Source organism: Streptomyces finlayi, assembly GCF_014216315.1.
GTDB classification, from domain to species: Bacteria; Actinomycetota; Actinomycetes; order Streptomycetales; family Streptomycetaceae; genus Streptomyces; species Streptomyces finlayi_A.
Window position 1 is genome coordinate 2,632,741 of the sequence record NZ_CP045702.1, and the last position, 112,007, is coordinate 2,744,747.

A 112,007-nucleotide genomic window follows, 5' to 3' on the forward strand; every position below is an offset into this window, starting at 1 on the left:
CGACGATCTGCTCTCGTTCATCGCTGCCGGCCCCTCGCCCTACCACGTGGTGGCCGAGGCCGCCCAGCGACTGGAGAAGGCCGGTTTCCGCGAGCTGCGCTCGACGGACGACTGGACCGGTGCGACCGGCGGGCGCTTCATCACCCGCGCGGGCGCCCTGATCGCCTGGTACGCGCCCGAGGGCACCCCCGCCCACACGCCCTTCCGGATCGTCGGGACCCACACCGACTCCCCGAATCTGCGGATCAAGCCGGCCCCCGACACCGGTTCGGCCGGCTGGCGGCAGATCGGCGTGGAGATCTACGGCGGCGTCCCCCTCAACACCTGGCTCGACCGCGATCTGGGCATCTCCGGCCGACTGGCCCTGCGCGGCCCCGACGGCACCCCGCGTACGAAGCTCGTCCAGATCGACGAACCCCTGCTCCGTGTGCCGCAGCTCGCCATCCACCTGGACCGCACGGTCAACGAGGGCGCTGTCCTGGACCGGCAGCGTCACCTCGCCCCGGTGTGGGCGCTCGGCTCCCCGGAGGAGGGTGCGCTGCTGCGCCGGGTGGCGGCGACGGCCGGTGAGGAACCGGGCGACGTACTGGCCTGGGACCTGATGCTGCACGACGTCCAGCCGCCCGGCTATCTGGGCGCGGACCGGGAGTTCGTGGTCGCCTCGCGGCTCGACAACCTGGTCTCGGTGCACGCGGGCGTCACCGCCCTGGTGGCCGCGGCGACCGGGGTCGACCAACCCGGACACGTACCGGTGCTGGCCGCCTTCGACCACGAGGAGGTGGGCAGCGGCTCGGAGACGGGTGCGCAGAGTCCCCTGCTGGAAAGGGTGCTCGGCCGCACGGTCACCGCGCGCGGCGGGTCCGCCGAGGACTGGTCCCGCGCCCTGTCCGGCTCGTTCTGCGTGTCCGCCGACATGGCGCACGCGGTGCACCCCAACTACGCGGAGCGCCACGACCCGGACCACCGTCCGCTGCCCAACGGCGGCCCGACGGTCAAGGTCAACGCCAACCAGCGGTACGCCACCGACAGCACGGGCATCGCGATGATCACGGCGGCGTGCGAGCGGGCCGGCGCGCCGTGGCAGCCGTTCGTCTCCAACAACGCGATGCCCTGCGGGACGTCGATCGGCCCGCTGACGGCGGCGCGGCTCGGTGTCACGACCGTGGACGTCGGGGTGCCGGGGCTGTCCATGCACTCGGCGCGCGAGCTGTGCGGGGTTGCCGACCCGGGGTATCTGGCCGATATCCTCCGCGCGTTCATGACATCCGGCTGACCGGGCCGCCACCACCCGTCCGCGTCAGCCGGTCGCATCGGTCGGTCGCGTCAGCCGGCCTTAACACCCGCGCGCATCACCGCCCGGAAGCCCGGGCGGCAGCCCTTCCAGGAAGAGAGACCGTGGAAGAGACCGTCCTGATCTGCCTGCCCTTCGCCGGGGCGGGGCCGTCCTTCTTCAGCCCGTGGCAGGCCGCCGCGCCGGCCGGGCTACGGGTCCTGCCGGTGCATCTGCCGGGCCGGGAGAAGCGGTTCACCGAGGCCCCGTACACCTCGGTGGGTCCGGCGGTGACCGATGCGTACGAGCAGGTCGTCGCCGCGCTCGGGGGCTCCGGGCGCCGGGTGGCGGTGTTCGGGCACAGCATGGGCGCGGTCCTCGCGTACGAGCTGGCGCACCGGATCGAGCAGGCCCCCGACACGTCGGGGCTGCGGCTGGAGGCCCTCGTCGTCAGCGGTTCGCACGGCCCCTGGACGCCGAGGACGGACCGGGCGGGCGAGCTGCCTGACGAGGAGTTCGTGGCACGGGTGAAGACCTTCGCCGGGTACGCCCATCCTGCCCTGGAGGACCCGGAGATGAGGGATCTGATGCTGCCGGCGCTGCGGGCCGACGTGCGCCTGCACGAGACGTACGTACCGTCATCGGACCGCCCGCTGTCGGTGCCCGTCACCTCCGTCAGGGGACGTGCGGACACCCTGGTCGGTCCCGCCGACGCCGCGCAGTGGGGCGCGGCGACGACGGGGCGGCTGACCGTGGCCGAGCTGCCCGGCGGGCACATGTACCTGGCGGAACATCCGCGCGAGCTGCTGGAGTTGGTGGCGGCCGGGCTCCGCGCCCCGCGGGACCGGTGAGCGGCGGCGGCGCCCGGCTGGCCGGGCGGACGGCACTGATCACGGGGGCCGCGCGCGGACTGGGCCGGGCCTGCGCGCTGACCTTCGCCAGGGAGGGCGCGGACCTCGTGCTGCTGGACGTGGCGGCCGATCTGCCGGGCGTCCCGTATCCGCTCGGATCGGCGAGCCAGCTCGCGTACACGGCTGATCTGTGCCGGGCGGCGGGCTCCTCAGTCCTGACCCGGCAGGCCGATGTGCGCGATCTGGCGGCGCTGGAGACGGTGGCGGACGATGCCGAGGAACGCTTCGGCCGGATCGACGTCCTCGTCAACAACGCCGGGATCGCGGCCCCTTCGGGCCGTCCCGCGCACGAGATCGACGAGTCCGAGTGGCAGCTGATGATCGATGTGGACCTGGGCGGCGCCTGGCGGGCGATCCGGGCGGTCGGCGGGCGGATGGCCGCGCGGGGTTCCGGTTCCATCATCAACATCGCCTCGACGGCCGGCCTGGTCGGTTACCGGCACTTCGCCGGTTACGTCGCCGCCAAACACGGACTGGTCGGCCTGACGAAGGCCGTCGCGCTGGACTACGCGCCCCGCAAGGTACGGGTCAACGCCGTGTGCCCCGGGTCCGTCCGCGACGACGACGCGATGGAGGGCCGCATGCTCGCGGAGATCGCCCGCTCGCTCGAGGTGCCGTCCGCGGAACACGAGGAGGCGTTCGTGCGCGACCAGCCGATGAACACCCTGGTCGAGCCCTGGGACGTGGCCGACGCCGCGCTGTGGCTCGCCTCGGACGAGTCCCGCCGGGTGACGGGGAGCGTGGTCACGGTCGACGGCGGTTTCACCGTCCGCTGACCCGGCCCCGGCCCCCTCCTCCGTACGACAAGGAGTACGTACGTGCCCCCTGCCCGTCGCCATGCGCTGACCGTCCGCCTCCCCGAGGGTGCGGCGGACACCCCGATCTCCGCCGCACTCACCGCGGCGGCGGACCTGTGGTGGCCGGAGGATTCGCGCCCCCGCCTGTGGACGGACTCCGTCCGCGCCGCTGCCGACTCGTCGGCGGCCCTGCGCAGACGCGCCACGGAGACCCGCCGACCCCTCGCCCCCGGCCACCGGCTGCGCGCGCTGTTCCTGCGGTACGAGGACGGGGGCGCAGCCGATCTCCTGCTGGTCGCGGACGGGGCGGCGCTGGACGCACGGTCCCTCTGGCTGATCGCCGAGGTGCTGCGGGGGCGCCTCGACCCTCAAGGGGTACTCCTCCGGAGCGGCACCCCGGATCTGCGGCCCGACCCCTCGACGCTCCCCCTCGTGGCAGCGCTCGCCGTCGTCACCGGGCGCCACGAGGGTCTCTCCTACGTCCCCGTGGGCATCCCCGTCCCCGCCCTCGACCGGCCGCCGCACGCGCTGGGAGCCCTCGACGGGCGGGCGGTGTTCGCGGCGGACCTCACCGAGGAGCGCACCGTCGGGGACCTCCTCGGCACTCCGCTCACCCCCTTCCCGGACGGCGCCGCACCGGACGTCGGCCTCGTGGACCCGGGCCCGGCCGCCGGGCAGGAAGCGTTCACCGTCCTGCCGTACACGGACCCCCCCTACCCCCGCACCCTCCTCCACGGACCAAGGGCCCTCACCGACGGACCGGGCCCCCTCACCGACGAGACCGGAGGCTTCGAACGCCAGGTGCTCCGCGTCCGGGACCAGATCCTCTCCCTTCCGCCCGAGACACCCCTCGCCGAGCTGTACCCGCTCACCGCCGAGGAGTCGGCCGCCCGAATCGGCCTGGGCCGCGGCACCCCCGCCACGGCCCACACCCCTCGCCGCATCGACGACGTCTTCACCGAGCGGACCGCCGCGCAACCCGACGCACCCGCCCTCACCTGCGCCGGCGCCACGCTCACGTACCGGGAGCTGAACGCCCGCGCCGACGAACTGGCCAACGGGCTGCGCGCCTCGGGCGTCGCACCCGGGGATCTCGTGGGCATCTGCCTGCCCCGCTCCACGGACCTGGTGGCGACCATGCTGGCGGTCCTGAAGGCCGACGCGGTGTACGTACCGCTGGACCCGGAGCATCCCGCCGGCCGCCGGGCCCGCACCGCCGAGGACGCCGGGCTGCGCCTGACCGTCGACGACACCGCACGCCTCACCGGCCACCCGGCGCAGCCCCGCACCGCGTCCGGTCCGCCCACGGCCCCCGCCTACGTCATCCACACCTCCGGCTCGACGGGCCGGCCCAAAGGCGTCGTCGTCCCGCACGCCAATGTCACCGCCCTCGTCGACGCGACCCGCGAGGACTTCGGGCTCACCTCCGCCGACACCTGGACGCTCTTCCACTCCGCGGCTTTCGACTTCTCCGTCTGGGAGATCTGGGGCGCCCTCCTCACGGGTGGCCGCCTGGTCGTCGTCGATCACTGGACGACACGCTCCCCCGACGGTTTCCACGCCCTGGTGCTCCGCGAGGGGGTCACCGTGCTCAGCCAGACCCCTTCGGCGTTCACCCAGTTCATGGCCGCCGACCGGGACGCCGACGGCGAGCTCCCCCTCCGCCTGGTCGTGCTGGGCGGCGAGCCGCTGGACACCCGGCCCCTGCGCTCCTGGTTCGACCGCCATCCGGAGGACCGCTGCCGGCTGGTCAACATGTTCGGGATCACCGAGACGACGGTCCATGTGACCGCCCGGACGCTCACACGTCGCGCGGCGGTGGAGGGCTCCCGCTCCGTCGGCCGCCCGCTGCCCGGCTGGGACGTCCACGTCCTCGACTCCCGGGGCCGTCCCGTGCCTCCGGGTGCCCCCGGGGAGATATACGTGGGCGGCGCGGGGGTCGCCGACGGGTATCTGCACCGGCCCGCCCTCACCGCCGAGCGCTTCGTCCCCGCCCCCTGGCACGACGGCCGGCTGTACCGCAGCGGCGACCTGGGCCGGTTCCTCCCCGACGGCTCCCTGGAGCACCTGGGCCGGATCGACGACCAGGTGAAGGTACGGGGCTTCCGCATCGAACCCGGCGAGATCCGTCACGCACTGCTGGAGGACCCGGCGGTGACGGCGGCGGCGGTGACGGTCACCGGCCACGAACAGGGGGACGCCGCGGCCGTACGCATCGACGCGTACGTGGTCCTGACCCCGGACGCGCACGGTGACACCGCTCCGGTACGCCACCGGGCCGCGCGCCTGCTGCCCTCCCACATGCTGCCCGCCACGGTGACGGCTCTGCCCCGCCTGCCGCTCACCGCGAACGGGAAACTCGACCCCGCCGGGCTGCCGGCCCCTCGGCGGTCCGCGCCCGAGGCCGCCGCACCCCTGCTCGCACCCGCCCCGCCCACCGGAGCGGCGGCGACGCTCACGGAGGTGTGGCAGGAGGTTCTGGGTGTCCCGGCCATCGGCCCGGACGACAACTTCTGGGACCTGGGCGGCAATTCGCTGTACGCGATCCGCATCGGCGCGGCGGTCCGGGAACGCGGACTGCCCCCGGTCCCCCTGCGCCAGTTGTATCTCACCCCGACGATCCGGACGCTCAGCGAAGCACTGGTCCCCTGACTCCCCGGACCGCACGCCCCGGGCCGCACTCCCCGGTCGGCCCACCACGACCGGCCCACCATGACAGGAGAGGGCGGCCTCGAGAAGACGGCCACCCTCTCCCCCCTGCGACCTACCGCAGGGCTACGCGAATCGCTGCGCGGCACCGCCGTTGCACGCCTGGAGCCTCAGCGGCTCCTTGGCCGACGCGAGCGTCAGACAGAGCCCGTTCGCGGCTGCCGGACGCAAGGTGCCCGACTCCTTCACGAACTTCTGGTTCGCCGCACCCGAGCAGTCCCACAGGACGAGCTTCGCGCCCGCCTCGTACCTCGCGCCCGGCACGTCCAGGCAGCGGTCGTGACTGAGTTCCGTACGCACCGTCCGCTCGGCGGCGTCGTACCACCAGTCCTGGTTCCGGCCGCCGTGACAGTCCCAGCCGGTGACCTCGGTGCCGTTGCGGGTCACCGACGCCGGGACGTCGACGCACGTCCCGGTGGCCTCGTTCCTCAGCGGACCGAACACGTCGTCCCAGGCGAGAGGCCGGAGCACCGGCCTGCCCGCGCTCGCCGGGTCGGCGCAGCTCGCCTCGCGCACCCCGGAGTCGTACATCTGGGTGAGGCAGGAGGCGAAGGCCCCGTGTCCGGCCAGGTTGGGGTGGAAGGACTGGCGTACCGAATTCGCGTCCGGCAGACCCGGCTTGGTCACGTCGATGTAGAGGCCGCGGGCCCAGGCGCTCTGGGTGCAGACCTCGTGGCCGTGGAAGAGACGGGAGTTGTCGAGGTAGACGGCTCCCGTGGCGGCGGCCGCCTTGCGCATGCCCACCTGGAAGGCGGGTACGGCGGTGTTACGTCCCCAGACGGTGTCGGAGTCGTACCCCAGGCCACCGCAGGCGATCTTCCCGGGGAAGTCCGGGTTGTCACGGAAGTCGGGGCCGATCGGACTCGGGTAGCCCATGACGACGAGCTTGTAGTCACCGTTCGCGTACCCGGCGTCCGTCATGACGGTGCGCAGGTCGCGTACGGTCTGCTCGACCTTGGGGACGAGCGCGTCGACGCGGGCCTGCCAGCCGCCGGCGTACTTGGACTCGCAGGGGCCCTGGAGGGTGAGATAGCGCACGACGCAGTCCGTCATGACCGGACCGAACTGGAGGTCGTCGTTGGCGCCGGCCACCAGCACGATCATCTTGATGCGGGTGTTGCGCGCCTTCACGGCGAGGCTGTCGCTCTGGACGAGCTCGTCGGCGTACTGCTTGGAACCACCGATTCTGATGTTCCCGGTGTAGGCACCGGAGCAGGAGACGTTGTACGTGACGTCCGCCGCGATGCCCGTGCGGTGGATGGCCGCGTCGGGTGAACGGTGACACCAGTTGTCCGGGCCGTTGGTGCCGGACTCGTACGTGCCGACTCCTTCGCCGGAGATCTCGCTGTCGCCGAGCGAGATCAGCCCGGTCTTGCGGTCGCCGAGCGGCCGCTCGGCGGGGCTGCCGTACAGCTGGGTGGCCTCCGCTGCCCGGACGGCTTCGAGAGCGGGTGGGAGCGGGGTGGATGCGGTAGTGGCGGTACGGGTCTCCGCCGCGCCCGCCGGTCCGGCCACCGCCATGGTGCCGACGGCCACCGCCAGTGCGGCGGTCGCCGCGACCGTACAGCGAAGTGCGCGAAGTCTGTGCCTGGTGCGCCTCATTGCGCCTCCCGGATTGTGGGTTACCCCAGGTATTTACTGGCCGGTAGGCGACAAGGGAATACGTAGGACAAGACAAGTGCTCAACTTTCACAGGAGGTTTGAAACATGGACGGCTCGTCAGACACGAACGCGGGCACCCCGCAGTACCGCGCCGAGCGCGATTCGATGGGTGAGGTGAAGGTCCCCGCCCACGCCAAGTGGCGGGCCCAGACCCAGCGCGCAGTGGAGAACTTCCCCATCTCCGGACAGCGCCTGGAGCGGGCCCACATCGAGGCCCTGGCCCGGATCAAGGCCGCTGCCGCCAAGGTCAACGCGGAACTGGACGTCCTCGACCCGGACATCGCCACCGCGATCCAGGAGGCCGCCGCCGAGGTCGCCGAAGGCCGGTGGGACGAGCACTTCCCCATCGACGTCTTTCAGACGGGGTCCGGCACCTCGTCCAACATGAACACCAACGAGGTCGTCGCCACCCTCGCCACCGAGCGCCTGGGCCGCGAGGTGCACCCCAACGACCACGTCAACGCCTCGCAGTCCTCCAACGACGTCTTCCCCTCCTCCATCCACATCGCCGCGACGGCCGCCGTCACGGCGGACCTGATCCCCGCGCTGGACCATCTGGCATCCGCGCTGGAGCGAAAATCAGCCGAATTCGTGGAGGTCGTGAAGTCGGGCCGTACCCATCTGATGGATGCCACGCCCGTCACCCTGGGCCAGGAGTTCGGCGGCTACGCGGCCCAGGTCCGGTACGGCGTCGAGCGCCTGCGGTCCTCGCTCCCCCGCCTGGCCGAACTGCCCCTGGGCGGGACGGCAGTCGGCACCGGCATCAACACCCCACCCGGATTCTCGGCCGCCGTCATCGCCGAAGTGGCCCGCACCACCGGCCTGCCGCTCACCGAGGCCCGCGACCACTTCGAGGCGCAGGGTGCCAGGGACGGACTGGTCGAGGCGTCCGGGCAGCTCCGCACGATCGCGGTCTCGCTGACGAAAATTTCCAACGATCTGCGCTGGATGGCCTCGGGACCGCGCACCGGACTGGCCGAAATCAATCTGCCGGACCTCCAGCCGGGCTCGTCGATCATGCCGGGGAAGGTCAACCCGGTCATCCCGGAGGCCGTACTGATGGTCGCGGCGCAGGTGATGGGGAACGACGCCACGGTCGCCACGGCGGGCGCCGCGGGCAACTTCGAACTCAACGTCATGCTGCCCGTGATCGCGAAGAACCTGCTGGAGTCGGTACGGCTGCTCGCCAACGCCTCACGGCTCCTCGCCGACCGCACGGTCGACGGCATCACGGCCAACGTGGAACGGGCGCGCATGTACGCGGAGTCCTCGCCCTCCGTCGTCACGCCGCTCAACAAGTACATCGGCTACGAGGAGGCCGCCAAGGTCGCCAAGAAGTCCCTCGCCCAGGGCACGACCATCCGCGAAACGGTCCTGGCCTCGGGATACGTCCGACGCGGTGACCTCACGGTGGAACAACTCGACGAGGCCCTGGACGTGTTGCGCATGACCCGCCCGTGACGCGTTTCGCAGCGAGCGGGCGGCTGGATCTCTAAGATCTCTTCATGGCAGGTACGGGAGAGGTGCGCTGGGCGCCTGGGGACCAGATCCTCTGGCGCTACCGCGACAACGGTGGCGGTGACCGCGGCAACGGTGACGGGAGCGGCCGGCGAAGCCCCGTGCACATCTGCCGCCCGGTCACCGTCGTCCAGGACACCGACGAGCTGCTCGCCGTGTGGATGGCGCCGGGCACCGAGTGCGTGAGACCGGTCCTCGCCGACGGCACCCAGGTGCACGCCGAGCCGCTCGCCACCCGTTACACGGCTCCGCGCACCACGGCCCGCTCGACGTGGTTCGGCACCGGCGTGCTGAAACTGGCCCGCCCCGGCGACCCCTGGTCGGTGTGGCTGTTCTGGGACCGCGGCTGGGCCTTCCGCAACTGGTACGTGAATCTGGAGGAGCCGCTCGTCCGCTGGTCCGGCGGCGTGGACTCCCAGGATCACTTTCTCGACATCTCCGTGCACCCCGACCACAGCTGGCGGTGGCTCGACGAGGACGAGTTCGCCCAGGCGCAGCGGGTCGGCCTGATGGACCGGGCCACCACCGCGCGCGTACGGGAGGCGGGCCGGGCGGCGGTCGAGGTCATCCAGGAGTGGGGGGCGCCGTTCCGGGACGGCTGGGAGCACTGGCGGCCGGAGCCGCACTGGCGGGTACCGCCGCTTCCGGATGACTGGGACCGCACCCCGGCCCGTATGCCGTCGTGAGATCCTTGGAACGACCACAAGTCGACGTTCGAACCGTTGGAACCGCTCGGACCACACCGTCCGGAGCGGGTCACACGCTCGCATGAACCACTACGAAGGGGTGGAGACATGTTCGCTGTCCGCCGGCCCTTCGCGGGAAACGATGTCACCGCGCCAGATCGTGAGCAGCCGGTTTCGGCCCCGCGTACGGGGGCATCCGGTGACAGCCGTTGTTCTTACCGCTCTTGCCGGGGCACAGTAGCGCCCCACGAGGTGTCTGCCTCATACAACCGGCCCGGACGGACGGAATCCCACGCGTGACGGAGCATCCCACCTCCCACGAAGGCCGGCAGCCCCTCGCGGCCCGGTCCCAGGAGCGCACCCGCCCGCGGCAGCAGGACGCCACGACGGCATCCCCTGTCACCGCCGCGATCCCCGGACCGGCCGCAGCGCCGAACCCCGGGCCGAGTCCCGTACCGCACGCCTCGACGAAACCGGCCACGACGGCGGCGGACAGTCAGACCGTGGCCCGTCGTGAAGGCGACCGGCTGCGCTTCGTGGGAGCGGCGACCCGCCGCATCGCCCGGGGCATAGACCTGGACGAGATCGTCCTCGGCCTGTGCCGGGCCAGCGTGCCGACCTTCTCCGACGCGATACTCGTCTACCTCCGGGACCCGCTTCCGGTGGGCGACGAGCGCCCCGCCACCCCGTTCGTGCTGCGGCTGCGCCGTACCGACCGGCTGCGTTTAACCGACGAGGAGAATGAGAGCAGCCCGGAGACCGAGCGTCTCCGGCTGCCGGGTGCCGACCCGCAGTCCGACCTCATGCCCGCAGCCGAGCTGTGCGAGGTCCGCTCCGGCGGCGCGCTGGCCGAGGTGCTGCGCGGAGTGCGTCCCGTCTTCGGGGACTCCGCTGCGGCGCGCGCCGCGCTGCCCGAACTGCTCGGCGCCGGGCGTGCCGTACCCACCGGACACCGCGCGATCCTGGCGCCGCTGCGCGGGCGGCGCCGGGTCATCGGCGCGGCCGTCTTCCTGCGCGGCACCGAGCGCCCTGCGTTCGAGGCCAACGATCTGCTGGTCGCGGCCCAGTTGGCGACGCACACCGCGCTGGGTATCGACAAGGCCGTGCTGTACGGGCGCGAGGCGTACATCGCGGACGAGCTCCAGCGCACCATGCTGCCCGACTCGCTGCCGCAGCCGACCGGTGTGCGTCTCGCCTCCCGGTATCTGCCGGCCGCCGAGACGGCGAGGGTCGGCGGCGACTGGTACGACGCGATCCCGCTGCCCGGCAGCCGGGTCGCGCTCGTCGTCGGCGACGTCATGGGCCACTCCATGACGTCCGCAGCGATCATGGGCCAGCTGCGCACGACCGCGCAGACCCTGGCCGGGCTCGACCTGCCGCCGCAGGAGGTGCTGCACCACCTGGACGAGCAGGCGCAGCGGCTCGGCAGCGACCGGATGGCGACCTGCCTGTACGCCGTGTACGACCCGGTCGCGCACCGGATCACCATCGCCAACGCCGGGCACCCGCCGCCCGTCCTGCTCCACCTGGGTGGCCGGGCGGAGGTGCTGCGGGTGCCCCCGGGCGCCCCGATCGGTGTCGGCGGAGTCGACTTCGAGGCCGTGGAGCTGGATGCCCCCGCGGGCGCCACGCTGCTGCTGTACACGGACGGCCTGGTCGAGTCCCGGCTGCGGGACGTGTGGACCGGGATCGAGCAGCTGCGGGAGCGGCTCGCCGCCACCGCCCGCCTGACCGGCCCCGATCACGCGCCCCCGCTGGAGGCGCTCTGCGACGACGTGCTCGACATGCTCGGCCCGGGCGACCGGGACGACGACATCGCACTGCTCGCCGCCCGCTTCGACGGGATCGCGCCCAGCGATGTCGCGTACTGGTTCCTGGAACCGGAGGACGAGGCACCGGGCCGGGCCCGCAAGCTGGCCCGCAAAGCGCTCAGCCGCTGGGGTCTCGACGAGCTGTCGGACGAGGTGGAACTGCTGGTCAGCGAGGTGGTGACCAACGCCGTGCGGTACGCGGAACGGCCGGTGACCCTGCGCCTTCTGCGTACGGACATCCTGCGCTGCGAGGTCGGCGACGACTCCCCGCAGCTGCCCAGGCAGCGGCGGGCCAGGGAGACGGACGAGGGTGGACGCGGTCTGTTCCTGGTGAACCGTCTGGCCAGGCGGTGGGGAGCCACCCGGCTCTCGACGGGCAAGGTCGTCTGGTTCGAGATGGTCACCCGGAGCCAGTAGCGGGCTCTGGGTGAGGACGGCGAGGGGGGGTGCCCGCGGGCACCCCCCCTCGCCGTCCTCATGTGCTCACTGACCGGGCAGGCCGTTCTCGTCGCGGACCGGCCGTTCGCCCGGTGGATCGACCGGGTCGACCGGGTCGGTCGGTTCGGTCGTCGGGTCGGTAGGCGTGGGCGGCGTCGTCTGCGTGGGCGGGGGCTCCGTCGTCGGGCTCTCGGTGACCGGGGGCTCCGTCGGCGACTGGGTCGGCGGATCGGTCTCCGGCGGCTCCGTCTCCTCGGGCGGCTCGGTCGTGGGCGGCGGCGTCGTGGGGGCCTGCGTGACGCCCGACTCGCCGCGCTCGACGTCTTCGAGGTCGAAGGTGGCGGGCGAGCCGCCGTCCAGTGCGGCCAGCGTGTAGTCCGCCCAGATCTTCGCCGGGAAGCCGCCGCCGTTGGCACGGCCCGAGCTGGCCGTACCGGTCAGGGTGACCTGTGTGCCGCCGTCCTTCGCCTCCCCGTAGAGCGCGACGACCGTGCTGAGCTCCGGGGTGTACCCGGCGAACCAGGCGGCCTTGTTGTTCTCCGACGTGCCGGTCTTGCCGGCCGCGTCGAAGGCCGGGCTGTCGGCCTCGTGGCCGGAGCCGTTGTCCACGACTCCGGTCAGCGCCCGCGTCACGGTGTCCGCGGTCTTACGGCTGATGGCCTGGCCGCCGGTGCCGTCGACCGGCTCCGCCGCGCGGTCCCGGTGCTCGGCCGACTTGATGATGTGCGGGGTGGCCTTCTTGCCGTGGTTGTCGAGCGTCGCGAACACACCGGCCATATCCCAGGTCGAGGCGTTCATGGTGCCCAGGGTGATCGCGGGGACTGCGGGGAATCCCTTGTCGGGCATGCCGAGTTCGAGGGCGGTCCGCTTCACGGCGGAGGGCGTCACGTCGACGACCATCTGCGCGAAGACCGAGTTGACCGACCGGTCCATCGCCCTCTGGACGCTGATGTCGCCGTAACTGCGGTCGTCCTCGTTCTGCGGCTTGAACGGGATGTCGCTGCCGACGACCGGCCGCCTGGTGGTCCCGTCGTAGACGGTGTCGAGGCCGATCAGCTTGCCGTCCTGGGTCCGCGACTCGTTCTCCAGAGCGGAGGCGAGCACCAGCGGCTTGAAGGTGGAGGCCGGCTGGTAGTCGCGGCGGGTCGCGTTGGAGACCCAGTGCTCGGTGGCGCTCACGCCGCCGTACAGCGCGACGACCTCGCCGTTCTTCGGGTCCACGGAGGTGGCGCCGGCCTGGACCGTGGCGTCGATCTTGTTGCCCTCGCGGTCGAGCTTGGACTCCAGTTGCCGGTCGACGGCCTTCTCCAGCTCCTGCTGGCGCTTCTTGTCTATGTTGAGCGTGATCGTCCAGCCGCCGGCCACACGGGCCTCCTCGGAGACGCCCTGGCGCTCCAGCTCCTCGTCGGCCGCCTCGACGAGATAGCCGGTCTGGCCCTCCATACCGGGGGCCGCCTTCGGCTCCTGCGGGACGGTGAACTTCATCGCGGCGCGCATCGAGCTGTCCAGCCAGTCCTTCTCGACCATGTTGTCGAGCGTGTAGGCCCAGCGCTCGGAGACCAGCTTCTTGCCGGTCGGCGAGGCGACCGCCCAGTCGTACTGGCTGGGGGCCTGGAGCAGCGATGCGAGGTAGGCGCCCTGGGAGAGGTCGAGGTCCTTGGCGTCGACGCCGTAGTACGCCTGCGCGGCGGCCTGGATGCCGCTGGCACCCCGGCCGTAGTACGCGGTGTTCATGTACCCGGCGAGGATCTCGTTCTTCTTCATCTTCTGGTCGACCTTGAGCGAGATCACCAGTTCCTTCAGCTTGCGGCTGACGGTCGGGTCCTGCGTCAGGTAGTAGTTCTTCACGTACTGCTGGGTGATCGTCGAACCACCCTGCTTGCCCTTGCCGGACAGCGTGTTGAACACACCGCGCGCGGTGCCCTTCAGGTCGACGCCCTGGTCCTGGTAGAAGCTCTTGTTCTCGGCGGCGACGAAGGCGTGCTGGACGTCCTTGGGCACGGCGGACAGATCCACGATCTCGCGGTTGACCTCGCCGGTGCGGGCCAGCAGCGTGCCGTCGCTGTACTTGTAGACGTTGCTCTGCTTCTTCGCCGTGGCGTTGGCCGCGGGCACGTCGACATAGACGTAGAGCGCCACGAAGGCGCCCATGACCAGCAGGCAGAACCCGAAGAACGTGCCCAGCAGTTTCCGCCAGGTGAAGAGTCCGCGTATGCCGCCACTCCTCCCGGCCCGGCGCGCTCCTCGCCCCTGGCCTCGTCGCGCATCCGCTCGACCCATCGCTGTAGTGCTCCTGTTTCTCTGCTCGACCGGCTTCGCCCTTCCCGCCAGCTAACACCGTCGGGTCGGACGAAATGCAAGCGATCCGGTCTTTTCCGGACGTGACAATCAGCACCTGGTTCCTCAGGAACCGACTCATCAGGGACGGAAAGGGTTGCGGGAACCGGCGAATCCAGCGGTACACCCCAGACGCGTGCTGGGCACGACACCCTTGTATGCACTCTGCGTATACACCACATGTATAGTCGCTCGCATGTCAATCGGTCACACCCTCCTGGGACTCCTGGAGTCCGGCCCCCGCCACGGCTACGACCTCAAGCGCACCTTCGACGAGAAGTTCGGCCACGACCGCCCGCTGCACTACGGGCAGGTCTACTCGACCATGTCCCGGCTGCTGAAGAACGGGCTCGTCGTCGTCGACGGCGTCGAGAGCGAGGGCGGTCCCGAGCGCAAGCGGTACGCCATCACCGACGCCGGGATCACGGACGTCTCCGCCTGGCTCGCCCAGCCGGAGAAGCCGGAGCCATACCTCCAGTCGACCCTCTACACCAAGGTCGTCCTGGCCCTGCTGACCGGCCGCGGCGCCGACCGGCTGCTGGACACCCAGCGCACCGAGCATCTGCGCCTGATGCGTGTCCTCACCGACCGCAAGCGCAACGGCGACCTCGCCGACCAGCTGATCTGCGACCACGCGCTCTTCCACCTGGAAGCCGACCTGCGCTGGCTCGAACTGACCGCCGCACGCCTCGACAAGCTCGCCGAGGTGGTCAAGTGACCCCCGCCGGCTCCCTTCTCGCCGCCCACGACCTCCACAAGGCCTACGGCCCGACGCCCGCTCTCGACGGCGCGTCCTTCTCCATCCACCCCGGCGAGGTCGTCGCCGTCATGGGCCCCTCCGGGTCCGGGAAGTCGACGCTGCTGCACTGCCTCGGCGGGATCGTCACCCCGGACAGCGGGACCATCACGTACGACGGACGCGAGCTCTCCACCCTGTCCGACGCCGAGCGCAGCGCCCTGCGCCGCAGTGACTTCGGGTTCGTCTTCCAGTTCGGCCAGCTCGTGCCGGAGCTGACCTGCACCGAGAACGTCGCCCTCCCCCTCCGCCTCAACGGCGTGAAGAGGAAGGAGGCCGAGCGCAGGGCAGTCAGCTGGATGGAGCGCCTCCAGGTCGACGACCTGAAGGACAAGCGGCCCGGCGAGGTCTCCGGCGGACAGGGGCAGCGCGTCGCCGTCGCCCGCGCACTCGCCGCCGACCCCCGAGTGATCTTCGCCGACGAGCCGACCGGCGCCCTCGACTCACTCAACGGCGAGCGCGTGATGGAGCTGCTCACGGACGCGGCACGCTCCTCCGGTACCGCCGTCGTCCTCGTCACCCACGAGGCGCGGGTCGCCGCCTACTCGGACCGCGAAATCGTCGTACGCGACGGAAAGTCCCGGGACCTGGAGTACACGGGATGACAGTGCTGGAAGAACGGAGCACCAAGAAAGCGGCCGGCTCCCCGAAGGCGCCAGGGAAGGGGTCGGGATGGATACACGACCTCGGCCTCGGCATCCGCTTCGCGGTCGGCGGCGGGCGCGAGGGCTGGATACGCACCCTCCTCACCGCCGTCGGCGTGGGCCTCGGCGTCGCCCTCCTCCTCATCGCCTCCTCCGTACCGAACCTCCTGGACAACCGGTCCGACCGCACCGCGGGCCGCGCACCCAACTTCACCAACCACGACGCTCCGCCGGCGCCCGGCGACAACACCCTGGTCTACGACAACGCCTCGTCCGAGTACCGCGGCGACTCGGTCGGCGGCTGGTTGCTGCGCCCCGACGGCGCGCACCCGCCGATACCGCCGGGCGTCGACAGGATCCCCCGGCCCGGCGAAATGGTCGTCTCGCCCGCGCTGAAGGATCTACTGGAATCCCCCGAGGGCCAACTGCTGCGGGAGCGGCTGAAGTTCCAGATCATCGGGACGATCGCCGACGAGGGGCTGAGCGACCCGCACGACCTGTACATGTACGCCGGCAGCGACACCATCACGCAGAAGGGCGGCGGGCGGACCGCGCAGTTCGGCGGCAATCGGCTGCCCGAGGAACCGATGGACCCCGTCCTCGTCATCCTCATCATCCTGATCTGCGTCGTCCTGCTGATCCCCGTCGCGATCTTCATCGCCACCGCCGTCCGGTTCGGCGGAGAACGACGCGACCGCCGACTCGCCGCGCTGCGTCTCATCGGCGCGGACATCCGGATGACCCGGCGGGCTGCCGCCGGCGAGTCCCTGTTCGGCGCCGGGGTCGGACTGCTCTACGGAGCCCTGTTCTTCCTCGTGGGGCGTCAGTTCGTCGGCATGGTGCAGTTCTGGCGGATCTCGGCGTTCCCCTCCGACCTCGCCCCGGTGCCCGGTCTCGCCGTGCTGATCCTGCTGGCCGTACCGGCGTGTGCGGTCCTGGTCACCCTGTTCGCGCTGCGCTCCGTGGCGATCGAGCCGCTCGGCGTCGTACGGCAGGGGCGTTCCCGCAAGCGCCGGCTGATGTGGCGGCTGCCGATACCGGCCATCGGTGTGGGACTGCTGCTGTTCTCGGACATCGCAGGCGGCAACAGGGGGCCGCTCGACGTGGCAGTCGTCGCGGCAGGGATCATCCTGATCCTGCTCGGCATGGTGACCCTGCTTCCCTGGCTGGTCGAGTCCGTCGTCGCCCACGTGCGCGGCGGCCCGGTGCCCTGGCAACTCGCCTTCCGCAGACTCCAGTTGAACAGCACCGCGGGGACGCGCGCGGTGAGCGGCATCACGGTCGCGGTGGCCGGCGGGATCGCGCTCCAGATGTACTTCGTCGGCATCAACGACGACTTCAACACGACGACGGGCCAGGACCCCAAGCGCGCCCAGATGGGCGTCATGACGGAGTCCGCCAAGGGCGCCCTCGCCGAGCGCATGATCAAGGACTTCCGGGCCACGGAGGGCGTGACGGGAGTCATCGGCACCATCGATTCCTATGTGCTCGGCGCCGGAGCGCTCGACGAGTGGGGCGACCCGGAGGGCGCGCCGGTGACCTACGGCACCTGCGCCACCCTGCGCGAGCTGGCACATCTGCCCGGCTGCGAGGACGGCGACGTCTTCATCTCGCACACCGAGGGGAACAAGGACGCGGGCTGGGTGACGAAGGTCGCCCGCCCCGGCAAGCAGGTCGATCTCAACGAGTGGTACAGGGACGAGGGCTCGGAGAAGCTCGAGCCGCAGCTGTGGACGATCCCGAAGGACGCCCGCACGGTGACACCCAGGAAGGATCCGGCGGGCCAGGAGCGCCACGGCATCTTCGTGACGCCCGGCGCACTGGACCCGGCCAAGCTGCCGAGCGCCTCGACGACGGCGCAGATCCAGACGGACGAGAGCGACCCCGACGCCCAGGAGCACGTCCGCAACACCGCGTATCTGATGGATCCGTCCCTGCGGATCTGGACCTACCAGATGACGCAGCGGGACAAGCAGTACGACAGCATCCGCACGTCCCTGTTCGTGGGTGCGACCGCCACGATGATCCTGATCGCGGCCTCCATGCTGGTCTCGCAGATCGAGCAACTGCGGGAACGCAGGAAGCTGCTGTCCGTGCTGGTCGCCTTCGGCACACGCCGCTCGACGCTCGCCTGGTCCATCTTGTGGCAGACCGCGATCCCGGTCGCCCTCGGCACCGCACTCGCCGTCATGGGCGGGCTCGGCCTCGGCCGGGTGATGCTCCACCTGATCGACAAGGAGATCACCGACTGGCTGATCTTCCTGCCCCTGGCGGGGGTGGGAGCAGCGATGATCGCCATCGTGACGCTGCTCAGCCTGCCGGTGCTGTGGCGCCTGATGCGCCCGGACGGTCTGCGTACCGAGTGACGGGAGCGCGGTGGCCGGACGGGCCGGGCCTTCAGGCCCGTCCGGCGATCCGTACCGGCAGCGACCCCATCTCCTCACGCAGCGCCGCCGCGAACTCCTCGAACTCCTCGCGCCTGGCCGCCCCCGAGCGCATGGCGAGCGCCACCCGCCGCGCGGGCGCCGGGTCCGCGAAGTACCCCGTCGTCAGCGCGTCGTTGCGGCCCGCCTCGACCGTCACCGCGGTCCGCGGCAGCAGCGTCACACCGAGCCCGCCTGCCACCAGCTGCACGAGGGTGGAGAGACCCGCCGCGGTCGTCGTCACGGGTGCGCCCTGTGTGCGTCCGGCCTCCCGGCAGATGTCCAGGGCCTGGTCGCGCAGACAGTGCCCCTCGTCCAGGAGCAGCAGAGGCAGCTCGCGCAGCGCCTCGCGCGGGATGTCGGAGCGCCCGCCCAGCCAGTGCTCCCGTTCCATGACGAGCACGAAGTCCTCGTCGAAGAGGGGCAGTTCGGTCACTCCCGGCACACCGAGCGGTACGGCGAGCAGCAGCAGGTCGAGCCGCCCGGCGCCCAGCCCCTCCAGCAGCGAGGAGGTCTGCTCCTCGTGCACCTGGAGGTCGAGCTCCGGGTAGCGCCGGTGGACGAGCCGGAGCACGGTCGGCAGCAGATAGGGGGCGACGGTCGGAATCACGCCGAGCCTGAGCACCCCGGTGAACGGCGCCCGCACCGCCTCCGCCTCCTCCATCAGGGAGCCGACGGCGTCCAGGACCACCTGGGTACGCACCGCCAGCCGCTCCCCGGCGGACGAGAGCAGCACCTTGCGCGTCGTACGCTCGATGAGCTGGACACCCAGTGCCTCCTCCAGGGCCGACACGGCTCCGGAAAGTGCGGGCTGACTCATCCCGATCGCCGCGGCCGCGTCACGAAAGTGCAGATGCTCCGCCACGGCGGCGAAGGCGCGCAGCTGCGACAGGCTGGGCTGTTTGGGCCTGTTGCCCTGGTTCCCCTGGCTCATTGATAGGAACCTCCGATCATCCAGGTCAAGCATATCCGCCCCCTCGATCAATGAGCCACGCCACAGAGTGGGGCGCACGCGGGCCACTGATCGAGTGGGGCGATCAATGGATGCCCAAGAAGCGATTTCCGTGATCAATGCACTCTGTGCCATGGTGGGTCCAGTCCAACCCCCAGGAACCTCCCCAAAAGGGAATTCCTAAGCTGCAAGGAGAGCGCGTGCTCACTGTCGGTGACAAGTTCCCCCAGTTCGACCTGACCGCTTGTGTTTCGCTGGAGGCGGGCAAGGAGTTCGAGCAGATCACCCACAAGACCTACGAGGGTCAGTGGAAGATCGTGTTCGCATGGCCGAAGGACTTCACCTTCGTGTGCCCCACCGAGATCGCCGCCTTCGGCAAGCTGAACGAGGAGTTCGCCGACCGTGACGCCCAGGTCCTCGGCTTCTCCGGTGACTCCGAGTTCGTGCACCACGCCTGGCGCAAGGACCACCCGGACCTGACCGACCTGCCCTTCCCGATGCTGGCCGACTCGAAGCACGAGCTCATGCGTGAGCTCGGCATCGAGGGCGAGGACGGCTTCGCGCAGCGCGCCGTCTTCATCGTCGACCAGAACAACGAGATCCAGTTCACGATGGTGACCGCCGGTTCCGTGGGCCGTAACCCCAAGGAGGTCCTGCGGGTCCTCGACGCCCTGCAGACCGACGAGCTGTGCCCCTGCAACTGGACCAAGGGCGAGACGACCCTCGACCCGGTCGCGCTCCTCTCGGGCGAGTGAGCTGACACGATCGTGGCTCTCGACGAACTGAAGTCCGCGATACCGGACTTCGCCAAGGACCTGAAGCTGAACCTCGGCTCGGTCATCGGCAACAGCGAACTCCCGCAGCAGCAGCTGTGGGGCACCGTCCTGGCCTGCGCGATCGCCTCACGCTCGCCGATCGTGCTCCGCGAGCTGGAGCCGGAGGCCAAGGCCAACCTCTCCGCCGAGGCGTACACCGCGGCGAAGTCGGCCGCGGCCATCATGGCGATGAACAACGTCTTCTACCGGACCCGGCACCTGCTGTCGGACCCGGAGTACGGGACGCTCCGGGCGGGCCTGCGGATGAACGTCATCGGCAAGCCCGGCGTGGAGAAGATCGACTTCGAACTGTGGTCGCTCGCCGTCTCCGCGATCAACGGCTGCGGCCAGTGCCTCGACTCCCACGAGCAGGTGCTGCGCAAGGCCGGCGTGGACCGTGAGACCATTCAGGAAGCCGTAAAGATCGCTTCGGTGATCCAGGCGGTCGGCGTGACCCTCGAATCCGAAGCGGTTCTCGCCGAGTAGCAGCGCAGTACCCTTGTACGAGAAGGGCCCCGAGGACGACCGACCGTCCACGGGGCCCTTCTTACTGTCCGCTCTCAGCCTTCCCGGCTCTCTCCGGACCCTCCCGGCCCTCCTGGACCCGCCGGCCCTTCCTTCCCGCGGTCGGCGGGCAGGTCCGCGGCCTTCGGCGGCGAGCCCGGGGCCCGGACCGGCGCCACCTCGTGCGCCGTGGCGCCGTGCGGGGCGGGCGAGCGGCGCCGGGACTCCTCCTGCCCGTAGGCCCGCAGATAGCCGACCACGGTGTTGGTCACGGCGACCAGCGGTACGGCGACCACCGCGCCGCCGATGCCCGCGATCATCCCGCCCGCGGCGACCGACAGGACGACGGCCAGCGGATGGACGCGCACAGCGCGGCCGAGGATGAACGGCTGGAGGATGTGGCCCTCGATCTGCTGCACGGCGAGCACCACGAGCAGCACCATCAGCGCGGTGAACACGCCCTGGGTCACCAGCGAGACGACCACCGCCAGCGCCCCGGAGACCACGGCGCCGACGAGCGGGATGAAGGCGAAGAGGAAGATGAACACCGCGAGCGGCACCGCCATCGGAACATCGAGGAAGTAGATCCCGAGCCCGATGAAGATGGCGTCGATCAGCGCGACTATCACGGTACCCCGCACATAGGCGGTGAGCGTGCGCCAGGCACGCGGCCCGGCACCCGCGACGCCGGGCCTCGCCTGGGCCGGCACCAGCCTGAGCACCCACTGCCAGATTCGCTTCCCGTCGTACAGCAGGAAGAGCGTCGAGAACATCGCCAGCAGAAGCCCCGTGAGGACCTCCACCATCACGGTGACGCCCTGGAGTCCGGCGGAGGTGATCTCCTCCGTGTTGGTTCCGATCGTGTCGCTGAGATTCTTCGCGATGTCGTTGATCTGCGACTCGGTGACATGGAAGGGGCTGTCGAGCAGCCAGCGCTTCAGTTCGTCGATGCCGTCGCGCACCCGGTCGGAGAGCGTGTCCAGGTTGTCCATCACCTGCCACACCACGAACCAGCCGACCAGACCCATGACGACGAAGCCAAGAACCGCGGTCACCGCCGTGGCCAGGCCGCGCGGCAGGCCGAGCCGCCTCAGCCGTACCACGGTCGGCTGGAGCATCGCGGTGACGAGCAGGGCGGCGACGAAGGCCAGGACCACGAGCTGCACCGCACTGATGATGCGCATGAGCACCCAGAGGGTGCCCGCCAGGACGAGCAGCCGCCAGCCCGCCTCGGCGGCGACCCGCATGCCCCACGGGATCGCCGCGACCGGATCGGGCCTGGCCGCGACGGACGGGGCGTATGTGGGAGGCGGGGGCACGTGGTCCGTCACCGTGTCCTCGGGCCCGGCGTCCGAGCCGGCTTCCGCGTCGGCCTCGGCACGACGCTGGTCCAGGCGCTCACCGATGTCGGTCAGTTCGGCGCCGAGTCGGCCGAGCCACCCTGGCAGTTTCGACATGATCGTTCCCTCTCCCCCATGCTCTCCCCTCACCCCTGCCCCGGAGTCGTCAGGACATGTGACCGTACACGCGTGAAGCCCCCCACCGTAGGACGGTGGAGGGCTTCACAGGGTTGAGAGGTGGTCCCTCCCACGAGGGACCGGGCGTCCCGGACCTAGTACCAGTTGTTGGCCTGCCAGAAGGACCAGGCACCGCACGGACTGCCGTAGCGCCCGTCCATGTAACTGAGGCCCCACTTGATCTGGGTGGCGGGGTTGGTCTGCCAGTCGGAACCGGCGGACACCATCTTGGAGCCCGGAAGCGCCTGCATGAGGCCGTAGGCGCCGGAGGACGGGTTGGTCGCCCGGTAGTTCCACGTCGACTCGTGGTCCACGATGTTGCTGAAGCACTGGAACTGGTCGGCGGGGACCATCTGACGGGCCATCGCCTTCACTTCGGCCACGCTGTACGAACTCTGCGTGGTGAAGGAGGTGGCGTCACGGGCCGCCGAGCGGCTTGCGCGCTCGGAGGCTTCCTTCTTCGCGGCAGCCTCGGCCTTGCGCTCGGCCTCCAGCTTGTCCTCGGCCGCCTGCTTCTTGGACTTGGCGTCCTTGGCTGCCTGGAGACGAGCGGATTCCTCCGCGGACTTCTTCGCCGCGGTGTCGGCAGCGGAAGCCTGGGCGTCGGCCTGCTGTGTCAGCGAGGCGGTCTGCACCTGGGCCTGCTGGCCCGCGGGAATGTCTGCGAGCAGCGTGGTGTCGGCTGCGGCCGCTTCGAAGTTGTTGTCGTCGGCAGCAGGAGTGCTGCCCGAAGCAACGCCTACGACGGCGCCTACGGTGGTGACCGCTGTGGCAGATGCCACGGCGAACCCCCGGACCGAGATCCGGCTCACACGGTGTCCTTCCAGCATCGCCCGCTTAGGTGACCTCGCGGGCGCAATCGTGCCCCCGACACTGGCCTCCCTACTGCTTGGGTCACGGGAGGCACGGGCCCGATGGGCAACTCCCTTGCGGGAGTGCCGCGTGGTGCTCGCGGGCGGCATACGGACGGCAAGTGTTGAGTTGTGTGGTGCGGTACACCTCTGGAGGTGCATGAGTTCCGTATGCGGGGCCTGACGGAAGCAAGACTCTGCCGGACGCGGACACCGTGAAGCAATTCTGTGTTGCGTGTGAAAGCTCACACCCCGTTCGGCCCCAATGTTTTGCGGAAACAGCGGCACAGCACAATGCCGCCCGGCTAAGCTCTTCGGCTCGCCGGGCGGCACCAACTGTCCTATCTCGTGTCAGATCTGGCCTTCCTCCAGCATTTCGGTCACCAGTGCGGCGATCTGCGAGCGCTCGGAACGGGTCAGCGTGACGTGGGCGAAGAGCGGATGACCCTTCAGCTTCTCGACCACGGCGACGACTCCGTCGTGCCGGCCGACCCGGAGGTTGTCACGCTGGGCCACGTCATGCGTGAGCACGACGCGGGAATTCGACCCGATACGGGACAACACGGTCAGCAGGACGTTGCGTTCGAGCGACTGCGCCTCGTCGACGATCACGAACGCGTCGTGGAGCGAGCGGCCCCGGATGTGGGTGAGCGGCAGAACCTCCAGCATGCCGCGCCCCAGCACCTCTTCGATCACCTCGCGCCCGGCGACCGCCGAGAGGGTGTCGAAGACGGCCTGCGCCCAGGGGCTCATCTTCTCGGCCTCGGAGCCGGGGAGATAGCCGAGCTCCTGCCCGCCGACCGCGTACAGCGGCCGGAAGACCATCACCTTCTGGTGCTGCCTGCGCTCCAGTACCGCTTCCAGTCCGGCGCAGAGGGCCAGCGCGGACTTGCCGGTGCCGGCGCGGCCGCCCATCGACACGATGCCGACGTCGGGGTCGAGGAGCAGATCGAGCGCGATGCGCTGCTCGGCGCTGCGTCCGTGGATCCCGAACGCCTCCCTGTCCCCGCGTACCAGCCGCACACTGCCCTCGGGCGTGACCCGGCCGAGCGCCTTGCCACGCTCGGACTGGAGGACGAGGCCGGTGTGGACGGGCAGCTCGGCGGCCTCGGGGACGTACAGCGTCTCCTCGGTGAACAGGAGATCCACCTGCTCGCCGGAGAGCGCCAGCTCGGACATTCCGGTCCAGCCGGAATCGGTGATGGCGAGTTCGGCGCGGTACTCCTCGGCGAGGAGGCCGACCGAGGACGCCTTGATCCGCAACGGGAGGTCCTTGGAGACGACCGTGACGTCGTACCCCTCGGCCTGGAGGCTGCGTGCGACCGCGAGAATCCGTGTGTCGTTGTCCCCCAACCGGTAGCCGGCGGGCAGTACGCCGGGATCGGAGTGGTTGAGTTCGACGCGGAGCGTCCCGCCCAGATCCCCGAGAGGGATCGGGGCATCCAGCCGGCCGTACCGGACCCGGAAGTCGTCCAGCAGGCGCAGTGCCTGCCGGGCGAAGTATCCGAGCTCCGGATGGTGCCGTTTGGCCTCCAGCTCCGTGACCACGACGATCGGCAGCACGACTTCGTGCTCGTCGAAGCGGGACATGGCGTTGGGATCGGCCAGCAGGACGCTGGTGTCGAGAACGTAGGTGCGCCTGTCGGGCATGCGGCGCTTGGTGCTGGTCACCACGGAAGGACGTACCCCCTCGGACGAGGTCGGGGAGTGCGACGGACGTCGCGGAACTTCCCAGAGGAAAGGGAAGAGGACGGACCGGGTTCGGAACCCCCCGCGAGGGCCGAACGCCGGCCCTCCGCGTCGGCCGCACGATGTGTACGGTCCTTCGTGTGCAAAGGGCCTCCCGGGCAAGCGGACTGGGTGCCACTCACTTGGACACGACATCCGCCCGGTTCCTGACCGGATGTCGACCTGTCAGGGGTATTCCCTCGAACACGCCCAGCCATGCCGATGGCTGCGACACGGTGCGGAAGAGTCCTGGTGGACGCGGGGTGACGACGGGGGTACGCGCGGAGTCACCGGCGGCGGCCTTCGCCCTCAATCGCCGGGCAGGCTCGATTTCGCCGGCCCCGGGCGCCGGGGTCTCTGCCCTCAATCGCCGGGCAGGCTTGATATTCCGTTACCGACCCCCGGGCGCCGGGGTCTGCCCTCAAACGCCGGGCAGGCTTGAATTCCCGGCACCGGCCCCCGAAGCACCGCTTGCCCTCAAACGCCGGGCGGGCTTGATGGCCCCGCGGCGCCGTACGCCCTCAAACGCCGGGTGGCTCGAACTCCGCTCACCTCGCACCGGCCGACGACGACGGCGGCCAGGTGCAACAAGCCCGTCCGGCGCTTGAGGACAAACCCCGGCCCGGACACTGCGTCGGGCGACGACACCGCGGGCACCCACCCAGCCCGTCCGGCGCTTGAGGACGAAGCCGGGAGCCCGGGGCGGCGCCCCCGTGCATGCGGCCAGGCGTCAGGTGCCGTAGCGGCGGTGGCGGGCTGCGTAGTCGCGGAGGGCCCGGAGGAAGTCCACCTTGCGGAACGCGGGCCAGAACACCTCGCAGAAGTAGTACTCCGAGTGCGCGCTCTGCCAGAGCATGAAGCCGGACAACCGCTGCTCACCGCTCGTACGGATCACCAGGTCCGGGTCCGGCTGCCCCCGCGTGTACAGGTGCTCGGAGATCAGGTCCGTGGAGACGACCTCCGCCAGCTCCTCGAAGCTCGTACCCTTCGACGCGTGGTCCAGCAGCAGCGACCGCACCGCGTCCGCGATCTCCTGGCGCCCGCCGTAGCCGACGGCCACGTTCACGATTATTCCGTCGACACCGGCCGTAGCCTCTTCCGCCTCCTTGAGGACGGTCTGCGTACGGGCCGGCAGCAGGTCCAGCGTGCCGACATGGTGGACCCGCCAGCGCCCGTCCGCCGCGAGATTGCTCACGGTGTTCTCGATGATGCCGAGCAGCGGGATCAGCTCCGCCTCGGGCCGGTCGAAGTTGTCCGTGGAGAGCAGCCAGAGGGTGACGACCTCGACATCGGTCTCACTGCACCAGCCGAGCAGCTCGGAGATCTTGTCCGCCCCGGCCTGGTGCCCCTGCACCGCCGAGCCGCCGGACGCCTTCGCCCACCGACGGTTGCCGTCGAGGATGACACCGATGTGCTTGGGCACCTGGTCGTGATCCAGGCGGCCTTCCACCCGGCGTGCGTAGAGCCCGTACACCAGGTCGCGCAAGTTCACTGAGTTCACCCTCTCGGTTTCGTACGGGCCACAGGCCCGTCTTCCCCGTTGCCGGGGGTCCGGGGTCGTCCCCGTGGGGGGACGGCCGCATCGTTCGCACGATCCGCAGACAAGGCTCGCGCCGCGCATCGGCATTCCCCGGAGCGGCCACATTACTGCGCACGGGTCACAGCGGCCCAACCCGGTCTGTCACAACTCCGTGATAAGCAGAGAAACGTGACTGATTCCCCTTCCTACCGCGCCGCCGAGTCGCGCTACGACTCCATGGAGTACCGCCGCACCGGCCGCAGCGGTCTCAAGCTTCCCGCCGTCTCCCTCGGCCTCTGGCACAACTTCGGCGACGACCGCACTCTGGACTCCCAGCGCGCGATCCTCCGCCGTGCCTTCGACCTCGGGGTGACCCACTTCGATCTGGCCAACAACTACGGCCCGCCGCCCGGCTCCGCCGAGCTCAACTTCGGCAAGCTCTTCCAGCAGGACTTCGCCCCGTACCGGGACGAGCTGATCATCTCCACCAAGGCCGGATACGACATGCATCCCGGCCCGTACGGCGAGTGGGGCTCCCGCAAGTATCTGCTCTCCTCGCTCGACGCCTCGCTCAAGCGGATGGGCCTCGACTACGTCGACATCTTCTACTCCCACCGCTTCGACCCGGACACCCCCCTCGAGGAGACGATGGGCGCACTGGCCTCCGCCGTCCAGCAGGGCAAGGCGCTGTACGCGGGTGTGTCCTCGTACAACGCGGCGCAGACCGCCGAGGCCGCCCGGCTGCTCGCGGAGATGGGCGTCCCCGCACTCATCCACCAGCCGTCCTACTCGATGATCAACCGCTGGCTGGAGGACGACGGACTGCTCGACACGCTGGAGACGGCGGGCATGGGATGCATCTCCTTCGTGCCGCTCGCCCAGGGCCTGCTCACGGACAAGTACCTGACGGGCATCCCGGCGGGCTCGCGCGCCACGCAGGGCAAGTCCCTCGACCCGGGCCTGCTCTCCGGTGAGGTGCTCCGCCGTCTCAACGGGCTCAACGACATCGCCCGGAACCGTGGCCAGTCCCTGGCCCAGCTCGCACTCACCTGGGTGCTGCGCGACAGCCGTATGACGTCGGCCCTGATCGGTGCCTCAAGCGTGAAGCAGCTCGAGGAGAACGTGGCCGCACTGGCCGGACCGGCGCTGTCCGCCGAGGAGCTGAAGGAGATCGACGCCTTCGCCGTGGACACCGCGGGCACCAACATCTGGGCCGGGCGCGGCTGACCCCGGCTGGGTGACACAGGGTTCGCACAGGGGGCTCACAGCGGCCTCACGACCCCGGGCACAAAAAAACGGGCCGGTCCGTGGGGGGGGTTACGGACCGGCCCGAGGGGGGGTTTCCACCATAACCCTTCGTAAGTGATGCTGCGTGCCACGCCACTCCACAACTACTCTCCGAATTCGCCGGACTGCGCTGCGGAGACGGTTTCGGCCCCGCTGAAGCCCTGCGCGGCACGGGAGAACGCGGCGGACGGCGCCGGGTGCGGCCTTGACGCGGGAGTGTCCCTCGCACAGGTACTCGCCCCCTCACAGGGGCCGGGTTCGGGATCGCACAGAGGACAGATCCTGACCGCATGGGACCCTAGATTCGCCGCATGACGACACGAGCCCGCACCGTGACCGTGACCTGGCCCGAGGCGAACGCCCGCCGGATCGGCCGCCAAGCGCTGTCCGCCACTCCCCCTGCGTCTGCCGCCGCTCTGCCCGCCGCCGCTTCCGGAGGCCGTACACCGGCCGATGTCGTCGGCGCGATGCTCGGGGCTCACGCCCAGGTGCTGTCGGCGGCCGAACTGTCCGTCGCGCTGCGCCTGCCTGGAGCCGTCCGCACCGACGTACGCGAGGCCCTGTGGACCGAACGGACCCTCGTGAAGACGTTCGGTCCGCGCGGCACCGTTCATCTGCTGCCCGCCGCCGAGCTTCCGCTGTGGACGGGGGCGCTGTCCGCCCTGCCGGCCGGTCCTGGTCGGCTCGCCCCGGGCGCGCGGATGACACCCGGTCAGACCGAGGAGGTGCTCGCGGCCGTGGCGGACGCCCTCACCGGCGCCGAGCTGACCATCGACGAGCTGTCCGACGCGGTCATCGCACGCACCGGTCCGTGGGCGGCCGACCCGGTGGTGCCCGGCTTCCAGGGGATGTGGCCGCGCTGGCGTCAGGTGCTGCATCTGGCCGGCCACCGGGGCGTGCTGTGCTACGGCCCGGACCGGGGCCGCAAAGCCACCTACACCAACCCCGGCACCACCCCGCTGCCCGGACCGGAGGCCGTGGCCTCGCTCGTCGGGCGCTATCTGCGCGCGTACGGCCCGGCGACCCCCGCGCATTTCGCGAAGTGGCTGGCCACGGCCAACGGCTGGGCGAACCGGCTGTTCGCCGAGCTGGCCGCGACGGGGGCGATCGAGGAGGTGACGCTCGAGGGGGCACCGGCCTGGGTGGCGGCGGGCGACACCGACTTCTCGGCCGCGCCCGCCCTGGGCGTACGGCTGCTCCCGTACTTCGACGCCTTCACCATCGCCTCGCAGCCGCGCGAGCGGCTCTTCCCGGGCCTCGCGAGCACCCGCGCTCTCGGGCGCGGGCAGGCGGGCAACTACCCCGTGCTGCTGGTGGACGGCACGGTCGCCGGGGTCTGGCACCAGCGCCGCGCGGGCCGCCGGATCGCGGTGACGGTCGAACCGCTCGCACCGCTCACCGCCGTCCAGCTGAAGGACGTGGCCGAGCAGGCGGACCGGGTGGCCGAGATCCTGGAGGGGACGGCCGAGCTCACCGTGGGGACGGTGACCGTGGGACCGCACGCCTAGGGCCGTTCGTGACCGGCACCATCGGCATCATCGGCACCGTCAGGGGCGTACGAAGCGGATCGACATCGTGTCTCCGGCGACGACCACGAAGTCGCCGTCCTCGCACCGGATGACCACCTCGCGCGCCTCCCCCTTCCCGTCGCGCAGCTCCTCCGTGCCGGTGACCGTCCACGCTCCGCCGTACGGCGGGACGGGGAGGCTGGTCAGCGGGGAGAACTGCCACTGGCCCGCCGGTACGCACCAGGCGGGGAGCTCCGGCCAGCTGCCGGGGGTGATCCGCAAGGTCCAGTCGGAAGCGCAGGTCAGGAGCACCGACTCGCCTCCGGAGAGGACGAATTCGATGGCTTCGGGCTCCCCCGTGATCCCTTCGGGGCGGTAGAACACTCCGTGGACGGCGGTGATCCAGGCGCCTTTCAGCCAGTCGGAGTCGCCGCCGCGCGTCCGGCCTGCGGGTTCGCGGATGTCCTCGCCGGACTCGTCCCTTCCCACCGTCATGACCAGCTCCCTCACCGTGCGCTCGCCCCACCGGTTCGTCCTGCCCACCGGTAGGACGGTGGAATGGGCCAAGGCGTTGCACTGCCCGTCACCGTTCAAGTGCCGCTTGGTACAGGCCTGTTGCTCCATCGCCGCCTGATGTCACGCCGGCTTGCGGGCTTCGATCAGAAACCGAGTGGTGTGCGCGAGGAACGGCCCCTCGTTCTCGATCCTTCGGTGCAACGCCTTCAGTTGCGGACGGTACGCCTCGACCGTGAACGCCGGGACCATCCAGATGACCTTGCGGAGAAAATAGACCACGGCACCGATGTCGAAGAATTCGGTCCGCAGCCGCTCCGGCCGCAGATCGACCACCTCGAGACCGGCGGCGACGGCGTCGGTGCGTGCCGACTCCCCGTCGCGTGCGCCGCGCACCTCGGGCGGCTGCGGGCCGAGGAAGAACTCGACGAGTTCGAAGACGCTCGCCGGGCCGACCTGTTGCGAGAAGTACGTGCCTCCGGGGGCGAGGACCCGGGCGATCTCCTCCCACCACGTCGTCACCGGATGCCGGCTGACCACCAGGTCGAAGGCCGCGTCACCGAACGGCAGCGGTGGCCGGTCGTCGTCGGCGACGACGACGGCGCCGAGCGGGTGCAGGCGTGCGGTGGCACGGGCGATGTTCGGGGGCCAGGATTCGGTGGCCACGGTCAGCGGGGGCAGCTTCGGCACGGAGGCGAGGACCTCACCTCCGCCGGTCTGGATGTCGAGGGCGCAGCGGGCGCGGGCCATCCGGTCCGCCATGGCGCGGGCGTAGCCCCAGGAAGGGCGCTCCTCGGTGGCCCGGCCGTCGAGCCAGGAGAAGTCCCAGCCGTCGACGGACACGGATTCGGCTTCGGCGACGAGTGCGTCGAAGCGTTCGTCGGACGGCCCGGTGTCTGGGATCGGTGAATCGGACATGGGGTGATCGTTTCAGTTGGACCGCTGGGGACGCGACCGCATTGTGTCGCGTGGGCGCCGTGTGTCATGCCGCCAGGGCGCCGAACAGTACGCCGAGGAGCGCCCCGGCGATCATGAACGGCCCGAACGGGATACCCGTCTTGCGTCCGGCCCTGCGCAGGAGCATCAGGCCCAGCCCGTACACCGCGCCGAGCAGGAAGCCGGCGAACCCTCCGGCGAAGAGCACCGCCCAGCCGTACCAGCAGAGCGCCACTCCGAGGGAGAGCGCGAGCTTCACGTCGCCGAAGCCCATGCCGTTCGGGTTGATGAGGAAGAGCAGGAAGTAGAAGCCGCCCAGCGTGAGGCCGCCGAGCAGGGCGGAGGTCCAGGAGCCGGTGTGCTCGGGGACGAGGGACACCGCGCCGAGGAGCAGTACGGCGGCCCCGGCCAGCGGCAGTGTCAGCCGGTCGGGCAGACGGTGGACGCGGCGGTCGATGACGGCGAGGAGTACGGCCACGGGCGTGAGCAGCAGCCAGACGACGAGCTCGGGCCGGGCCCCGGTGGCCGCCGCCAGGGCCGTACAGGCGAGTGCGGTGACCACAGGGGCGAGGACTGCCGGGGCGTACCGGGACCGGGCGGGTCCGGGTACGGGTACGGGTCCGGGCACTGGTGCCGGCTCCGGAGCCCCGGCGTCGCCGCCCTCGGGGACCGTGGCCCCGGAAGGGGCGGGGACGGCCACGGCGCAGCTCGCGCACCGCGTCGCTCCGAACCAGCCGCCGGCCGGTCCGGTGAGCGGGTGCCCGGCGGGGCAGGCGTCCCGCCAGTCCTCGTCCGGCTCGACGGAGAACCGGTAGGCGGCACGCGGGACCAGCAGCCCGGTGGCGACGCCCCAGAGAGCGGCGACTGCGATGAGTGTGGCGTCCACACAGGCGACCCTAATCCTGGGGTGCGGTACGGGTCTTGGGCCCGGGGACCCATTGCGCGGGGTTCCGGACCCAGGGGCGGGTGGCGGGGGCTACCGTCGGTGCCCATGGGGAAATGGCGCAACGGCAGCGGAACACTCACGGTCGGCACGGTCGGCCTGGCCGGCCCGGGGAACGCGGATGGCACGGACACGGGAACCCTGGAGGTGCCGCTGCGGATCGCGGCCTCCTACCGGGCGCGGACCCGCGGCCTGCTCGGCCGGGACGGCGTCGACGGGGCCCTGCTGATCACGCCGTGCGCGAGTGTGCACACCTTCCGGATGCGGTTCGCCGTCGACGTCGCGTATCTGGACCGGCACTTCAACGTCCTCGCGGTCCACACCATGAAGCCCGGCCGTCTGGGACTCCCCCGGCTGCGCGCCCGTCATGTCGTGGAGTCCGAGGCCGGGGCGATGGCGGAGTGGGGGATTCGGCCGGGCACGCGCGTACGGATCGTGGTGCGGGGGGCCGCTCGGTAGCGGGACTCAGGGCGGGCCCGGACCGAGCAGCGTCCACGCCCCGTACGCGGCCGAGACGAGGGCGAGCGCACCGACGACTCTGGCGGTGCGGGCCGTCGTCCGCAGCCGGACCAGCGCCACGGCGGCCGGCAGCAGCAGCGGGAACGCGGGCATCATCAGGCGCGGCCTGGACCCGAAGTAGCCGGAGCCGATCAGTGAGACGACGACGATCGCGATGCCGTAGACCAGCACGGGGAGCGGCTGCCGCTGCCGTACACACAGGTGCACCAGCCATCCCAGCAGCCCCAGTGCCGCGCACAGCCCGAGCGCGGCGGGCAGCGGCAGCCCCAGGACGAACGCGGCCAGTGCCCGGCCGCCGTCGATGCTGTTGCCCCACTGCGCCTGGACCTCGAAGTAGGCGAAGGGGCTGTCCCGGCGTACGGCGACGAACACCACGTACGCCAGCCAGCCCAGCGGTGCGATGGCGACCCCGAGCAGCATCCGGGCGTGAGCGCGCAGCAAGCTTTCCCGGCCGCCCGCCCGGTACTCCTTCACGAGGGTGACCGCAGCGGTGACCGTCAGCGCGGCGACGAGCGCGGCGGCCGAGGGGCGCGTCAGTCCCGCCAGGACGCACAGGGTGCCGGCGACGATCCAGCGACCGGTGAGCACCGCGTACAGGGCCCAGGCCGCCAGGGCGGTGAACAGGGTCTCGGTGTACGCCATCGACTGCACGAAGGCCGTCGGGTAGACCCCCCACAGCGCGGCCAGCACCACGCCCGCGCGGCGGCCGTACAGCCGGTCTCCCACGGCGAAGATCCCCCAGGCGGCGAGCAGCCCGGCGACCCAGGCGACGAGCAGTCCCGCGCCGCCGACGGTGAGCGGGGACAGGTCGGCGATACCGCGTTCCAGTGCGGGGAGGAGGGGGAAGAAGGCCAGGTCGGAGTGGACGCTGCCGTCGGGGAGCGTGACGGAGTAGCCGTATCCGTTCTCGGCGATCCGCTGGTACCAGACGGAGTCCCAGCGCCCGCTGAGCAGGTGGAGGGCGTCCTTGCCCGCGAGGGAGGCCCAGGACCAGAAGACGAGGAGCCCGATGACCCGGACTGCCGCGTAGACCCCGAGTGCGGGTGCGGCGGCCGTGAACGCCAGGGCGGCACGGTCCCGGGGCGCGCGGCGGCGGGGCGGTGGCGCCGGGGCGGATGTCCGGGTGGCGGTCTGGTTGTCGGGCACGTGGCCGATTATGACCAATGGGTCCGCCTTGGTCCCCATCGCGGTGCACATGCTCCCGCGTCCTCGGTGCACAGCGATCACCTGTCGCGGTGATCCCCTGTCCTCGGTGAACCCCTGCCTCGGTGAACCCCTGTCGCAGCGCACGGTAGGACGTCCGGCCCGGCGCCATGGGGAAGCGCCGGGGCGGGCTCTGTTCTCCTACGGCCCCGACGTTAACGGTGACGGGCCCCACCGTCTTGGGCCCCTGGACCCAACGAACGGACCCGGCCCTCGGCCACAGCACTCCGTACACGGTGTGTCCGCGAGCCTCCGGCTCAGTTCCACGAACCGGACCGGCTCCCACGGCTGGAAGTCGGCCTGGGCCTCCCCTGGCCCGGCGGCGCTCCGTGCTACGGGGCGCATGCGTCACAACGGGCAACGGGCGTACGACCAGGTCCCGTGCGCCTCGGACGAGGACGAGGACGCGAACAAGAGCGAGAACGAGAGCGCATGACGGGAGGCGGCGGCCACCGGCCGTGGACAGCCCTGCCCTTCCCCGGGGGCGCCCCTGCCCTTCCCGGGGGGCACCCAGGAAAGCCCGCCGCCCTGTCCTTATGATGCAGCGGATGGATGCTTGTCTCCCCTGTCAGGATGCGCGAGGCCTCCCCCGCGTCCGGAGGGAGTCGGCGGCCGTGCGGGAGTCCCTCGCATCGGCCGACCGAAAACACGAGGCAGATCTGTGAACGTACGCAAGCGGTGGACAAGCACGCCCATAGGAGCCGGTCTCGCGGTGGCTCTGCTGAGCAGCTGCGGACTCCAGTCCGGAGGAAACACCGCAGGGTCCGACGCCTCCATCGTCGTGGGCATGGCAGACGACGTCCTGACCCGCGATCCGGTCTCGGACGAGGTTCTGCCCCCGGATCCGGCCTCGGGCTACGACCCGGGATCGTGGCTGCTGTTCAACAACGTCTTCCAGTCCCTGATCAGCTTCCCCCGGGGGAGCTCGACGCCGAAGCCGGAAGCGGCGAAGTCCTGCGCGTTCGAGAACGGCAACAGGACCTACCGGTGCACGCTCCGCGACGGCCTGACGTTCAGTAACGGCAGCAGCCTCACGTCCAAGGACGTCAAGTTCTCCTTCGACCGGGCGATCAGGATCAACGATCCCGCAGGCCCCGCTCCGCTGCTCTCCACGATCGCGGAGGTCACCGCTCCGGACGCGCGGACGGTCGTCTTCCGGCTCAAGGTCCCGGACGCCACATTCCCCAGCAAGATCGCCTCGGGCGCCGGCTCCATCGTGGACCACCGCACCTACCCTGCGGACAGCCTGCGCAGGGACGGCCAGGCCATCGGGTCGGGGCCGTACGAACTGAAGTCCTTCGACAAGTCGAGGGCCGTCTTCTCGATCAACTCCGACTACCGGGGTACGGCGCGGGTGAAGAACTCGGGCGTCACCCTCGCCTTCTTCCAGGGCGACCAGAAGAAGTTGGCGTCGGCGCTGCGCAACGGCGACGTCGATGTCGCCTACCGCGGTCTGGCCGCGCAGGACATCGCCCAGCTGGAGGAGTCCTCCGCCGCGGCGGACAAGGGCATCGAGGTCGTCGAAGGATCGAGTGCCGAGGTCCAGCACCTGGTCTTCAACATGAAGGACCCGGTGGTCGGAAAGCTCCCCGTGCGCAGGGCCATCGCGTACCTGGTGGACCGTGACGCCCTCGTCAGCGAGGTCTACCACTCCACGGCCTCCCCGCTGTACTCGATCATCCCGGCCGGCATCACGGCCCACAACACCGCGTTCTTCGACATGTACGGCGGGACCCCGCAGCCGGAGAAGGCCGAGCAGGCGCTGCGTGCCGCGAACATCACCGGCAAGGTGAAGCTCACCCTGTGGTCCACGCCGAGTCGCTACGGCCCCTCCACCGACAACGCGTTCCGTGCTATCGCCGAGCAGCTCAACGCGAGCGGGCTCTTCGACGCGAAGGTCACGTCGCTGCCTTTCGACGAGTACGAGGACCAGGTCGCGGCCGGTGAGCTCGGCGTCTACGTGAAGGGCTGGGTCCCGGACTACCCCGACCCGGACAACTTCACCCAGCCGTTCTTCGGAAAGGACAACGTCCTGCAGAACGGCTACGTGAACGACGACATCACCGGCCGGATCCTCCCCGCCACCGCCGCCCTGGCCGAACGCGCCGCCACCGAGCGAGTCTTCGACGAGCTCCAGCAGGACGTGGCCGAGGACCTGCCGATCCTGCCTCTGTGGCAGGGGAAGCAGTACGCGGCGGCGTACGAGAACGTCTCCGGCCTCCAGTGGACCCTGGACGCCTCGACGGTCTTCCGCTTCTGGGAGATCAGCAAGTTCTAGTGCTGCTCCGCGTTAGTTCGTGGAGGGGTGTTGTCAGGCTGCTTCCTTGAGTGGGGTGCCGTCGTAGGTCCAGCGGAAGGGCTTCGCGGTTTTGTTTCGGTTGATGATGTAGCTGTCCAGTTTGTCGATGAGGTCATCGCGGCCGGCGAAGTCGCCGTGCCGCAGGACGCTGCGGGTCAGGGCGGAGAAGACCAGCTCGACCTGGTTGAGCCACGAGGCGTGGGGCGGGGTGAAGTGCGCTGTCCAGCGTGGATGGGCCTTGAACCATGCCTTGGTGTGCTTGGCGGTGTGCGAAGAACCGTTGTCCAGCACCACGTGGATGTCCGTGCTGTCGGGGATGAGCGCGTTGATCCGGTCGAGGAATTCGGTGAAGGTCGCCGCGTTGTTGCGGGCGATCACCTCGGTGAGGACCTCGCCGGTGCGCACGTCGAGTGCGGCAACCAGGGAGGCGGTGCCGTGGCGGACGTACTCGAACTCCTGGCGGGCTGCCTGGCCTGGGGTGGTGGGGCGGCCGGGATGTTTGCGGGAGCGGGCGGCGATCGCGGTCTTCTCGTCGATCGACAGCAGCACCGCGTCCTGGGGCGGGTTGCGGTAGAGGTCGCAGATGTGCTCGGCGCGTTGCCAGAAGTCGGGGGTGTCGCGGCGGGTGAGCCAGCTGCGGACCTTGTGCGGCTTGAGGTCCAGGTCCGCCAGTATCCGCCCGATGTGGGAGGGCGAGACGGCTGCGAAGACGGTGCTGGCGACCCGCTCGGCGATTGCCCGATGGGTCCAGGTGGCCGCCGGGTGCGGTGGTTCGCTGGTCGCGGCGGCCACGATCGCCACACGTACCCGGTCGTCGTACACCTTGGGCCGGCCCGGGCGCCCGGTGTCCTTCAGGCCGTCCGGCCCGCGCTCGGCGAAGCGGCCGCGCCACTTGCGCACCGTGTTGATGGCGACGTTTAGCTCGCGTGCTATCTCCGCGTTGGTCTGGCCGCCGGCGGCCGCGAGCACGATCCTGGCCCGCAGAACGTCGCGGACCTGGGCTTTCGCTGATGCCGTCAACTGCTCCAGGGCCTTGTGCGTGGTCTCGTCCAAGGTGACGGCCACCGCCGCGACCGCTCCGCCCGGATGCCTGCGTACGTTCATGATCGATGATCATGGCGGCTAGCCTGCGGACCGGGCAGGATGGGGTCCGTGCCGAAGAACCCACCCGACTCGATGCAGCACCACCTGCGCGTTCGTCTGAACGCCCGAGCCAAGGACCGCTGGCCGCAACTGGCCCGCGTCGAGGTCCGCTTCCGCACCGGATTCGCTTACGTGAGCGGCGAGTTGGAGGACGGCGAGCAGATCCCCCTGTGTCGCCTGCGCTTCACCGGAGTCCTGCACACCTGGGGCTTCGCCCTCTACCTGGCCAGCCGCAACACCTACCAGGACAACATCCTGCCCACCGGCCTGCCCTTCGGCAGCCCCGAGGACTGCCTGGACTGCGCCTGCTACCTCTACCTCGGCGACCAGCCAGCCTGATCAACACCCCTCCACGAACTAACGCGGAGTAGCACTAGCTGCGAGGCGATCGCCTTGTCCGCGACCCCGGCGACGACCAGGGACAGCAGATACCGCTCGTCGTCGGCGACGTTCGCACCGGGCCGCGGACTGCCGCCGAAGTCGGCCAGCTCACCGGAGTCCGTGACGTGCAGCGGCGACGCCGCCGCCCACTGGCTCTCGAACAGCGCGATCAGCGCGTCGAGCAGACTGCTGCCCCGCACCACCGCGGCTGTCGGCTCACCCAGCGCATCCCCCGAACCGCCCTGCATCAGCGGACAGATGGCCATCGAACCGTCCGCGATCACCAACCGCACCGGCAGCGTCCCGGTAGCCCGCGCCTGCTCACCCGCACAGATGCTCCGGGCAACGTTATCGACCATGCCGGGCTCCTCCAGCAGCGCGCGCTCGTAGATCGCCTCGTACCGCACCCCACGGGCGAGCAGCTCCCACTCCTCGTCGTTGTCCTCCGCCGGCATGGCCACATGGCCGGCCTTGCACAACCACCGCATCTCATGCGCCCCGTACGCCATATGACGCAGCCGCTGCCGGATCACACTCGCCCCCGTGATCACCTCGACGAGCTGCCCCGCGTCATGCCGCCGCCCCCCGGCCCGGTACTCCTCGGTGAGCTGCTCCACCCCCCGCCGCGCCGACTCCAGCGCCTCATGCCCACGCAGCAGCAGCGGCCGCAGCGCCGCATCGGGCGCCACCGGCACATAGCGGACCGCGCCCCCCGTCGGCGAAGCGGCCAGCCGCCCCACCAGACCCTTGTCATGGAGGGAGGCCAACACCCGGTGGGCCTGCGTCACTTCGAGCCCCAGCTGCTCCGCGATCACTGCGGCATCAGCCTCACGCACCCCTACGAGGAAGCGGTACACCCGCTCCTCCCCCGCCCCGATTCCCGCGGCTTCCAGCATGTGTCCGCCTCTCACGACGCCCCCCACCCACCCCAACCGATGTACCACCCACCGGACACAGCGTGATCCAACCACACCCGCACACCGGGACGATGGCCGCACTATCACGCACGACGCCCATCCGACTCCGAGACGCACAAAGTGGCGGCGAGCGGACATGTCGCTTCTTCGTCAGGCGCGGCCGTAACGCCGGACACCGAAGGCGGATACGCCCGGCTGACGCGCTCGCCGATGCAGCCGACGGCGTACTTCGCCTTCGACCGTGTGGTCCTGCCGCGCTCCCGGACCGAGTACGTCTCCTCGGACGTGCCCACCTGGGAAGCGGTGAAGGCAGGCCCCGTGTGGACGGCGGACGGCTCCTGGAAGATGACGAACACCTCGACGCTCAAGGCCGGACAGCGCGTGCACCGCGACTGGAACAAGGCCGTGGTCCGCACCGCCCTGCCGGACGCACAGCCCAACTCGGCCGTCCGGCTGGGCGACGTCGGTGTCATCTCGTCGGCCGGTCTGCTCGACACCGCGGCGGACCAGTACTTCTCCGCCGAATCCGGCACCGACAAGGCGCTGTCCACTGTCTACCGGGACGGCACGCTCCTCGGCAGCGCCCGTTCGGCACCCGTCGCCTTCCCGATGGCGGCACAGCGCGCCGAGTACCGCGTGGTCACCGACGTGCAGCGGTACGCCCCCGGCTGGACGACCTCCACCAAGGTGCGCACCGACTGGTCCTTCCACTCCGAGCGGAAGGAGGGAATGCCCCTGCTCCCCGTCCTGTCGGTCGACTACCGGCTCGACGTCGACCGGGCCAACAGCGCCCGGCCGCACTCCACCACCCGCATCGGACTGGGCGTGCGCTACCCCAAGGGCCTGAACGGCCTGAAGCTCGCCGGGGCGAAGCTGTGGACCTCGTACGACGACGGCGCCACCTGGCGGCAGGTCCGCCTCGACGGCGACCTCGACGGCACGATCGGCAACCCCGCGAAGGCGGGCTTCGTGTCGCTGCGCGTCCAGGCCACCGACGCGGACGGCAACACCGTCGAGCAGACCGTGACCCGCGCCTACCAGGTCCGCCGCTGACCACTACCGCCGACCACCACCTCCGACCCGTGCCGGGGCGCCTGCACCGCAGGCTCCCCGGCGCTCGCGTCCACCGGTTCCGCCCACGCCACGTGCGCGTACCCCGTCTCGGTTCAGGTGATCTGCTGCGTGGCCGGTTCACGGATTTCGGGTGGCAGCGCCTCGTCCGCGGCCAGCCGGGCCAGGGCCTCACGGCTCTGCGGGATCTCGGCCGTGTGGCCCAGTGCCCACACGGCCTGCTCGGCGGCCATGCCGCGCTGGGCGTACCGTTCGGCCAGCTCCATGTCGCCGCACAGACTCCGCAGACGGACTCCGCCGCCCGAACAGGGGGCTCCCGCGCGCGCTCTTGACCGCGCACCGTCAGAGCCCTACTCTCCCAGCACACCGTAAGGAAACTTTCCTAACAGTTACTCAGGGGCGCACACCCCCCAAAGGATGTGCGCCCCTCAGGGATGCGCCCCTCCCACCAGCAGCACATCAGCCCGCCTCACACAGCGAGGAGATCTCTGATGTCCCCCACCCACTCCGACAGCCACCCCTGCAGAACCTCCCGCCGCGGTCTTCTCGGCGCGGCGGTCGGCGGTCTGGCCGCAGCCGCGCTGCCCGCCTCGCTCCGGTTGCCGGCCGCGACCGCGGCGGCCCAACCGCTCGCCGGTTCCTGGACGTTGCGCTGGGCACCCTCTCCGGCAGCCGTGGGTCTCGGCGCGTTCGAGACCCTTGAGGACGACCGGGCCGACTCCCACTCGGCGGGCCGGCCGCACATCTACCCCGTGAGCGACACCTTCCGGTTCAACATGCACACGGCCGACCGGGACACCTCCACGGACCGTCAGCGCCAGGAAGTGACCGGCATGCGCACGTCCAGCAGTTCGTATCTGAACTGGCTGCCGGGCGAGACGTGGCGCACGACGTACCAGATGTACATTCCCGGCTCACTGAAGGCGACCACGTCCTTCACGCACATCATGCAGACCAAGCAGCCCGGCACCGGCACCTCACCCATCACCGTGATGTCGCTGCGCCGGGTGAACGGGGTGCAGACCATCGAACTGAAGCTGTTCGAGTCGAACGTCCTCGTCGGCCGCACCGACCTCGCCCCGCTGCACGACTCCTGGGTCGACGTCGACTTCCAGATGAAGATCGGCGACGGCACCGCCGGCAGCGTGCGCTGGATCCTCCGCAAGGACGGCGTCACACTCCTCGACGCGAGCAGGACGGGTGTCGACACGTTCCTCCTGGAGCGGGTGCGGCCCAAGTGGGGTATCTACCGCTCGCTCGGCGACACGTCCGGTTCGCTGCAGGACTGCTACCTGCTGCTGCGGAACATGCGCGGCTACCAACTGGTCGACGGCCCCGCCGCAGCCGACTACCAGGCCGAGGACGCCTTCGTCTCGCGGGGCCTCGTCGAGTCCGACCACTCCGGCTACTCCGGAACCGGCTTACCGAACGTCGACAAGATCACTGTCAGTTGACTCCCCACCTGCCCCTCACCTGACCCCCCACCGCGAGGACACCATGCGCAGACACCTGTCAGCTCTTCTCGCCGGCACGTTGGTCGCCGGTCTCGGATTCGGCCTCATCCCGGCTTCCGGCACGAGCTGAGGACCACGCCCGACCCGAACGACACCACCTCACCGGCCGCGGAGCCGGAGGCCGATCACGCCTCCGGCCCCGTGGCGTCGGTGCGGGTGGTGTGGGTGGTGTGTGTGCGGGCGGTGTGGGCGGCATCGGCGGTGTCGGTGCGGGCGGTGACGTCGAATCCTCCGGCCGCCCCCGTCACCGCGGCGAAGAGCCTGAACGGCTCCTCCCGGTGCGCCTGTGCGAGGCCGACCGCGACACTGCGCGCGTCGGCCTCCCAGACGTACAGGTCGTCGAACCCGAGCTCCCAGAGCGCCTCGAAGAGCGGTGGCAGGGCCCGCCCCTCCTGGTCCCGCCGCACATACGTCGGAGCTGGCGACACGGTGGCGTACGGCCCCCAGCGTTTCCGCAGAGCGAGCACCACACCCCACAGTTCGGTCTCGAACTCCTCGCGCGTCGCGTCCCGTACCGACCCGTCGTCGCCCTCGTCGCCCTCGTCGTCCTCGTGGGGGCCGTGGAAGTCCCGGCTGACCCGCAGGACGACCACGGCGAAGTCCTCGCCCGAGGCCGAGTGACGAGGGTCCGCGCAGCCCGGCCACGGAGGGGTGTACGGGCCCGCCCGCAGCGCCTCGACCGCCGCGACGTTCCCGTCCACGGCGGCCTTGAACTCCAGGGGATCCGTCACCACGTGGGCCGGTCGAACGGGACGGCCAACGGCTCCAGCGCCCCCGCCGAGCGCAGTTCCCTGTTGACCTCGATGACCGTCTCGTCCGACGGGGACTCGGTACCGCCCCGTGTGAGGTCGATGATCAGACCACCGTCCGCGGTGCGGGTGTACGTCCCCGGCAGTCCGTCGGGCGCGATTCCCGCACGGCGGGCGGAGAGGTGGACGGCCCGGCCGCAGCGGGGAGCGGAGTTCGCCAGGTCGAAGTGGGCCGACACGGCTCGGTACTGGGACCTGTTGTAGACCTGCCCGAAATCGATGTCCCACGCCTGCGCGACGACCCGCAGAATCTCCGGGGCACGCCGGATCACCTCCGCGGTCTCGTCCACCACGCCCGAACGGAAGGACAGTACGGCCGAGTTGGTGACGTACGGCGAGGAGCCACCCGCGTGGACGGCCGAGCTCACCTTCGCGCGGTCGCGATTGTGCGCCCACAGAGACGTCCCGTAACCCACCACATCCAGGTCAGGCCCGGTGCTCTGCCGCTCGATGTACTCGGTCAGCGCCGGAACCGCAGGGATCAGCAGAGGATCGGAGGGGGTCCCGTCCCCTGCCTCGTGCCAGTCATGGAAAGATCCGGCGTCGATCCGCTCCAGCTCTGCGAGCGTGGTGCACCACCGCTCGGCGATCGACTGCGGGCTCTCTTCCCGAGTGCCCCAGAAACCATTGACGACGACATCCAGCACGACACTCTCCCCGGGCTTCGGCGGTGCGTTCCCACCGTGTGGTCGATCGGTGTTCTGCGTTCAGCCGATGACATCTCCTGGCGTGGAAATCACCTTAACGTCGATGCCCCTGTCCTCGAACATGACCCGCGCCGCCTCGGCGACCTTCGGATCGGACAGATGCCATTCGACCGGCTTCCCTCGTGCCGCGTCCAGCTGCCGCGTCGCCTGCTGAGCCCACCGGTCCGCGATGGAGGGGGTGAGTTCCCCGGTCTCGGCGTTGTAGAAGTCCTTGCCCGTGTAGCCGTACTTCGCCTCCAGGTAGGTCCCCCGCGACGAGTCCCAGCCGTCGAAGTCGACCGCCTTCCCGGTCAGCTTGTCGAGCTCGACCCGGTACTCCTTGCCTCGGCCCACGTTCGAGATCTGCTCCTGGTACCGGGCGCCCATCTCACTCGCGTAGCTCCAGTTACCGGGCTTCACCGACGTCCACTTGCCGTCACTACCGTCCCTGGTGCCGGCCCGCGGGTTCGTGAGGTCCTTGTACCAGGCGGGCTTCGGCTCGTTCCGGGCCCGCTCCAGACCGGCCTTCCGCTTGGCCGCTGCGGCTGCCTTCTTCGCCTCGTCGGCCTGCTTCTGCGCCTCCTCGGCCGCGGCTTTTTTCTCGGGGTCGACATCGCCGCAGTCCTCGGTGAGCAGCCCGACCGGGACGCGCGTGGAGGCCGCCGCGAGCGTGCCCTTGCCGGGACCGGCCACTCCCAGGCCGGCACTGCCGCCGCCGTCGTCGTACGGAATACGAGGCTTGCCACCGAGGCCGACGGTGCAGCCGGTGAGCCCGGCCTCTTCCGCCGCGTCGTCCGCGTGTTTCTGGGCTTCGTCGGCGGCGGCCTGCGCGCCGTCCACGTCTCCGTCCTTGGCGGCCTTCTTCGCCCTGCCTGCGGCGTCGGTGGCGGCCTGCGTGAACTCACCCAGCTTGCCGAGTTTCCCGAGCTTGCCCAGCTTTCCGAACTTGCCGATGAGCTTGGCTTCACCGTATCCGGGGATGAAGAGCGACCCGATGTTCCAGAGGCCGGTGCCGATCGCCTGGCCCTCGTCGCCGTTCTTCCACATGTCCCGGACTTCGTCGCCGATGAACACGTCGTCCAGGACCGTCACGCCCGTGCTGCCGGATGCCTTGGTCCAGTCCCAGACCGCCCCGAGGTAGTCGCCCTTGGACCACTTGCCGGATGCGTCCTTCGAGTCATCGGTCCATTGGTCGCCGAGGGTCCCGCCGTACTCCTTGATGCCTTCCCATGCCTTGATGGGGTGCAGGATCGTGTCCACGGTGCCGGTGACGTCACCCCAGAAGCCGTCGGCGGCGACGCCCTTGAAGAAGCCACCCGTCTGGTCCGCGGCGCAGGAGAAGAACGCTCCGACACCGGACGTGCAGCTCTCCTCGTCGCCGCCGTCCTCCTCGTCGCCACCGTCCCCGTCATCGCCGGCGCTGCCGCCGTCCGCCTCTTCGGAGGCGTCCACGTCGTCGCCGCCGTCGTCGACCTGGATGGCGTTGTCGCCACCGGAAGAGCCGGTGGAGCCCGTAGACCCGGTGGACCCGGTGGACCCGGTGGCCCCGGTGGCCCCGGTGGCCCCGGTGGAGGACTCACCGGAACCGGATGCCTCCCCGGACCCGCCGGAGACGTCACCGCCGCCGGAGTCCGCGCCGCCGGTGGTCGACCCGGTGGAGGCGGCACCGCCCGCACCCGACCCCCCGGTCGTCGCCGAGCCCTCCGTGCCGGTACCTCCGGTGACGGTCGCCCCGCCCTGATCCGTACCACCGCCGGTGTCCGCCCCACCGGTCTCTCCCCCGTCGCCGGCCACCACGCCGCCGTCGTCAGGTGCCGGGCACGCGCTACCGGTGACCTCGCAGATCGCGCTGCGGAATCCACCGGCCACCTGGCCGCCGATCCCGAGGGCGATCAGCCCGATGACGATCGCCACGACGACCAGCACCAGGCCCACGTACTCCGCCGTCGCCTGGCCGCCGTCCCGGCGCCACTTGATCATCCGTGCGAAGCTGAACGGCCGCCGTTCCGCCCGCTGCTCGAGCCGCAGGTCGAACCAGGCGCGCGAACCGCCCCGGAACAGCAGAACCAGCACGACGACGGGTATCACCAGCTGCGTGAGACCCCGCCCGCTGCCGGATCCACCCAGAGTCGCCAGCGCACCGAGGACGAACCACACGTGTACGGCGAGGAGCCCGCGCCGGACCCAGGGGCCACCGGTCCGCACGTAGAGCGACAGTACGAACCCGGCCACGCCCGGCAGCGCGGCGTACAGCAGCAGCCCGAGCAACTGGCCGTCCACGGCGTCGACCGACGAAGCGGCCATCAGGACGCCGATGCCGCCGACCGCCGTGACCACGAACAGCGCCCGCACGAGGAACAGCACCACGTACAACGGCCGAGGCAGGGACTGTCGGCCACCGGCGGGCCTGATGCCCGCGCCCGCGCCCACGCCTGCGCCCACGCCCGCTCCACCCGGAACTGCGAATCCCCCTGTGCCGGCCACGACGGACCCCCAACCGGTCGGCATTCAGCGGCAGTTCAGCCACTGCCGCCATCCGACCACGAGGCGCCGTCCGATGCATGGGCCCCAGGGCCCAAAGCGGGGCCCGTCCTATGGGCGTGGGTCTGCGACCGCCGCGTCGGCCCATCGCACCGCCAGCTCGCGCACCTCGGGAGGCAGCGCCTCGTCCACGGCCAGCCGGGCCAGCGCCTGGCGGCTCTCCGGGACCTCGGCGGTGTTGCGCAGCGCCCACACGGCGTACTCCGCTGCCATACCCCGCCGCGCGTACTGCTCGGCGAGTTCCGTGACTCCTCCCCCTCGTGGGCGAGGGGGCTTCTCGCTATGCCGGTTGGGCTTCGCGACGGACCAGCCCGGCCCGTAGAACGTTCAGGGCGCCCACCGTGTCGGCGTGCGCGGTGTGGCCGCAGACGACGCAGTGGAACTTCTCCTGGGTGAGCCGGTTCTCCTTGGCGGTGTGCCCGCATTCGGGGCACCGCCGGGAGGTGTTGCGGGGGTCCACGGCGATCACGTCCCGTCCGGCACTTTCAGCCTTGGCGTGCAGGATCGTCAGGAACACCCCCCATCCGGCATCGTTGACCGATCGGTTGAGTCCGGCTTTCGAGGCGGCCCCGTTGGGAAGGAAACTGCCTGGAGTGGCCGGGTCCGGCTTCGGCGCGGGGGCCTTGGCCATGTTGCGGATCTTGAGGTCTTCATGCGCGATGACGTCGTGTTCCCGCACGAGGGCAAGAGCCGTCTTGTGCGCGTGGTCCAGGCGCTGACGGCGCGTCTTGCCGTGCAGCTCGGCGACCTTCTCCACCGCCCGTCGGTGGTTGGCGGAGCGCTTGTTGCGGCGCACGCGGGGGAACCGGCCCAGGGCCTGCTGGGCGGCATCGAGCTTCGCGGCGGCGGTCCGGCCGTGGCGCGGGTTTGGTACGAACCCACCGTTGGAGTCAGCGAGGAAGTTGGCTATGCCCAGGTCGATGCCGACCACGCTGCCCGTTGCGGGCAGCGGTTTCGGTGCGGTCTGTTCGGCGGTCAGGACGACGAACCACTTGCGGCCCTGGCGCTTGACGCTGACGGTCTTGACCTTGCCGGCCACCGGCCGGTGCTGGTTGACCTTGACGTGTCCGACTCCTTGCAGGCGGACGCGGGTGACGGGGTCGTTCGGGGTGGAGTCCCAGCGGCAGCCGTCGCCGTCCCTGGGGAAGTCCACCGTGTCGAACCAGTTCGCCCCGCGAAAGCGCGGGTAGCCGGGCGTCTCCCCGGACTTGATGCGGCGGAAGAAGGCGGCGAACGCCTTGTCCAGCCGGCGCAAGGTGCTCTGCTGCGAGGAGAACGACCACCGGCCGTGACGGTCCGGGTCGAACGTCCGGATGTCCTTGAGCTGGGCGGACTGCTGCCCGTACTTGATGCTCGTCTTCGAAGTGTGCCGGTATGCGTCGCGGCGTTCCTGTAACGCCCCGTTGTACAGGGAGCAGTGATCCCGCAGCATCTCGCCCAGCGCGATCGCCTGGCCGACGGTGGGCCGCATGAGGAACTTGTACGCACGGATCACCCGGCCCACCCTCTTTTCCGCATCGGTTCGCTGAACACAATACACTTGGCGGATGTCACCACGCTGGGAACCAGACCTTGATGTCCGTCGAGGGAATCATGTTATCCACAACCTCCATGCTCACTTGGTGTTCGTCACCAAGTACCGGCGCGAGGTATTCGATGACGACATGCTGACCCGCTGTGAGGAGGTCATGCGGGATGTGTGCGAGAAGTTCGAGGCAGAGATGAAGGAGTTCAACGGCGAGGGCGACCACGTGCACCTGCTGATCCACTACCCGCCGAAGATCGCCCTGTCCAAGCTGGTGAACAGCTTGAAGGGCGTAAGTTCCCGATACCTGCGGGCGGAGTACACCGGTCGCATCAACCGCATCGGCATGGGGTCGGTCTTCTGGGCGCCCTCATACTTCGTCGGGTCCTGTGGCGGGGCGCCACTGAGCATCGTCAAGGACTACATCGAGAACCAGAAGCGACCGGCCTGACCGTTGGAACTGAGACGCAGGGACCTCCGGCGCTCCGCGCCTTCGGCCCGAGGATCGCATTCCCGCCCGGCCTGAAGGCCGGGATTCCCTGCGAAGATCAAGGGATGGACGCCACGGAGACACCGAACACCGAGTGGATCACTGTCGCCGCCTTTGAGAACCTGCCGGGCTGCCCACGGCCGATGGCGGCCGTACGCGCTTGACTGCGTGACCGCGGCATCGACTGGATGCCCTTCGGCTCTGATGAGATCCAGTGGGATCTGGCCTGCGGTAGCGGTCCCGGCGGCCACTGGCACGGCTGGTTCGACATCCGCGTCCAGGACGACGCGCTTCGGCGGCTCGGTCTGCACCCCGACCAGCCCACCGCGGGAGTCACCGGTGCGTCTCCACCAGGCTGGTGGCATGCGGCCGCAGAGCGCAGCCTTCACCGGCGCACCGGAAGGGAACTCCGAAACATCTCCTGCTGAGCGTCGTTCTCCGCCCGCACCCAGGCCGGTTGCGCTTCGCTCAATGGGGGGTCGAACCCTTCGGGGAGCATCAGCATGAGCGGCTGCGGCCACACGCTCTCCGGCCCGTGCCCTTGGCAGTGAAGGACGATGAGATGCGCGCCTTCCCCGCAGTACTCGTGCCAGTGGACACGGTCGTGCGTCTGGCAGAAGTACGTGAACCGTGAGCAGTCGTCGTCATCCCCCGGCTCGTGGAAGCCGGGATCACAGACGATCGGGGTCACCGGTTCCCGCACGTTGTCCCGGGGAATGGGCCGGGGTCGCACCATTGCAGTCGGGGAGAGAGCACGAGTCCAACCTGCACCGCTCGACGTCCCGCCCGGTACGGTCACCCCATGTGCTTCTACGCCATGCATGGCTACAAGCTGCACTACGTGTGCCTGTCGTGTCGCGTCAGCTTCAAGCAGCACGGGGATACACAGCGGAGTCGTCCGTGCCCGAACTGCACCGTGCCCCTCGTCTGCGCTGGACGCGACTTCGCTCGGCCGCCCAGGCGCGATCTCCGCGGATGGTCTGTGGTCGCTGCGGTCCTGGGCGAAGGGCTGCGCTACGAAGGCCGGTCGGCCTGCGGGTGCGGCAGCGAGCCCAAGTACCGTCCCCGCACCCGCGCCGAACTGCGGGTGCGGCAGATCATTGCCACGAGGCACGGCCTGCCGTTGGCCGAGACCTTGGCCCGCCCGGACCCCCTGTCTCCGACGGCACACCTTCAGTAACGTCAGTACGTCAGCACTCATCAGCACTCAACGGGGCATGACGACCCAGGACTTGTACCCGCAGTGCGGGGCCGACGCCCTGCACACCCCCCACTCACCACCCCAGTCGTCGACGACGGCGGCCAGTAGCCACAGCGCCCTGCGGCGCCGCTGCGCGCACAGCTCGGTTGCGCCCGGGCCCGCGTGGTCGGGGTGCTGGTCCCAGACGAGCAGGCGCAGTGCGTCTTCGCGGTGCCGGAGGGAGAGGTAGAGGTCCCTTTGCGGAGTGAGCGTTGCGTTGACCGCTACCAGTTCTGACGCAATCTGAGCGGCGGGCCAGGTGTAGGAGGCGAGCCCGTGCGCGTGGAGGGCGGCGGTGACCACGGCGCGTGCGATGGCCGCACTGCGGGGGTCTCCGGGCAGGGTGAGGCTGAGGGCCAGCCTGTTGCCGGAACGGCGCTTGGGGTACGGGGCGGGGTGCGGGTTCGGGCCGGGTGCGGGCTCCTCGGGTACGGGACAGAGTGCGGCGCGCGGAGATGGAGACATGACGGATTCCCCTTGGAAGGAGGGTCTGTTGGAGGGGTTCTCTTTCGCGTCGGAGCGCACGAGGTGCTCGCGTCCTACCGGATGAGTAGTGGCCTGTCTCCCTGACGCGGGCCGGCCTCTCCCAGGGCAGGAGAGTGCGGGCAGGACCGCGTGATGCACTTCCGACCCATCCGAGCGTGAGCGGTGCGTCACTGAATGTAGCCCACTGCTGGCACTCGTGTCACAGGATGGGAGGCAATTACCTCCCCCTGCTGGACTGGAGGTCCTATCCGGCGGCAGACTGTGCCCATCCGCCGGTGAAAGAAGAGACCCATGCCGAGCAGTTCAACTCCGACAGAGCGCCAGAAGCGGCTCGGCGCCGAACTGCGGAAGATGCGCCTCGCCGCCGAGGCCACGACGTCGTACGCGGCCGGCCTGCTGGGCGTCGACCGAACGAAGATTTCCAACATGGAGGTCGGCGTGCGGCCTGTTGCCGCCGATCGCGTCCGCACCCTCGCCTGCAATTTCGCCTGCGCCGACAGCCATTACGTCGAAGCGCTCGCGGCAATGGCCGAACAGCGTGAGCGCGGGTGGTGGGAGCAGTATCGGGGCTCCCTCCCGCCTGGGCTTCTGGACATCGCCGAACTCGAATGGCACGCGATGCGCATCCGTACCGCACAGACCGTGCACCTCCCCGGCCTGCTTCACACCGACGGCTATGCCCGGGCGGTGTTCGGCGCCGTGCTGCCCGCTCTGTCACGCCTGGAGATCGAGCTGCGGGTGGCCCACCGGATGGAGAGACAACAGGTGCTCGAACGGGAAACCCCGACCGAGTACGTGGGGTACGTCCACGAAGCCGCTCTGCGCATGCAGTTCGGCGGTCGGAAGGTCACTCAGGAGCAGTTGATTCATCTGTGCGAGATGTCCGAGCACGAGCACATCGAGATCCGGGTCATTCCCATCGACCGCGGGGCCTTCCCCGGTGCCGGACACGCACTCCTCTACGCCCACGGCGTGGTGCCCCAGCTGGACACAGTGCAGCTCGACTCCGCCCACGGCCCTGAGTTCATGCACGCCCACGCGCACCTCACCAAGTACCGGGCGCACTTGGATTGGATGGAGGAGGCCTCGCTCCCCTCCACGGAGTCGCGAGACTTCATTCGCACCATCTCACTTCAACTCTGAGGAGTCCGCTATGGCCGAGATCAACTGGGAAGAGCCGTACTGCGGGGAGGGCAATAACTGCTTCAGGCTCGGAACGGACGATGCGGGCAACGGCTTCATCGCCGTTCGGGGCGAAGAGGACTTCTACCTCACCGACACCCGCGAGGCACTTCAGCAGATGATCCGCGACATAAAGGCCGGCAAGGCCGACCACCTCCTGTGACTGCAAGCGCCCGGCACCGCGGCCTGGTCACGGTGCCGGGTCGCAGCAACTCGTGGTCTTGGCCGCCCTGGGATTCGCCCAGCGGCCCCCACGACGACGAGTACCGGTCCGGGCCGGGCCCCGCTGGGCCGTCCATCGGCGGTAGCGGTCCTCAGCAGGCCAGGCCGGGGCTCCCCCGGCGTCCGCCGGACCCGGGAGGTACCTTGCCGCCATGTGCATCTCGACAGGTGAGGCCGCGTTCTCCGGCACGATCGTCTACTGCGGGCGTCAGCACCACCGCGTGCACGGCCTCGTCCACGTCCTGGGATACCAGAACACGGCCGTCAACTTGGCGGACGGCCCGAATGCCATGCTGCTGCACCTGCCCACCAGGCAGCTCACACCCCGGCACTTCCTCTCCGTCGGGCGCGCCGGCGACATCCTGCACCGCATGGTCGCCGCCGTGGAAGACGTCGCCGCCGCAGACGACGGCATTGCGTGGATGAGCGCGGAACCGCAGCCCGTCCAGGTCTTCGACCATGACGTCTACACGGTGCTCCTGGCTGACGACCCCACCGCGATCCCCGCCGCGCTGTGGCAGGTGCCGCCGCACCGGCGCCCCGGTCTCGACCCGGATCTCCTGCACTTCTACGCCGACCATTTCCCCGACCACACCATCGTCGTGTGCTGCTTCGACAACGCCGACGCGCAACGCGCCAAGCCCCTGCTGCTGTGGTACCCGCCCCTCGACCCCGACCGGCTGACCGTGCCGGCCCTGGACAGCCATACGGGTAGGGCGCCGGACCTCGACGCCACCGTGCCCGTGGACCACTGGGTCCTGTTCTCCACCGACCAAGCCCCCTCCGGCTGGGGCGCACCCGTCGTGCACCCCGGGGACATGCGCCACCGACTGCGCGACTTCCTCCCCACCGCCGTCGTCGGCCGGCACTACGGCCGCGGGCAGACTCTGCCCAACGGAGACTTCACCATCAGTCACCGCGACCTGCTCACCGGCGACCTCGACCGCATCGAGCGCCTGCAACCGAACCGCCGCTGAAGGATCAGGACGGGCGGCAGGTGGCACGCCGGCCGAACCCGACAGCTGGGTTGCGCGTGTGCACCCGGGTCGGGGTGGGCGCCGTTCCGGTCCTCGCTCTGGAGGAGTCGTTCGGTTCACCCCCTGTTATGGTGCGCCGATGTCATCGATCAAGCAGTTCCAAGTCACCTTTGACTGCGCAGAACCAGAGCGCCTCGCTCGTTTCTGGTGCGAGGTGATGGGGTACGTCGTATCGCCGGTGCCGAAGGGGTTTGACACGTGGGACGACTACCATCGCTCGTTGCCGCCTGAGCATCAGGTGCAGTGGTTCTCCTGCATTGATCCCTCAGGTGTGGGCCCGCGGCTGCTCTTCCAGCGCGTTCCTGAAGGCAAGGTCGTCAAGAATCGGGTGCATCTCTGTGTGCGGGCCGGCACCGGGCTCGTGGGTGACGAGCGCCTCGCCACGCTCCAGGCCGAGTGCGCACGACTGGGTGCGCTCGGCGCGGTACACGTGCGAACGCTGCTTGCCGATGGCACCAACGAGTCGTGCATCGTGATGCAGGACATCGAAGGCAACGAGTTCTGCCTCGACTGAACATCCTCGATCCGGCGAGGGCTGCCCTCGGAGCCTTCGCCTTGAGCCTTCGCCTGCCCGTACGCCTGCGATCTGCCGTGACCACGCCAACCATCACGGCGGCGACACACGTGCCGCCGCCGTGATGTCGTAGGATCTCGCGATCCGTGACATAGCCGTGAATCGCTGACCTGGGACGATGTTCTCCGTCTCACGGCCGGATCTTCAAGATCAGTCTCGGAGTGCCGACGGATCCACCGTGGGCTGATCGTGGCTCGAGAGTCAGGCCTTGCCAGCCGCGGATACGGAGCTACGGAGCCCGGCAAGGCGGACCACCTTCTACAGGCGGCCGAGAGCCTCTTCGCTCACGCCACGGTGTACTCGGTGTCGCCGAAGTCGGCGACGACCCGGAGCCTGCCGCCGAGCGCCTCCACGTAGGACCGGAGGGTCGCAACCTCGGTACGGTCGACCTCACCGTGCTCGATCGAGGAAACGCGCGGCGCCGAAACCCCCATGACCACGGCAACATCACGCTGCGTAAGAGCCTGGTCGCGCCGCACCTCGGCCAGCTGATACGCCCGCACCTCGGCGGCCAGCCGGTCCATGGCCGCCTGCTTCTCCTCGGCCGTACGCACGGGCAGGCCCGCCGCGATACGACGCTCCCGCGCCTTGCGCTTGGTCTCCTCCCAGCTGACGCTGCTCATTCGTACTCCCTGGAGTCGAGTTCGGCGAGATGGCCTTGATAGCGTTTCTCGGCCAGCGGGATGTTGGCGTCGTACCAGCCCTGCCAGTCGCCGGCCTTGTCCCCAGCCACGAGAAGCGCCGCGCGACGAATCGGGTCGAAGGCAAAGAGGATGCGGATCTCCCCGCTCCCGGACGACCCGGGCCGCAGCTCCTTCATATGGTGCTGTTCGGCACCCTTGATCCGGTCGACCAGCGGCCGCCCGAGTGTCGGCCCGGTCGCAGCCAGCACGTCGATCGCATCTTCCACCTGTTCCGCACTGTCCCAGTCCTCGTCGACCAGTGCGTCGTACCACGCGGCGACCTCGGCCACCAGAATCACTTCCCATTGAGCCACGCCACGACTGCGAAGTTAACGCAAGCGTTAACCTCGGGGAGCGGGATCAGGGCAGCTCACGCCTTCGAGTGAACCCGTGCGGCATCCAGCGAGTCTTGAGACCCGGCATCGGTGCAAGATCTCGCGCTCGCGTCATAGAGAACAGCTCTGACCAGCAGGTTTCTGAGCTGGCCCAGCCCGTTTCCGGGTGCCCGTGTCTCAGGTCCGCGGCTATTCCTCAGAACCGTCATCAGCAGCCGTCCGTACCGCCCACTCACGCACGGTCATCGCATGCTCGATGCGGCTGACGATGTCCTTCTTGGACTCGGCGTCCAAGGTCTCCGGGATCTTGTCGAAGGTGTCGGGAAGGACGTCGAGCAGACCCCAGACAAGATGAGGTAGACACTGCGGCACGGTGTCGTTTAATCGATGCGGAGAAGGCATCGGATGGTAATTCTGCAGGTCACAGCGTTGCACTTCTATGCCGTGTGCTGAGAGTACCCCGTTCCACCTACTACGCGCAACTGGCCGTCTCAGCTCCGCTGCATTTCCTCGCTGTTCGCCGAGATGCCGCCGGACGAGCAGGCCGCTGACCTGCGTTGTCTCACCGCCCGCTTCATAAGTGCAGTCGATATGAAGCGGGCGGTGAGATTATGAAGCTGGATTTGAGACGCTACAAGATGTTGTTCCGGCTGAGATCAGCGCTGCGAGCCCTCCGCGCGGGGGAAGGAGACCTCCACCCGGCGGTTCTTCTTGCGGCCTTCTTCGTTGTCGTTGCCGGCGATCGGGAACTGCTCGCCGTAGCCACGGATCTCGAACGTGATGCTGGTCCCGGTCAGCGCCTTCTGCAGAACACCGTGCACGGCTTCGGCACGCTGCTTGGAGAGGACGTCGCCGTGCGCGGACGAACCGAGATTGTCGGTGAAGCCGAACACCCGGACCTTCTTGGCGTCCTGCTTCTTGATCTCCTCGGCGATTGCGTTGATACGACCGTTGGCCGCAGCACTCAGCTTCGCGCTGTCCTTGCCGAAGAGCACTTCGGCCTGGAGCGCGAACTTGATGTCCGCGTTGGTGTCCTCGCGGCGCTCCTCGCCTCCGAGGTCTTCCACGACGGACTTGATGTCGAGAACCTTGGGGTCGGCGAGCGTGGCCCCGTCGGGCAGCTTCAGATCTGAATCGTTCGGATCGACCTTGACCGGTGCTTCCGCCGAAGCGGACGGATACGGGCTGTCTTCGGCGAAGGCGTTCGGAGCCGCTCCCACTCCGAAGGCCAGCGCCCCGGCGAAGACAGTCATCGCCAGCCGGGCTCGAGCCCGCTGAGAACTACTGGTGGCTGCGCTCATCACGAGATCTCAATCGTGGCGTTGGCGAAACCGGGGAACTGGAGGTCAACCTGACTCGTCGACTGCGCCGGAGCGGGGAACTGCGCGAAGAACGTGAGACTCTTACCCGCCTCGATGCTCGGGGCAAAGCCACTCGTCGTCAGCGGCCGGTTGTCCGTATCGCGGAGGACGTAATAGCGCTTCTTCTCCTGCGAATCCACCAGTGTCATAGCTGCGAGCGATCGGCCGGTGGCCGCGACAGCCTCTTCCGCACCGCCCCAGTTGAGCGGAGTCGTGTACAACGCGCTGCTCGTGTTCTTGAGCTGTCCGTTGACCGTGAGGAAGCCGCCCGAATCACGCTTTGCCGAGTTGATCACCATGTCAACGCCGGCGTCGCCTTTGACCGTCACAAGGACCGTGCTGGTGTCCGGAACAACCTCGCCGCCGCTGCTGCCCTTGTCGGATTCCGACGGCGGAGTGGACGCCTTGGACGCGACCGTCTTCGGCTCCTTACCATCGTCGCTGCCGCAAGCAGTCGCCGACAGGGCGAGCGTCGCCACCATCAAGGCGGCAACGCCCGCTCGGCGCATGGTCCTCACGTGCGGATTACTCATCGGTCCAGTTCCTTTGCGTTCGATCGTGGTCAGTCGGCCAGACGTACAGTGAAGAGCTCGGTCATCTCCGGCAGGAGCGCCAGGTCCTTGGGGTCGATCACCCACACCTTGTTGTCACAGGCGAGCGCACCGGGCGACGGCGACGTCAGATCCGGGTTCGGGATGAATTTGCAGCGAGGATCGACAACAGCCACCGACGTCGCCTTCGCCCGCTTACCCTCCGTGCCCGGAACCAGGTTCGCGCTCATCCCCTTGTTGGACCTGACGCCGACCGTGAACCCCCAGCGGCCGTCGAACAGCATGCGGCAATCGACGCTCACGGCGTCGTTCTTTCCTGCGAACCAGGACGCCTTCGCACACCCGTTGTGGGTTCCGGGATACGGCCCGTTGAACACGAGGGTGAGGTATGCCCTGTCCAGGATATGGGCCCGCAGGTCCACCGCTTCCAGACTGCGGGACTCCTGAGCCGCCGCCAGCGCGGCGGCATCCGACGCGCTCTGGGCCCCGTTGCGCCTGACGTCGGCTTCACCGAAGGCAAAGAAGATCAACGCAAGAAAGAGCAGGCCCACCACCGCTGTGATGTACAGCGGTGCGGCCTGCCCTGACTCGTAATCAGCCGACTGGCTCACCTGCCAAGAACCTCGTTGATCTTGGCGGTGAACTTGTCCCCGATGGAAGCGCCCAGGTTGGTGTTGATCAGCGCGATCACGATCGCCACCACCAGGATGGTGATACCCACGTACTCGATGGCGCCCTGGCCCTTGTCGCTCCGCCGCTTCATGGCCTCGACGGCGGTGTTCTTCCAGCCGTTGACGTAGGTCTGCGTGGTGGTGGCGGCCTTCAGGGTGATGTTCGACATGGTGTTCCCCTCCGAGTTCGGCCGACCGGGGATCGGCCGACGCTGCTGCGTACGTTTTCGTATCGTCCGCGCTTCCGGCTTCCTCCTGGCCGGTCTCACTTTCGACATGAGAAACGTACGTCGGGGAGGCACTCAGCCGCATGGGCCTTCGGGCCCAACTACGGGCCCAAGCCGCCAGTTGGGCCTTCGGGCCCATCGTCGTGTCAGCCATGCCTCGTCGACCCCCCGGACGACATGCGGTGCCAGACGGCGATGGCCTCGCCCCGGCTGCCGGCATTCAACTTGGCGAAGATGCGGTTGATGTGGTTCTTGACAGTCTTCTGGCTGATGAAACAGGTGGCCGCGATCTGCTGATTGGTCATGCCCGACGCGATCAGGTCCATCACTTCCACCTCCCGTTCACTCAGCTCGGCGATCATTCCCTGGGCCGCAGGCGCGGGAACCCCTGTGGACGAATGTGCCATAGATGGTTGCGTAAGCGAAGACCTTTGAGAAAATCGTGGCGCGGTCAACTCGCCCTGTACCGCCCTACCCTGCGGGCTTTGTGCCGCACCGGGCATCGATCGCCCCGGGGCCTCATGTGCGGATGCAGACATCGGGGCCGGTGGTGCGGCGGGGCGGTAGCCCGGGCCGCTGAACGCCGTGCCAAGGCCCTCCGGCAGTGGCTGCCCGCCCTGGCCAGGGCCGCCGCCCCCACCCCGTACCGATTCGCGGAGGGCGCTGGAGGCGGAGTGGGTGAAGTGGGCCCGGCCTTCCTTCGTGTCCCGGACGGCCGCCACCAGCTGGTCGGCGGTGAACTCGCCGTGCACCAGATAGCCGCCGGCGCCCAGGCGCAGGGCCTCGTGGACGATCTCGCTCTCGCGGCTGTACGTCATCATCAGGACCGGAGCCAGGCGCACCAGGTGCGGCAGGGCCGAGATGCCGTCCACTCCGGGCATTCGGACGTCCAGCAGGACGACGTCCGGCCGGTGCTGCACGGCCATCTCGTAGGCCTGACGGCCGTCGTTCGCCTCCGCGACCACGTCGATGTCGTCACGGCCGTGGAGCAGGACGGTCAGCCCCGCGCGTACGACCGGGTTGTCGTCCGCGACGACGACTCTCAGTGGGGCCGACGCCGGCATCGTGTTCGGGCCAGGGAAGGCCGGGAACTCCGTGGATGCCGTCGGTGCGGGGGGACCGGAGGTGGGTGGGGAGCTGAGCGGGCTGGGACGCGAGGACGTGTGCTGCGAGACATGCGGGTGCTGTGTCCACTGTTCTCCGGAACTACGGGAGATCTCGTCCGGCATGGTGCGGCCTCCTCTCTCAGGGTGGGGACTGTTGGTACCGCGGTTGGGTCAGTCGGTGTCAGGGCGCTTGCGTTGGCCGGGTATCTGCGGGAGCGGTGGCAGATACCCGGGTGGTGGGGCGGGAAGAGCCGGTGCGGGTGGTGCCAGGTCCATCGCCGCGAGCGACAGGTCGAGGCGGACCTCGGTGCCTCGTGCGGCATGGCCACGGCCGATGCGGATGCGGGCTCCGATGGAGGCCGCGCGCTCGACCATGCCGACCAGTCCGAAGTGGCCGGCCTTGCGGAGGTCGGCCAGTGAGGTGCCCGGGGGCAGGCCGTCCCCGTCGTCGTACACGCTGATCCGCACGGTGTCGCGGACCAGGCCCGCGGAGACGTCCACATAGGTGGGGTGGGCGTGCCGCTGGGCGTTCTCCATGGCCTCGGTCGCGATGGTGAGTGCGTGTCGGGCCACGGCGTGCGGGATGAGGGGAACCGGGCCGGTACCGAGCGTGCGGAAGACCGCTTTGACGCCGTGGCGCCGCTCGAAATCGGCTGTTCGCGCGCGGAGTTCGTCCATCACGTCGACGCCACCGTCCAGACCGGACTCCCGCCGGAGATCGGAAAGGAGTTCCCGGGACTCGGCGGCGGCCCGGCGGGCGGCGCGGGCCACCAGTTCCGCCTGGTGTTTGACGGTGAGCGGGTCCATGCGGTCGGCCGTCCCGGCGAGTCCGTCGGCGGCCATCGCGAGGCCGTGCAGGGTCTTGGCGACGGAGTCGTGCATCTCGCGGGCAAGGCGGGCCCGCTCCTCCTCCACCGCGCTGTTCACCGCGAGACGCGCCCGGGTGTCCGTCAGTGCCTGGGACGCGGCGCCGAAACGGAGAAGCAGGCCACGCAGCGTACTGCCGACCGCCCCGGCCATGATGCAGAGCCCAGCGATGAGGAGCGCCGAGGAGTCAGCTTCCACCTGGTCGCTGATCCCATAGGCGGCCGCCAGCAGGAGCGTCTGCAGGACAGCGAAGATCGCGCTGCCACGCCAGCCGTATACGAGGCCTGCGAGCAACGGAGTGCAGACCGTGACGTACGTGAGGGTGGAGCCCGGTGTGGCGGCGAACAACAGGAGTGCACCGAACAACATGTCCGCCGCGAGCAGGGAGGGATGGCGCAGGAGGATCGGACCGAAGCGTTCCCAGTCCCGCATGAGGGCGTACGAACCCATGACGGTGACGAGCACCGCCGCTCCCACCAACCAGCTGCCGAGTCTGTCCTCCACGCTCGCAAGCGCGAAGGGAGCCGCGAGAGCCGTCATCGCGAGGCGGAAGCCGAACAGCTGACGGCAAAGGGCCTGCAACGCGTTCACCTGGATGGGCAGCGCCGGTACGTGGCCCGGCGTGCTCCCGGCCGTGGTCGCGTCGGGTCCGCCGGTGAGTGCCGGTCCGGTCTGTCGGGTGCCCAACGGCCTTTCACCTCCTCGTCAGCTGTCGGGTGGGTACGGTCCGCACACGTATCGCTCAGGCCCCGAAGACATCCCCGATGCTGACGTCGGCCGCGTAGTAGAAGCCGACGGCGATCAGGATCATCGTCCCGGGCAGCATGAAACTGGTGACGATCAGCGTCGCTTTGGGTACTGCCTTGGATGCCTTGCGGCGGGCGTTCTGAGCGTCGGTGCGGCGCATGTCGTTGGCGATCTGGATGAGGGTGTCGACGATCGGGGCGCCGAGCTCCTCGCCCTGCTGGAGGGCTGAGACGAACATCGATACCTGCTCGGACTCGTTCCGCTTGCGGAGCTGGTCGAAGGCGTCCCTGCGGCTCACGCCCATGTCCATCTGTCGCAGCGTGATGCGGAGTTCGTCGGCCCAGGGACCCGCGTACTTCTCCGTCACGCGCTCAAGTGCCTGGCGGAAGCCGAGTCCGGCCGAGACGACGACGGCAAGGACGTCGAGAAAGTCCGGAAGGGTGCGGTCGATGTCGTCCTTGCGCCGCCTGATGGCCGACACGATGATCACGTCGGTCCAGAAGAAGCCGTAGACGGCCATCATCGCCGCGAGTATCACCTGCCCGTTCATCAGCATGGCCAGAGCCGCAATGGCTCCCAACCCGCCGTAGACCGCCCGCCGTGCCGCGTAACGGTCGATCGTCATACCGCCAGGGTTACCCGCCATGTCCAGCTTGCGCCGGACCTTGTCGACCCGCTTGGGGCCCATCATCCGCAGCACCCGGGGCGCGTACCGCATGCCCATGCGGTCGATGGCGGAGCCGGTGGCCGTGGTGCGGGTGGCGCCGACCTCCAGGGCGAGGGCCATGTCGCCTGGGAGTTTGGCTTCGGCTCGGTACATGCGGATGCCCTGGAAGGCTCCGTATACGGCGAGTCCGAAGACGGCCGCGATCAGAAGGTCCATGGTGTGTCCTCTCTCCTCGTTCCTGAAGGGGCCGTCGGGTTCAGATGCGTACGCGGGTGAGGCGGTTGATCAGGAAGAAGCCCAGGCCGTAGAGGCCCGCGGCGATGAGGACGGCGATCCGGCCCGGCGTGGCGGTCGTCATGTCGTCGAGTGCTCCGGCGCGCATGCCGTTGATGATCAGCAGGAAGCCCATACCGAGGACTGGCACCGCGACGGCCGTCACCTTCACCTGGGACAGCAGGGTGGTGACCTCGCGCCGGGTCTCCTTACGTTCCTCCAGCGTCCCCGTGAGGTTGCGCAGCGACGAGACGATCGTGCCGCCCGCCCGGTTGGAGAGGATGAGGGTGGAGACCAGCACGGTCAGTTCGCGGGAGGGCAGCCGCTCGACGAGTTCGTTGAGCGCGTCGTCGAGGGAGTGGCCCACGGACAGCCGGTCGGCGACGCGGCGCAGCTCCTCCTTCGCCGGGTCGTCCAGCTCCTCGACGGCCATGGCGATCGCCGTACGCAGAGCCAGACCGGCCTGGGTGGCGTTGGCCAGGACGCGGGTGAGTTCCGGCAGCTGGTTGATGAACGCCTCGGTGCGCTTGGCCCGCTGGTAGTTGAGGAAGGCGTTGCCGCCCCAGAGCCCGATGAGGGCCGCGAGCAGGCCGAAGAACGGAGCGAAGATCGAGCCGACGACGAAGTAGAGGCCCAGCAGTGCGGCCACGACGTAGACGGCGTACTCGCCGGGTGTGAGGTCCAGGCCCGTCGCCGAGATCTTGCGCTCGATCTTCTTGCCGAGGCCGGTCCTGCGCAGCCGGCGGTCGATCCCGCGGAACCGCCGGTTGCGCCCGCCGATCGTGATCTGCCCCGTCTGGGACATGCGGTCGAACAGGATCTGCCGCTGTGCCTTGCCCGAGGAGTAGGTGTGCACGCCGAGGACGGCGAACAGGCCGGCGAGCAGCGTGACGCCGATCGTCAGGAGCGGGAGATTATCCATGGCGGGCGGGGACCTTCTCGGTGGCGGCGGGCAGGGCGGCGGGCAGGGAACAGCGAGCGGTGTTCAGGTCTCAGGCGGCGGATCTGCGCATGATCAGCTGGTCCTCCGACTGGGCGACGCCGAAGGCGGCGGGGATCGCCTCGCTCGTCATGTAGAGGCGTTCGGCGACCCGGCGGGGCAGCGGGTAGTACTCGAAGTTGCCGTGGACGCGTCCGTCGGCGGCGACCGGAAGGGACTTGAAGCGGCAGACGGAGACGATGCGGTAGTCCTCGCGGCCGTGCGAGTCGACGACGGCGATCTCGGTGATGCGCCGGGAGCCGTCGGCGTGACGGGTGAGCTGCACGATCACGTCGACGGCGCTGTTGATCTGGTCGTGGATCGCCACGAACGGGATCTCCACCTCGGACATCGAGCTCAGCGTCTGCAGACGCATGAGGGCGTCCTCGGCGTTGTTCGCGTGGACGGTGGCGAGCGAGCCGTCGTGGCCGGTGGACATGGCCTGGAGCATGTCGAGGGTCTCGCCGCCACGGACCTCACCGACGATGATGCGGTCGGGCCGCATGCGCAGGGAGTTGCGGACCAGGTCACGAATGGTGATCTGGCCCTTGCCCTCGACGTTCGACGGGCGGCTCTCCAGCGTGATCACGTGGGACTGCTGGAGCTGGAGTTCGGCGGAGTCCTCGATGGTGACGATGCGCTCGCCGTTCGGGATCAGCCCGGACAGGGCGTTGAGCAGCGTCGTCTTCCCGGTGCCGGTGGCTCCGGAGACGATCACGTTGAACTTGGCGCGGACGAGTCCCGCCAGCAGCATCAGCATGTGTTCGTCGAGCGAGCCGAGGCCGATCATCTCCTGGAGCGTGAAGGCCCGGGGGAAGCGTCGGATGGTGAGGATGGGGCCCGTGAGGGAGAGCGGCGGGATGATCACGTTGACGCGTTCGCCGGACGGCAGGCGGGCGTCGACCATCGGGTTGGCCTCGTCCACACGTCGGTTGACCGTGGAGACGATGCGCTCGATGGTCTGCATCAGCTGTTCGTTGGACGAGAAGCGCATGGGCAGGAGTTCGAGGCGACCGCCTCGCTCCACGTACACCTGGTCGGGTCCGTTGACCATGATCTCGCTGATGGACGCGTCTTCGAGGAGCGGTTCGAGGATACCGAGTCCGAGGGCCTCGTCGACGACCCGGCGGATGAGCTGCGAGCGCTCCATGGAGGAGAGGACGGGGCCCTCGCGGCTGATGATGTGGCCCAGTACGCGCTCCAGGCGCGCCCTGCGCTCGGCCGCCGCGAGGGCGGACATCTCGGCGAGGTCGATCTCCTCCAGGAGCTTGGCACGGTAGACCCCGACGAGACGGCTCTCTTCGCTGAGCCCGTTCGTCGGCTCAGGGCTCGTGATGCGCGCCCTCAGGCTCATGTCCTCAACTCCTCGTGGTGGTGCGGTGGTACGGAGATCAGCCGCGCGGCATGGTGGCGTGTTTGGTGACGTCCCCGAAGTCGAACATCGGGATCACGGCCGGGATGTCGATCCGCACTGTCACGGTCACCTCGTCGAAGCCGGGCCGTACGGTGACGTCGGCGTCGTCGGCCAGCCAGCCGCTCATGGAGGCGTACGCCGCCGACCGCCCGTCCATGGAGGCGCGGTCGTACGACTCGACGCGGGCGCCCGATCGTGCGGCCGTGCCGGCCTGCTGGGCCGCGTACACCGCGATGCCGAGCTGGACCACGGCCATGGCGACGACCAGGAGCAGCGTGAGCACGCCTACGTACTCGATGGCGGCCTGGCCCTTCTGCGCACCCTCGCGGGCCCTGTGCACTCGCGGGCCGAGGTGCGTTGCTCGGGTCACCATCCCCAGCTCCTCTCCAGGTTGGCCGATGCCTCGCCGGACAGCGTCATCGGCAGGTTGAAGGCCCCGGGGAAGAACAGCGGCACCTCCACTTTCACCTCTGCCGTCATCAGGTCACCCTCGGGACGGCAGACGAAGGTCGCGTCCCAGGCGCCCGGCAGGTCTTCCCGGCCGGCCTGTTCGCAGGCCGCCTGCGCGCCGCCCCTGGCTGTCGTGGCCGCCGTGACCGCCTTGTCCGCCGCGTTGCCCGCGAGCATGAAGGTGTAGCCGACCATGGCGGCCTGCCAGAGCAGGGCGAGCGTGATCAGGATCAGTGGGAGTGTGCCGGTGAACTCGATGGCTGCCTGACCGCGGTCGTCACTGAGCCGGGTGCGCCCGGCGGACGCCTCGTCCTCAATCGCCGGTCGGGCTTGATGTGGCTGAGCCGGATGTGGTCCCACCGATCCCCCTCGGTCGTATCGGTCGTATCGCTTCGGTCGTCACGTCGAGCATCACTTCGAGCGCCCCCGCCTGCCGCCGATCGAGCCGCGGTCGCCCTTGAACTTGCCCTGCTTGTCCGCCCCCGCCGCCTGCTTCACCAGGCCCAGGTCACCCGCCAGGCCCCACAGGGCCTGCTTCACCGTGGACTTGGCCTCCAGGTCCTGCATGCGGCCCGCGTCGACCACCGCCTGGAGTTCCTTGAAGTTGGCGGGGATCACGATCCGGGCGACCTTGGTCGCGGTGATCCGTTCGATCAGCGGTGGCTGGATCTCCGTGTTGCGGGTGTGGCGGTTGACGACCGTGATCGTCTCCTCCGCCTTGCGGATCTGCAGCCGGTCCCAGAGGCGCACCATGCGCTTGGCGGCGCGGACCGTCACCACGTCCGGCGTCGTCACCAGGAGCGTGCGGTCCGCCATCTCGATCGCGGCCGCGTTGGCCGTGTTCATGTGCGTACCGCAGTCGATGATCACGATCTCGAAGCGGTGGCGCAGGGCGCTGACGGTCTGGCGTACGACCCGGTCGCTGACCTCCTCGGCCCGCTCCCCCTCGCCCGGCGCGAGCAGCAGACCGATGCCGCTGTCGTGGTTGTAGAGGGCGTCCTGGAGGACGCGCGGCGAGATGTCCTGGATGGTCGACAGGTCGACGATCGACCTGCGGAACTGCACATCGAGGTACGAGGCGACGTCCCCGGACTGGAGGTCCAGGTCGACGAGAGCGACCGTGTGCCCCGACGCCTTCGCGGCCAGCGCCAGCTGGACGGCGGTGACGGTCGCGCCGACTCCGCCCTTCGCGCCGCTGACCGTGACGACGGTGCCGCTCGGGCCGGTGAAGACGTCCGCGCCCGCGCCCAGGTGGCGCCGTACCCCGACGGACCAGCCCGCCGCGGCCTGAACGCGCTGGGCCAGTTCCTCGTACGAGAGGGGGAGGCCGACCAGGCCGCGGGCGCCGGAGTCCATGGCCGCCGAGTAGAGGCCGGGGCCCACGTCGGCGGTGACCAGCACGACCCCGACCGCCGGAAAGCGCAGGGCCACCTCCCGGATCAGTTCCAGGGCCGGAACCGGACCGATCCGCTCGTGCACGAGCACGACCTCGGGCAGCTCGTCCAGGGACTCGGCGGCGAGCCGGGCCAGGGTGTCGAGCAGCGTGGTCGAGTCGCCCAGTGGCCCGGCCGGCTCCGCGTCGGGAAGCTGGCTGAGCAGTGTGGTGATGGATCGGGCGGCGTCGGCATCGCCGACAGCCGGGAGGATTCTTGTGCTCATCCGGCCCTCACTTGTTCTTGTCTTCGTCGAGGCTGTAGCTGCCCTCACCCGGACGGAGTGTGGTCGGACTGTTCTCCGGCAGCAGAGCCAGCCGTACGTGCTCGGCGAAGGACTCGGCGTAGGCGACGCGCTGGGCGTCGGTGGTGTTGAGGGCGAAGGTGATCGGCACGGCCTCGGTCGGACCGGCGCCGCGGTCGTTGCGCTTCGGGTCGAGGGGGGTCAGTTCGCCCACGTCGAGCACCCTGGCGTTGGCCACGATGACGCGTGAGGTGGACTTCTCGCCCTCGTCCTCCCCGGCGAAGGTCGCGAAGATGTTGACGAGGTTGCCGGGGTTGATCTTGCCCGCGACTCCGGTCGCGGCGTCGATCATGATGGCGATCTCCTGCTCACCGCTCCGCAGGACGGGACGTTTGACGATCATGTCGTCCTGGAGCAGGGAGCCCCCGTGCAGTTCGGTGACGGCGATCTTGCCGTTGACGACCGCGAGGTCGGTGACCGCGTTGTCGGACAGCCACCGTTTGGGCATCTCTATCTTCTCGAACTGGCCGGGGTTCAGGGACGTGTAGGGCGCGATGTTCGACTTGACCTGGTACGCGGTCACTTCCGGTCCGACCTTCGAATTCACATCGCCGATCACCGAGAGCACACCGGCGAAGGCGCCGAAGGCGCAGAGGACCGAGAGGAGCAGAAGGATGACGCCGCGGCGTTGCCGTGAATTCATGAGCGGAGCAACCTCGTTGGGAGACGTGGGCCGATGGTCGACGGGGAGGGGCGGGGGCGTTTCGTTCGGAATTGCCGCACAGGAACCCGTGCCGGGCCACTGAGGAGTACGGCAGCCGGACTCATGACCCGTGGCGCATGGGAGTTCCTTGGTTGAGGACACCGGAACCATTGGTTTGGTTCTGCTGGGCCCTCAGCGGGGCCGAGCACAACCCGCAGCGGTCGCCGATGAGTTCATTGCCGCACCAGCTGCAGATCTCCCTGCGTACGGAGGCGACCAACTGGTAGACGACCGAGATGTCGGGCAGGAAGGCGGCGAATTCGATCATCTTCGATGTGCCCCACCAGCCCGGTGAATCCGAGGGGAGCGGGGTCTCGTGCACGGCCTGTACCTTCCAGGCGGGCGCGATCGTCTCCTTCACCCACTCCGACTGCAGCTGCCCCTTCGCGACCAGCAGATGGGTCCCGAACTCGGGCCCGGCCAGCTCCTCCGCCGAGCCGATCTTGATCAGCTGGGGAGTGGGGTTGGCCAGCACTCCGAACTGTGATCCCGGCACCCACGACTTGGCGTGTGCCTTGAGGCTCACGGGCACCCGGTCGAGCTTGGTGACCGTGCTCAGGAGCGCACCGGCGTGGATGTAGTGGGAGAGCAGCCTGGCCGACGAGGCGACGACCCCGGCGCTGAAGTCGCAGATGGACAACTGCCGGAGCTGGCGCACCAGCACGGCGACGCCCAGCGGTGGGAGGTCCACCTTGAGCAGCGCGATGCGGTCGCTCTCCAGCATCGACCGGATCATGTGCAGCCGTCGCTCGTGGACCTTCGCGATGTTGGCCGGGTAGACGGCGATGACGTAACCGTGCTGCTCCAGAAGCAGGTTCATATCGTTCAGCGCCAGTTCCAGCGGCTGCGCGTCCGGAGCGTGCAGGAGCGCCGCGGTGGGCGTCTGCTGGTCCGTGGGCGGAAGCACCAGGTCAGCACTGGTCACTGCTATTGCGGTCGGCACGCTTTTCCCCGTTCGGCTCCGGCCGCCGCGTACCGCCGGCCGCAATCGCTCTCTGCTCCGTGCTCCTGCCTCAGCACTTTAACGACGTACGCGGAGGCAGAGAACACCTTTCAGTGCCCAGTAACGCAGGACACTGCCCGTACGCACAGGGTGTTCAACCCCAAATCGGCCCAACTGGCTGGTAGTTAAATTCCGTACCAGACGGCCCGTCAATCGTGCTGCTCCAGGAGAATGCCTGATCCCTTTCGGGTTTACGGGCCCAGAGGCCGGGGTTGGGCCCGGATTGGGGTCCCAGGACCCACGCTCGCACACCCTTCACTTCCGTAATCTCCGGATCCGGCCGGCCGTCGCAGCCGGAGGCGAAGGGGGCTCCTGGAATGGATCAGATCGGGCGAATACCGTCGGTCAGCAGACGCGGGAGCGGCAGGAGCTGGTACGGCCTGCCGCTCGACGACCGGGGTGCCACCGCCACGGAGTACGTCGGCATGGTCGTGGTCGTCACCTCGATCGTCGGCGCGCTGACGGCCACGGGCCTCGGCGGGCGCATCGCGGAACGCTTCAGGTGCGCCGTCTCCCTCGGCGAGTGCGGTGGCGGCGGGAACGAGGCGGCCCCCAGGACGGACGCGGACTACGAACCGCCGCTCTGTCAGCTCTCCTCGATCTCCGACAAGGCCGGCGCCAAGGCGAAGGTCCTGTTCATCGAGTGGGGTGAGGAGTACGGGTTCCAGCAGCAGACGTTCCAGTCGAAGACCGACATGAACGGCGACGGCAAGGTCGACGGCGACGACCAGCAGGTCACCATGACGTTCACCGACGCCGCTTCGATCGCCGCCAAGAAGGACTTCAAACCGGGTCTCAAGGTCGGTTCGTTCGGCTCGGACAAGGTGGAGCTGGGCGCGGGCATCAAGGTCACCAACGGTGACACCTGGGTGTTCAGGAGCGAGGAGGAGGCCAAGTCCTTCCGTGACGACATCGAGAAGCTCAAGACGTACGAGCTCGCCAACCGGCACGCCAACGCGGAGGGCGCCGGCCTCGGCAACAGCATCCTGTACATGTTCGGCAAGGGCCCCATGGCCGAGGAGGAGAAGCTCCGCAAGAGCATCGACGAGAAGCTCGGCAACCGGCACATCAGTTACGGCAAGGTCGGCATCGACGCCAGTGCGTCCGCCGGTATCAAGATCGGGGCCGGCGACGACAAGAAGCTGAGCGCGGCCCTCGGCGGCAACTTCAAGTTCTCGCCCGAAGTGACGTGGACGGACAACGACTTCAAGGGCACCAAGGCGTACACGTACTCCGCGGCGATCGAGTACGGCACCAAGGTGGGGTACGAGGCCGGGCCGGTCAGCGGCGACGCCTCGGCGTCGACGACCCGGACCGGGTCCATCACGGTCACGCACGACAAGAAGACCGGCGAGCTGCTGCGGATCGACATGACCCGCACGGTGGAGAAGGGCACCACCAAGGACGGCGCCAAGGTGGGCGGCGACAACGGGAAGTCCGGCGACGACAAGCGGGGCGGCAGCGGTGGGATCAAGGGCGGCGGCGAGGACACGGGGATCGAGGTCGTCACCAATTCCGTCGTGCTCAAGCCCGGGCCCGAAGGGGACGCCGACCGGAAGACCGCGCAGGAGTGGCTGGACGGCAACGGCCAGTACGGCCAGCCCTTCAGCTACATGTTCGACGCCCACGCGCCGACGCAGCGGCCCGGGGACGACGACAGGTTCGGTCAGCTGCTCTTCGACTCCGGACTGTCCAGCAGGACGACGTACACCGGCGAGACCAACGCGGCGGAGTACGGCTTCGAACTGAACCTGGGGCTGAGCCTCGGCTTCTCGGTGTCCACCGAGAAGAAGGAGGAAACGCTGAACGACGCGGAGTTCCTCGGGGCGCCCAACGGTGGCAGCCGAAGCTATGTCCCGTACAGCTACTGTGCGAACTGATCACGGCCGACAGGAGCCAGCCATGAGCACTCTCACGAACCGCCTGATCGCAGGCACCGCCGTCCTCACCCTGGGCCTGCTCACCACGGGGTGCGGGGACGAATCCGCCACCGGCGCGGTCCCCGAGGGCTGGGGGAAGCTCACCACCCCGGCCGTCTCGGTCGCCCGCCCCGCCGCCTTCGAGGAAGAGAGCGGCGCCGAGCGCGGCCAGTACAACGCGGCCGCCGCGCGGCTCACCGAGGACGGCACAACCGTCGGCACGATCACCGTCCAGCTGGACTTCACCCGTGCGGACACGGCGGAGGAGGCCGCGATCGGCGCGGAGGCCGGGGTCGCGCTCGGCGCCAGACTGAAGAAGCAGTCGGACGTCGAGGTCCACGGCCCGCAGGCGGTGCGGCACGCCAAGCGCGTGGACTTCACGTTCACCTCGGGCGGGGACGCCGGGACCCCGGCGAAGGGCACGCGGGTCGCGGGTGTGATCATCACCGGTCTCGACTCGCAGAAGAAGACCTACGCGGTCCGGATCGACGCGGCCGAGGGACGTCTGTCCGCGTCCGACCTGGACCGGATCATCGAAAGCATCACGGTGAAGTAGCCCGTGACACCGACACGGGAGTGGACGAACATGACGCGCTACACCTACCCCGGGACCCCCACCCGCCGGGACGACGGGCCCGGGGCGGTGGTCTTCGCGCTGGCCCGCGCCTGGGCCGCCGGCATCATCGTGCTGATCGTCACCGAGTACGTCCAGGCCTCCGTCGTGTACGAGCACGTGGCGACGCCCGGACGCATGGAGACGTTCGGCGGGCGCATGCTGCTGATCCACATACCCAACGTGGTGTGCCTGGCCCTCGCGGCGTGGGCGGCCGCCCGGGTGCACCGCGAGCCCTTCCGCCACTCGCTGCCGCAGCATCTGGCCGCGACGGTCTGCGTGCCGGTCGTGGCGCAGCTGCTCAACATGGCGGTGCAGTGGGAGGAGATGGCGGCCGAAGGACTGTTCATGTCAAACGTGGTGGCCGCCGTGGCGTGCGTGGCGGGGTACGCGGCGGACCAGTTGCAGGACGACACCTGATCCAGGTCACGCCGTACGGGGCGGAAACGGACGAGTCGCGGTCAGAGGTCTTGACAACTCAATTGGTCTGGACCAGCTTATGGGCCAACGGTGGCCACCGCACACTCCGCCAGCCCCCCAACTCCCCACGGAGGCACCAGTGGAACGCTCCGCAGGCAGCAGACGCCGCAGGCGTCGCACCCGGCCCGTCCTCGGCATCGTCACGGCCGCCCTCGCGGCCGGGGCCCTGACGGCCACCGGCCTCGTCAGCACCGCGGAAGCGGCCGACGTCAACGTCGCCAAGAACGCCGGCTTCGAATCCGGCCTCGCCAACTGGACGTGCTCCACGGGCAGCGGCTCCACGGTGTCCTCCCCCGTGCACGGCGGCGCCTCCGCCCTCAAGGCCACCCCGGCAGGCCAGGACAACGCCCGGTGCACGCAGACCGTCGCCGTGAAGCCAGGCTCGACGTACACGCTCAGCGCCTGGGTCCAGGGCGGGTACGCCTACCTCGGCGCCACCGGGACCGGCACGACCGACGTCTCCACCTGGACGCCGGACACCGGCAGCTGGAAGCAGCTGACGACCAGCTTCCGTACGGGCCCGAGCACCACATCCGTCACCGTCTACACCCACGGCTGGTACGGACAGGCCGCCTACTTCGCCGATGACGTCTCCGTCACCGGCCCCGACGGCGGAGGGGGCACCGACCCCGGCCCGCAGATCCCGGCCGCGCCCGCCGGGCTCACCGCCGGTACGGCGACGGCGTCCTCCGTACCCCTGACCTGGAACGCGGTCTCCGGCGCGACCGGCTACACCGTCTACCGGGACGGGACGAAGGCCACCACCTCCACCGGGACCTCGGCAACAGTCACCGGCCTGGCCGCCGACACGGCGTACCAGTTCGCGGTGAGCGCCACCAACGCGGCGGGTGAGTCGGTCAGGTCCGCCACGATCAGCGCCCGCACGGCGAAGACCGGCGACCCGGGTCCGGTGACCTCGGTACCGAAGCACGCGGTGACCGGGTACTGGCAGAACTTCAACAACGGCGCGGCCGTCCAGAAGCTCAGCGACGTGCCCGCGAACTACGACATCATCGCGGTCTCCTTCGCCGACGCCACGGCGACCCCGGGCGCCGTCACCTTCAACCTCGACACGGCCGGTCTGAACGGCTACACCGTCGCCCAGTTCAAGGCCGACATCAAGGCCAAGCAGGCGGCCGGCAAGAACGTCATCATCTCCGTCGGCGGCGAGAAGGGCACCGTCGCGGTCAACAGCGACGCCTCCGCCACGGCCTTCTCGGACTCCCTCTACACGCTCATCCAGGAGTACGGCTTCAACGGCGTCGACATCGACCTGGAGAACGGCCTCAACTCCACGTACATGACGAAGGCCCTGCGCGCCCTGTCCGCGAAGGCCGGCACCGGTCTCGTCATCACGATGGCACCGCAGACGATCGACATGCAGTCGACGTCCGGTGAGTACTTCAGGACGGCGCTCAACATCAAGGACATCCTGACCGTCGTCAACATGCAGTACTACAACAGCGGTTCGATGCTCGGCTGCGACGGCAAGGTCTACTCGCAGGGCTCGGTGGACTTCCTCACCGCGCTCGCCTGCATCCAGCTGGAGGGCGGCCTCGACCCCTCGCAGGTCGGCCTCGGAGTCCCGGCGTCCACCCGGGGCGCGGGCAGCGGTTACGTCTCCCCGTCCATCGTGAACGCCGCCCTGGACTGCCTGACGAAGGGAACTGGCTGCGGCTCGTTCAAGCCGTCGAAGACCTACCCGACCCTGCGCGGCGCGATGACCTGGTCCACGAACTGGGACGCCACGGCGGGCAACGCCTGGTCGAACGCGGTGGGCCCGCACGTGCACGGTCTGCCGTAACACCCGGCAGGCACCCGTGACCAGCAGCGCCGCCGCTCCCCCGGCGGCGCTGCTGCGTGGGGCTCAGTAGATTCCGTTGAGGTCCGTTCCCTCAGGGGCGCGGAAGCAGCCGGACACGACGCGCACCTGAATCGACGACTTCCTGGTAGCGGACGGGTGATTTTGCGCGGGATCGGTGGCGACCCGCAGCTCCGCATTGACCGAGTAGTGCTCCTTCTCGGAGTCCGCGGTCAGTTCCAGAGTCTTGGCGGGGCTGTTGTTCGGCCCGTACTCGACAATCTTCCAGCCGTACTTGGGCAGATTCTCCTTGAGCCGCGCAAATCCCTCTGTCAGCCTCTCGTCGGAGACTCCGTAGAGCGACCATGGGTGTCGGGAGGAGAAGAGGTGCTCGGGGTCCTCCTCGCAAGGGGAAACTCCGGCCCCAGGCTTGGTCGTCTCAGCCTCCTTGATCCCGATCATGTCGAAGATCTGGCTGGAGACAACCACCGTCTTCTTCCGCGCATCCTCGACGCCGAGTGTGGTGGGCGTGTAGCCGAGGTCGTCCATGTCTTTCGCACATCCCGTCGAAACGACTGCCAGAGAGAGGGCGGTGGCAAGCATGCCGGAGGCACGGCGTTGCCTCCTGCGGGTATTGCGGGTCACTGATCGCCTTTCACACGGGAGTACTGTCCAGCCACGACAAGTGCCTGGTTCTTCAGACTCTGGGAGTCGCGGTTCCAGTATTCGCTGTGACCACTGGTGTCCACATCCATCCGATGGGCGCCGAACGCCTCATCGGAGGGCACGGTCTGGATATAGCCGGCATTGAAGGGGATGCCGTGGAACTCCTCGACGCCCCATTTGTATCCGCCCAGACCGGCGACCTTCCCGCCGGCCGGCACGACGTCGTCCGAAGCGGCCTCGGACCACACGTGGTCCTTACCGACATCGAGGTCGCCCGCGTCGCCGACCATCATGCCGGGGCTGCCGGCGACGACGATGTCGTCGGCGGCGAGATCACCCTTGTTCGAGGCGTCACCGACGACGGTCGAGCCGTAGCTGTGCCCGATGACCGTGGTGTGGCTGGCGTCGGGGCCTCCTTGCACCGTCTCCAGTCCGTCCATGAAGGAGTTCAGTTTGGGCGAACCGTCATAGGCCCACTGCTTCTCCATGGCCTCGGGAACGATGCTCTGCGGGGCGTCGTACCCGAACCAGGTGATGGTGGAGACGGACTCCCCGCTGGCTTCCGAGTTGGCATCGGCCCAAAGGTTGGTCATCCGATTGATGTCGCCGCCGATGGTTTCCAGCTTCGTCTTGGTGCCCGGGACGTACACCGCTGTGTGGTCCGCAATGTCCGGGTTGCCGTTCGCAATGATCGCGCGGCCGGTTCCCTTCTTTCTCTGCCAGCGGGTCCGGCACGCTGGTCCGAGGGCGGCCTCCGCATCACCACGGCAGGTCGCGCACCTGCTGTACGCACAGCACGAGGAACAGCAGTCCCGCCAAGGCCAGCATCCCGTTGCTCAGCCAGCCGTTGCGCCACTCGCGGGGCGTACGGGCGGAGTTGAGCAGCCAGATCAGCGTCAGGGCGAGGAACGGCATGAAGAAGGCGCCGAGCACCCCGTAGACGATGACCAGGCCGAACGGCTCGTCCAGCCACAGCAGCGCCATCGGCGGGAAGGTCAGCCACAGGACATACGCGCGGAAGGGCACCGACCTCTCCTGCCGGGCGATCTGCGGGCCGCCCGGCTCGTCCGCCGCACCGGCACCGCCCGCTGCCCGCTCGGCACGGATGCGCTCGACGAAGTCGGCGAACATCAGGCTCACGCCGTGCCACACGCCGATCAGCGACGAGAACGACGTGGCGAAGAAGCCGACCAGGAACAGCTTCGCGGTGACCGCGCCGAAGCGGTCCTCCAGGATCTGCCCGAGGTCGATCAGGCCGCGGTCACCCTTGGTCAGGGCCAGCTGCGAGGAGTGCAGCAGCTCGGCACCGACGACCAGCATGGCGACGACGAAGATACCGGTGGTGATGTAGGCGACCCGGTTGTCGAGGCGCATCACCTTCATCCAGGAGGAGTTGTTCCACCCCTTGGCGTTCACCCAGTACCCGTACGCGGCCATGGTGATCGTGCCGCCGACCCCGCCGATCAGCCCGAGCGTGTAGATCAGCGAGCCGTCGGGGAGCACCGGAGCGAGCCCGGCGATGGATGCGCCGACGTCCGGTCCCACCCGCAGAGCCACGTAGACGACGACCACGAACATCACGCCGACCAGGACCGTCATGACCTTCTCGAAGACGGCGTACTGGTTGAACCAGACGAAGACCAGGCCGATCAGACCCGTGATGATCGCCCAGGTCTTCAGCCCCGGGCCGTCCGGGAAGAGCGCCACGATGGGCAGGGCGCTGGACGACATGGCCGTCGCGCCGTACACGAACCCCCAGATGACGACGTACACCGCGAAGTAGACGGTGGTCCACGATCCGAGGGTGCGCCAGCCCTCGAAGAGGGTCCGGCCGGTGGCGAGGTGCCACCGGCCGGCCGCTTCGGCGAGGGAGATCTTGACGAGGCAGCCGATCACGGCCGCCCACATGAGGGTGTATCCGAACTTGCTGCCCGCGATCAGCGTCGCGACCAGGTCCCCGGCTCCGACACCGGTTGCGGCGACGACGATGCCCGGTCCGATGTACTTCCAACTCGACTTGCGCGGTCGGGAGTCGATCTCCCCTGTCCCTGTGGTTCCGCTGATCTCCGCCATGTCGATCAAAGAAGCGCAAAGAGATCGATCGCACAAGGGAGTGGGAGCGGACCCCGCCGGATCTCCAGGCAGTCCGCCCTGGGCATGCCCTGGGCCCTGTCCGGCGGATCACGGGAGAAGCCACTTCTTCAGCTGACCGCGAGGGCTCCAAGCGTCTGCTGGAGATGAGGCCCGCCTGAGAGGATGGCGCGGACCATCACACGAATTAGGGGTAAAGCATGCTCGTGCTCATATTGTCGGTCGTCGTTCTGCTCGTCATCGGCGGTTGCGTCTGCGTCTTCTGGGCGGCCCGGGGCGACGCCCCTCGCTGGGCACGTGGTCTGGCCAGGGCGACGCTGCTCGGCAGTGATCTGGCCCGCAGCGCGAGCCGGAACTCCCGCTCACGGCAGAGCGGCGGAGACGAGTAGGCACCGTTCGGCGCATCACGGCCGAAGCCATAACCGGATCGTTGCTGCGGTGACGGTGCCGTGAAAGACCTAGGCCCGCTTGTCATAACGGGTCGCGACCGCGCGGGAGTTCTTGAGTCGGTTGATGGTCCGCTCGACTTCGTTGCGGCGCCGGTAGCGGGCGCCGTCGAACCCGGCGGGTCTGCCGCCCGCGCTGCCTTGCGCCGGCGATTGGCCCGCTGATCCTTCGGTTCCGGGATGGTGTGTCCGATGCGGCGTCTTCGCAGGTAGTGGCGGTTGCGGCAGGAGCTGTACGCCTTGTCGCCGCTGACGTGATCCGGTCGGGTCCGGGGGCGTCCGCCCAGCGGCCGGGGAACCCGGATCCGGTCCAGAACTTCGGTCAACTGCGGAGCGCCGCCCCACCGGCCCGGCGTGATCAGGAGTCCAGAAGCGACCACTCTCGATTCGTCAGATCCCCGCGCCCCATAACCGATACAACTATCAACCGGTCGGAAGGTCACATGATCAGCCGGACAGTGCCTAGATCACCAGACTGAGCAGCGCCGCGACCACGAAGCCGGCGACGGACAGGACCGTTTCCAGGACCGTCCACGACTTCAGGGTGTCGCGCTCCGAGATGCCGAAGTACTTCGCGACCATCCAGAAGCCGCCGTCGTTGACGTGCGAGGCGAAGATCGAGCCCGCCGAGATCGCCATGATGATCAGGGCGAGGTGCGCCTGCGACATGTCCTGGCCCTCGACCAGGGGCACGACGATGCCGGCCGTCGTCACGATCGCGACCGTCGCCGAGCCCTGCGCGACACGCAGCACGACGGAGATCAGCCAGGCCAGCAGGATGACCGGGAGGCCGACGTCGTTGAAGGTGTCGGCGAGGGCGTCCGCGATGCCGCTGCCCTTGAGCACGGCGCCGAAGATGCCGCCCGCGCCGACGACGAGCAGGATGTTGCCGACCGGCTTCAGCGAGGACGTGGAGACCGATTCGAGGGACTTGCGGGACCAGCCGCGCCTGATGCCCAGCACGTAGTACGCCAGCAGCAGCGCGATCGTCAGGGCGACGAAGGGGTTGCCGAAGAACTCGATGACCGAGCGCGGGGTGGAGGGGTCCAGCGCGATGGAGGAGAAGGTGGCGGCGAGGATCAGCACGAGCGGGGTGCCGATGATCGCGAGTACGGTACCGAGCCCGACCGGGTCCTCGCGCGGGGTGACCCCGGCGGCCCGCTGCTCGGCGGCGACGGCGGCCTTGGCCTCGGCGGCTGCCTCGACCATGTCCTGCGGTACGTCGACGAAGATCCGCTTGCCGATCCAGGCGGCGTACACCCAGGCGGCGAGGACGGACGGGATGCCGACGACGGCGCCCATCAGGATGACCCAGCCGAGCGAGACGTTGAACAGTCCGGCGGCGGCGACCGGGCCGGGGTGCGGCGGCAGGAACGCGTGCGTCATCGAGAGGCCGGCCAGCAGTGGCATCGCGTACAGCAGGATCGATTTGCCCGAGCGCTTGGCGGCGGCGTACACGATCGGTGCGAGGACGAAGATGCCGACGTCGAAGAAGACCGGGATGCCGAAGATCAGGCCGGTGAGCCCCATGGCGAGCGGGGCCCGCTTCTCACCGAAGAGGTTCAGCAGGCGGGTGCTCAGCACCTCGGCGCCGCCGGAGACTTCGAGGATCGCGCCGAGCATCGTGCCCAGGCCGATGATGATCGCGACATGGCCGAGGATGCCGCCCATGCCCGATTCGATGACGGAGACGGCGGCGGACTTCTGCACCGTGCCGAAGAGTTCGGTGACGGAGAGGCCCGCGCCCAGGCCGACGGCTATGGAGACCGCAAGCAGGGCGACGAACGGCTGAAGCCTGGCCTTGATGATCAGGAACAGGAGGAGGGCGATACCGAGGGCGGCGACGGTGAGCAGTCCGGCGGTGCCGTCGATCAGCAGGAGGAGTCCACCGGTGCGGGGTGGTGTCTCGGCCGGCGGCGCGGTGGCGGCGAGCAGCATGGGTAACTCCGTGGGGACAGGGGGCTTTCGGGCAGGGGGGAGCGCGGCACGGCGCCCCCGTGGTGCGGGGCGCCGCGCCGTGGCGGCGGGGTGGTGCGGTGATACGGAGACGCAAGGGGTTCTGCGGTGCCGGCAGGATCAGCCGAGGACCGCGAGCGCGTCGATCTCGATGAGCAGACCCTCGGGGAGACCGACGTAGACGGTCGTACGGGCGGCGGGGGCCGCCTTGAGGTCCTGCTCGCCGAAGTAGGAGTTGTAGATCTCGTTCATCTCGGCGAAGTGGTCCACGTCGGTGAGGTAGACGCGCATCATCATCACGTCGTCCCAGCTCGCGCCGCCCTCCTCCAGGATCGCCTTGACGTTCGCGAAGGTCTGGAGGGTCTGCTCGCGGAGGGTCGGGCCGGCGGCGGTGGGCGCCTGACCCTCCACGGCGGGCAGGAAGCCGACCTGGCCCGCGACCTGGAGGATGTTCCCCTTCCTCACGCCGTGCGAGAACTTCGCGGGCGGGGCGGTGTGGGTGCTCGGGGTGAGCGCGGTCTTCTCGGTCATGGTGGTTCAGGCCTTCTTCGTCGGGGCGTTGCCGGAGTACTCCCGGCTGATGGTGTCGGCGGTGCGACGCACCAGCGGAAGCAGGGTGAGGAGTTCCTCGCGGGTGACGACGACGTTCGGCGCGGACACCGACATGGCGGCGACGACACGGCCGTCCGCGCCCCGGATGGGGGCGCCGACACAGTTGATGGACTCCTCGTGGCCACCGAGGTCGGTGGCCCAGCCCTGTTCGCGTACGACGGAGAGCTCCTTGAGGAACGCCCCGGCGTTCGGGGTCGAACGGGACGTGTACATGGGGTAGTCGAGCTTGTCGGCTACCACGCGCCGCTCCGGCTCGGACAGGTCGGCGAGCAGCAGCTTGGCGACCGCGGCGACGGTGATCGCGACGGGTTTGCCGATCCGCGAGTACATCCGGACCGGGTAGCGGCTCTCGACCTTGTCGATGTAGAGGACCTCGTTCTCCTCGTACACCGCGAGGTGGACGGTGTGGCCGCACTGCTCGTTCAGCTCGACGAGGTGCGGGTGCGCGATCTCCCGTACGTCGAGGTTCTCGACGGCTTCCTGCGCGAGCGCGAAGAGCCGGGCGCCGAGGCGGTAGCGCTGGTCGCTCTGCCGGTAGACGAGTCCGTGTTCGTGGAGCGTACGGAGCAGACGCAGCGCCGTGGACTTGTGGACGCCCAGCCGCTCGGCGACCTGTCCGAGGTCGGCGGGTCCCTGGGCGAGCAGCGGAAGAATGCTCAGCGCCCGGTCGACGGTCTGACTCATGTCGTACGTACCTCCTGGTCGTCCCCCGTCCACCCGGGGCCGAGACGAAGTCTCCCCCAAGCGTCGTCGTCGAGGCCCGCGAGGCGGTCGGCGTGCTTCCGGGCGGGGGGCTGGGTGAGGTCGCCGGGGACGGTGAGGACGGCGGCGGCCATCAGGTGGCCGTGCCGGGCGCGGTCGCGCACGGGGAGTCCGCGCAGGGTCGCTGAGAGGAATCCGGCGGCGAAGGCGTCACCGGCACCGACGGGGGCGACGACGTCGACGCGGAGGGCGGGGACGGTCGTGGCGGTGTCGGTGGCGGCGGCGGGCGCGGGCGTGAGGCCGCTGCGCGGGGCCTGTCCCCTACCCGCCCCTTCCCGAACGGGGGGCTCTGCCCCCAGACCCCCGGTCCTCAATCGCCGGACGGGCTCAAACTGAGCCCCTCCGGGCTCAGAATTCGGACCGGGCTGCGCAATTTCAGCTCCTCCGGCGATTGAGGAGCCGGGGCCAGGGCCATTCTCTGCCCCTCCGGCGACTGAGGAGCTGGGTCCGGGGCAGAGCCCCGAAAAGACGGTCACCCCGTCCGCCCCCCGCTTCACGACCAGCAGGCCCGGCTCCGGCAGCGCCTCCCGGATCGCGTCGGCCCCCCGCACACCCCACGCCTCCTCCGCCTCGTCCTCCCCGACGAACACGAGGTCCGACCGGCGCGCGAGGCCGAGCAGGACGTCAGGACCCGCGGCACCCACGGCACCCGCACGCCCGCGCCACAGTCCCGGCCGGTGGTTCACGTCGAACGAGACCAGTGGGCGCCCCGCCCTCGGCGCGGTCAGATCGTGGAGCAGTTCCAGGCAGTCCGCCGACAGTGCGGCCGTGATCCCGGACAGGTGCAGGACGCGGCCCGCGAACACGTCCTCGTACGGCACGTTCCGTACGGACATGGCGGAGGCTGCCGACCCGGCGCGGTAGTACGCCACCTCGTGGCCATCCGTCGCCCGGTCGGTGGCCGTGCGGAAGTAGATGCCGGTGGGCCGCTCCGGGTCGCGCCGGACGGCGCCGGTGGCGACGCCGTACCCCGCGACCGTCTCGACGAGATGGTCACCGAAGCCGTCCGTGCCGACCCGGCTCACCCACGTAGCCCGGTGCCCGGCCGCGGCCAGCGCGCAGGCGACGTTCGACTCGGCGCCACCGATTCCGCGCCTGAACGCGGGTACGTCGGCGAGGCGGCCGGGCCGCGAGGGCAGGAACGTCACCATGGACTCACCGAGGCAGACGACATCGGTGGCCGTGGCGGCACGGTCGGCCGTCCCTGCTGCGGGTCCGGGCACTCTGGGGCTCCTAGCTGATCAGCGTTCGGGACCGGTTCTCAACCATTGACCCGGCATCGGCTCGGATGTTAGACAGCGTTTAGCGATATGCGCAATGGGTGTTGCATATGCTGCAACGACAACTCTTCTAGGAGGCTCCCTTGGCCGCCGACCACCCGGTCACCCTGGCCGGCATCGCCGACGAACGGGTCGACCACCGCTTCAAAGCTCTCCCGCCCGACGCGGAGGGGCTGACCGTCGGAGACCTGGCCGCCGAGCGCCGCAACCTGTTCACGGGCGGGTTCACCACCCCGGTGCTGGCCCTGTCCGCGGAGTCGGTGGAGCACAACCTCGCCCTCCTGGAGACGTACGCGGAACGCCACGGCCTGGCGTTCGCCCCGCACGGCAAGACCTCGATGGCCCCGCAGCTCTTCGCGGACCAGCTGGCGCGGGGTGCCTGGGGCATCACCGCCGCCGTCCCCCACCAGGCCAGGGTCTACCGGGCCTACGGCATCCAGCGGATCTTCCTCGCCAACGAGGTCGTCGACGCGGTCGCACTGCGCTGGGTGGCCCGCGAACTGGCGGCGGACCCGGACTTCCGCTTCGTCTGTTACGTCGACTCCGTACGCGGCGTCGAGCTGATGGACGAGGCCCTGCGCGCGGCGGGCGCCACCCGTCCGGTCGAGGTCGTGGTGGAGCTGGGTGCGGGCGAGGGTGCCCGCACCGGGGCCCGTACCGACGCCGACTGCGCGTCGGTCGCGGCCGCGGTGACCGCCGTGTCCACGCTCCGGCTGACCGGTGTGGCCGGTTACGAGGGCGAGGTACCGGACGCCACCCCCGAGCGGGTCCGGGACTGGCTGCGCCGGCTGGTCGCGGTGGCGGCGGACCTCGACCGGGCGGGCGCGTTCGCGGACGCCGAGGAGATCCTGATCAGCGCGGGCGGCAGCGCGTGGTTCGACGCGGTGGCCGAGGTCTTCGCGGAGATCCCGGAACTCTCGCTCCCCGCCTGCAAGTTGCTGCGCTCGGGCGCGTACGTCTCGCACGACGACGGCCACTACCTGCGCATCACCCCGTTCAACCGGGTCCCGGAGGAGGGTGCGCTGCAGCCCGCCTTCCGGCTCTGGGCCCAGGTGGTCTCGCGCCCCTCCGGCGAGCAGGCGTTCCTCAACGCGGGCAAGCGGGACGCCGCGTACGACCTCGACCTCCCGCAGGCACAGGTCGTGCGCTCGGCGCGCGACGGTTCGGTGCGCGCGGCGACGGGGGTCACGGTCACGGGCCTGTCGGACCAGCACACGTGGCTGCGGACGGAGCCGGGGGCGGAGCTGGAGGTGGGCGACTGGGTCGGGATGGGCCTGTCGCATCCGTGCACGAGCTTCGACAAGTGGCAGCTGATTCCGCTGGCCGAGGCGGACGGCACGGTCACGGACTACATCCGCACGTTCTTCTGATCCCCACGGGGTTCGTTCCCCCTCCCCGCCCCTTCCCGTAACTGGGGCTCCGCCCCAGACCCCGCTCTCCTCAATCGCCGGAGAGGCTGGTTTTCAGCCTCTCCGGCGATTGAGGAGCAGGGGTCGGGGTCGGAGCCTCCGATTACGGGAAGGGGCGGGGAGGGGTAGAAGAAGGGCCCCCCGAAAGGCACCCCATGGACCTGGTCATACGCGACGCGACCGTCATAGACGGCACCGCCACCCCCGCCTACCGCGCGGACGTCGCCCTCGACAACGGCCGGATCGCCGCGATCCACCGCGAAGGCGACGGCCCCCGCCCCACCGCCCACCGCACCCTGGACGCCGACGGCCTCGCGCTCTCGCCCGGGTTCATCGACATGCACGCGCACAGCGACCTCGCGCTGCTCCGCGACCCGGACCACAGCGCGAAGGCCGCGCAGGGCGTCACCCTGGAAGTCCTCGGCCAGGACGGCCTCTCGTACGCCCCGGTCGACGACCGCACCCTCACCGCCGTGCGCAGGACCATCACCGGCTGGAACGGGGACGGTTCGGACATCGACTTCGACTGGCGCACGGTCGGCGAGTACCTGGACCGCCTCGACCGCAACTTCGGCGGCCAGGGCATCGCGGTCAACGCCGCCTACCTCATCCCCCAGGGCACGGTCCGCATGTACGCCGTCGGCTGGGACGACCGCCCCGCCACCCCGGCCGAGCTGGCCCGGATGAAGGAACTCGTCGCCCAGGGCATGGCCGAGGGCGCGGTGGGCATGTCCTCCGGCCTCACCTACACCCCCGGCATGTACGCGGACGACGCCGAACTCACCGAGCTCTGCCGGGTCGTGGCCGCGCACGGCGGCTACTACTGCCCGCACCACCGCTCGTACGGCGCGGGCGCGCTCGCCGCGTACGAGGAGATGGTCGAGCTCACCCGTCCCCGAGCTCCAAAGGGAGCAGGGGAGGCCCCATTCGCGGGCTGCGCCCTGCACCTCGCGCACGCGACCATGAACTTCGGGGTGAACAAGGGCAAGGCACCCGATCTCCTCGCGCTCCTCGACGACGCCCTCGACGCGGGCGCGGACATCTCCCTCGACACCTACCCGTACACCCCCGGCTGCACCACCCTCGTCGCGATGCTGCCCAGCTGGGCGGGCGAGGGCGGCCCCGAGTCGGTCCTCGGCCGTCTCGCCGACGACGCGACGGCGGAACGCATCCGCCACCATCTGGAGGTGCTCGGCTCGGACGGCTGCCACGGGGTGCCCATCGAGTGGGACACCATCGAGATCTCGGGCGTGGGCTCACCGTCCCTCGCCGGTCATGTCGGCCGTACGGTCGCCGAGTCCGCCCGGCTGCGCGGCGAGGCCCCCTGGGTCACCGCCCGCCGCCTCCTCGTCGAGGACCGGCTCGGCTCCACGATCCTCCAGCACGTGGGCCACGAGGAGAACGTCCGGCAGATCATGCGCCACCGCGTCCACACGGGAGGCAGCGACGGCATCCTCCAGGGCGACAAGCCGCACCCCCGCGCCTACGGCACGTTCCCGCAGTATCTCGGCCGGTACGTACGGGAGCTGGGCGTCCTCACCCTGGAGGAGTGCGTGGCCCACCTCACCTCACGTCCGGCAGCCCGCCTGCGGCTGCCGGACCGAGGCCTGGTCCGCGTGGGTTACCGCGCCGACCTGGTCCTCTTCGACCCGAGGACGGTGGCGGCCGGCTCGACGTTCGAAACGCCGCGCGCCCTGCCCACCGGCATCCCGCACGTCCTCATCGACGGCCGCCCCGTCATCGAGGACGGCAAGCGGACCTCGGTGCTGGCGGGAAAGGCGGTCAGGGGCGCGGGACGCGCCTGACGGACCCGGTGCCGCAAGAGAGAGGCCGCCCCCGAGGGACAGGGATCGGATCACGCGGTGGGCGGCTCCTGAAGGAGCTTCTCCCGCCCCCACGCGCCCAGCGGTTCCAGCGCCTCGTTGAGCGAGACGCCCAGCGGAGTCAGCGAATACTCCACCCGGGGCGGCACCTCGGCATGCACCTCGCGGTGCACGATGCCGTCCTCCTCCAGCTCCCGCAGATGGGACGTCAGCACCTTCTCCGTCACACCGGGCAGCTCTCTGCGCAGCTCACCGAAGCGGTACGTGCGCTCGTTGAGCGCCCACAGGATCAGCCCCTTCCACTTGCCGCCGACCACGCCCATCGCGGCGTCGATCCCGCAGACGTACGCCCCCGGCCTTCGCGTGGCTCCCATGACTCACCCCTTCCCACCTGGTCACTCTCTTCGGGGTAACCACCCACTTCCAAGTGGGTACTTGATCGCTCCGGAGTCCACAGGAAGCCTAGTCGTCATGACTGACAACGCCCCGCAGAAGACCTCTCCCACCCCGCTCACGCTGCTCGGCCTGGGCGCCATGGGCACCACGCTCGCCCGCACCTGGCTCGCCGCCGGACACCCCCTGACCGTCTGGAACCGCACCCCCGCACGCGCCGAACCGCTCGTCGCCCACGGCGCGCGGACCGCTCCGACCGCCGCCGAGGCCGTGGCCGCCAACGAACTCGTCGTGCTCTGCCTGCTCGACGACGCCTCGGTCGAGGAGGCGCTGGCCGACGCCGACCTGACCGGGAAGGACCTGGTCGACCTCACCACCGGCACCCCGGCCCGGGCCCGGGCCCGGGCCGCGTGGGCCCGGGAGCGCGGCGCCAGGTTCCTGGACGGCGGAATCATGGCGGTCCCGCCGATGATCGGCGCACCGGAGTCCGGCGGTTACGTCTTCTACAGCGGCTCCCCCGCCGCCTTCGACGCCCATCGCCAGACCCTGACCGTGCCCGCCGGCGCCCGGTACGTCGGCGAGGACCCAGGCTTCGCCGCTCTCCAGGACGTGGCCCTGCTCAGCGCGATGACGGGCATGTTCGCGGGCCTCTCGCACGCCTTCGCGCTGGTCCGCAAGGAGGACATCGACCTGCTGGAGTTCGCCCCGCTGCTCGCCGAGTGGCTCGTCGCGATGGCTCCGGCCGCACAGACGACGGCCGGGGAACTGACCAGCGGCGACTACACCACGGGCGTCGTCTCGAACCTCGCCATGATGGTCGCGGGCAACACCACGCTGCTGCGCACGGCCGAGGAGCAGGGCGTGAGCAGTGAACTGCTGCTCCCCTTCATGGATCTGATGGAACGCCGTCTGAAGGACGGACACGGCGACGAGAGCACCACAGGAGTGATCGAACTCCTTCACCGCTGAGGAGGCGCGCCGGGCCCCCGGCTGCGTACCGTCGAGGTATGACACTCGACCTCGACGCCTATTTCGCCCGCATCGGCTGGACCGGGGAGCGCAGGCCCACCCTGGAGGTGCTGCGGTCCGTGCACCGGGCCCACATGCTCGGGATCCCGTTCGAGAATCTGGACCCGGTCCGCGGTTCCGCTCCCTCGCTCGCCCTGGAGGACCTGGAGGCGAAGCTCGTCCGTGGTGACCGCGGTGGGTACTGCTACGAGCACAACACCCTCTTCGCCGCCGTCCTGACCCAGCTGGGATTCGACGTGACGCTGCTCGCCGCCCGAGTGGTGCTGGGGGCCGCTCCCGGTGACATCCGGCCACGTACGCACATGCTGATGGAGGTGGAGGTGGAGGACGAGCCCGCCCCGTATCTGGCCGATGTCGGCTTCGGGGCCAGTGGCGCGCTGCTGGAGCCGATCCCGCTGGTGGCGGACATCGAGTTGCACGACACCCCGCGCCACCACCGGCTCGTACACGCCCCGCACGTCGGGCCGCTGGAGATGTGGGAGCTCCAGACGGAGAAGAGCGGGGTCTGGGAGCCGCAGTACGTGTTCACCCGGGAGCCGTTCGAGGCGCCGGACTACGAGGTCATCAACTGGCACGTCGCGACCGACCCGCGCTCCCCGTTCAGCCGGGCCGTGTACGCGCAGCGGACCACGCCCCTGGCCCATCTGGCGCTCTCGGGCCTCGACCTCGTCGAGACGGCGGCCGACGGCACGGTCAAGGAGCGGCAGCTGGCGGATTCCGCCGAGGTGCTGCGCGTGCTGGCGGACGACTTCGCGATCCGGCTCCCGGAAGGCACCCGCCTGCCGGAGTAGGACCTCGGCTCCGGAACCCGCGTGGCGCATCTCACCCGGGCCCGCCCGCCGGGCCCGGGACACCCGAATTCCAAGCCGTGACGCCGCCCCGGCCGGGCTTCCGACGGTCCGGGGCGGCGGGCGGTCTGCCGATGGAAGACGGGCCGCGCCCCGGGAGCACCCCGATGGGGGGAACGGGCGGGAATCTCCGCGCACCCGGCGAAACACGGTCGTAAGCTCGCAGACATGCAGGTCATCCAGTCCACGAAGCTCTCCGGCGTCTGTTACGAAATCCGGGGTCCGGTGCTCGAGGAGGCGATGCGGCTGGAAGCAGCAGGTCACCGCATCCTCAAGCTCAACACCGGCAACCCCGCCGCGTTCGGATTCGAGTGCCCGCCCGAGATTCTCGAAGACATACTGCGCAACCTCTCCGGGGCGCACGGCTACGGCGACGCGAAGGGCCTGCTGTCGGCGCGCCGCGCGGTGGTGCAGCACTACCAGACCAAGGCGATCGACCTCGACGTCGAGGACGTCTACCTCGGCAACGGCGTCTCCGAGCTGATCCAGATGTCGATGCAGGCGCTGCTCGACGACGGCGACGAGGTGCTCGTACCCGCTCCGGACTATCCGCTGTGGACCGCCTCGGTCTCCCTGGCCGGCGGCACGGCTGTGCACTACCGGTGCGACGAGCAGGCGGACTGGATGCCCGACCTCGCCGACATCGAGCGGAAGATCACCGACCGCACCAAGGCCCTGGTGATCATCAACCCGAACAACCCGACCGGCGCGGTGTACGACGACGAGATGCTGCGCGGGCTGACGGAGATCGCCCGGCGCCACCAGTTGGTCGTCTGCTCCGACGAGATCTACGACCGCATCCTGTACGACGGCGCGACGCACACCCCGACGGCCGCGATCGCCCCCGATCTGATGGTGCTGACCTTCAACGGGCTGTCGAAGAACTACCGGGTCGCCGGTTTCCGGTCCGGCTGGCTGGCGGTCTGCGGCCCGAAGGCGCACGCCTCCTCGTACATCGAGGGGCTGACGATCCTCGCCAACATGCGGCTGTGCGCCAACATGCCCTCGCAGCACGCGGTGGCCACGGCGCTCGGCGGCCGTCAGTCGATCAACGATCTGGTGCTGCCGGGCGGGCGGATCCTGGAGCAGCGGGACGTGGCGTACGACCTGCTGACGCAGATCCCCGGGGTGACGTGCGTGAAGCCCAAGGGGGCGCTGTACCTCTTCCCCCGGCTGGACCCGAAGGTCTACAAGATCAAGGACGACCGGCAGATGGTGCTGGATCTGCTGCGGGCCGAGAAGATCATGGTGGTGCACGGCACGGGGTTCAACTGGCCCGAACCCGATCACTTCCGGATCGTGACGCTGCCGCCGACGAAGGACCTGGTCGCCGCGGTGACCAGGATCGGGAACTTCCTTGACGGCTACAGCCAGCCGTAGGGCCTGCCGGTCCACCTGCCGGTCGACGCTTTACCGGATCAGGCACAACTTTAGACTGAATCCAAGCTAGGATGGTTCCACGGCGACACCAGGAGGCCATCCCATGTACGAACCGATCCGCACCAAATCGGTCCACACGACGGCCGACGACGCCGACTTCCCGCACCGCACGCGGGAGGAGGAGCTGGACATCCAGCTCGCCGGACACCTGGCCGCGCTACTCGCCGTGACCGACGAACTGGGCCTCGGCCCCGCCGGTGACGCCATCGCCGAACAGGTCGCCCGGCTGCGCGGGGCGCCGCCGGCGCGCCACGCGGGCCTGACCGAAGCGGCTCCGGCCGCACTGCACCGGCGCGCGCACGCGCTCGCGGGCCGTGCGCTCGTGGTGGCCGCGTCCCGTGCGGACACGGCGGCGGCGATCCTCGCGGCCGAGCGCATGGACGCACACGCCGCGGCGGCCGCCACCCCCTCGCGCCTCGTCGGCGTCCACTGACGGCCCCGGTCCACGGGCCTTCGGGGCTCGCGGACCGGGTGTCACCACTTGATCGACCCGGGCGGGTACCGGGGTTCGGCCTGCCGGACTACCGGCGTACGCGGATCACCGCCGACGCCGTGCGCGGGCAGTGCCGAGACATCTGCAACCGAGTCCCCCACAGGCCCTGTTGGTGCCCACGCACACAGCGGGGCGCCTTGTGAGGGCCACACGACAGGCGTGAAGGTCTCGTGCGCGCGTCGGCGGTGACTCTCGGGCATTCCGCCCGAAAAGAGGCGGCCCCCGGAAGCGGTGAGGGCTTCCGGGGGCCGGGCCGCGGCGGGCCGTCGGCCCCACAGGTCAGGGCGGATGTCCGGAGGCCCGGCCGCGGGGGTCGTGCACGGGGCGGCACCCGAGGGCGCCGCCCCGGTGGGGCGTCAGCCGAGGCGCTGAACCAGCGCGCGGTACTCGTCCCACAGCTCCTTGGGAGCGTGGTCGCCGAAGGTGTTGAGGTGCTCGGGAACCAGTGCGGCCTCCTCGCGCCAGACCTCCTTGTCCACCTTGAGCAGGAAGTCCAGGTCGGACTCGGAGAGGTCCAGGCCCTTGGTGTCGAGAGCACCCTTGGCCGGCACGATGCCGATCGGGGTCTCGACGCCCTCCGCCTGGCCGTTGAGGCGCTCGACGATCCACTTCAGGACGCGGCTGTTCTCACCGAAGCCGGGCCACACGAACTTGCCCGCCTCGTTCTTGCGGAACCAGTTCACGTAGTAGATCTTCGGGAGCTTCGACTGGTCGGGCTTGTCCGCGCCGACCTTGACCCAGTGGGCCATGTAGTCGCCCATGTTGTAGCCGCAGAACGGCAGCATGGCGAACGGGTCGCGGCGCAGCTCGCCGACCTTGCCCTCGGCGGCGGCGGTCTTCTCGGAGGCGACGTTGGCCCCGAGGAAGACACCGTGCTGCCAGTTGAAGGACTCGGTGACCAGCGGCACGGCCGAGGCACGGCGGCCACCGAAGAGGATCGCCGAGATCGGCACGCCCTTCGGGTCCTCCCACTCGGGCGCGATGATCGGGCACTGCCCGGCCGGCACGGTGAAGCGGGAGTTGGGGTGGGCGGCGGGGACGCCGGACTCGGGGGTCCAGTCGTTGCCCTTCCAGTCCGTGAGGTGCGCGGGCGGCTCCTCGGTCATGCCCTCCCACCACACGTCGCCGTCGTCCGTGAGTGCGACGTTCGTGAAGACGGAGTTGCCGTACATCGTCTTCATGGCGTTGGCGTTGGTGTGCTCACCCGTGCCCGGCGCGACACCGAAGAAGCCGGCCTCGGGGTTGATCGCGTACAGCTGGCCGTCCTCGCCGAAACGCATCCAGGCGATGTCGTCACCGATGGTCTCGACGGTCCAGCCGTCGATCGTCGGCTCCAGCATGGCGAGGTTCGTCTTGCCGCAGGCGGAGGGGAAGGCCGCCGTGACGTACTTCGGCTCGCCCTGCGGCGGCGTCAGCTTGAGGATCAGCATGTGCTCGGCGAGCCAGCCCTCGTCACGCGCCATGACGGAGGCGATGCGCAGCGCGTAGCACTTCTTGCCGAGCAGGGCGTTGCCGCCGTAGCCGGAGCCGTAGGACCAGATCTCGCGGTCCTCGGGGAAGTGCGAGATGTACTTGGTGGTGTTGCACGGCCACGGCACGTCGGCCTCGCCATCGGCGAGCGGCGCACCGAGGGTGTGGACGGCCTTGACGAAGAAGCCGTCGTCCCCGAGCTCGTTCAGGACGGCCTGTCCCATGCGGGTCATGGTGCGCATGGAGACGGCGACGTACGCGGAGTCGGTGATCTCGACACCGATCGCGGAGAGCGGCGAGCCGACGGGGCCCATGCAGAACGGGACGACGTACATGGTGCGGCCGCGCATGGAGCCGCGGAAGACGCCGTTCTCACCGGTGAAGACGTCCCGCATCTCGGCGGGGGCCTTCCAGTGGTTGGTCGGGCCCGCGTCCTCCTCCTTCTCGGAGCAGATGTACGTGCGGTCCTCGACGCGGGCGACATCGCTCGGGTCGGACGCGGCGTAGTACGAGTTCGGGCGCTTGGCCTCGTTCAGCTTGGTGAAGGTTCCCTTGGCGACGAGCTCGTCGCACAGGCGCTCGTACTCCGCCTCGGAACCGTCGCACCAGACCACCCGGTCCGGCTCGGTGAGAGCTGCGATCTCGTCGACCCAGGAGATGAGCTCCTGGTGGTTGGTGGGAACAGTGAGGGGAGCCGCGATGTCGCGCGCCACGATCGCTCCTTGTCGAGGGTGTCTGCTGGTAGGCCCCGTGGGGGCTGCGACCCGGATGCTGACCCCTTCGAATTCCCATGGCGCTCATCCGGTGCCGACCGCACTCATTTGATCATCCGACTCTTGCGCCCATATGTCCAGGGGGCCGCACACGTGAGCATCGCCACTCCTTACCGTTACCTACGGAAGCGTAGGTAACATGCCGTTATGACTGCCGCCGACGCTGCCGCCGCGCCCGTGATCGCCGAGCCCTACTCCATGCAGGTGAAGCCACGGCTGCGTGGCTGGCTGCACGCCGGGATGTTCCCGGCGGCCCTGATCGCCGGAATCGTCCTCATCGCACTGGCCGACGGCACCCGTGCCCGGGTCGCCTGCACCGTCTTCGTGCTGAGCGCCTGCCTGCTGTTCGGCGTCAGCGCGATCTACCACCGCGGCACCTGGGGGCCGCGCGGTGAAGCGGTGCTCCGCAGGCTCGACCACGCCAATATCTTTTTGATCATCGCGGGCACCTATACCCCGCTGACCCTGCTTCTCCTCCCCGATTCCACCGGGCGGCCCCTTCTCTGGGCGGTATGGGTGGCAGCGGTGGCGGGAATCGCGTTCCGGGTGTTCTGGGTCGGCGCCCCCCGCTGGCTCTACACCCCGTGCTACATCGCGATGGGCTGGGCCGCGGTCTTCTTCCTGCCGGACTTCATGCGCACGGGCGGCATCGCCGTCCTCGTGCTCGTCGTGGTCGGAGGGGTCCTCTACAGCGCGGGCGGCGTCATCTACGGGATCAAGCGGCCGAACCCCTCACCGCGCTGGTTCGGGTTCCACGAGGTCTTCCACTCGCTGACCCTCGCGGCCTTCATCGCGCACTACGTCGGCATCTCGCTGGTGGCCTACCGGCACGGGTGAGTTCCTTGTCCTCGTACGGGCCCCGGGGCCGGTACGAGGACCCTCGGATCTGCGCCTCCGCGGCTCAGCCGCCGAGCTTGCGCGCCAGCTCCGCCGCGTCCGCGGTCGGCGCGTCACAGACGAAGTGCCGGCAGACGTACGCCGTCGGCTCGCCGTCCACCAGCGGCCGGTCCACCAGCAGCGGGAACTCCGCACCCGCCGCCGGGCCCTCGCCCGCCGCCACCACCGCGCCCGGTGCCCGGCCCAGCAGTGCGGTCCGGTGCAGCTCCCCGCCGACCGGCCCGGCGACCGCGATCTCGCGCGGCCCGTCCAGCAGTGCCTCGGCCACCGCCAGCCCCCAGCCGATGAAGCGGGGCGCACGCGGGCCCAGCGCCTTCACGACACCCAGCGCGCCTTCGGCGGCCGTGCGGTGCGCCTCCGACCCGGTGTGGGCCGCGTAGGAGAGCAGGGCGCCCGCCGCCGCCGTCCAGCCGGCCGGGGTGGCGCTGTCCGTGGGGTCCTGCGGCCGGCGGATCAGCTGCTCGGCGTCGTCGGCCGTGTCGTACAGCTGTCCGCCCTCACCGGTGAAGCGCTCCAGCACGATGTCGAGCAGGAAGCCCGCGAACTCCAGCCACACGCCTTCGCCGGTGACGGCGGCCAGCGCGAGGAATCCCTCCGCCACATCGCCGTAGTCCTCCAGCACTCCGGCGTGCCCGCCCACGCGCCCGTCCCTGGAGGTCCGTGACAGCCGGGCCACCTCGCCCATGTGTACCCGGACGAGCAGGTCGGCGGCCTCGGTGGCCCGCTCGATGAGGTCGGGCCGCTCGAAGTACGCCCCCGTCTCGGCGAGCGCGGCGATCACCAGGCCGTTCCAGGCGGCGACGACCTTGTCGTCGCGCCCCGGACGCGCCCTCTTCCCACGAGCCGCCAGCAGCCGCGCCCGCACTCCGGCGACCCGCGCCTGGTCCGCCTCCGCCTCGGTCCGCGGCAGCTGGAGGACGGAGGAGCCCTCCTCGAAGGTGCCCTCCTCGGTGACCCCGAAGTACTCCGCGGCGAACGCGGCGTCCTCCTCCCCCAGGACCTCGCGCAGTTGTCCGGCCGTCCACACGTAGTAGGCGCCCTCGACATGGCTGCCGTCCTCGGCCTCGCTGTCCGCGTCCAGTGCCGAGGCGTAGCCGCCCTCCGCCGTACGCAGCTCGCGCACCATGAAGTCGGCGGTCTCCAACGCGATCCTGCGTGCCACATCGGAGCCGGTGGCCCGCCACACGTGGGCGTACACCCGGCAGAGCAGCGCGTTGTCGTACAGCATCTTCTCGAAGTGCGGTACGAGGGCTCCGCCCGGCCGCGGGCGCAGCACGTACCGGTGGAAGCCGCCACCCAGCTGGTCGAAGAGGCTGGAGCGCGCCATGGCGTCACAGATGCCCTCGGCCATCTCCAGGGCCCCGTCGGACCCCGTCCGCGCGTGGTGCCGCAGCAGGAACTCGATCGCCATGCTCGGCGGGAACTTGGTGTCGCCACCGCCGAGCCAGCCGCTCTCCGTGTCGTACTCCCGGGTGATCCCGAGCAGGGCCTGCGCGAGCTCGGCCTCGCCGGGGACCCCGTCGCCCGCGCCGGACACCAGCTCGCGCGCCGCCAGATCACGGGTGATCTTCTCCGCGACCTCCCCGACCTCCTCGCGCCGGTCCGTCCACGCGCTGTGGACGCCGTCGAGCACCTGCCGGAAGGAGGGCAGACCGTGCCGGGGTGCGGGCGGGAAGTACGTACCGAAGTAGAAGGGCTCGCCGTCCGGTGTCATGAATACGGACATGGGCCAGCCGCCCTGCCCGGTCGCCGCCTGCACGGCCTCCATGTAGACGGCGTCCACGTCGGGGCGTTCCTCGCGGTCCACCTTCACCGAGACGAAGTGCTCGTTCATGTAGGCCGCGGTGGTCTCGTCCTCGAAGCTCTCGTGGGCGAGCACATGGCACCAGTGGCACGAGCTGTATCCGACGCTCAGGAACACCGGCACGTTGCGCCGGCGGGCTTCCTCGAAGGCGGCGGGTTCCCACTGCCACCAGTCGACGGGGTTGTTCGCGTGCTGGAGGAGGTAAGGCGAGGTCGCGCCAGCCAACCGGTTCATACGACCCAGCCTCTCACAACGCCCGGCCCCGCCCGGCGAAGCCGACGCGGACGCTGCCGCGCCCGGCCGGATCTCGCCTGAGCGCCCTCACCCGGTGGGCGACGGGCTCTCCACCTCGGCGGTCACCCCTCGGTCACCTTCGCGGCGAACGCGTCGAGGTTCGCCGCCATGCGGGCGACGCGCTCCTCCACGGTGAGCGACTCCTCGTAACGCCCGGCCCGCAGCTTCGCCTGCCGCTTGCCCCGTACGTACAGCGGGCAGGCCAGGTCGGCGCAGATGTAGATGCCGACCGTGTTGCCCTCACGGCCCTTCGTACCCGCCAACGGGGCGGCGAGCAGGGAGACTCCGGAGGAGGCGTGTCCCGTCAGGCAGATCTGGCAGAGGCTGGACTTCACGGCGCTGGTACGCCGCACGGAGGGGACGCGCAGCGAGAAGCTCAGCGGCCCGTCCGCGCGCGGCAGCACGATATGGGCCCGGAGCGGGGCCCCGGGATCGACCCAGCCGAGGAAGTCCAGGTCCCTCCAGGGCAGTTCACCGAAATCGAGCGGCAGCCTGAGCCGCGCCGCCTCGCCCTTGGTGCAGTTCACGAAGGACGACCTGATGTCTTTCTCACTGAGCGGTTCCACGGGCGTCGACGTTACGTGGCCGGTAAACGCATCGCATCCCCGTATTCGCCGCCCCCTCCTCGCGCCGATCGGCATGACGACGGGGATTCGGGGAAGGCGTCTGCGCAAACTGACCTAGGGGGACGCATGCGGGACAGTCATCGGGCCGAAGCCGAAAGGCTGTTGGTGCGCGCTGTGGAGGAAGAGGCACGCCGGACCGGCGGCCGGAGCGACTCCGGTGCGCTGGTGGCGCGTGCGCGGGGCGCGCTCGACACCATGGCGGCCGGCGCGGGCGAGGAGTACGCCGCGTACGTGCAGGCGCTCGACGCGGCGGCCGCCGGGCAGCAGCCGCTGTCCCAGCGGTTCAGCCGGGCGACGCTGGGAACGCCCCTGCTGGTCACGGGCGTCGCGGCGGCCGCCGCCGTCGGAGCCGACCTCGCGCTCGGCACCGCCACCGGCCTGGCCGTCGGCGCGGGCGCGGTCGTCGCCGTGGCGGGTGCCGCGGCCACCGTCGCCAAGGTGACCGCCTCGCACTGGCCCGCCGCCCACCGCAGGGCAGGCGCCCTGAACCAGCCGGGCGGGCCCGAACAGCTGCGGCTCCAGTGGCTGGCGGCGCTGGAGGTACGCGGCATCCGTCCGTTCCTCGACCAGCAGCGGATGCTCAGCGCCTCCGCCCGCCCCCCGAAGAAGGCCTCCGCCTCCGTCGTGTCGCAGCTGCGCGGTACGGACCGCAGCGCGGCAGCCCGTACCCGGTCGCTCCTGCAACATTCCTTCGCGCAACTCCCAGACGGCGAAGGCCCGTTCGCGGGCCGCCGTACCGAGCTGGCACAGATCGCCCAGTGGGTCCGCACGGCCCGCGCGGCCACGGAGACCAGACCGACGGTCGTCGTGCTCCACGGAGCGCCCGGCACGGGGCGCACCGCACTGGCCGTACGGGCGGCGCACGCCCTCAAGGACCAGTTCCGGGGCGCGTGCGTGGTCGACCTGCGCGGCGACGTGGCCGGCGAGACGCCCCTGCCGACCCGCGACGCCCTGCTGCACCTGCTGAACCGGCTGGGTGCCCCCCGTGAACAGCTGCTCTTCCGCGAACGGGCCTCTGCCGAACAGCAGGTGCGGCGGCTCAGCGAGCTCTACCACCAGCACCTCACCGGCACACCCGTCACGATCGTGCTCGACGACGCCACCGACGCCGCCCAGGTACGGACCCTCCTGCCGGAGCGTTCCGACAGCCTGGTGCTCGTCACCGCCCGCGAACCGCTCGACCTGCCCGGCTCCGTCCCCGCCTGGGTGCACCAGCTACCCGTCGGCGGTCTGGACGCGGCGGGCGCCGAGGAACTGCTGCGCGAGGTGGCCGACGAGGAGGAGGGCCGGCCGTACGACCACCCGTCCACGAACCGCGTCGTCGAGTTGTGCGGCGGGCTGCCGCTGGCCCTGCGCATGGCGGGCTCGTCGCTCGGCACCCGTACGCGCGGCGCCCTCGCCGCCGACCTCGGCGCCTACGGGCCCGTCGCACCGGCCGAGCGGGCCATGTGGCTGCGTTACACCGACCAGTCCGAGCAGGCGAGACGGCTGCTGCGGCGGCTCGCTCTCGCGGGCCGGGCGAGCCTGGGCGCGGCGGCGGCCGCCGCGCTGCTGGCCACCGACGAGCAGCAGGCCGAGCGGCTGCTGTCCGCACTCGCCCGGTCCGGTCTCCTCTCCCACGTACGCGGCTCGCGCTACCGGCTGCACGATCTCGTACGGGGCTTCGCCCTGGCACGCCTGCTCGACGAGGAGGAACCGGCCGAGCGCACGACCGCCCAGGAGCGGCTGATCCAGAGTTACGCGGAGCTCGCGGACGCGGTGATCCGCATGGTCGACGGCAAGATGTCCACTCGTGCCGGGCAGTTCGGCGCCCACGGATTCAGCTCGCTGGACGCCGCCCTGCGCTGGCTGGACGACGAATCGAGCTTCATCACCTCGGCGCTGCGGCACGCGGAGGACGTCGACCAGGGCGCGGTGCTCCACCTCCTCGGCGCGCTGTGCGACTACTGCCTGCTGCGCGGCGATCTCTACCGGCTCGGCGAGATCAGCGAGCTGACCCAGGCCGTGGACAAGGGGCTCCTGGAACGGTCCGTCCAGTGGCGTACGGGCATCGCGGCCAGGCAGCTCGGCGAGCTCGACAAGGCCCGCACCACGCTGTCCTCCGTCGTCGGCCTGTACCGCGAGGCCCAGAACGACGCGGGCGCGGCACTGGCCCTCTGCTCGCTGGGCATCACCCTGCACCACCAGGGCAATCTCACGGAGGCGTCGGCGCGGCTGCGTGAGGCGCTCGCCATGCAGGCGTCCGAGGAGCAGGCCGAGGACCGGGCGTGGTCCCTGCACGCCCTGGCGGCGGTCGAGCGGGACCGGGCCAATCTGGCGGAGGCCCTCACCCTGCTCGACATGGCGCTGCGGCTGCACCGGGCGGGCGAGTCCCTGCACGGCGAGGCATGGTCGCACTTCCAGCTCGGCCAGGTCTGCCTGCGCATGGGCGAGGTGGCGCGGGCGGAGGACGAGCTGCGGACCGCGCTCGACCTCTACGGGCGCACCCGGGACGAACGCGGTACGGCCTGGGCCCTGACCCAGCTGGCCCGCGCCCGGCTCCTGGACGGCGACCCCGCGCCCGCGGTGGAGCAGTTGCGCCTGGCCCTGTCGCGGCACCGGGACAACGAGGACGCGCGGGGCGAGGCGTGGACGCGGTACTACCTGGGCCAGGCACTGGAGGAGACCGGCGACACCGACGAGGCGGTACGTGAGCTGGAACTGGCGCGCACGATGTTCTCCCGGATGCGCGACGTCTACGGGCTGGCGTGCGCCCGTCACCACTCGGGGCGGGTGACCCGCGACCAGCGGGCGGCGCGCACCGGCAACCTCCGCAACTCGGGCTTCGCCCGGCAGCTCCTGGTGGACGCGAGGGCGGACTTCCGGCGTATCGGTGTCGCCCACGGGGAGGGGTGGACCTGTCTGGAGCTGGCACTGATCGACGCGGGCAACAGCAGGGCGGGGCAGGCGCTGGCGCTGTGCGACGAGGCGGTCGGGCTGTTCACCTCGTACGGGGACGACCGCGGCGCCGACTGGGCCCGCTTCCTGCGGTGCACGCTGCTGCCGTACGCGTCGCCGGGCGGCAGTGAGGTGGGGACCGCGGTGGCGCAGCAGGAACTGGCGGAGCTGCTGGCCTCGGGGCACCCCCGGCGGGACCCGAAGGTGGAGGACTGCGCGGAGTCGTTCGCCGTGATCCTGAACCGGGGGGTGGACCTCGAGGACGGCTGGCAGGCGTGGCGCCTGGGCCTGACACCGGCCCGGCACGCGCGGGAGGTCATGGGCGTTCCGCTGGGCGGGGCCGTGTGATCGGGGGTGTCCTCGAACGCCGGACGGGCCGGCCCGGGGTGCGGCGGCCCATGGCTGCCCCGTGGCTGCCCCTGGGGGGTGACCAAGGGGCCCCCGGGTACGAGTGCGGCACCCCTGGCATCTGTCCGTGCCCGTGCCACCGGGGGTGCGGATGGCCGCGATACGTGGGGGCCCGCCCGGCCCACCACGGGCCGGGCGGGTGCGCCTACTTGCCGGTGCCGGTCCGGGTGGAGCCCGAGACCGCCGGTTCCGTGTCCGGCTCCGGCTCCTCCTCGAAGTCGACCTTGCCCATGTGGCGGTTCATCGACTTCATCAGCAGCCAGACAGCCACGGCGAGGGCCGCGAAGACGAGGAAGCCGAGGACTCCGGGAGTCACCTTGTTGTCGTCGACCTCCTTGGCGAGAGGGACGAGGTGGGTCAGTGCCTGGGTCGCGTACATATCAGGCATTGTCGCGGATGCCCGCGAAGAGGTCGCTCTCGGGGAGGGAGGTATCGACCAGAGACTTCGCCAGCTCGTACTCCTCGGTCGGCCAGACCTCGCGCTGGACGTCCATCGGAACGCGGAACCAGCCGCCCTCCGGGTCGATCTGCGTCGCGTGCGCGATCAGTGCCTTGTCACGGATCTCGAAGAACTCGTCACACGGGACGAACGTGGTCAGCGTCCGCTCCTCGCGTACGAACTCCTTCCAGCGCTCCAGCCACTCGCCGTACGGGGACTCCAGCCCCCGGGCCAGCAGCGCCTCGTGGAGGGCGACCGTGCGCGGCCGGTTGAAGCCCTGGTTGTAGTAGAGCTTCTGCGGCGTCCACGCCGGGCCGAACGCCGGCTCGGGGAACCGCTCGGTGTCCGAGGCCCCGTCGAACGCGATCATCGTGATCGTGTGGGTCTTGATGTGGTCGGGGTGCGGGTACCCCCCGTTCTCGTCGTACGTGGTGACGACCTGCGGCCGGAACGCACGGATCTTCGCGACGAGACGCCCCGCCGCCGTCTCGTCGTCCTCCAGTGCGAAGCAGCCCTCGGGCAGCGGCGGCAGTGGGTCGCCCTCCGGCAGACCCGAGTCGACGAAGCCGAGCCACTCCTGCTCGACACCCAGGATCTCCCGGGCCTCGTCCATTTCCTTCTTGCGTACCTCGTGGATGTTCTCCTCGATGTACGCGTCCCCCTGGAGCTTCGGATTCAGGATGGAGCCCCGTTCGCCCCCGGTGCAGGTCACGACCAGCACGTCCACCCCCTCGGACACGTACTTGGCCATGGTGGCGGCGCCCTTGCTCGACTCGTCGTCGGGGTGGGCGTGCACGGCCATCAGGCGCAGCTGCTCAGTCAAGACTCGATCCTCAGTAATTGGTCGCCAACAGGGTGCCGTCCCACAGGGACGTCGATGCCGGGGTGGCGGTCGGGTGGCGGGTGGGCGGCTTCTATAGTGACCGAACCGGGGGGCGGAAAATTCCTCGATCCCCGGCACGGGAGGAACGATCATGACTGCGGTACGCGAGGCGGGACCCGACGGGCGCTACGGCCGGTCCGAGGACCAGCGCGCCGACCGCAAGCTCAAGATCACCGGTGCCGTCCTGGGCGCCGCGCTGGTGGGTGTGATCGTCTGGATCGGAGTCGACTACGTCGGCGGCCAGGGGATCAGCGCCGAGCTCATCAAGTCCAAGGTCGTCTCGGACGACCGGGCCGAGGCCCATCTCGAAGTCCGTAAGGACCGGGACGGCGGCGGTTACTGCACGCTGCGCGCGCTGAGCGAGGACGGCAACGAGGTCGCTCGTAAGGATTTCCGCTTCGACGAGCGCACGGACCGGATCGACGAGGTCGTCTCCCTGCGTACGACGGCGAGGGCCACCGCGGTCGAGCTGATGGCCTGCACCGCGGACGGCGGGGCGTCGCGCTGACCGGCCGGTCCGGCTCGTATGCGATTTACCTTCTCCCCCTTTTCCTGGGGAATTGTTAGGCTCGTGGTTTCGCCCACCCGTGGACGCACATGCTTCTGGGTAGGGCGATGCTTTGTATTCCCAGTACCGACGAGGAGCACCCTGTGACCCAGACCAGCGACAACGTCACCTGGCTCACGCCGGAGGCGTACAACCAGCTCAAGGCCGAGCTGGACCACCTGTCGGGTCCCGCGCGCACGGAGATCACCGTAAAGATCGCGGCGGCCCGTGAGGAAGGTGACCTCCGGGAGAACGGCGGGTACCACGCGGCCAAGGAGGAGCAGGGCAAGATGGAGCTCCGGGTGCGCCAGCTGACGCAGCTCCTGGAGCACGCCAAGGTCGGCGAGGCCCCTGCCGACGACGGCGTCGTCGAGCCCGGCATGATCGTGACGATCGCCTTCGACGGTGACCCGGACGACACCCTGGAGTTCCTGCTCGCCTCCCGCGAGTACGCGAGCTCGGACCTCGAGACGTACTCTCCGCAGTCCCCGCTCGGCACGGGCGTCAACGGCAAGCGGATGGGCGAGGACGCGGAGTACGAGCTGCCGAACGGCAAGATCGCCAGGGTGAAGATTCTCGCGGCGAAGCCCTACAAGGGCTGAGCTGCCCTCATCCGAAAGAAGTGGGCCCCGGCCGTGCGTGCACGGCCGGGGCCCACCGGTATGTCCGGGGTCAGACGGTCGCCGAGCGGTACTTGCGGACGGCGAGGGTCCGGAACACCAGGATGATCACGACGGACCAGAGCAGGGACGCCAGGACCGGGTGCTGCATCGGCCAGGCGTCGGACGGCGACACGCCAGGGTTGCCGAACAGTTCACGGCACGCCTGCACGGTCGCGCTGAACGGGTTCCACTCCGCGATCGGCTGGAGCCAGCCCGCCATGTTCTCGGTGGGCACGAAGGCGTTCGAAATGAAGGTGACCGGGAACAGCCAGATGAGACCGCCCGAGGTGGCCGCTTCCGGGGTCCGGACGGACAGCCCGATCAGGGCGCCGATCCACGAAAAGGCGTAGCCGAGCAGGAGCAGGAGGGCGAAGGCCCCCAGAGCCTTGGGGATGCCCTCATGGATGCGCCAGCCGACGAGCAGGGCCACGATCGTGAGCACGATGACGGTGAGCGTGGTCTGTACGAGGTCGGCCAGAGTACGGCCGGTGAGCACCGCGCCCCGTGCCATCGGCAGGGAGCGGAACCGGTCGATGAGCCCCTTGTGCATGTCGTCCGCGATGCCGGCGCCCGCGCCCGCCGTGGCGAAGGTGACGGTCTGGGCGAAGATGCCCGCCATCAGGAATTCCCGGTACTCGGCGGCGCTGGTCGAGCCGCCGATCACCATCGATCCGCCGAAGACGTAGCTGAACAGCACCACGAACATGACCGGCTGGATGAGCCCGAAGAGAACCATCTCCGGGAAGCTGATCCAGCCATGTCGTCACTCTTGCAGCTCGCGCCATCGCCGTGTTCTCCCAGGTCAGAGGCGGTGAACTCCGGGTCGACCGCCCCGGTCACCAGCATGTGAGGCAGCCGGTAGGAGGGCGGCACAGGCACAGCCGGGAAGCCCTTCAGCGCCTCCAGGGCGGCTTGGTACTCCCCCGTGCTCTGCCAGTGGTGCACGCGCCGGTACAGCGTCGTGTAGCCCCGTCCATCGATCCTTTCGGACCCGCTGTACTCGTTCCACGGCTTCGCGGTGCGCAGCTTCTCCAGCATCACGTCGAAGGCGCCGCGTACGTCCTTCCACTGCCGAGTCCCCGACAGGATGTTCTTGACCTTGTCCCACATCTCGTCCGTCAGGTCGGTGGGGACCGGGGTGCCGGTCTCGCGGTGCCACTCGGTGATCGGGTCGACCAGGCCCTTGTGCCGGGGCACTCCCTTGTCGGTGATGTGCACCTGGATGTCGAGCAGGTCCATCAGGTCGAGCTTCTGCGTCATGGTGAAGTCGCGGGCGGTGTCGATGTTCTCCACGGCCTTGAGGAGATCCCTAGCGCGGTCCTCCTGAGCCTCCGCCTCCTCCAACCACTCGGCGACGCGCTCCTTCTCCTCTGCCAGCTCGTCTTCCTGGGCCGTCAGCTCCGCCTTCAGCTCCTCGACCAGCTTCGCGTCGTCCTGGTCGAAGTCGTCCTCATCCACCGAAGCGAGGAGCAGGGCGATCTTCTTCTTACGCACCTTGCGCTTCTTCTCGATCTGCACGTCCAGCTCGGACAGGCGGCGGCGGTAGGACGCGGCACGGTCGGGGACGGTGCCCAGCCAGCCCTCTACCAGCTCATACAGCTTGGCCTTGTTGTTCAGCAGGCCCTCGATCTCGGACCAGACAGCGGCGTCGACCTCTTCGACCGGCAGTTCCCAGCAGTCCTCGTGTCGGTCGGTGAGCTGGTTGCCCTGCCTTCCGGCCATGCACCGGTAGTAGCGGCCTGCCGTGTTGATGGCACGGCCTTCCGTGACAGACGCGCCGGTCCGGTGGGCGCCACACACGGAGATCAGGCGGTTGGAGAGCAGGTACTTCGAGGCCGCCGCGCTCCGCGTACGGGAGGAGCGCTTCAGGTAGGCGAGCACGGCTTCCGCGCGCTCGTCATCCAGAGCCTTGGGGACGTCGATGCGGAAGGTGGTGGTGATCTCCTCGCCGTCCTCGTTCTGGCCGGCGAAGTTGAACTCGACGTAGCCCTTCAGGCTGGCCTTAATCCGGCCCGAGAGGTTGCCGCCCTCCCAAGGCTTGCCCTGTCGGGTGAGGAAGCCCTTCGAGTTCAGGTGGCGGGCCGCATCCTCGCGGGTCACGGGCTCAGGCGAGTCAAGGACGTAGTCGGCGAAGGCTTCGACCTGCTTGACCTCGGCCGGGTTCAGGACGGGCTCGCCGTCCTCGTCGAGCTTCACGCCGAAGGGGGGCTCGCCCAGCGGCCAGCCACCGGCCGCGAGCTTCGCCATCCGGCCGCCCATGGTCCGCTCAAGGATCAAGGCGTGCTCGACCTCGGCCATGTAGGCAAGAAGGGAGAGCTGGATGCCGAACATGTCGTCGTTGGAGTCGAGGCGGCCATCCGCGGTGACGATCCGGACGCCCTTGTCGCTGACGTCGTAGACCCAGCGGTGGATGTTCTTCATCGTGCGGCCGATGCGGTCCAGCTTGCCGAAGATCACCAGGTCGATCTCACCGGCCATGATGTCGTCAGTCATGCGGTCGACATCTTCGCGGTTAGCCAGCTTGCCGGACACACCACCGTCCACGTATAGGTCGACTATCACGTGCGGGATGTGACGGAGGTAGGCGGAGAGCCAGTTGCGACACTGCTCCTCCTGCGCCTTCAGGCCGTAGCCTTCGAGCTGCTGAGCCGTGGAAACGCGCAGGTAGATAGCTACCCGAACGACGTTCTGAAAGGTCTTCTGTCGAGGCAGGGTCCGCCGCACCATCACATGCTCCTTAAATACACGAAACCCCCGAGCACCAGCTCGGGGGTCTTGCGCTGTGTGTAAGTATGAGTGTAAGTCGTTCAGTCTTGCTTGGGCAACGAGCTAATCAGCAAGCGTGCAAGTCGTGCTCGCTCAGCCTCTGACCACTCGACCTTCCGCCACCTGGATGAAGTACTCACGGAGCCACCCGCCCATGCTTTTCGAAAGCGGCGTGAGTCACGGGCATCTGCTCGGCGAAGTGGGCCTCCATCTGCTCGGCCACCATCTCGATCTCCCGGAGCGGGAAGCTCGGGACCTTCGAGTTCTCCTTGCTCGTCCGCAGGCTGAGGAAGTGCATCAGCGAGCGGGCGTTACAGGTGGCGAAGAACGAGGTGTAGATGCCGACCGGCAGGACGTTGCGCGCTACCTCGCGGGCGATGCCGGCGCGAAGCTGGACCTGGTACGAGGACCAGGCGTGACGGTAAGACTCCTTCGCCACACCCGAGGCGACCATCCACTGAAGGTCAGTGCCGGCCTCGAAGGTGTAGGCGCCGGGCTTGCCCGTCTGGACCAGCTTCCGTTCAGGCGGCGGCAGGTAGAACACGGGGTTCAGCTCTTTGTAGCGCCCGGACTCTTCGTTGTAGCTCCAGCCCGCCCGGTGACGGAAGAACTCCCTCGCTACGAAGATCGGCGACTCGATGTAGAAGCTGAACGAGTTGTGCTCGAACGGGCTCCCGTGCCGGTCCCGCATCAGGAAGTTGATCAGGCCCTTGGTCGAGCCTTGCGCGTCTACGGCCTCCGCTCCGAGCGTGCTCACTCTCGCGGCCTGGGTGACGTCGTAGTCCATGGCGCTGGTGCGTACGGCCTTGACGGTGACATCTGAGCGGGTGGTGATCACGGTGCGACGTCCTTCGTGTGGTGTGCGGCGGGAGTCTTGAGGGCCGGCGCCTGAGCGGGCGAGGCGAGAAGCAGAACGAACAGCAGGGCAAGGGCAAGGACCGTGGAGACCCAACAGGAGCTCCGTCCGACTATCACACTCATGCCGCGAGCACCTCTTCGTAGGCGCGGCGGGACATGCTCGTCATGTGCCACGCGCTGAAGTCGCACTCGTAGACGCGGCCCTCGACCTTCAGGCCGCGGCGCGTGCCCCTGACGTCAGCCCGGCGGGTCCGCTTCGCCTGCGCCCGGCCCATGGCCTTCTCGGCTTCGCCTCGGGAGTCGAACCCGCGCTTCTGGCCGCAGTTGCAGGGCGTCCAGTCGACAGTCTTGAAGCTCATCTCGGTCGTGCTCCTTACTTCTTGCTCTTGGTCTTCGGTGCGTCCTTCACGAACTTGTCGCAGGCGCATCCGTCGAGGTGGCACTGGCCACGACTGGCACCTACCGATGAGTGCATGAACGGGGGGTGGCCGCACTGCGGGTTGTAGCAGTAGCCGGGCCAGCCGGCCTTTCCGTCGTGGTTGGCGAGGGCGATGCCCGAGGACGTCAGGGGGATGACTCGCCCCGTACCGCCGAAGCTCATCTTCTTGGCGAAGGCTTCCGCTTCAGCGGTGGAACCGAAGGGCCCGTAATTCAGGCCCTTCGATCCGTCCGCCCATCGGTGCGTGAGGACCCAGAGGTCTCGCATCTGGAGGATCGCCCCCATCTCCTTCAGCAGGGCCTTGGCCATCTGGTCGGGAGACTCGAAGGTCGGGTCCACCAGGATGTCGACGACCGCCTGGTACTCGTGCTTCCGAGGGGTGATCCTCATGCAGTGCACTCGGGGCAGGAGTGGCGCGGCTTGTTCGGGTGGCTCGGGCAGATCACCGTCACCTCGTAGGTGTGGCCCTCACCTTCGGGGTCCTCGCGCATCTCCTGCGCGATCCCCTCCCCGATCCGCCGGCCGGCCTCGCCGTGCAGCCGGTCATAGAAGCACTCGCCATCCTCGAAGACGCCATACTCGACGCTCACTTGCCGTTCCCCTCTCAGTAAGTACGTCTATCACACTCAGGCCGGCAGGAGCGCGGTCAGCTTGCCGAGCAGCTCCACCAGGTCTTCGCGGCCGGCGTGCCCGTAGTCGTCCACCGTCTCGTCGTACGCGGGGAGGTCCGAGTCAAGGACGTCGCCCTCCTCGTCCTGGAAGGTAGCGATCACGCGCTCACGCTCAGCCTCACGGGCCTGGTAGGTGTCGACGAGGGCCTTGATCTGCTCGGCCAGCCCGTGCTCGTTGTGGCTGATCTGCTGGCGGATGGCCTGGTACAGGTTCTCGATGGCGCTCACTTCAGGGGTTCCTCTCGATGACGCGCGCTCCGTAGCGGCGCGTGTTGACGTAGGTCCAGGTGTTCCAGGTGGTACCGGCCGGCTTGGCGGCGTCGGTCCAGTTGCCTGCCGCATCCTTGCGGCGGACGCTCCCCCGCTTGTCGAGGATCTCGATGGCCGATCCGGCGGGGAGAGCGTCGAGGTCAGCGATCCGCTCGACGTGAGTCACTCTATCACACTCAGGCCGCAGCGTTGTAGCGATCTGCCAGCGTGGTGACGCCCAGCAGCCGGTCACGCAGGTCTTCCAGCGTGCCGTCGTTCATCAGGGTGGCGTCGAACTTCCAGTTCCGGAGACCGATCTCCGAGACGTACGGAAGGCCGTGCTGATCCTTCGCGGGCCCGACTCCGGGGCGGTCGATCCAGATGACCACGCCACCGCGGCTTTGGATGGCTCGCGCCTCGTTGGGGAAGCGGACGTCACTCACGACCAGGGCCTCACGCTCGGGCTCGTGGTCGTTGAAGAGGGCGTTCACCCAGACATCTTCGCCCAGCGTCACGCGGCCGGCGTCGGACCCGGTGGTGTGCAGCAGGCGCCGCACCTCGGGGAACTTCTCCTTCGCTCCCTCCCACCCGTACGCGGCGATCAGGTTCACGAGGCGGTAGGGCGGGGTGTCGGGGTGGGCCGGGACGAGGGGGTTCTGGCGGATCAGGAAGTCCTTCAGCCGGTCGGCGAAGGCGTCCCGCCTCCAGCCTCCCTCGACGAGGGCCTGGGCCGCCGAGTCCTTGCCGGACCGGGCGAAGCCCGCGAGTCCTACCAGTAGCGCGTCAGTCATCGGTCACACACCTGCCAGTTCTTCAAGCTCGATCGGGGACAGGTCCACGTACGGCTCACCGCCGAGCGTCACCTGAAGGTGGGAGATCCGGACGCAGAGCTTCTCTCCACAGGTTGGGGAAACTCGCGTGCCCTTCGGCAGCTCGCCGAACGCTATGAGCCAGGCGACCCGGCCGGCGGTCTGGTTGTAGCCGTCGTAGCTGAGCTGGCCCAGGCCACTGCTCTTGCAGATGCCGCCGGTCCAGAGCCAGTGATCGTTGGTCCGGCTGACCCCGGACCAGAACTTCTCTTCGTCGGTCGAGCCCTCCAGGAACCTCGGGGCCGCGACCTCGGCCACCCGGATGTACTCCCGGATCGGGATGTCCTTACCGACGTGGCCCCATCGGGCGATGCGGGTCTTGTGCGCCATGCACAGCCCGACCTTGGTCCGGGCCTCGTTCTTGCACTGCACGCCCTGGCTGCTGGTCACGTAGCACTTCACTGTTGCGGTCCTCTCACGTGGGGCGGAGCTGAGCGGGTGCCAGGGACTCGAACGCCTGGTGTCTGCCGGTAACCCTTGTCGCACTATCACACCGAGATCAGGAAGTCTCGCGGAATCCGTCGAAGCACTGGATGTACGAGGTGTCGCCGACCTTGGCCCAGCACAGCCGGTGCCCGAAGACCTCGCCCCAGTTCTCCCAGCCGGCCGCCTTCTTGGCGCGGGCGAACTTCGTACGGGCGGCCTCGTTGTTCAGCTTCGGGTTGAGGTAGACCACCTGACCCTTGGCGGTCACGTAGTACGAGTAGCCCTTGCCGTTGCCGCGCTTCGCCGCGTCCCAGTAGCAGTTGACCGAGCTGCTGTCGTCGTCCTTGCAAGCCTTGGTCGGGAGCTTCGAGAGAGGGGCCGCGGTGGAGGCCAGGACAACTTCGGCCGGCCCCGCCGTGATGGAAGTCGTGGGCTTCGGGGATTCAGCCAGGGTGCTTGCGAGGGAGGCGACGACGAGAGAGGCGGCGGCGGCGATGATGACGGCGATCTTCATGGTTCAGTCCTTCTGGGTGGTCAGGCTGGGGAGGTTGATGGCGCCGGTACGCGGCGGCTGCCAGCGGGGCGGCAACTGGTACCGGTAGGCGGTCAGGATGGGAACCTCGTGCGGCTCGGCCACCTTGTTGTCGACCGCTACGCGGTAGACCTCGGCGAACTGGGCGACTGCCCGCTTGACGATCTCGCTGTAGGTCAGGCCCGTGGGGGCGAGGGTCTCGATGGCTCGGGCCAGTTCGGCATCGACTCGTGCGGCGAGCTGCTTCGGTGCGGTCACAGCCAGTCCACCTCAAGCACCAGCGGGGTGATGTCGCCGTCCTCGTCGATCAGGCCCCGGTCGATCAGGGCTCGGGCCGTCCGCCCGTAGTCACCCTGGAGGGTCCACGCCATGCCGCTCTTGATCAGCGTGGCGAACAGGTCCATCGCGTCGTCGCTGTCCAGCTCGCCCGACTCGTAGCTGATCATGTCGATGACCAGCTCTCCCATGCGACTCATCAGATTCCTTACGTATGGTGGTGGGGCGGGACGGGGCCGACTTCACTTCGGCCCCGCCCCGTACTGCGGGTGTCAGGTCAGACGGCGAGCGGCGCGGGGATGCGTGCTTCCCACTGACGCGCCCGGTGCTCCTCCTTGGCCGCCTCCTCGCGGAGACTGCGGGCCTTGCTGAGGGCGCGGTCCCGCTCGTTCTCGAAGAGGTAGCGGGCGCTTACGAGCTGCCAGTCCGGGTGGTCCGCCTCGAAGCGGTTCAGCGCTTCTCGCTCGATCTCGCCCAGCACGCCGTACGCCTTGGCTTCGTACTTGACCCGGCCGCCCTGGTCGTTGCGGTATCCACCTCGGTACGAGGACTCGGTCGACCAGTGCATCGTCAGGCGCTTCTCGCTGAGGCTGAGCCGCCCCTCTCCGTCCCGGAGGCGCTTCACCACGTGCTCGATGGCGTACTTGCGACCTCGGACCTTGACGAAGCCCAGGTTGGTGTCTCCCTCGAACTGCGGGTCGGTGCTGATCCAGACGCGCCCCTGGATCTCCTCGGCCGGCGAGCTGGAGCGGCCGTTGTACTGGGTGTAGGTCTTGCGCTCGGCCTGGCGGATCTGGATGTAGACCTTGCCGTCCGCGATCTCGTACTCGTACGTCTCACGCTGGTCGTCGGTCACGGTTCTCTCTTCTCTGTTGGTGGTTGCTACCTGCGTCGGATGGGTGGGTGCCCAGGACTCGAACCTGTGGTGTGTGCCGCTCACCCTGCCTGTCGTCACACTATCACGATGCACGACTTACACACTTAGGTCAGCCGAAGCGGACCTCTCCGAAGATGGCCACCTGGACGATGACGTCTGCCGTGCCCGCGTCGATGTGTCCGGCCTCGATGCCCTGCCAGTCCCTCTCAAGCCAGGACTGCACGATGTAGCCGTGGTACTCGCGGTTCACCAGCTCCTGATTCAGGTCCAGGAGCAGGGCGTACGCCCGGCGTATGTCGTCCTTGCTCAGGTAGTGCGTCTCACGGTCGGCCTCGAACCCCTCGGCGGCATCGACGATCGTGTACTCCTTGTCGAAGGGCAGGCCGGCGAATTCCGCGGGGGTCGGTTCGTCGGCCCAGTACGTGATCCCTCCGTACGAGGCGATGTCGATGATGGACTGGACGTTGTCGTCGGTCAGGGCTTCGGTCACGCGGTCGGTCAGGGTGGCGGTCATCGGGTCGCTCCAAGGGTGCGTGCGGCGGCGGGGTGGTGTTCGAACTCGTACTTCACGGTGCGGATGGTCTTGCGGTGCAGCGTCTCGGCCCTGCTCTTGCGCCGGTCGTTGCGGACGACCCGGTCATGCAGGCGGAACTTTGGGGTCATGCGGCGACCACCTGACGGAGTCGGACGGTGTCGGTCGTGGTGCGGTCGACGGTGTCGGTGTAGTACTCGTCCGGGGCCTCGGCGACCAGTTCCTCGGCGGCTTCTTCTGCCGCCTCCTTGTCGTCGGCCTCGACCTCGACCTCGTACTTGATCTCTTCGAGGACGGTCACTCGGTACCTGGGCATGGGGGTCTCCTTCAGGCGTGGGTGTGGGGGGCGACAGGGCGCCGGATCATGGCGTTCGTGGTGGTGTAGTCCTTGATCCGGCCGCCGTTCATGCTGAATCCGAACCGTCGGTAGAAGCCTCGAAGACGGTGCAGACCGGAGCCGAACTCTCGCGTCGGGGTGAGGGCCGCCGTCACGGCCTGCCTGTCGGCTTCCGCGATGAGCAGTTCCATCACTCGGGTGCCGAGGCCCTGCGACCGCAGGTCGCGCGGTACGACGATCTTCGAGAGGACGAGGTGGCCGACCGAGTCCACGTGAATCCACGTGGTGACCTCGGGTACCTCGGTGGCTATGCGCTCCCGCAGGGGGGCCAGCCAGTCGGGGTCAAGGTTGGTGTATCCGGGCTTGAGCATGGTCGTGCTTTCGGGTTGGGCGGGACGGGGCCGACTTCACTTCGGCCCCGCCCCTACGAGTGGTGGTTAGGCGATGGCTGCGAGGTGGCCCCGGATGTCGGCCTCGTTGAAGGGGCGGGGCGAGCGGTTGTCGCCGTCCTTCTCGACGTCGTACTCGTGGGCGTGGGTGTCGTCCCAGTCCTCGCCCTCGACGTGGCCCAGCAGCCACGTGACGGCCGCCTCTTCCTGGCCGGTCAGGTACAGGACTCGGGCGATGACGTCGGCCTCAGTGCAGGTGAACTTGGAGCCGGTGTCGTACGCGGTCATGCCGTCGCCGAACACGGTGGACAGCTCGGCTATGGCTGCGGGGGCGTTCTCGTGCAGGGTGATGCTCATGCTGTGTCTCTCCTGGGTTTCACTGCTCGCGGAGAGTCCGCGATGGTGGGCGCCGGGGACTCGAACCCCTGGGGTATGCCGTCCGCCCGAGCTGCACGACTATCACGCAGCGATAAGCAAGAGCTGTCCTTCGATCGGTGCGTTCAGGTGGAGGTTCCCCAGCTCGGAGAAGTGCGCGTCCCGCGCCTCTTCCCAGATCGCGGCGACGCTCTCCCAGGACACTTCGCCGTTCGCCTTCTGGCCGTACAGCTCGCCGAGTTCGGGATAGGCCCGCTCCAGAATCGCCTCGCGCTCGGCGTCGGTGTCCTCCCAGTTCAACTTGTGCGCCTGGTCGACGGCCTCCTCCAGGTTCGCCTCGAACCGCTTGTTCTCGCGCTCGGAGTAGTCGGACTCGTCCACGAAGGGGTAGTCCAGGAGGGCCGTGACGATCCCGGCCGCCTCCAGGAAGGCTTCGGTGAAGGGGGCGATGAGCGGCTCGTACGAGAGGCCCTCGGCCTCGTAGTCGTCGCGGTGGTCGTCGCAGAACTGGGTGTGCGTCTCGATGCCCTCACGCCACCAGCGGGATTCCCCGTCGCACCCCTGGAAGTCGCACGGCTCGGGCGTCTCGCGGATCTGGACGAAGATGGTGCGCAGGCTGCCGAAGGCCCAGTGGCTCGACGTCCCGTCGATGACATGGTCCTCCGCGGAATCGCCGGCCGCCCCCTGGATCAACGCCAGGGCCGAGTGGTAGTTCGACTCTTCGAGCAGGTCATCCCCCCGCTCGGCCCAGCTCACAAACGCGCCGTGGGTGTCGTACAGGCGGTCGTCCCAGAAGTAGGCGTTGGACGGTGCGGTGAGGCTCTTGACCGCGATCTCGTACAGGGTGTCGTCGTCGAGGGCGTAGCTGATCATGGGTATCCCCTTGTCGGGTGGTGTGGGTGGGTGGTGGGGACTGGCGGCCTTGCCTGCCGTCCCGGCGGGAGCCGGGGACTCGAACCCCCGGTGCCTCCCTAGCGACCTGTCGTCACTCTATCACACTGCACTACTTACACACTCTGGCCGGTCACTGAAGCTCAAGCTCGACGTCGGTGTTGTCCGCGTCGAAGTAGTCCAGCTCGAAGCCGCCACCGGTGGCCCGGATGCTGGCCTCCAGCCAGTACTTCACGTCGTCCTCGCTGAAGTCGGAGCCGTCCGCCTTGCGCAGGCCCTCGAAGTTGAAGTTCACGGTAACCGTGCCGTTGTACTCGTACCGAAGGGCGGCGAGCCCGATCTCCTCGGCCTTCTCGGAGATTGCAGCCTTGTGGTCGTCCAGGTCGTAGTCGTCGATCAGGTCGCGGAGGAGTTCGCGGGCCTCGACCCGCAGCTTCCCGTACTTCTCCCGAGCGTTGAACGCTTCCCGCCTCTGCTCCTCGACGGCGGACCGGAGGTTGGACACCTGCGCCTGGAGGGCGCCTATCTGGCGCTCCAGCGCGTTGACTGCGTCGGAGGCGGTGAAGGTCTTCTCAAGCGATACGGCGGTCATGTTGTTGCCTCTCTGGTCACTCTATCACACTCTGTGTAGAGCCAAGCGGGAGTCTGGGGACTCGAACCCCTGACGTCTGCCGGTCTCCCTCGGTGACGTTGTCACTCTATCACACGCTGGCCAGCTTCATGAAGATGACGTCCGGAGCGCCGGGCGTCCAGTTGGGCACACGCTCGGTCTCGATGAACCCGAACTGTTCGTAGTACGACGGCAGGAAGCCGTCGAAGCAGTCGAGGAGGTGGGCCCCCTCACGGATGGCTGCCGCCACCATCTCGGGGCCGCGTCCCTTGACTCGGGAGAACAGGCCGATGGCCCAGCCGTCCGGGGTCACTCCGAAGCCCGACATCAGGTCCTCGGAGAGGTAGTACATCGCGTCGTCGGGCATCTCCGCAGGCTTGGATGTGGCGGCGGCGATCCGAGGGGATGCGACGCGAGCCGAGCGGAGAGCGGCCTTGTAGCGGGCAGAGCTGGTGTGCTGGATCACTGGGGGTTCCTCCGGCTTGGTAGTCACTCTATCACACTTTGAGCGGGCGACCCGGACTCGCACTCGGGTTGTGGCTGCTCTCGCCCTACCGACTACACGTACAGGTAGTCGTCCATCGTTGCTGCGGCGTAGACCTCGGACTCCCACTCGGCACGGATGTCGTCGAGGTAGTCCTGGTACTCCTCGCGCCGGAACTCGGCGAGGTGGTAGGCGCACACGTCATCGTTCTCGTGCGGGCAGTGCTCCCACGGTTCCATCGGGGGGCAGGTGCAGCAGGCCGGGCACATGGGATTCTCTTTCGCTTCGGTGGTGGCTGCTGACGTTGTCACTCTATCACACTTACTGCGAGTCGAGCGCCCTTGCCAGCTCACGGGTCAAGCGCTTCAGGTCAGACTCGTGACGCTCGATGAGCCGCCGGATCTCCGCGACGTCACGGCGTACGCGAGGCTTGCGCACCTCGGCGCTGTGCGACTCACGCGCCTTACGGATGGACTCCCAGCGGTTCGTTGCGTCAAGCCAGGCGTACAGCTCACCGCGCTTGACGTAGGACATACCGCCGAGCGTCTCGATGTGCGGGAAGTCCGCGTGACGCTGGTGCCAGTTGGTGACCGTGGCACGGGAGACGCCCAGCTCACGGGCGATGTCGGCCAGGCACAGGTAATCCGTCGCCTTGTCGAGGGAAACGGGCATGGTGTTCCTCCCAGGAACGTAGGGAGGGATGCGTAACGGCACCCCATCGGGCAGGCCGGACCCATGACGGTCCAGCCGGCCTGAAGGCAGGCCGGTACGGGGGCGGAGGCAGCGACGCTCATGCGTCCTGGTCTCTCCGCCCCGTCCGGGGTGCACTCGGTAGGCGACATCAGCCGGGGTGTGAACGTATCCCCAAGTCCTAGGCACGGCGGTACCTCCCCGATGGGGAGTGACGACGCTCGTGTCTACGTCGGGCAGTGGTCAGAGTTTCGGTGTGCGCCTACCGGGCGCGGTACTTCGGTCTGTTCGTTTGGTACTGCGGTACTGCGGTCCGTTGGGTGGCAGGTGGACTAGGCCCGCCCCCGTTCCCCTGTATCGCAGCGTGTGTGAAGCGTGCGACGTACGAGCGGCCCCCCTGCTTACCTCCTATCCGGTGTGGTTTCCCTTACCGGGGGACCGTTCCAAGGGAACGGGGGGTGTGCAGTCCATCGCTAGACACGTCGCGCCGTAAGAACTCCGGACAGGGCTCACCCGTCCATCTACGTTCCCGTAGCGTCCCGTTGTCCCGCATCCACGGGCACTAGCGGGGACACACCCGGTGGGTTACGTCTGGCGTTCTGATCACACGCACAAGGGACCGCTAGTCGGTGGCCCGACAACCCTCGCTTGCTTCACTCAGTGGCCCGCACGCTCCACACGGTGTGTGTGGTGCGCACTACGGGCCCGGCCCGTATGTGTTGTGCGAGTGATTCGCGTTCATGTCCTGCCTCCCTTGCTTGCGTCCGTCGTGCTGTTGATGTGAGTACTCAACCATGCAGCACGACTATCACACAACCCATGGGGTCGATCCGGGGTCGGATTCTCATGATCAACAGGGCTCTGACCTGCGGTTATGCAACGTCCTGTGACGTGGGCCACACGACCTTTCGATGTCCGAGTTACCCCGTTCTGCACCCCACCCCGTTACCTAAAAGTGACCCCCCTTGTGTCCCACCTTGTCCGTATCTCCGGGCCGGTCTCGGCACGACTTACACACTGGCCCGTTTCCGGGGTCTGGATATCTGCATAAGCGCTGGTCAGAAGGGGTCTGAGCGGCTCTCTCGCGGCCGTTCCCTCTCTGCCTGTCTCTCTGTCCGGCCGTGCCAGGCCAGGCCAGCAGGCCCCCGCCTGCGGACTTTAGGTCTGAAGACTTCAGCGTGTGGATGCTGCGGCGGCGCGACAGTCGGCGGGCGCAAGGGTCGCGGGGTCGAAGCCTTTAGGTCTGAAGGTAAGGCGCGGGGTGGGGGAGCACCCCTTACGCGTGACTTTCCGGATCGCCTCGTCTTAGCAGCCAAGATCGCGCCACGGTTTCAGGGTCGATCAGGGGTGCCGGCCACCGCCCCCGAAGTGCCGGCCAGCCCAGGCCGGGCAAGGGCTGAGGCCACCGCGGAGCGCTGAGACAGCGCCGCAAGGACTGCCAGGATAGGGGTCAGCTCCAGAGGGCGGCTTCGCCGCCGGCCTCCCGTCAGGCGGACGTCTCCATGGCGCCCGGTAGGGCGCTCCTGCGGCTTCGCCGCTCTGCATCTTCTCGCCGCTGGGTCCAGAACTGGACGCCGCCGCGAGGCGGCGCAGGCCCTAGCCGCCTGTGTAAGTGTGACTGGCGTCACTGAAAGAGCCAGGACACAAACCAAGATCATCTTCCGTATATATATATGTAAGGCGTTAGGCGCCAGGACAGACCGCCAGACGGTAAGGCCCTTCGGGCCTGCCAGTCGCTTCCTACTGACGTAGTTGAGGCTTGGCAGTTAGGGCGCGAAGCGCCCACTGGCGTAGCCACGTACTTCTCAGACTTCCCCTCGGGTCGACAGCTTCGAGCAGCTACCTGTTCAGGTAGGACGTCGTCGAGGGGGCTAGCTTCCACGGCCGGCCAGGGGGTGATCGATGCCCCAGTGGCGAGACTCTGATCGGCGGAGCCGACTCCCGAAGGACTGGGAGCGGATCAGGAACCGAGTCCTTCGGCGAGACAGCCACCAGTGCACCGCGCGAGACCAGTACGGCAAGCGGTGCGACGAGCTGGCCACGGACGTGGACCACATCATCGCTGGTGACGATCATCGAGAAGCCAACCTAAGAGCACTCTGCGGATGGCATCACCAGCGCAAGTCATCACAAGAGGGAGCCGCAGCCAGCGCGAAGAAGCGCCGGCAGATCGGGAAGCGGTTCCAGCGCAACGAGGCCCATCCGGGCCTCATGTAGACCTGACGGCTCCGAGTCCCTCCCCTACTCGTTGAGCGTCAGCCGGCACCCCAGGGCTTTCTCTCCCTTGGGCGGTGCCTCGCCCCCTGGCTCGCTACCCCAGGGGGCTCGACTTCGACGGAAGGAATCCGCGGTGACCATCTGGTCCTGGTTGTGGGTCGGGTGGCTCGCGGCCTTCCTGGTAATCGAGGGCAAGGCCCTCTTCAACAAGACATCTGGCGACACCCTGAGCGAGCACGTCTGGAAGTGGTTCTCCCCGGCCCGGACCGGTGCCCAGGGCCAGCCGACCGGCTGGGTCCGGCTGCGGCGTTTCGCCCTGCTGGCGTTCATGGCCGGGCTGTCCGTGCACTTCCTCACGGGCGGCCTCTTCTGACCTGAAGGAGGTGTGACCGATGGGCAACCGTGGCCCCGTCCCGAATCGCGAAGACGACCTCGCGCGCCCTCGGTCGCGTAAGGGCACCGATCAGCAGTCGGTGACCAAGGGCGAGATGAAGCCGGTCAAGGTCCCGAACGCGGATCGTGAGTGGCACCCGATCGCGCGCCGGCTGTGGGACTCGCTGAAGTCCTCGGGCCAGGCCGACTTCTACCAGAACAGTGACTGGGCCTTCGCCTACTCGCTGTGCGAAGACCTGTCCCACTACAAGAAGTCGGGTAAGCGGTCGGGGCAGATGCTCCAGACCATCTACTCAGCCTTCGAGCGGCTCCTTGTCGCCGAGGGCGATAGGCGCCGTGTGCGCATCGAACTTTCTGAGCCCGAGGACGAGCAGGACTCTGCCGCCGTGGTCGCTATCGCCGACTACAAGAAGGAGCTGGGGCTCGCTCAGTAATTCCGGGGAGGTGAGCCATGGCTACCGCGATGCTCACCCCGGAAGAGATCGACCTTCTGGACCCGACCTTCATCGGCCCGACGTGGCAGAAGGACGCTTTCGGGCGCTGGGTCCTGCCGGGCAAGACGCTCGGATGGCAGATCGCCGGCTGGGCTGCTGAGTACCTGCGCTCCGAAGACGGCGGTCCCTGGAAGTTCACGCGC

At 69.2% G+C, this 112,007-nt stretch carries 117 protein-coding genes and 3 pseudogenes (2 of these 120 only partly in view); 44 read left to right on the forward strand and 76 right to left on the reverse strand.

From position 1 onward, the window contains the following. From F0344_RS11815 to F0344_RS11830, 4 genes are all read left to right on the forward strand, one after another. Window positions 1–1,273: the 3' portion of a M18 family aminopeptidase gene (locus F0344_RS11815; RefSeq protein WP_185298739.1), read on the forward strand. The gene continues 29 nt to the left of window position 1, outside the view; the window shows 1,273 of its 1,302 coding nt (coding positions 30–1,302); the start codon falls outside the window, past its left edge; its stop codon occupies window positions 1,271–1,273. Between the two features lie 122 nt (window positions 1,274–1,395). Next, window positions 1,396–2,121: a thioesterase II family protein gene (locus F0344_RS11820; RefSeq protein WP_185298740.1), complete on the forward strand. Its 726-nt coding sequence runs from the start codon at window positions 1,396–1,398 to the stop codon at window positions 2,119–2,121. After that, window positions 2,118–2,957 carry a mycofactocin-coupled SDR family oxidoreductase gene (locus F0344_RS11825; RefSeq protein WP_185298741.1) on the forward strand — a complete coding sequence of 280 codons (840 nt, stop codon included), beginning with the start codon at window positions 2,118–2,120 and terminating at the stop codon, window positions 2,955–2,957. Before F0344_RS11820 ends, F0344_RS11825 begins: the two co-directional genes overlap by 4 nt. Before the next feature lie 42 nt (window positions 2,958–2,999). Next, the gene (locus F0344_RS11830) at window positions 3,000–5,630 is read left to right on the forward strand and encodes an amino acid adenylation domain-containing protein (protein WP_185298742.1); all 2,631 of its coding nucleotides are present in this window, start codon (window positions 3,000–3,002) and stop codon (window positions 5,628–5,630) included. A 123-nt stretch (window positions 5,631–5,753) separates the two neighbouring features. Here F0344_RS11830 and F0344_RS11835 read toward each other — a convergent pair whose 3' ends face one another. Next, complete coding sequence (locus F0344_RS11835) at window positions 5,754–7,289, reverse strand: ricin-type beta-trefoil lectin domain protein (protein ID WP_185298743.1); 1,536 nt, start codon at window positions 7,287–7,289, stop codon at window positions 5,754–5,756. A gap of 105 nt (window positions 7,290–7,394) precedes the next feature. Here F0344_RS11835 and F0344_RS11840 point away from each other — a divergent pair, with 105 nt between their 5' ends. The 3 genes from F0344_RS11840 to F0344_RS11850 all read left to right on the forward strand — a co-directional run bounded on the left by F0344_RS11840 (window position 7,395) and on the right by F0344_RS11850 (window position 11,781). Beyond that, complete coding sequence (locus F0344_RS11840) at window positions 7,395–8,810, forward strand: class II fumarate hydratase (RefSeq protein ID WP_185298744.1); 1,416 nt, start codon at window positions 7,395–7,397, stop codon at window positions 8,808–8,810. Window positions 8,811–8,854: 44 nt separating this feature from the next. After that, window positions 8,855–9,553 carry a cytidylyl-2-hydroxypropylphosphonate hydrolase gene (gene fomD, locus F0344_RS11845; RefSeq protein WP_185298745.1) on the forward strand — a complete coding sequence of 233 codons (699 nt, stop codon included), beginning with the start codon at window positions 8,855–8,857 and terminating at the stop codon, window positions 9,551–9,553. Window positions 9,554–9,849: 296 nt separating this feature from the next. After that, window positions 9,850–11,781, forward strand: a complete 1,932-nt coding sequence (locus F0344_RS11850) for an ATP-binding SpoIIE family protein phosphatase (protein ID WP_185298746.1) — start codon at window positions 9,850–9,852, stop codon at window positions 11,779–11,781. Between the two features lie 66 nt (window positions 11,782–11,847). On the opposite strand, the gene F0344_RS11855 is transcribed toward F0344_RS11850, so the two are convergent. After that, window positions 11,848–14,082: a transglycosylase domain-containing protein gene (locus tag F0344_RS11855; RefSeq protein WP_185298747.1), complete on the reverse strand. Its 2,235-nt coding sequence runs from the start codon at window positions 14,080–14,082 to the stop codon at window positions 11,848–11,850. 253 nt (window positions 14,083–14,335) lie between these two features. On the opposite strand from F0344_RS11855, the gene F0344_RS11860 reads away from it, so the two are divergent. From F0344_RS11860 to F0344_RS11870, 3 genes are read left to right on the forward strand one after another with little or no spacing between them, the layout of a single operon-like run. Beyond that, window positions 14,336–14,857 (forward strand): PadR family transcriptional regulator, encoded by a 522-nt coding sequence (locus tag F0344_RS11860; RefSeq protein ID WP_185298748.1) that lies wholly within the window; start codon window positions 14,336–14,338, stop codon window positions 14,855–14,857. Next, on the forward strand, window positions 14,854–15,540 hold the full coding sequence (locus F0344_RS11865) for an ABC transporter ATP-binding protein (protein ID WP_185298749.1): 687 nt from the start codon (window positions 14,854–14,856) through the stop codon (window positions 15,538–15,540). Before F0344_RS11860 ends, F0344_RS11865 begins: the two co-directional genes overlap by 4 nt. Beyond that, window positions 15,537–17,945 carry an FtsX-like permease family protein gene (locus tag F0344_RS11870; RefSeq protein WP_185298750.1) on the forward strand — a complete coding sequence of 803 codons (2,409 nt, stop codon included), beginning with the start codon at window positions 15,537–15,539 and terminating at the stop codon, window positions 17,943–17,945. The genes F0344_RS11865 and F0344_RS11870 overlap by 4 nt, the downstream gene beginning before the upstream one ends. A gap of 31 nt (window positions 17,946–17,976) precedes the next feature. On the opposite strand, the gene F0344_RS11875 is transcribed toward F0344_RS11870, so the two are convergent. Continuing rightward, complete coding sequence (locus F0344_RS11875) at window positions 17,977–18,936, reverse strand: hydrogen peroxide-inducible genes activator (RefSeq protein ID WP_185298751.1); 960 nt, start codon at window positions 18,934–18,936, stop codon at window positions 17,977–17,979. Window positions 18,937–19,154: 218 nt separating this feature from the next. Here F0344_RS11875 and F0344_RS11880 point away from each other — a divergent pair, with 218 nt between their 5' ends. Both F0344_RS11880 and F0344_RS11885 read left to right on the forward strand, forming a co-directional pair. Continuing rightward, on the forward strand, window positions 19,155–19,709 hold the full coding sequence (locus F0344_RS11880; RefSeq protein ID WP_185298752.1) for a peroxiredoxin: 555 nt from the start codon (window positions 19,155–19,157) through the stop codon (window positions 19,707–19,709). Between the two features lie 12 nt (window positions 19,710–19,721). After that, complete coding sequence (locus F0344_RS11885; RefSeq protein ID WP_185298753.1) at window positions 19,722–20,255, forward strand: alkyl hydroperoxide reductase; 534 nt, start codon at window positions 19,722–19,724, stop codon at window positions 20,253–20,255. A 74-nt stretch (window positions 20,256–20,329) separates the two neighbouring features. Here the strand turns inward: F0344_RS11885 and F0344_RS11890 are convergent, their stop codons facing one another. The 4 genes from F0344_RS11890 to F0344_RS11905 all read right to left on the reverse strand — a co-directional run bounded on the left by F0344_RS11890 (window position 20,330) and on the right by F0344_RS11905 (window position 25,861). Beyond that, entirely contained in the window at window positions 20,330–21,730 is a 1,401-nt protein-coding gene (locus F0344_RS11890; protein WP_185298754.1) for an AI-2E family transporter, read from the reverse strand. 155 nt (window positions 21,731–21,885) lie between these two features. Beyond that, window positions 21,886–22,602 (reverse strand): transglycosylase SLT domain-containing protein, encoded by a 717-nt coding sequence (locus tag F0344_RS11895; protein WP_185298755.1) that lies wholly within the window; start codon window positions 22,600–22,602, stop codon window positions 21,886–21,888. Window positions 22,603–22,992: 390 nt separating this feature from the next. After that, window positions 22,993–24,315 (reverse strand): PhoH family protein, encoded by a 1,323-nt coding sequence (locus F0344_RS11900; RefSeq protein ID WP_185298756.1) that lies wholly within the window; start codon window positions 24,313–24,315, stop codon window positions 22,993–22,995. Between the two features lie 784 nt (window positions 24,316–25,099). Continuing rightward, window positions 25,100–25,861 carry an isoprenyl transferase gene (locus F0344_RS11905; RefSeq protein WP_185298757.1) on the reverse strand — a complete coding sequence of 254 codons (762 nt, stop codon included), beginning with the start codon at window positions 25,859–25,861 and terminating at the stop codon, window positions 25,100–25,102. A gap of 216 nt (window positions 25,862–26,077) precedes the next feature. On the opposite strand from F0344_RS11905, the gene mgrA reads away from it, so the two are divergent. Together mgrA and F0344_RS11915 are read left to right on the forward strand one after the other, a co-directional pair. Beyond that, a complete protein-coding gene (mgrA, locus tag F0344_RS11910; protein ID WP_185298758.1) occupies window positions 26,078–27,115 on the forward strand; it encodes an L-glyceraldehyde 3-phosphate reductase in 1,038 nt (345 codons plus the stop codon). Between the two features lie 371 nt (window positions 27,116–27,486). Further along, the gene (locus F0344_RS11915; RefSeq protein WP_185298759.1) at window positions 27,487–28,683 is read left to right on the forward strand and encodes a winged helix DNA-binding domain-containing protein; all 1,197 of its coding nucleotides are present in this window, start codon (window positions 27,487–27,489) and stop codon (window positions 28,681–28,683) included. A 39-nt stretch (window positions 28,684–28,722) separates the two neighbouring features. On the opposite strand, the gene F0344_RS11920 is transcribed toward F0344_RS11915, so the two are convergent. From F0344_RS11920 to F0344_RS11930, 3 genes are all read right to left on the reverse strand, one after another. Then, window positions 28,723–29,178: a hypothetical protein gene (locus F0344_RS11920; RefSeq protein ID WP_185302638.1), complete on the reverse strand. Its 456-nt coding sequence runs from the start codon at window positions 29,176–29,178 to the stop codon at window positions 28,723–28,725. Between the two features lie 141 nt (window positions 29,179–29,319). Next, window positions 29,320–30,114: a class I SAM-dependent methyltransferase gene (locus tag F0344_RS11925; protein WP_185298760.1), complete on the reverse strand. Its 795-nt coding sequence runs from the start codon at window positions 30,112–30,114 to the stop codon at window positions 29,320–29,322. Between the two features lie 64 nt (window positions 30,115–30,178). Further along, on the reverse strand, window positions 30,179–31,018 hold the full coding sequence (locus F0344_RS11930) for a prepilin peptidase (RefSeq protein WP_185298761.1): 840 nt from the start codon (window positions 31,016–31,018) through the stop codon (window positions 30,179–30,181). Between the two features lie 105 nt (window positions 31,019–31,123). On the opposite strand from F0344_RS11930, the gene F0344_RS11935 reads away from it, so the two are divergent. After that, window positions 31,124–31,534, forward strand: a complete 411-nt coding sequence (locus tag F0344_RS11935) for a DUF192 domain-containing protein (RefSeq protein ID WP_185298762.1) — start codon at window positions 31,124–31,126, stop codon at window positions 31,532–31,534. A gap of 6 nt (window positions 31,535–31,540) precedes the next feature. Here F0344_RS11935 and F0344_RS11940 read toward each other — a convergent pair whose 3' ends face one another. Further along, entirely contained in the window at window positions 31,541–32,779 is a 1,239-nt protein-coding gene (locus F0344_RS11940) for a glycosyltransferase family 39 protein (RefSeq protein ID WP_185302639.1), read from the reverse strand. A 256-nt stretch (window positions 32,780–33,035) separates the two neighbouring features. Between F0344_RS11940 and F0344_RS11945 the strand changes: the two genes are divergently transcribed. Together F0344_RS11945 and F0344_RS11950 are read left to right on the forward strand one after the other, a co-directional pair. Continuing rightward, window positions 33,036–33,233 (forward strand): hypothetical protein, encoded by a 198-nt coding sequence (locus F0344_RS11945; protein WP_185298763.1) that lies wholly within the window; start codon window positions 33,036–33,038, stop codon window positions 33,231–33,233. Window positions 33,234–33,458: 225 nt separating this feature from the next. Then, on the forward strand, window positions 33,459–35,075 hold the full coding sequence (locus F0344_RS11950) for an ABC transporter substrate-binding protein (RefSeq protein ID WP_185298764.1): 1,617 nt from the start codon (window positions 33,459–33,461) through the stop codon (window positions 35,073–35,075). Window positions 35,076–35,108: 33 nt separating this feature from the next. Here the strand turns inward: F0344_RS11950 and F0344_RS11955 are convergent, their stop codons facing one another. Beyond that, a complete protein-coding gene (locus tag F0344_RS11955) occupies window positions 35,109–36,200 on the reverse strand; it encodes an IS630 family transposase (protein ID WP_185297067.1) in 1,092 nt (363 codons plus the stop codon). A 48-nt stretch (window positions 36,201–36,248) separates the two neighbouring features. On the opposite strand from F0344_RS11955, the gene F0344_RS11960 reads away from it, so the two are divergent. Then, on the forward strand, window positions 36,249–36,578 hold the full coding sequence (locus tag F0344_RS11960; RefSeq protein ID WP_185297068.1) for a hypothetical protein: 330 nt from the start codon (window positions 36,249–36,251) through the stop codon (window positions 36,576–36,578). Here the strand turns inward: F0344_RS11960 and F0344_RS11965 are convergent. Next, window positions 36,554–37,516: a TrmB family transcriptional regulator gene (locus tag F0344_RS11965; RefSeq protein WP_185298765.1), complete on the reverse strand. Its 963-nt coding sequence runs from the start codon at window positions 37,514–37,516 to the stop codon at window positions 36,554–36,556. The genes F0344_RS11960 and F0344_RS11965 overlap by 25 nt on opposite strands. A 231-nt stretch (window positions 37,517–37,747) precedes the next feature. Here F0344_RS11965 and F0344_RS11970 point away from each other — a divergent pair, with 231 nt between their 5' ends. Continuing rightward, entirely contained in the window at window positions 37,748–38,590 is an 843-nt protein-coding gene (locus F0344_RS11970) for a hypothetical protein (RefSeq protein WP_185298766.1), read from the forward strand. 113 nt (window positions 38,591–38,703) lie between these two features. Here F0344_RS11970 and F0344_RS11975 read toward each other — a convergent pair whose 3' ends face one another. Further along, the gene (locus F0344_RS11975) at window positions 38,704–38,874 is read right to left on the reverse strand and encodes a hypothetical protein (RefSeq protein WP_185298767.1); all 171 of its coding nucleotides are present in this window, start codon (window positions 38,872–38,874) and stop codon (window positions 38,704–38,706) included. Window positions 38,875–39,099: 225 nt separating this feature from the next. Between F0344_RS11975 and F0344_RS11980 the strand changes: the two are divergent. Next, window positions 39,100–39,936 (forward strand): annotated as a pseudogene (locus F0344_RS11980) (hypothetical protein); the annotation flags it as partial. Between the two features lie 311 nt (window positions 39,937–40,247). On the opposite strand, the gene F0344_RS11985 reads toward F0344_RS11980, so the two are convergent. The 5 genes from F0344_RS11985 to F0344_RS12005 form a co-directional block, all read right to left on the reverse strand. Continuing rightward, window positions 40,248–40,856: a hypothetical protein gene (locus F0344_RS11985; protein ID WP_185298768.1), complete on the reverse strand. Its 609-nt coding sequence runs from the start codon at window positions 40,854–40,856 to the stop codon at window positions 40,248–40,250. Further along, window positions 40,850–41,578, reverse strand: a complete 729-nt coding sequence (locus F0344_RS11990) for an Imm52 family immunity protein (protein ID WP_185298769.1) — start codon at window positions 41,576–41,578, stop codon at window positions 40,850–40,852. Before F0344_RS11990 ends, F0344_RS11985 begins: the two co-directional genes overlap by 7 nt. A gap of 60 nt (window positions 41,579–41,638) precedes the next feature. Beyond that, window positions 41,639–44,059 (reverse strand): Tox-REase-5 domain-containing protein, encoded by a 2,421-nt coding sequence (locus F0344_RS11995; RefSeq protein ID WP_308460965.1) that lies wholly within the window; start codon window positions 44,057–44,059, stop codon window positions 41,639–41,641. A gap of 150 nt (window positions 44,060–44,209) precedes the next feature. Beyond that, complete coding sequence (locus F0344_RS12000; RefSeq protein ID WP_185298771.1) at window positions 44,210–44,371, reverse strand: hypothetical protein; 162 nt, start codon at window positions 44,369–44,371, stop codon at window positions 44,210–44,212. A gap of 67 nt (window positions 44,372–44,438) precedes the next feature. Then, a complete protein-coding gene (locus F0344_RS12005) occupies window positions 44,439–45,653 on the reverse strand; it encodes an RNA-guided endonuclease InsQ/TnpB family protein (RefSeq protein ID WP_185298772.1) in 1,215 nt (404 codons plus the stop codon). Between the two features lie 52 nt (window positions 45,654–45,705). Here F0344_RS12005 and tnpA point away from each other — a divergent pair, with 52 nt between their 5' ends. Both tnpA and F0344_RS35675 read left to right on the forward strand, forming a co-directional pair. Next, the gene (gene tnpA, locus F0344_RS12010; protein ID WP_185298773.1) at window positions 45,706–46,134 is read left to right on the forward strand and encodes an IS200/IS605 family transposase; all 429 of its coding nucleotides are present in this window, start codon (window positions 45,706–45,708) and stop codon (window positions 46,132–46,134) included. Between the two features lie 227 nt (window positions 46,135–46,361). Beyond that, window positions 46,362–46,601 carry a hypothetical protein gene (locus F0344_RS35675; RefSeq protein WP_258049882.1) on the forward strand — a complete coding sequence of 80 codons (240 nt, stop codon included), beginning with the start codon at window positions 46,362–46,364 and terminating at the stop codon, window positions 46,599–46,601. A gap of 779 nt (window positions 46,602–47,380) precedes the next feature. Here F0344_RS35675 and F0344_RS12015 read toward each other — a convergent pair. Continuing rightward, window positions 47,381–47,878 (reverse strand): ATP-binding protein, encoded by a 498-nt coding sequence (locus F0344_RS12015; protein WP_185298774.1) that lies wholly within the window; start codon window positions 47,876–47,878, stop codon window positions 47,381–47,383. Window positions 47,879–48,190: 312 nt separating this feature from the next. Between F0344_RS12015 and F0344_RS12020 the strand changes: the two genes are divergently transcribed. The 4 genes from F0344_RS12020 (at window position 48,191) to F0344_RS12035 (ending at window position 50,854) form a co-directional block, all read left to right on the forward strand. Then, a complete protein-coding gene (locus F0344_RS12020; RefSeq protein ID WP_185298775.1) occupies window positions 48,191–49,042 on the forward strand; it encodes a helix-turn-helix domain-containing protein in 852 nt (283 codons plus the stop codon). Window positions 49,043–49,052: 10 nt separating this feature from the next. After that, a complete protein-coding gene (locus F0344_RS12025) occupies window positions 49,053–49,244 on the forward strand; it encodes a hypothetical protein (RefSeq protein WP_185298776.1) in 192 nt (63 codons plus the stop codon). A gap of 211 nt (window positions 49,245–49,455) precedes the next feature. Next, window positions 49,456–50,280, forward strand: a complete 825-nt coding sequence (locus F0344_RS12030; RefSeq protein WP_185298777.1) for a hypothetical protein — start codon at window positions 49,456–49,458, stop codon at window positions 50,278–50,280. 139 nt (window positions 50,281–50,419) lie between these two features. Next, window positions 50,420–50,854, forward strand: a complete 435-nt coding sequence (locus F0344_RS12035; RefSeq protein WP_185298778.1) for a VOC family protein — start codon at window positions 50,420–50,422, stop codon at window positions 50,852–50,854. 344 nt (window positions 50,855–51,198) lie between these two features. On the opposite strand, the gene F0344_RS12040 is transcribed toward F0344_RS12035, so the two are convergent. The 17 genes from F0344_RS12040 to F0344_RS12120 all read right to left on the reverse strand — a co-directional run bounded on the left by F0344_RS12040 (window position 51,199) and on the right by F0344_RS12120 (window position 64,610). Further along, window positions 51,199–51,537, reverse strand: coding sequence for an XRE family transcriptional regulator (locus F0344_RS12040; protein WP_185298779.1), 339 nt, complete (start codon window positions 51,535–51,537; stop codon window positions 51,199–51,201). Further along, window positions 51,534–51,911, reverse strand: coding sequence for a type II toxin-antitoxin system RelE/ParE family toxin (locus F0344_RS12045; RefSeq protein WP_258049884.1), 378 nt, complete (start codon window positions 51,909–51,911; stop codon window positions 51,534–51,536). Before F0344_RS12045 ends, F0344_RS12040 begins: the two co-directional genes overlap by 4 nt. A 210-nt stretch (window positions 51,912–52,121) precedes the next feature. Next, on the reverse strand, window positions 52,122–52,304 hold the full coding sequence (locus tag F0344_RS12050) for a hypothetical protein (protein WP_258050329.1): 183 nt from the start codon (window positions 52,302–52,304) through the stop codon (window positions 52,122–52,124). Between the two features lie 284 nt (window positions 52,305–52,588). Beyond that, window positions 52,589–53,233 carry an OmpA family protein gene (locus F0344_RS12055; RefSeq protein WP_185298780.1) on the reverse strand — a complete coding sequence of 215 codons (645 nt, stop codon included), beginning with the start codon at window positions 53,231–53,233 and terminating at the stop codon, window positions 52,589–52,591. Continuing rightward, the gene (locus F0344_RS12060) at window positions 53,233–53,826 is read right to left on the reverse strand and encodes a hypothetical protein (protein WP_185298781.1); all 594 of its coding nucleotides are present in this window, start codon (window positions 53,824–53,826) and stop codon (window positions 53,233–53,235) included. The genes F0344_RS12055 and F0344_RS12060 overlap by 1 nt, the downstream gene beginning before the upstream one ends. A 29-nt stretch (window positions 53,827–53,855) precedes the next feature. Beyond that, window positions 53,856–54,455, reverse strand: coding sequence for a pilus assembly protein TadG-related protein (locus tag F0344_RS12065; protein WP_185298782.1), 600 nt, complete (start codon window positions 54,453–54,455; stop codon window positions 53,856–53,858). Then, window positions 54,452–54,685: a hypothetical protein gene (locus tag F0344_RS12070; RefSeq protein ID WP_185298783.1), complete on the reverse strand. Its 234-nt coding sequence runs from the start codon at window positions 54,683–54,685 to the stop codon at window positions 54,452–54,454. The genes F0344_RS12065 and F0344_RS12070 overlap by 4 nt, the downstream gene beginning before the upstream one ends. A 203-nt stretch (window positions 54,686–54,888) precedes the next feature. Next, entirely contained in the window at window positions 54,889–55,971 is a 1,083-nt protein-coding gene (locus F0344_RS12075; RefSeq protein WP_185298784.1) for a response regulator transcription factor, read from the reverse strand. Between the two features lie 48 nt (window positions 55,972–56,019). Then, entirely contained in the window at window positions 56,020–57,402 is a 1,383-nt protein-coding gene (locus F0344_RS12080; protein ID WP_185298785.1) for a sensor histidine kinase, read from the reverse strand. Window positions 57,403–57,457: 55 nt separating this feature from the next. Next, window positions 57,458–58,345, reverse strand: a complete 888-nt coding sequence (locus tag F0344_RS12085; RefSeq protein WP_185298786.1) for a DUF5936 domain-containing protein — start codon at window positions 58,343–58,345, stop codon at window positions 57,458–57,460. Between the two features lie 40 nt (window positions 58,346–58,385). After that, the gene (locus F0344_RS12090; protein WP_185298787.1) at window positions 58,386–59,324 is read right to left on the reverse strand and encodes a type II secretion system F family protein; all 939 of its coding nucleotides are present in this window, start codon (window positions 59,322–59,324) and stop codon (window positions 58,386–58,388) included. 70 nt (window positions 59,325–59,394) lie between these two features. After that, complete coding sequence (locus F0344_RS12095; protein ID WP_185298788.1) at window positions 59,395–60,735, reverse strand: CpaF family protein; 1,341 nt, start codon at window positions 60,733–60,735, stop codon at window positions 59,395–59,397. A gap of 37 nt (window positions 60,736–60,772) precedes the next feature. Further along, on the reverse strand, window positions 60,773–61,168 hold the full coding sequence (locus F0344_RS12100; RefSeq protein WP_185298789.1) for a TadE/TadG family type IV pilus assembly protein: 396 nt from the start codon (window positions 61,166–61,168) through the stop codon (window positions 60,773–60,775). Beyond that, window positions 61,162–61,605, reverse strand: a complete 444-nt coding sequence (locus F0344_RS12105; RefSeq protein ID WP_258049887.1) for a TadE family protein — start codon at window positions 61,603–61,605, stop codon at window positions 61,162–61,164. Before F0344_RS12105 ends, F0344_RS12100 begins: the two co-directional genes overlap by 7 nt. Window positions 61,606–61,656: 51 nt before the next feature. After that, entirely contained in the window at window positions 61,657–62,904 is a 1,248-nt protein-coding gene (locus F0344_RS12110) for an AAA family ATPase (protein ID WP_185298790.1), read from the reverse strand. A gap of 7 nt (window positions 62,905–62,911) precedes the next feature. Beyond that, entirely contained in the window at window positions 62,912–63,625 is a 714-nt protein-coding gene (gene cpaB, locus F0344_RS12115; RefSeq protein WP_185298791.1) for a Flp pilus assembly protein CpaB, read from the reverse strand. A gap of 121 nt (window positions 63,626–63,746) precedes the next feature. Continuing rightward, window positions 63,747–64,610, reverse strand: a complete 864-nt coding sequence (locus F0344_RS12120) for a hypothetical protein (protein WP_185298792.1) — start codon at window positions 64,608–64,610, stop codon at window positions 63,747–63,749. Window positions 64,611–65,005: 395 nt separating this feature from the next. Here F0344_RS12120 and F0344_RS12125 point away from each other — a divergent pair, with 395 nt between their 5' ends. The 4 genes from F0344_RS12125 (at window position 65,006) to F0344_RS12140 (ending at window position 69,504) form a co-directional block, all read left to right on the forward strand. After that, window positions 65,006–66,568 carry a hypothetical protein gene (locus F0344_RS12125; RefSeq protein WP_185298793.1) on the forward strand — a complete coding sequence of 521 codons (1,563 nt, stop codon included), beginning with the start codon at window positions 65,006–65,008 and terminating at the stop codon, window positions 66,566–66,568. Between the two features lie 22 nt (window positions 66,569–66,590). Beyond that, a complete protein-coding gene (locus F0344_RS12130; protein WP_185298794.1) occupies window positions 66,591–67,163 on the forward strand; it encodes a hypothetical protein in 573 nt (190 codons plus the stop codon). Between the two features lie 30 nt (window positions 67,164–67,193). Beyond that, window positions 67,194–67,640, forward strand: a complete 447-nt coding sequence (locus F0344_RS12135; RefSeq protein WP_185298795.1) for a hypothetical protein — start codon at window positions 67,194–67,196, stop codon at window positions 67,638–67,640. A 139-nt stretch (window positions 67,641–67,779) separates the two neighbouring features. Further along, on the forward strand, window positions 67,780–69,504 hold the full coding sequence (locus F0344_RS12140; protein ID WP_258049889.1) for a chitinase: 1,725 nt from the start codon (window positions 67,780–67,782) through the stop codon (window positions 69,502–69,504). Between the two features lie 63 nt (window positions 69,505–69,567). Here F0344_RS12140 and F0344_RS12145 read toward each other — a convergent pair whose 3' ends face one another. The 3 genes and pseudogenes from F0344_RS12145 to F0344_RS12155 form a co-directional block, all read right to left on the reverse strand. Continuing rightward, window positions 69,568–70,050 (reverse strand): hypothetical protein, encoded by a 483-nt coding sequence (locus tag F0344_RS12145; RefSeq protein ID WP_185298797.1) that lies wholly within the window; start codon window positions 70,048–70,050, stop codon window positions 69,568–69,570. Window positions 70,051–70,142: 92 nt separating this feature from the next. Further along, a pseudogene (locus tag F0344_RS12150) lies at window positions 70,143–70,862 on the reverse strand (alpha/beta hydrolase); the annotation flags it as partial. 64 nt (window positions 70,863–70,926) lie between these two features. Continuing rightward, entirely contained in the window at window positions 70,927–72,240 is a 1,314-nt protein-coding gene (locus F0344_RS12155; RefSeq protein WP_185298798.1) for an Nramp family divalent metal transporter, read from the reverse strand. Between the two features lie 218 nt (window positions 72,241–72,458). On the opposite strand from F0344_RS12155, the gene F0344_RS12160 reads away from it, so the two are divergent. Next, entirely contained in the window at window positions 72,459–72,647 is a 189-nt protein-coding gene (locus F0344_RS12160) for a hypothetical protein (RefSeq protein WP_185298799.1), read from the forward strand. Window positions 72,648–72,716: 69 nt separating this feature from the next. On the opposite strand, the pseudogene F0344_RS36795 reads toward F0344_RS12160, so the two are convergent. The 5 genes and pseudogenes from F0344_RS36795 to F0344_RS12185 form a co-directional block, all read right to left on the reverse strand. Then, window positions 72,717–73,069, reverse strand: a pseudogene (locus tag F0344_RS36795) (transposase); the annotation flags it as partial. A 97-nt stretch (window positions 73,070–73,166) separates the two neighbouring features. Continuing rightward, the gene (locus tag F0344_RS12170) at window positions 73,167–74,642 is read right to left on the reverse strand and encodes a GntP family permease (protein ID WP_185298800.1); all 1,476 of its coding nucleotides are present in this window, start codon (window positions 74,640–74,642) and stop codon (window positions 73,167–73,169) included. A gap of 138 nt (window positions 74,643–74,780) precedes the next feature. Beyond that, the gene (locus tag F0344_RS12175; RefSeq protein ID WP_185298801.1) at window positions 74,781–75,191 is read right to left on the reverse strand and encodes a RidA family protein; all 411 of its coding nucleotides are present in this window, start codon (window positions 75,189–75,191) and stop codon (window positions 74,781–74,783) included. 6 nt (window positions 75,192–75,197) lie between these two features. Next, window positions 75,198–75,956 (reverse strand): IclR family transcriptional regulator, encoded by a 759-nt coding sequence (locus F0344_RS12180; RefSeq protein WP_185298802.1) that lies wholly within the window; start codon window positions 75,954–75,956, stop codon window positions 75,198–75,200. Continuing rightward, the gene (locus tag F0344_RS12185; RefSeq protein WP_185298803.1) at window positions 75,953–77,257 is read right to left on the reverse strand and encodes a sugar kinase; all 1,305 of its coding nucleotides are present in this window, start codon (window positions 77,255–77,257) and stop codon (window positions 75,953–75,955) included. The genes F0344_RS12180 and F0344_RS12185 overlap by 4 nt, the downstream gene beginning before the upstream one ends. Window positions 77,258–77,397: 140 nt before the next feature. Here F0344_RS12185 and F0344_RS12190 point away from each other — a divergent pair, with 140 nt between their 5' ends. After that, complete coding sequence (locus tag F0344_RS12190) at window positions 77,398–78,684, forward strand: alanine racemase (RefSeq protein ID WP_185298804.1); 1,287 nt, start codon at window positions 77,398–77,400, stop codon at window positions 78,682–78,684. 194 nt (window positions 78,685–78,878) lie between these two features. Continuing rightward, on the forward strand, window positions 78,879–80,528 hold the full coding sequence (locus tag F0344_RS12195) for an N-acyl-D-amino-acid deacylase family protein (protein WP_185298805.1): 1,650 nt from the start codon (window positions 78,879–78,881) through the stop codon (window positions 80,526–80,528). 50 nt (window positions 80,529–80,578) lie between these two features. On the opposite strand, the gene F0344_RS12200 is transcribed toward F0344_RS12195, so the two are convergent. After that, window positions 80,579–80,920 carry a winged helix-turn-helix transcriptional regulator gene (locus F0344_RS12200; RefSeq protein ID WP_185298806.1) on the reverse strand — a complete coding sequence of 114 codons (342 nt, stop codon included), beginning with the start codon at window positions 80,918–80,920 and terminating at the stop codon, window positions 80,579–80,581. 97 nt (window positions 80,921–81,017) lie between these two features. Here F0344_RS12200 and F0344_RS12205 point away from each other — a divergent pair, with 97 nt between their 5' ends. From F0344_RS12205 to F0344_RS12220, 4 genes are all read left to right on the forward strand, one after another. Beyond that, complete coding sequence (locus tag F0344_RS12205) at window positions 81,018–81,908, forward strand: NAD(P)-dependent oxidoreductase (RefSeq protein WP_185298807.1); 891 nt, start codon at window positions 81,018–81,020, stop codon at window positions 81,906–81,908. 38 nt (window positions 81,909–81,946) lie between these two features. Continuing rightward, window positions 81,947–82,759 carry an arylamine N-acetyltransferase family protein gene (locus tag F0344_RS12210; RefSeq protein WP_185298808.1) on the forward strand — a complete coding sequence of 271 codons (813 nt, stop codon included), beginning with the start codon at window positions 81,947–81,949 and terminating at the stop codon, window positions 82,757–82,759. 225 nt (window positions 82,760–82,984) lie between these two features. Continuing rightward, window positions 82,985–84,196 carry a pyridoxal phosphate-dependent aminotransferase gene (locus tag F0344_RS12215; RefSeq protein ID WP_185298809.1) on the forward strand — a complete coding sequence of 404 codons (1,212 nt, stop codon included), beginning with the start codon at window positions 82,985–82,987 and terminating at the stop codon, window positions 84,194–84,196. 103 nt (window positions 84,197–84,299) lie between these two features. Beyond that, window positions 84,300–84,689 (forward strand): SCO4983 family protein, encoded by a 390-nt coding sequence (locus F0344_RS12220; protein ID WP_185298810.1) that lies wholly within the window; start codon window positions 84,300–84,302, stop codon window positions 84,687–84,689. A gap of 416 nt (window positions 84,690–85,105) precedes the next feature. Here the strand turns inward: F0344_RS12220 and F0344_RS12225 are convergent, their stop codons facing one another. Beyond that, the gene (locus tag F0344_RS12225) at window positions 85,106–86,932 is read right to left on the reverse strand and encodes a phosphoenolpyruvate carboxykinase (GTP) (RefSeq protein WP_185298811.1); all 1,827 of its coding nucleotides are present in this window, start codon (window positions 86,930–86,932) and stop codon (window positions 85,106–85,108) included. Between the two features lie 207 nt (window positions 86,933–87,139). Here F0344_RS12225 and trhA point away from each other — a divergent pair, with 207 nt between their 5' ends. Continuing rightward, the gene (gene trhA / locus F0344_RS12230) at window positions 87,140–87,829 is read left to right on the forward strand and encodes a PAQR family membrane homeostasis protein TrhA (protein WP_185298812.1); all 690 of its coding nucleotides are present in this window, start codon (window positions 87,140–87,142) and stop codon (window positions 87,827–87,829) included. Between the two features lie 64 nt (window positions 87,830–87,893). Here trhA and F0344_RS12235 read toward each other — a convergent pair whose 3' ends face one another. Both F0344_RS12235 and F0344_RS12240 read right to left on the reverse strand, forming a co-directional pair. After that, window positions 87,894–89,927 (reverse strand): thioredoxin domain-containing protein, encoded by a 2,034-nt coding sequence (locus F0344_RS12235; protein WP_185298813.1) that lies wholly within the window; start codon window positions 89,925–89,927, stop codon window positions 87,894–87,896. A 122-nt stretch (window positions 89,928–90,049) separates the two neighbouring features. After that, entirely contained in the window at window positions 90,050–90,553 is a 504-nt protein-coding gene (locus tag F0344_RS12240) for an FBP domain-containing protein (protein WP_185298814.1), read from the reverse strand. 126 nt (window positions 90,554–90,679) lie between these two features. Here F0344_RS12240 and F0344_RS12245 point away from each other — a divergent pair, with 126 nt between their 5' ends. Then, window positions 90,680–93,898: a tetratricopeptide repeat protein gene (locus tag F0344_RS12245; RefSeq protein ID WP_185298815.1), complete on the forward strand. Its 3,219-nt coding sequence runs from the start codon at window positions 90,680–90,682 to the stop codon at window positions 93,896–93,898. A gap of 205 nt (window positions 93,899–94,103) precedes the next feature. On the opposite strand, the gene F0344_RS12250 is transcribed toward F0344_RS12245, so the two are convergent. Then, the gene (locus F0344_RS12250) at window positions 94,104–94,337 is read right to left on the reverse strand and encodes a hypothetical protein (protein WP_185298816.1); all 234 of its coding nucleotides are present in this window, start codon (window positions 94,335–94,337) and stop codon (window positions 94,104–94,106) included. 1 nt (window position 94,338) lies between these two features. Continuing rightward, on the reverse strand, window positions 94,339–95,220 hold the full coding sequence (gene mca, locus F0344_RS12255; RefSeq protein WP_185298817.1) for a mycothiol conjugate amidase Mca: 882 nt from the start codon (window positions 95,218–95,220) through the stop codon (window positions 94,339–94,341). Between the two features lie 151 nt (window positions 95,221–95,371). Between mca and F0344_RS12260 the strand changes: the two genes are divergently transcribed. Continuing rightward, the gene (locus F0344_RS12260; RefSeq protein WP_185298818.1) at window positions 95,372–95,788 is read left to right on the forward strand and encodes a DUF4307 domain-containing protein; all 417 of its coding nucleotides are present in this window, start codon (window positions 95,372–95,374) and stop codon (window positions 95,786–95,788) included. Between the two features lie 143 nt (window positions 95,789–95,931). Continuing rightward, on the forward strand, window positions 95,932–96,429 hold the full coding sequence (greA, locus tag F0344_RS12265; RefSeq protein WP_185298819.1) for a transcription elongation factor GreA: 498 nt from the start codon (window positions 95,932–95,934) through the stop codon (window positions 96,427–96,429). 70 nt (window positions 96,430–96,499) lie between these two features. Here the strand turns inward: greA and F0344_RS12270 are convergent, their stop codons facing one another. The 25 genes from F0344_RS12270 to F0344_RS35130 form a co-directional block, all read right to left on the reverse strand. Continuing rightward, on the reverse strand, window positions 96,500–97,225 hold the full coding sequence (locus F0344_RS12270; protein WP_185298820.1) for an ABC transporter permease: 726 nt from the start codon (window positions 97,223–97,225) through the stop codon (window positions 96,500–96,502). Then, entirely contained in the window at window positions 97,150–99,216 is a 2,067-nt protein-coding gene (locus F0344_RS36515) for a recombinase family protein (RefSeq protein ID WP_185298821.1), read from the reverse strand. The genes F0344_RS12270 and F0344_RS36515 overlap by 76 nt, the downstream gene beginning before the upstream one ends. 175 nt (window positions 99,217–99,391) lie before the next feature. Next, window positions 99,392–100,093: an FAD-dependent thymidylate synthase gene (thyX, locus tag F0344_RS12280; RefSeq protein WP_185298822.1), complete on the reverse strand. Its 702-nt coding sequence runs from the start codon at window positions 100,091–100,093 to the stop codon at window positions 99,392–99,394. After that, the gene (locus tag F0344_RS12285) at window positions 100,090–100,236 is read right to left on the reverse strand and encodes a hypothetical protein (protein ID WP_185298823.1); all 147 of its coding nucleotides are present in this window, start codon (window positions 100,234–100,236) and stop codon (window positions 100,090–100,092) included. The genes thyX and F0344_RS12285 overlap by 4 nt, the downstream gene beginning before the upstream one ends. Beyond that, a complete protein-coding gene (locus F0344_RS12290) occupies window positions 100,233–100,472 on the reverse strand; it encodes a hypothetical protein (RefSeq protein ID WP_185298824.1) in 240 nt (79 codons plus the stop codon). The genes F0344_RS12285 and F0344_RS12290 overlap by 4 nt, the downstream gene beginning before the upstream one ends. A gap of 14 nt (window positions 100,473–100,486) precedes the next feature. Then, window positions 100,487–100,942: a hypothetical protein gene (locus tag F0344_RS12295; RefSeq protein ID WP_185298825.1), complete on the reverse strand. Its 456-nt coding sequence runs from the start codon at window positions 100,940–100,942 to the stop codon at window positions 100,487–100,489. After that, complete coding sequence (locus tag F0344_RS12300; protein WP_185298826.1) at window positions 100,939–101,142, reverse strand: hypothetical protein; 204 nt, start codon at window positions 101,140–101,142, stop codon at window positions 100,939–100,941. Before F0344_RS12300 ends, F0344_RS12295 begins: the two co-directional genes overlap by 4 nt. A 36-nt stretch (window positions 101,143–101,178) precedes the next feature. Next, entirely contained in the window at window positions 101,179–101,451 is a 273-nt protein-coding gene (locus F0344_RS12305) for a hypothetical protein (RefSeq protein WP_185298827.1), read from the reverse strand. A 1-nt stretch (window position 101,452) separates the two neighbouring features. Continuing rightward, a complete protein-coding gene (locus F0344_RS12310; protein WP_185298828.1) occupies window positions 101,453–101,659 on the reverse strand; it encodes a hypothetical protein in 207 nt (68 codons plus the stop codon). Window positions 101,660–101,669: 10 nt separating this feature from the next. Then, window positions 101,670–102,263 carry a deoxynucleotide monophosphate kinase family protein gene (locus F0344_RS12315; protein WP_185298829.1) on the reverse strand — a complete coding sequence of 198 codons (594 nt, stop codon included), beginning with the start codon at window positions 102,261–102,263 and terminating at the stop codon, window positions 101,670–101,672. 3 nt (window positions 102,264–102,266) lie between these two features. After that, on the reverse strand, window positions 102,267–102,731 hold the full coding sequence (locus tag F0344_RS12320; protein WP_219732128.1) for an HNH endonuclease: 465 nt from the start codon (window positions 102,729–102,731) through the stop codon (window positions 102,267–102,269). A gap of 109 nt (window positions 102,732–102,840) precedes the next feature. Next, on the reverse strand, window positions 102,841–103,281 hold the full coding sequence (locus F0344_RS12325; protein WP_185298831.1) for a hypothetical protein: 441 nt from the start codon (window positions 103,279–103,281) through the stop codon (window positions 102,841–102,843). A 3-nt stretch (window positions 103,282–103,284) separates the two neighbouring features. Then, complete coding sequence (locus tag F0344_RS12330) at window positions 103,285–103,557, reverse strand: hypothetical protein (protein WP_185298832.1); 273 nt, start codon at window positions 103,555–103,557, stop codon at window positions 103,285–103,287. After that, window positions 103,554–103,775, reverse strand: a complete 222-nt coding sequence (locus tag F0344_RS12335) for a DUF7417 domain-containing protein (RefSeq protein ID WP_185298833.1) — start codon at window positions 103,773–103,775, stop codon at window positions 103,554–103,556. The genes F0344_RS12330 and F0344_RS12335 overlap by 4 nt, the downstream gene beginning before the upstream one ends. Window positions 103,776–103,852: 77 nt before the next feature. Next, window positions 103,853–104,431 carry a hypothetical protein gene (locus F0344_RS12340; RefSeq protein ID WP_185298834.1) on the reverse strand — a complete coding sequence of 193 codons (579 nt, stop codon included), beginning with the start codon at window positions 104,429–104,431 and terminating at the stop codon, window positions 103,853–103,855. 130 nt (window positions 104,432–104,561) lie between these two features. Continuing rightward, complete coding sequence (locus F0344_RS12345; RefSeq protein ID WP_185298835.1) at window positions 104,562–104,966, reverse strand: hypothetical protein; 405 nt, start codon at window positions 104,964–104,966, stop codon at window positions 104,562–104,564. Next, a complete protein-coding gene (locus F0344_RS12350; RefSeq protein WP_185298836.1) occupies window positions 104,963–105,115 on the reverse strand; it encodes a hypothetical protein in 153 nt (50 codons plus the stop codon). The genes F0344_RS12345 and F0344_RS12350 overlap by 4 nt, the downstream gene beginning before the upstream one ends. After that, entirely contained in the window at window positions 105,112–105,300 is a 189-nt protein-coding gene (locus F0344_RS12355; protein WP_185298837.1) for a hypothetical protein, read from the reverse strand. Before F0344_RS12355 ends, F0344_RS12350 begins: the two co-directional genes overlap by 4 nt. A gap of 11 nt (window positions 105,301–105,311) precedes the next feature. Further along, on the reverse strand, window positions 105,312–105,692 hold the full coding sequence (locus F0344_RS12360; protein ID WP_185298838.1) for a GNAT family N-acetyltransferase: 381 nt from the start codon (window positions 105,690–105,692) through the stop codon (window positions 105,312–105,314). Window positions 105,693–105,758: 66 nt separating this feature from the next. Then, on the reverse strand, window positions 105,759–106,067 hold the full coding sequence (locus F0344_RS12365) for a hypothetical protein (RefSeq protein WP_185298839.1): 309 nt from the start codon (window positions 106,065–106,067) through the stop codon (window positions 105,759–105,761). 102 nt (window positions 106,068–106,169) lie between these two features. Further along, window positions 106,170–106,958, reverse strand: a complete 789-nt coding sequence (locus tag F0344_RS12370; RefSeq protein WP_185298840.1) for a hypothetical protein — start codon at window positions 106,956–106,958, stop codon at window positions 106,170–106,172. Window positions 106,959–107,109: 151 nt separating this feature from the next. Then, complete coding sequence (locus F0344_RS12375; protein ID WP_185298841.1) at window positions 107,110–107,568, reverse strand: hypothetical protein; 459 nt, start codon at window positions 107,566–107,568, stop codon at window positions 107,110–107,112. Between the two features lie 109 nt (window positions 107,569–107,677). After that, entirely contained in the window at window positions 107,678–108,079 is a 402-nt protein-coding gene (locus F0344_RS12380; RefSeq protein ID WP_185298842.1) for a hypothetical protein, read from the reverse strand. A gap of 65 nt (window positions 108,080–108,144) precedes the next feature. Next, a complete protein-coding gene (locus tag F0344_RS12385; protein WP_185298843.1) occupies window positions 108,145–108,309 on the reverse strand; it encodes a hypothetical protein in 165 nt (54 codons plus the stop codon). 82 nt (window positions 108,310–108,391) lie between these two features. Beyond that, window positions 108,392–108,742, reverse strand: a complete 351-nt coding sequence (locus F0344_RS35130) for a helix-turn-helix domain-containing protein (protein WP_219732129.1) — start codon at window positions 108,740–108,742, stop codon at window positions 108,392–108,394. A 2,368-nt stretch (window positions 108,743–111,110) separates the two neighbouring features. Here F0344_RS35130 and F0344_RS12395 point away from each other — a divergent pair. The 3 genes in view from F0344_RS12395 to F0344_RS12405 are tightly spaced (at most 19 nt apart) and all read left to right on the forward strand, a layout consistent with a single transcriptional unit that may run on beyond the window. Further along, window positions 111,111–111,350, forward strand: coding sequence for a hypothetical protein (locus F0344_RS12395; RefSeq protein ID WP_185298845.1), 240 nt, complete (start codon window positions 111,111–111,113; stop codon window positions 111,348–111,350). Between the two features lie 19 nt (window positions 111,351–111,369). Continuing rightward, window positions 111,370–111,804, forward strand: coding sequence for a phage terminase small subunit (locus tag F0344_RS12400; protein ID WP_185298846.1), 435 nt, complete (start codon window positions 111,370–111,372; stop codon window positions 111,802–111,804). A gap of 17 nt (window positions 111,805–111,821) precedes the next feature. After that, on the forward strand, window positions 111,822–112,007 hold the start of the coding sequence (locus tag F0344_RS12405; protein ID WP_185298847.1) for a terminase. 1,458 nt of this gene lie beyond the right edge of the window; 186 of the gene's 1,644 nt are visible here — the first part of the coding sequence; it begins with the start codon at window positions 111,822–111,824; its stop codon lies beyond the right edge, outside the window.

Coding starts and splice junctions, on each gene's coding strand:
- F0344_RS11835 (WP_185298743.1), bottom strand. CDS start 7,289: ATGAGGCGCACCAGGCACAGACTTCGCGCACTTCGCTGTACGGTCGCG.
- F0344_RS11840 (WP_185298744.1), top strand. CDS start 7,395: ATGGACGGCTCGTCAGACACGAACGCGGGCACCCCGCAGTACCGCGCC.
- fomD (WP_185298745.1), top strand. CDS start 8,855: ATGGCAGGTACGGGAGAGGTGCGCTGGGCGCCTGGGGACCAGATCCTC.
- F0344_RS11855 (WP_185298747.1), bottom strand. CDS start 14,082: ATGGGTCGAGCGGATGCGCGACGAGGCCAGGGGCGAGGAGCGCGCCGG.
- F0344_RS11860 (WP_185298748.1), top strand. CDS start 14,336: ATGTCAATCGGTCACACCCTCCTGGGACTCCTGGAGTCCGGCCCCCGC.
- F0344_RS11870 (WP_185298750.1), top strand. CDS start 15,537: ATGACAGTGCTGGAAGAACGGAGCACCAAGAAAGCGGCCGGCTCCCCG.
- F0344_RS11875 (WP_185298751.1), bottom strand. CDS start 18,936: ATGAGCCAGGGGAACCAGGGCAACAGGCCCAAACAGCCCAGCCTGTCG.
- F0344_RS11890 (WP_185298754.1), bottom strand. CDS start 21,730: ATGTCGAAACTGCCAGGGTGGCTCGGCCGACTCGGCGCCGAACTGACC.
- F0344_RS11915 (WP_185298759.1), top strand. CDS start 27,487: ATGACGACACGAGCCCGCACCGTGACCGTGACCTGGCCCGAGGCGAAC.
- F0344_RS11920 (WP_185302638.1), bottom strand. CDS start 29,178: ATGACGGTGGGAAGGGACGAGTCCGGCGAGGACATCCGCGAACCCGCA.
- F0344_RS11925 (WP_185298760.1), bottom strand. CDS start 30,114: ATGTCCGATTCACCGATCCCAGACACCGGGCCGTCCGACGAACGCTTC.
- F0344_RS11935 (WP_185298762.1), top strand. CDS start 31,124: ATGGGGAAATGGCGCAACGGCAGCGGAACACTCACGGTCGGCACGGTC.
- F0344_RS11940 (WP_185302639.1), bottom strand. CDS start 32,779: ATGGGGACCAAGGCGGACCCATTGGTCATAATCGGCCACGTGCCCGAC.
- F0344_RS11955 (WP_185297067.1), bottom strand. CDS start 36,200: ATGAACGTACGCAGGCATCCGGGCGGAGCGGTCGCGGCGGTGGCCGTC.
- F0344_RS11965 (WP_185298765.1), bottom strand. CDS start 37,516: ATGCTGGAAGCCGCGGGAATCGGGGCGGGGGAGGAGCGGGTGTACCGC.
- F0344_RS11970 (WP_185298766.1), top strand. CDS start 37,748: ATGCAGCCGACGGCGTACTTCGCCTTCGACCGTGTGGTCCTGCCGCGC.
- F0344_RS11975 (WP_185298767.1), bottom strand. CDS start 38,874: ATGGAGCTGGCCGAACGGTACGCCCAGCGCGGCATGGCCGCCGAGCAG.
- F0344_RS12000 (WP_185298771.1), bottom strand. CDS start 44,371: ATGGCAGCGGAGTACGCCGTGTGGGCGCTGCGCAACACCGCCGAGGTC.
- tnpA (WP_185298773.1), top strand. CDS start 45,706: ATGTCACCACGCTGGGAACCAGACCTTGATGTCCGTCGAGGGAATCAT.
- F0344_RS35675 (WP_258049882.1), top strand. CDS start 46,362: ATGCCCTTCGGCTCTGATGAGATCCAGTGGGATCTGGCCTGCGGTAGC.
- F0344_RS12015 (WP_185298774.1), bottom strand. CDS start 47,878: ATGTCTCCATCTCCGCGCGCCGCACTCTGTCCCGTACCCGAGGAGCCC.
- F0344_RS12020 (WP_185298775.1), top strand. CDS start 48,191: ATGCCGAGCAGTTCAACTCCGACAGAGCGCCAGAAGCGGCTCGGCGCC.
- F0344_RS12025 (WP_185298776.1), top strand. CDS start 49,053: ATGGCCGAGATCAACTGGGAAGAGCCGTACTGCGGGGAGGGCAATAAC.
- F0344_RS12030 (WP_185298777.1), top strand. CDS start 49,456: ATGTGCATCTCGACAGGTGAGGCCGCGTTCTCCGGCACGATCGTCTAC.
- F0344_RS12035 (WP_185298778.1), top strand. CDS start 50,420: ATGTCATCGATCAAGCAGTTCCAAGTCACCTTTGACTGCGCAGAACCA.
- F0344_RS12040 (WP_185298779.1), bottom strand. CDS start 51,537: ATGAGCAGCGTCAGCTGGGAGGAGACCAAGCGCAAGGCGCGGGAGCGT.
- F0344_RS12055 (WP_185298780.1), bottom strand. CDS start 53,233: ATGAGCGCAGCCACCAGTAGTTCTCAGCGGGCTCGAGCCCGGCTGGCG.
- F0344_RS12060 (WP_185298781.1), bottom strand. CDS start 53,826: ATGAGTAATCCGCACGTGAGGACCATGCGCCGAGCGGGCGTTGCCGCC.
- F0344_RS12070 (WP_185298783.1), bottom strand. CDS start 54,685: ATGTCGAACATCACCCTGAAGGCCGCCACCACCACGCAGACCTACGTC.
- F0344_RS12075 (WP_185298784.1), bottom strand. CDS start 55,971: ATGCCGGACGAGATCTCCCGTAGTTCCGGAGAACAGTGGACACAGCAC.
- F0344_RS12085 (WP_185298786.1), bottom strand. CDS start 58,345: ATGGACCTTCTGATCGCGGCCGTCTTCGGACTCGCCGTATACGGAGCC.
- F0344_RS12090 (WP_185298787.1), bottom strand. CDS start 59,324: ATGGATAATCTCCCGCTCCTGACGATCGGCGTCACGCTGCTCGCCGGC.
- F0344_RS12095 (WP_185298788.1), bottom strand. CDS start 60,735: ATGAGCCTGAGGGCGCGCATCACGAGCCCTGAGCCGACGAACGGGCTC.
- F0344_RS12100 (WP_185298789.1), bottom strand. CDS start 61,168: ATGGTGACCCGAGCAACGCACCTCGGCCCGCGAGTGCACAGGGCCCGC.
- F0344_RS12110 (WP_185298790.1), bottom strand. CDS start 62,904: ATGAGCACAAGAATCCTCCCGGCTGTCGGCGATGCCGACGCCGCCCGA.
- cpaB (WP_185298791.1), bottom strand. CDS start 63,625: ATGAATTCACGGCAACGCCGCGGCGTCATCCTTCTGCTCCTCTCGGTC.
- F0344_RS12125 (WP_185298793.1), top strand. CDS start 65,006: ATGGATCAGATCGGGCGAATACCGTCGGTCAGCAGACGCGGGAGCGGC.
- F0344_RS12130 (WP_185298794.1), top strand. CDS start 66,591: ATGAGCACTCTCACGAACCGCCTGATCGCAGGCACCGCCGTCCTCACC.
- F0344_RS12135 (WP_185298795.1), top strand. CDS start 67,194: ATGACGCGCTACACCTACCCCGGGACCCCCACCCGCCGGGACGACGGG.
- F0344_RS12145 (WP_185298797.1), bottom strand. CDS start 70,050: ATGGACGACCTCGGCTACACGCCCACCACACTCGGCGTCGAGGATGCG.
- F0344_RS12155 (WP_185298798.1), bottom strand. CDS start 72,240: ATGGCGGAGATCAGCGGAACCACAGGGACAGGGGAGATCGACTCCCGA.
- F0344_RS12160 (WP_185298799.1), top strand. CDS start 72,459: ATGCTCGTGCTCATATTGTCGGTCGTCGTTCTGCTCGTCATCGGCGGT.
- F0344_RS12170 (WP_185298800.1), bottom strand. CDS start 74,642: ATGCTGCTCGCCGCCACCGCGCCGCCGGCCGAGACACCACCCCGCACC.
- F0344_RS12175 (WP_185298801.1), bottom strand. CDS start 75,191: ATGACCGAGAAGACCGCGCTCACCCCGAGCACCCACACCGCCCCGCCC.
- F0344_RS12180 (WP_185298802.1), bottom strand. CDS start 75,956: ATGAGTCAGACCGTCGACCGGGCGCTGAGCATTCTTCCGCTGCTCGCC.
- F0344_RS12195 (WP_185298805.1), top strand. CDS start 78,879: ATGGACCTGGTCATACGCGACGCGACCGTCATAGACGGCACCGCCACC.
- F0344_RS12200 (WP_185298806.1), bottom strand. CDS start 80,920: ATGGGAGCCACGCGAAGGCCGGGGGCGTACGTCTGCGGGATCGACGCC.
- F0344_RS12205 (WP_185298807.1), top strand. CDS start 81,018: ATGACTGACAACGCCCCGCAGAAGACCTCTCCCACCCCGCTCACGCTG.
- F0344_RS12210 (WP_185298808.1), top strand. CDS start 81,947: ATGACACTCGACCTCGACGCCTATTTCGCCCGCATCGGCTGGACCGGG.
- F0344_RS12215 (WP_185298809.1), top strand. CDS start 82,985: ATGCAGGTCATCCAGTCCACGAAGCTCTCCGGCGTCTGTTACGAAATC.
- F0344_RS12220 (WP_185298810.1), top strand. CDS start 84,300: ATGTACGAACCGATCCGCACCAAATCGGTCCACACGACGGCCGACGAC.
- trhA (WP_185298812.1), top strand. CDS start 87,140: ATGACTGCCGCCGACGCTGCCGCCGCGCCCGTGATCGCCGAGCCCTAC.
- F0344_RS12235 (WP_185298813.1), bottom strand. CDS start 89,927: ATGAACCGGTTGGCTGGCGCGACCTCGCCTTACCTCCTCCAGCACGCG.
- F0344_RS12245 (WP_185298815.1), top strand. CDS start 90,680: ATGCGGGACAGTCATCGGGCCGAAGCCGAAAGGCTGTTGGTGCGCGCT.
- F0344_RS12250 (WP_185298816.1), bottom strand. CDS start 94,337: ATGTACGCGACCCAGGCACTGACCCACCTCGTCCCTCTCGCCAAGGAG.
- F0344_RS12260 (WP_185298818.1), top strand. CDS start 95,372: ATGACTGCGGTACGCGAGGCGGGACCCGACGGGCGCTACGGCCGGTCC.
- F0344_RS12270 (WP_185298820.1), bottom strand. CDS start 97,225: ATGGTTCTCTTCGGGCTCATCCAGCCGGTCATGTTCGTGGTGCTGTTC.
- F0344_RS36515 (WP_185298821.1), bottom strand. CDS start 99,216: ATGGTGCGGCGGACCCTGCCTCGACAGAAGACCTTTCAGAACGTCGTT.
- F0344_RS12285 (WP_185298823.1), bottom strand. CDS start 100,236: ATGAGTGTGATAGTCGGACGGAGCTCCTGTTGGGTCTCCACGGTCCTT.
- F0344_RS12290 (WP_185298824.1), bottom strand. CDS start 100,472: ATGAGCTTCAAGACTGTCGACTGGACGCCCTGCAACTGCGGCCAGAAG.
- F0344_RS12295 (WP_185298825.1), bottom strand. CDS start 100,942: ATGAGGATCACCCCTCGGAAGCACGAGTACCAGGCGGTCGTCGACATC.
- F0344_RS12315 (WP_185298829.1), bottom strand. CDS start 102,263: ATGACTGACGCGCTACTGGTAGGACTCGCGGGCTTCGCCCGGTCCGGC.
- F0344_RS12325 (WP_185298831.1), bottom strand. CDS start 103,281: ATGAAGATCGCCGTCATCATCGCCGCCGCCGCCTCTCTCGTCGTCGCC.
- F0344_RS12335 (WP_185298833.1), bottom strand. CDS start 103,775: ATGAGTCGCATGGGAGAGCTGGTCATCGACATGATCAGCTACGAGTCG.
- F0344_RS12345 (WP_185298835.1), bottom strand. CDS start 104,966: ATGACCGCCACCCTGACCGACCGCGTGACCGAAGCCCTGACCGACGAC.
- F0344_RS12350 (WP_185298836.1), bottom strand. CDS start 105,115: ATGACCCCAAAGTTCCGCCTGCATGACCGGGTCGTCCGCAACGACCGG.
- F0344_RS12355 (WP_185298837.1), bottom strand. CDS start 105,300: ATGCCCAGGTACCGAGTGACCGTCCTCGAAGAGATCAAGTACGAGGTC.
- F0344_RS12360 (WP_185298838.1), bottom strand. CDS start 105,692: ATGCTCAAGCCCGGATACACCAACCTTGACCCCGACTGGCTGGCCCCC.
- F0344_RS12365 (WP_185298839.1), bottom strand. CDS start 106,067: ATGAGCATCACCCTGCACGAGAACGCCCCCGCAGCCATAGCCGAGCTG.
- F0344_RS12370 (WP_185298840.1), bottom strand. CDS start 106,958: ATGATCAGCTACGCCCTCGACGACGACACCCTGTACGAGATCGCGGTC.
- F0344_RS12375 (WP_185298841.1), bottom strand. CDS start 107,568: ATGACCGCCGTATCGCTTGAGAAGACCTTCACCGCCTCCGACGCAGTC.
- F0344_RS12385 (WP_185298843.1), bottom strand. CDS start 108,309: ATGGAACCGTGGGAGCACTGCCCGCACGAGAACGATGACGTGTGCGCC.
- F0344_RS35130 (WP_219732129.1), bottom strand. CDS start 108,742: ATGCCCGTTTCCCTCGACAAGGCGACGGATTACCTGTGCCTGGCCGAC.
- F0344_RS12400 (WP_185298846.1), top strand. CDS start 111,370: ATGGGCAACCGTGGCCCCGTCCCGAATCGCGAAGACGACCTCGCGCGC.